The organism is Streptomyces sp. NPDC048248, from assembly GCF_043201875.1.
In the GTDB taxonomy this organism is placed as follows: Bacteria; Actinomycetota; Actinomycetes; order Streptomycetales; family Streptomycetaceae; genus Streptomyces.
Genome location: NZ_JBICZL010000015.1, coordinates 26,390 through 141,732, shown reverse-complemented (window position 1 = coordinate 141,732; position 115,343 = coordinate 26,390). Strand labels below are relative to the sequence as shown.

Annotated in this window: 96 protein-coding genes and 2 pseudogenes (1 of these 98 cut by a window edge); 47 read left to right on the top strand and 51 right to left on the bottom strand. The window is 70.9% G+C overall.

Translation table 11 applies throughout. From position 1 onward, the window contains the following. The 3 genes in view from ACGFZW_RS29825 to ACGFZW_RS29815 are tightly spaced (at most 12 nt apart) and all read left to right on the top strand, a layout consistent with a single transcriptional unit that may run on beyond the window. Window positions 1–749, top strand: the 3' portion of a protein-coding gene (locus ACGFZW_RS29825) for an ABC transporter permease (protein ID WP_393896354.1). The gene continues 223 nt to the left of window position 1, outside the view; 749 of the gene's 972 nt are visible here — the last part of the coding sequence; its start codon lies off the left edge, out of view; it ends in the stop codon at window positions 747–749. A gap of 11 nt (window positions 750–760) precedes the next feature. Continuing rightward, window positions 761–1,822 (top strand): ABC transporter ATP-binding protein, encoded by a 1,062-nt coding sequence (locus ACGFZW_RS29820; protein WP_393896353.1) that lies wholly within the window; start codon window positions 761–763, stop codon window positions 1,820–1,822. 12 nt (window positions 1,823–1,834) lie between these two features. Continuing rightward, entirely contained in the window at window positions 1,835–2,983 is a 1,149-nt protein-coding gene (locus ACGFZW_RS29815; RefSeq protein WP_393896352.1) for an ABC transporter ATP-binding protein, read from the top strand. 117 nt (window positions 2,984–3,100) lie between these two features. Here ACGFZW_RS29815 and ACGFZW_RS29810 read toward each other — a convergent pair whose 3' ends face one another. From ACGFZW_RS29810 to ACGFZW_RS29775, 8 genes are all read right to left on the bottom strand, one after another. After that, the gene (locus ACGFZW_RS29810; protein WP_393896351.1) at window positions 3,101–4,276 is read right to left on the bottom strand and encodes an ABC transporter ATP-binding protein; all 1,176 of its coding nucleotides are present in this window, start codon (window positions 4,274–4,276) and stop codon (window positions 3,101–3,103) included. After that, entirely contained in the window at window positions 4,263–5,282 is a 1,020-nt protein-coding gene (locus ACGFZW_RS29805) for an ABC transporter ATP-binding protein (protein WP_393896350.1), read from the bottom strand. Before ACGFZW_RS29805 ends, ACGFZW_RS29810 begins: the two co-directional genes overlap by 14 nt. 11 nt (window positions 5,283–5,293) lie before the next feature. Beyond that, window positions 5,294–6,271 (bottom strand): ABC transporter permease, encoded by a 978-nt coding sequence (locus ACGFZW_RS29800; protein WP_393896349.1) that lies wholly within the window; start codon window positions 6,269–6,271, stop codon window positions 5,294–5,296. Next, on the bottom strand, window positions 6,264–7,187 hold the full coding sequence (locus ACGFZW_RS29795; protein ID WP_393896348.1) for an ABC transporter permease: 924 nt from the start codon (window positions 7,185–7,187) through the stop codon (window positions 6,264–6,266). Before ACGFZW_RS29795 ends, ACGFZW_RS29800 begins: the two co-directional genes overlap by 8 nt. A 55-nt stretch (window positions 7,188–7,242) precedes the next feature. Further along, window positions 7,243–8,868 carry an ABC transporter substrate-binding protein gene (locus ACGFZW_RS29790; RefSeq protein ID WP_393896347.1) on the bottom strand — a complete coding sequence of 542 codons (1,626 nt, stop codon included), beginning with the start codon at window positions 8,866–8,868 and terminating at the stop codon, window positions 7,243–7,245. Window positions 8,869–9,025: 157 nt separating this feature from the next. Further along, a complete protein-coding gene (locus tag ACGFZW_RS29785; protein WP_393896346.1) occupies window positions 9,026–9,358 on the bottom strand; it encodes an antibiotic biosynthesis monooxygenase family protein in 333 nt (110 codons plus the stop codon). Window positions 9,359–9,520: 162 nt separating this feature from the next. Then, entirely contained in the window at window positions 9,521–11,392 is a 1,872-nt protein-coding gene (typA, locus tag ACGFZW_RS29780) for a translational GTPase TypA (RefSeq protein WP_393896345.1), read from the bottom strand. Between the two features lie 170 nt (window positions 11,393–11,562). Next, window positions 11,563–14,058 carry an ABC transporter substrate-binding protein gene (locus ACGFZW_RS29775; RefSeq protein ID WP_393896344.1) on the bottom strand — a complete coding sequence of 832 codons (2,496 nt, stop codon included), beginning with the start codon at window positions 14,056–14,058 and terminating at the stop codon, window positions 11,563–11,565. A 379-nt stretch (window positions 14,059–14,437) separates the two neighbouring features. On the opposite strand from ACGFZW_RS29775, the gene ACGFZW_RS29770 reads away from it, so the two are divergent. The 6 genes from ACGFZW_RS29770 (at window position 14,438) to ACGFZW_RS29745 (ending at window position 19,929) form a co-directional block, all read left to right on the top strand. Continuing rightward, complete coding sequence (locus ACGFZW_RS29770; RefSeq protein ID WP_393896343.1) at window positions 14,438–14,740, top strand: hypothetical protein; 303 nt, start codon at window positions 14,438–14,440, stop codon at window positions 14,738–14,740. Between the two features lie 70 nt (window positions 14,741–14,810). Further along, window positions 14,811–15,638 (top strand): hypothetical protein, encoded by an 828-nt coding sequence (locus tag ACGFZW_RS29765; protein ID WP_393896342.1) that lies wholly within the window; start codon window positions 14,811–14,813, stop codon window positions 15,636–15,638. Between the two features lie 34 nt (window positions 15,639–15,672). Beyond that, window positions 15,673–17,625, top strand: coding sequence for a fumarate reductase/succinate dehydrogenase flavoprotein subunit (locus ACGFZW_RS29760; RefSeq protein WP_393896341.1), 1,953 nt, complete (start codon window positions 15,673–15,675; stop codon window positions 17,623–17,625). After that, window positions 17,622–18,419, top strand: coding sequence for a succinate dehydrogenase/fumarate reductase iron-sulfur subunit (locus ACGFZW_RS29755; protein ID WP_393896340.1), 798 nt, complete (start codon window positions 17,622–17,624; stop codon window positions 18,417–18,419). The genes ACGFZW_RS29760 and ACGFZW_RS29755 overlap by 4 nt, the downstream gene beginning before the upstream one ends. A 104-nt stretch (window positions 18,420–18,523) precedes the next feature. After that, on the top strand, window positions 18,524–19,273 hold the full coding sequence (locus tag ACGFZW_RS29750) for an amidohydrolase family protein (RefSeq protein ID WP_393896339.1): 750 nt from the start codon (window positions 18,524–18,526) through the stop codon (window positions 19,271–19,273). Next, complete coding sequence (locus tag ACGFZW_RS29745; protein ID WP_393896338.1) at window positions 19,264–19,929, top strand: amidohydrolase family protein; 666 nt, start codon at window positions 19,264–19,266, stop codon at window positions 19,927–19,929. The genes ACGFZW_RS29750 and ACGFZW_RS29745 overlap by 10 nt, the downstream gene beginning before the upstream one ends. 48 nt (window positions 19,930–19,977) lie before the next feature. On the opposite strand, the gene ACGFZW_RS29740 is transcribed toward ACGFZW_RS29745, so the two are convergent. The 6 genes from ACGFZW_RS29740 to ACGFZW_RS29715 form a co-directional block, all read right to left on the bottom strand. Then, the gene (locus ACGFZW_RS29740; protein ID WP_393896415.1) at window positions 19,978–22,644 is read right to left on the bottom strand and encodes a SpoIIE family protein phosphatase; all 2,667 of its coding nucleotides are present in this window, start codon (window positions 22,642–22,644) and stop codon (window positions 19,978–19,980) included. 170 nt (window positions 22,645–22,814) lie between these two features. Then, window positions 22,815–23,204, bottom strand: coding sequence for an ATP-binding protein (locus ACGFZW_RS29735; RefSeq protein ID WP_393896414.1), 390 nt, complete (start codon window positions 23,202–23,204; stop codon window positions 22,815–22,817). 300 nt (window positions 23,205–23,504) lie between these two features. Continuing rightward, the gene (locus tag ACGFZW_RS29730; RefSeq protein WP_393896337.1) at window positions 23,505–23,927 is read right to left on the bottom strand and encodes a (deoxy)nucleoside triphosphate pyrophosphohydrolase; all 423 of its coding nucleotides are present in this window, start codon (window positions 23,925–23,927) and stop codon (window positions 23,505–23,507) included. 51 nt (window positions 23,928–23,978) lie between these two features. After that, window positions 23,979–24,158 (bottom strand): SPOR domain-containing protein, encoded by a 180-nt coding sequence (locus ACGFZW_RS29725; RefSeq protein ID WP_393896336.1) that lies wholly within the window; start codon window positions 24,156–24,158, stop codon window positions 23,979–23,981. Window positions 24,159–24,433: 275 nt separating this feature from the next. After that, window positions 24,434–26,188 carry an APC family permease gene (locus tag ACGFZW_RS29720; RefSeq protein WP_393896335.1) on the bottom strand — a complete coding sequence of 585 codons (1,755 nt, stop codon included), beginning with the start codon at window positions 26,186–26,188 and terminating at the stop codon, window positions 24,434–24,436. Between the two features lie 1,323 nt (window positions 26,189–27,511). Continuing rightward, a complete protein-coding gene (locus ACGFZW_RS29715) occupies window positions 27,512–28,264 on the bottom strand; it encodes a GntR family transcriptional regulator (RefSeq protein ID WP_393896334.1) in 753 nt (250 codons plus the stop codon). Window positions 28,265–28,741: 477 nt separating this feature from the next. Between ACGFZW_RS29715 and ACGFZW_RS29710 the strand changes: the two genes are divergently transcribed. Continuing rightward, entirely contained in the window at window positions 28,742–29,524 is a 783-nt protein-coding gene (locus tag ACGFZW_RS29710; protein WP_393896333.1) for a PIG-L deacetylase family protein, read from the top strand. A gap of 69 nt (window positions 29,525–29,593) precedes the next feature. Here ACGFZW_RS29710 and ACGFZW_RS29705 read toward each other — a convergent pair whose 3' ends face one another. Further along, complete coding sequence (locus tag ACGFZW_RS29705; protein WP_393896332.1) at window positions 29,594–30,544, bottom strand: alpha/beta fold hydrolase; 951 nt, start codon at window positions 30,542–30,544, stop codon at window positions 29,594–29,596. A gap of 733 nt (window positions 30,545–31,277) precedes the next feature. Here ACGFZW_RS29705 and ACGFZW_RS29700 point away from each other — a divergent pair. Beyond that, on the top strand, window positions 31,278–31,547 hold the full coding sequence (locus ACGFZW_RS29700) for a type II toxin-antitoxin system Phd/YefM family antitoxin (protein ID WP_015578585.1): 270 nt from the start codon (window positions 31,278–31,280) through the stop codon (window positions 31,545–31,547). Then, window positions 31,540–31,803 (top strand): type II toxin-antitoxin system RelE/ParE family toxin, encoded by a 264-nt coding sequence (locus tag ACGFZW_RS29695; RefSeq protein ID WP_393896331.1) that lies wholly within the window; start codon window positions 31,540–31,542, stop codon window positions 31,801–31,803. The genes ACGFZW_RS29700 and ACGFZW_RS29695 overlap by 8 nt, the downstream gene beginning before the upstream one ends. Before the next feature lie 223 nt (window positions 31,804–32,026). Here the strand turns inward: ACGFZW_RS29695 and ACGFZW_RS29690 are convergent, their stop codons facing one another. Together ACGFZW_RS29690 and ychF are read right to left on the bottom strand one after the other, a co-directional pair. Then, on the bottom strand, window positions 32,027–32,512 hold the full coding sequence (locus tag ACGFZW_RS29690; protein ID WP_393896330.1) for a hypothetical protein: 486 nt from the start codon (window positions 32,510–32,512) through the stop codon (window positions 32,027–32,029). A 340-nt stretch (window positions 32,513–32,852) separates the two neighbouring features. Further along, on the bottom strand, window positions 32,853–33,941 hold the full coding sequence (ychF, locus tag ACGFZW_RS29685) for a redox-regulated ATPase YchF (RefSeq protein ID WP_393896329.1): 1,089 nt from the start codon (window positions 33,939–33,941) through the stop codon (window positions 32,853–32,855). Between the two features lie 549 nt (window positions 33,942–34,490). On the opposite strand from ychF, the pseudogene ACGFZW_RS29680 reads away from it, so the two are divergent. Then, window positions 34,491–34,781, top strand: a pseudogene (locus ACGFZW_RS29680) (DUF6542 domain-containing protein); the annotation flags it as partial. A gap of 61 nt (window positions 34,782–34,842) precedes the next feature. Here ACGFZW_RS29680 and ppgK read toward each other — a convergent pair. Both ppgK and ACGFZW_RS29670 read right to left on the bottom strand, forming a co-directional pair. Further along, complete coding sequence (gene ppgK / locus ACGFZW_RS29675) at window positions 34,843–35,712, bottom strand: polyphosphate--glucose phosphotransferase (RefSeq protein WP_393896328.1); 870 nt, start codon at window positions 35,710–35,712, stop codon at window positions 34,843–34,845. A 113-nt stretch (window positions 35,713–35,825) separates the two neighbouring features. After that, window positions 35,826–36,857 (bottom strand): 4-hydroxy-3-methylbut-2-enyl diphosphate reductase, encoded by a 1,032-nt coding sequence (locus ACGFZW_RS29670; protein WP_393896327.1) that lies wholly within the window; start codon window positions 36,855–36,857, stop codon window positions 35,826–35,828. Between the two features lie 121 nt (window positions 36,858–36,978). Here ACGFZW_RS29670 and ACGFZW_RS29665 point away from each other — a divergent pair, with 121 nt between their 5' ends. From ACGFZW_RS29665 to ACGFZW_RS29650, 4 genes are all read left to right on the top strand, one after another. After that, window positions 36,979–38,424, top strand: a complete 1,446-nt coding sequence (locus tag ACGFZW_RS29665) for an APC family permease (protein ID WP_393896413.1) — start codon at window positions 36,979–36,981, stop codon at window positions 38,422–38,424. Window positions 38,425–38,582: 158 nt separating this feature from the next. Beyond that, complete coding sequence (xseA, locus tag ACGFZW_RS29660; protein ID WP_393896326.1) at window positions 38,583–39,818, top strand: exodeoxyribonuclease VII large subunit; 1,236 nt, start codon at window positions 38,583–38,585, stop codon at window positions 39,816–39,818. A 10-nt stretch (window positions 39,819–39,828) separates the two neighbouring features. Next, window positions 39,829–40,125: an exodeoxyribonuclease VII small subunit gene (locus ACGFZW_RS29655; RefSeq protein WP_393896325.1), complete on the top strand. Its 297-nt coding sequence runs from the start codon at window positions 39,829–39,831 to the stop codon at window positions 40,123–40,125. 334 nt (window positions 40,126–40,459) lie between these two features. After that, window positions 40,460–41,053 carry a malonic semialdehyde reductase gene (locus ACGFZW_RS29650; protein ID WP_393896324.1) on the top strand — a complete coding sequence of 198 codons (594 nt, stop codon included), beginning with the start codon at window positions 40,460–40,462 and terminating at the stop codon, window positions 41,051–41,053. Window positions 41,054–41,174: 121 nt separating this feature from the next. Here the strand turns inward: ACGFZW_RS29650 and ACGFZW_RS29645 are convergent, their stop codons facing one another. Next, entirely contained in the window at window positions 41,175–41,711 is a 537-nt protein-coding gene (locus ACGFZW_RS29645) for a DUF4245 domain-containing protein (RefSeq protein ID WP_393896412.1), read from the bottom strand. 261 nt (window positions 41,712–41,972) lie between these two features. Between ACGFZW_RS29645 and glpX the strand changes: the two genes are divergently transcribed. After that, a complete protein-coding gene (glpX, locus tag ACGFZW_RS29640) occupies window positions 41,973–43,004 on the top strand; it encodes a class II fructose-bisphosphatase (RefSeq protein ID WP_393896323.1) in 1,032 nt (343 codons plus the stop codon). A gap of 98 nt (window positions 43,005–43,102) precedes the next feature. Here glpX and ACGFZW_RS29635 read toward each other — a convergent pair whose 3' ends face one another. Both ACGFZW_RS29635 and ACGFZW_RS29630 read right to left on the bottom strand, forming a co-directional pair. Continuing rightward, a complete protein-coding gene (locus tag ACGFZW_RS29635; RefSeq protein WP_393896322.1) occupies window positions 43,103–43,462 on the bottom strand; it encodes a WhiB family transcriptional regulator in 360 nt (119 codons plus the stop codon). Window positions 43,463–43,617: 155 nt separating this feature from the next. Then, complete coding sequence (locus ACGFZW_RS29630; protein ID WP_393896321.1) at window positions 43,618–44,400, bottom strand: DUF1707 domain-containing protein; 783 nt, start codon at window positions 44,398–44,400, stop codon at window positions 43,618–43,620. 202 nt (window positions 44,401–44,602) lie between these two features. Between ACGFZW_RS29630 and ACGFZW_RS29625 the strand changes: the two genes are divergently transcribed. The 7 genes from ACGFZW_RS29625 to ACGFZW_RS29595 all read left to right on the top strand — a co-directional run bounded on the left by ACGFZW_RS29625 (window position 44,603) and on the right by ACGFZW_RS29595 (window position 54,930). Then, window positions 44,603–46,276 carry a fumarate hydratase gene (locus ACGFZW_RS29625; protein ID WP_393896320.1) on the top strand — a complete coding sequence of 558 codons (1,674 nt, stop codon included), beginning with the start codon at window positions 44,603–44,605 and terminating at the stop codon, window positions 46,274–46,276. A 544-nt stretch (window positions 46,277–46,820) separates the two neighbouring features. Beyond that, window positions 46,821–47,315 (top strand): hypothetical protein, encoded by a 495-nt coding sequence (locus tag ACGFZW_RS29620; RefSeq protein WP_393896319.1) that lies wholly within the window; start codon window positions 46,821–46,823, stop codon window positions 47,313–47,315. A 219-nt stretch (window positions 47,316–47,534) separates the two neighbouring features. Beyond that, a complete protein-coding gene (locus ACGFZW_RS29615) occupies window positions 47,535–48,938 on the top strand; it encodes a class II fumarate hydratase (protein WP_393896318.1) in 1,404 nt (467 codons plus the stop codon). Window positions 48,939–49,006: 68 nt separating this feature from the next. Then, on the top strand, window positions 49,007–49,717 hold the full coding sequence (locus ACGFZW_RS29610) for a DUF402 domain-containing protein (RefSeq protein ID WP_393896411.1): 711 nt from the start codon (window positions 49,007–49,009) through the stop codon (window positions 49,715–49,717). Between the two features lie 197 nt (window positions 49,718–49,914). After that, window positions 49,915–50,598, top strand: a complete 684-nt coding sequence (locus ACGFZW_RS29605; RefSeq protein WP_393896317.1) for a class I SAM-dependent DNA methyltransferase — start codon at window positions 49,915–49,917, stop codon at window positions 50,596–50,598. 494 nt (window positions 50,599–51,092) lie between these two features. Then, the gene (locus tag ACGFZW_RS29600) at window positions 51,093–53,312 is read left to right on the top strand and encodes a SpoIIE family protein phosphatase (protein WP_393896410.1); all 2,220 of its coding nucleotides are present in this window, start codon (window positions 51,093–51,095) and stop codon (window positions 53,310–53,312) included. Window positions 53,313–53,466: 154 nt separating this feature from the next. Continuing rightward, complete coding sequence (locus ACGFZW_RS29595; protein WP_393896316.1) at window positions 53,467–54,930, top strand: catalase; 1,464 nt, start codon at window positions 53,467–53,469, stop codon at window positions 54,928–54,930. An 82-nt stretch (window positions 54,931–55,012) separates the two neighbouring features. On the opposite strand, the gene ACGFZW_RS29590 is transcribed toward ACGFZW_RS29595, so the two are convergent. After that, window positions 55,013–57,280, bottom strand: a complete 2,268-nt coding sequence (locus tag ACGFZW_RS29590) for a transglycosylase domain-containing protein (RefSeq protein ID WP_393896315.1) — start codon at window positions 57,278–57,280, stop codon at window positions 55,013–55,015. 246 nt (window positions 57,281–57,526) lie between these two features. On the opposite strand from ACGFZW_RS29590, the gene ACGFZW_RS29585 reads away from it, so the two are divergent. The 7 genes from ACGFZW_RS29585 (at window position 57,527) to ACGFZW_RS29555 (ending at window position 65,763) form a co-directional block, all read left to right on the top strand. Then, a complete protein-coding gene (locus tag ACGFZW_RS29585; protein ID WP_393896314.1) occupies window positions 57,527–58,516 on the top strand; it encodes an SPFH domain-containing protein in 990 nt (329 codons plus the stop codon). After that, window positions 58,513–58,800: a hypothetical protein gene (locus ACGFZW_RS29580; RefSeq protein ID WP_393896313.1), complete on the top strand. Its 288-nt coding sequence runs from the start codon at window positions 58,513–58,515 to the stop codon at window positions 58,798–58,800. Before ACGFZW_RS29585 ends, ACGFZW_RS29580 begins: the two co-directional genes overlap by 4 nt. Window positions 58,801–58,941: 141 nt before the next feature. Continuing rightward, the gene (locus ACGFZW_RS29575) at window positions 58,942–59,628 is read left to right on the top strand and encodes an ABC transporter ATP-binding protein (protein ID WP_393896312.1); all 687 of its coding nucleotides are present in this window, start codon (window positions 58,942–58,944) and stop codon (window positions 59,626–59,628) included. Further along, entirely contained in the window at window positions 59,625–62,039 is a 2,415-nt protein-coding gene (locus tag ACGFZW_RS29570) for an ABC transporter permease (RefSeq protein WP_393896311.1), read from the top strand. Before ACGFZW_RS29575 ends, ACGFZW_RS29570 begins: the two co-directional genes overlap by 4 nt. 105 nt (window positions 62,040–62,144) lie before the next feature. After that, complete coding sequence (locus ACGFZW_RS29565; protein WP_393896310.1) at window positions 62,145–62,669, top strand: PadR family transcriptional regulator; 525 nt, start codon at window positions 62,145–62,147, stop codon at window positions 62,667–62,669. After that, window positions 62,666–63,355, top strand: a complete 690-nt coding sequence (locus ACGFZW_RS29560; RefSeq protein ID WP_393896309.1) for an ABC transporter ATP-binding protein — start codon at window positions 62,666–62,668, stop codon at window positions 63,353–63,355. Before ACGFZW_RS29565 ends, ACGFZW_RS29560 begins: the two co-directional genes overlap by 4 nt. Continuing rightward, window positions 63,352–65,763, top strand: a complete 2,412-nt coding sequence (locus ACGFZW_RS29555; protein ID WP_393896308.1) for an ABC transporter permease — start codon at window positions 63,352–63,354, stop codon at window positions 65,761–65,763. Before ACGFZW_RS29560 ends, ACGFZW_RS29555 begins: the two co-directional genes overlap by 4 nt. A gap of 94 nt (window positions 65,764–65,857) precedes the next feature. Here the strand turns inward: ACGFZW_RS29555 and ACGFZW_RS29550 are convergent, their stop codons facing one another. Continuing rightward, complete coding sequence (locus ACGFZW_RS29550; protein ID WP_393896307.1) at window positions 65,858–66,817, bottom strand: hydrogen peroxide-inducible genes activator; 960 nt, start codon at window positions 66,815–66,817, stop codon at window positions 65,858–65,860. 259 nt (window positions 66,818–67,076) lie between these two features. Here ACGFZW_RS29550 and ACGFZW_RS29545 point away from each other — a divergent pair, with 259 nt between their 5' ends. Then, window positions 67,077–67,631 (top strand): peroxiredoxin, encoded by a 555-nt coding sequence (locus ACGFZW_RS29545; RefSeq protein WP_393896306.1) that lies wholly within the window; start codon window positions 67,077–67,079, stop codon window positions 67,629–67,631. A 33-nt stretch (window positions 67,632–67,664) separates the two neighbouring features. Further along, window positions 67,665–68,198, top strand: a complete 534-nt coding sequence (locus ACGFZW_RS29540) for an alkyl hydroperoxide reductase (RefSeq protein ID WP_393896305.1) — start codon at window positions 67,665–67,667, stop codon at window positions 68,196–68,198. Between the two features lie 178 nt (window positions 68,199–68,376). On the opposite strand, the gene ACGFZW_RS29535 is transcribed toward ACGFZW_RS29540, so the two are convergent. The 4 genes from ACGFZW_RS29535 to ACGFZW_RS29520 all read right to left on the bottom strand — a co-directional run bounded on the left by ACGFZW_RS29535 (window position 68,377) and on the right by ACGFZW_RS29520 (window position 73,713). After that, window positions 68,377–69,906, bottom strand: coding sequence for an AI-2E family transporter (locus tag ACGFZW_RS29535; protein WP_393896304.1), 1,530 nt, complete (start codon window positions 69,904–69,906; stop codon window positions 68,377–68,379). A gap of 137 nt (window positions 69,907–70,043) precedes the next feature. Beyond that, window positions 70,044–70,742, bottom strand: coding sequence for a transglycosylase SLT domain-containing protein (locus ACGFZW_RS29530; protein WP_393896303.1), 699 nt, complete (start codon window positions 70,740–70,742; stop codon window positions 70,044–70,046). 411 nt (window positions 70,743–71,153) lie between these two features. Further along, a complete protein-coding gene (locus tag ACGFZW_RS29525; protein ID WP_393896302.1) occupies window positions 71,154–72,476 on the bottom strand; it encodes a PhoH family protein in 1,323 nt (440 codons plus the stop codon). 439 nt (window positions 72,477–72,915) lie between these two features. Continuing rightward, a complete protein-coding gene (locus ACGFZW_RS29520; protein WP_393896301.1) occupies window positions 72,916–73,713 on the bottom strand; it encodes an isoprenyl transferase in 798 nt (265 codons plus the stop codon). Between the two features lie 122 nt (window positions 73,714–73,835). Here ACGFZW_RS29520 and mgrA point away from each other — a divergent pair, with 122 nt between their 5' ends. Next, window positions 73,836–74,873, top strand: coding sequence for an L-glyceraldehyde 3-phosphate reductase (gene mgrA / locus ACGFZW_RS29515; protein ID WP_393896300.1), 1,038 nt, complete (start codon window positions 73,836–73,838; stop codon window positions 74,871–74,873). A 387-nt stretch (window positions 74,874–75,260) separates the two neighbouring features. On the opposite strand, the gene ACGFZW_RS29510 is transcribed toward mgrA, so the two are convergent. Then, on the bottom strand, window positions 75,261–75,995 hold the full coding sequence (locus tag ACGFZW_RS29510) for a prepilin peptidase (RefSeq protein ID WP_393896299.1): 735 nt from the start codon (window positions 75,993–75,995) through the stop codon (window positions 75,261–75,263). Between the two features lie 39 nt (window positions 75,996–76,034). On the opposite strand from ACGFZW_RS29510, the gene ACGFZW_RS29505 reads away from it, so the two are divergent. Continuing rightward, window positions 76,035–76,394 (top strand): DUF192 domain-containing protein, encoded by a 360-nt coding sequence (locus ACGFZW_RS29505; protein ID WP_393896298.1) that lies wholly within the window; start codon window positions 76,035–76,037, stop codon window positions 76,392–76,394. Between the two features lie 332 nt (window positions 76,395–76,726). On the opposite strand, the gene ACGFZW_RS29500 is transcribed toward ACGFZW_RS29505, so the two are convergent. The 12 genes from ACGFZW_RS29500 to ACGFZW_RS29445 all read right to left on the bottom strand — a co-directional run bounded on the left by ACGFZW_RS29500 (window position 76,727) and on the right by ACGFZW_RS29445 (window position 87,135). Beyond that, window positions 76,727–77,356 carry an OmpA family protein gene (locus tag ACGFZW_RS29500; protein ID WP_393896297.1) on the bottom strand — a complete coding sequence of 210 codons (630 nt, stop codon included), beginning with the start codon at window positions 77,354–77,356 and terminating at the stop codon, window positions 76,727–76,729. An 8-nt stretch (window positions 77,357–77,364) separates the two neighbouring features. Next, entirely contained in the window at window positions 77,365–77,949 is a 585-nt protein-coding gene (locus tag ACGFZW_RS29495) for a hypothetical protein (protein ID WP_393896296.1), read from the bottom strand. A 99-nt stretch (window positions 77,950–78,048) separates the two neighbouring features. After that, entirely contained in the window at window positions 78,049–78,762 is a 714-nt protein-coding gene (locus ACGFZW_RS29490) for a pilus assembly protein TadG-related protein (protein ID WP_393896295.1), read from the bottom strand. 14 nt (window positions 78,763–78,776) lie between these two features. Continuing rightward, window positions 78,777–78,941, bottom strand: a complete 165-nt coding sequence (locus ACGFZW_RS29485; protein ID WP_033266190.1) for a membrane protein — start codon at window positions 78,939–78,941, stop codon at window positions 78,777–78,779. A gap of 597 nt (window positions 78,942–79,538) precedes the next feature. Further along, window positions 79,539–80,432 (bottom strand): DUF5936 domain-containing protein, encoded by an 894-nt coding sequence (locus ACGFZW_RS29480; RefSeq protein ID WP_393896294.1) that lies wholly within the window; start codon window positions 80,430–80,432, stop codon window positions 79,539–79,541. Between the two features lie 15 nt (window positions 80,433–80,447). Continuing rightward, window positions 80,448–81,395 (bottom strand): type II secretion system F family protein, encoded by a 948-nt coding sequence (locus tag ACGFZW_RS29475; RefSeq protein ID WP_393896293.1) that lies wholly within the window; start codon window positions 81,393–81,395, stop codon window positions 80,448–80,450. After that, complete coding sequence (locus ACGFZW_RS29470) at window positions 81,392–82,732, bottom strand: CpaF family protein (protein ID WP_393896292.1); 1,341 nt, start codon at window positions 82,730–82,732, stop codon at window positions 81,392–81,394. Before ACGFZW_RS29470 ends, ACGFZW_RS29475 begins: the two co-directional genes overlap by 4 nt. Continuing rightward, window positions 82,729–83,223 (bottom strand): TadE/TadG family type IV pilus assembly protein, encoded by a 495-nt coding sequence (locus ACGFZW_RS29465; protein WP_393896291.1) that lies wholly within the window; start codon window positions 83,221–83,223, stop codon window positions 82,729–82,731. Before ACGFZW_RS29465 ends, ACGFZW_RS29470 begins: the two co-directional genes overlap by 4 nt. Beyond that, complete coding sequence (locus ACGFZW_RS29460) at window positions 83,220–83,603, bottom strand: TadE family protein (RefSeq protein ID WP_393896290.1); 384 nt, start codon at window positions 83,601–83,603, stop codon at window positions 83,220–83,222. The genes ACGFZW_RS29465 and ACGFZW_RS29460 overlap by 4 nt, the downstream gene beginning before the upstream one ends. A 3-nt stretch (window positions 83,604–83,606) precedes the next feature. Then, the gene (locus ACGFZW_RS29455; RefSeq protein ID WP_393896289.1) at window positions 83,607–85,049 is read right to left on the bottom strand and encodes a CpaE family protein; all 1,443 of its coding nucleotides are present in this window, start codon (window positions 85,047–85,049) and stop codon (window positions 83,607–83,609) included. 13 nt (window positions 85,050–85,062) lie between these two features. Beyond that, a complete protein-coding gene (gene cpaB, locus ACGFZW_RS29450; protein WP_393896288.1) occupies window positions 85,063–85,779 on the bottom strand; it encodes a Flp pilus assembly protein CpaB in 717 nt (238 codons plus the stop codon). A 96-nt stretch (window positions 85,780–85,875) separates the two neighbouring features. Beyond that, a complete protein-coding gene (locus ACGFZW_RS29445) occupies window positions 85,876–87,135 on the bottom strand; it encodes a hypothetical protein (protein ID WP_393896287.1) in 1,260 nt (419 codons plus the stop codon). A 334-nt stretch (window positions 87,136–87,469) separates the two neighbouring features. On the opposite strand from ACGFZW_RS29445, the gene ACGFZW_RS29440 reads away from it, so the two are divergent. Next, window positions 87,470–88,519, top strand: coding sequence for a chitinase (locus tag ACGFZW_RS29440; RefSeq protein WP_393896286.1), 1,050 nt, complete (start codon window positions 87,470–87,472; stop codon window positions 88,517–88,519). A gap of 99 nt (window positions 88,520–88,618) precedes the next feature. Here the strand turns inward: ACGFZW_RS29440 and ACGFZW_RS29435 are convergent, their stop codons facing one another. Next, window positions 88,619–89,551, bottom strand: coding sequence for a serine protease (locus ACGFZW_RS29435; RefSeq protein ID WP_393896285.1), 933 nt, complete (start codon window positions 89,549–89,551; stop codon window positions 88,619–88,621). Between the two features lie 260 nt (window positions 89,552–89,811). On the opposite strand from ACGFZW_RS29435, the gene ACGFZW_RS29430 reads away from it, so the two are divergent. Further along, complete coding sequence (locus tag ACGFZW_RS29430; RefSeq protein WP_393896284.1) at window positions 89,812–91,203, top strand: M14 family metallopeptidase; 1,392 nt, start codon at window positions 89,812–89,814, stop codon at window positions 91,201–91,203. A 69-nt stretch (window positions 91,204–91,272) separates the two neighbouring features. On the opposite strand, the gene ACGFZW_RS29425 is transcribed toward ACGFZW_RS29430, so the two are convergent. The 4 genes from ACGFZW_RS29425 to ACGFZW_RS29410 form a co-directional block, all read right to left on the bottom strand. Beyond that, window positions 91,273–92,745: a GntP family permease gene (locus ACGFZW_RS29425; RefSeq protein WP_393896283.1), complete on the bottom strand. Its 1,473-nt coding sequence runs from the start codon at window positions 92,743–92,745 to the stop codon at window positions 91,273–91,275. Window positions 92,746–92,888: 143 nt separating this feature from the next. Continuing rightward, entirely contained in the window at window positions 92,889–93,299 is a 411-nt protein-coding gene (locus tag ACGFZW_RS29420) for a RidA family protein (RefSeq protein ID WP_393896282.1), read from the bottom strand. A 5-nt stretch (window positions 93,300–93,304) separates the two neighbouring features. Continuing rightward, complete coding sequence (locus ACGFZW_RS29415) at window positions 93,305–94,084, bottom strand: IclR family transcriptional regulator (RefSeq protein ID WP_393896281.1); 780 nt, start codon at window positions 94,082–94,084, stop codon at window positions 93,305–93,307. Window positions 94,085–94,157: 73 nt separating this feature from the next. Next, window positions 94,158–95,180, bottom strand: a complete 1,023-nt coding sequence (locus ACGFZW_RS29410; RefSeq protein WP_393896409.1) for a sugar kinase — start codon at window positions 95,178–95,180, stop codon at window positions 94,158–94,160. A 300-nt stretch (window positions 95,181–95,480) separates the two neighbouring features. Here ACGFZW_RS29410 and ACGFZW_RS29405 point away from each other — a divergent pair. Beyond that, a pseudogene (locus ACGFZW_RS29405) lies at window positions 95,481–96,772 on the top strand (amino acid deaminase). Between the two features lie 143 nt (window positions 96,773–96,915). Further along, window positions 96,916–98,538 carry an amidohydrolase family protein gene (locus ACGFZW_RS29400; RefSeq protein WP_393896280.1) on the top strand — a complete coding sequence of 541 codons (1,623 nt, stop codon included), beginning with the start codon at window positions 96,916–96,918 and terminating at the stop codon, window positions 98,536–98,538. Here ACGFZW_RS29400 and ACGFZW_RS29395 read toward each other — a convergent pair. Further along, window positions 98,535–100,856, bottom strand: coding sequence for a P-loop NTPase fold protein (locus ACGFZW_RS29395; RefSeq protein WP_393896279.1), 2,322 nt, complete (start codon window positions 100,854–100,856; stop codon window positions 98,535–98,537). The genes ACGFZW_RS29400 and ACGFZW_RS29395 overlap by 4 nt on opposite strands. Window positions 100,857–101,201: 345 nt before the next feature. On the opposite strand from ACGFZW_RS29395, the gene ACGFZW_RS29390 reads away from it, so the two are divergent. After that, the gene (locus ACGFZW_RS29390) at window positions 101,202–102,413 is read left to right on the top strand and encodes a pyridoxal phosphate-dependent aminotransferase (protein WP_393896278.1); all 1,212 of its coding nucleotides are present in this window, start codon (window positions 101,202–101,204) and stop codon (window positions 102,411–102,413) included. A gap of 85 nt (window positions 102,414–102,498) precedes the next feature. Further along, window positions 102,499–102,927: a hypothetical protein gene (locus ACGFZW_RS29385; protein WP_393896277.1), complete on the top strand. Its 429-nt coding sequence runs from the start codon at window positions 102,499–102,501 to the stop codon at window positions 102,925–102,927. A 108-nt stretch (window positions 102,928–103,035) separates the two neighbouring features. On the opposite strand, the gene ACGFZW_RS29380 is transcribed toward ACGFZW_RS29385, so the two are convergent. Then, window positions 103,036–104,904 (bottom strand): phosphoenolpyruvate carboxykinase (GTP), encoded by a 1,869-nt coding sequence (locus ACGFZW_RS29380; RefSeq protein ID WP_393896276.1) that lies wholly within the window; start codon window positions 104,902–104,904, stop codon window positions 103,036–103,038. Between the two features lie 245 nt (window positions 104,905–105,149). Between ACGFZW_RS29380 and ACGFZW_RS29375 the strand changes: the two genes are divergently transcribed. Both ACGFZW_RS29375 and ACGFZW_RS29370 read left to right on the top strand, forming a co-directional pair. Continuing rightward, window positions 105,150–105,875 carry a hemolysin III family protein gene (locus ACGFZW_RS29375; RefSeq protein WP_393896275.1) on the top strand — a complete coding sequence of 242 codons (726 nt, stop codon included), beginning with the start codon at window positions 105,150–105,152 and terminating at the stop codon, window positions 105,873–105,875. Window positions 105,876–106,301: 426 nt separating this feature from the next. Next, on the top strand, window positions 106,302–106,928 hold the full coding sequence (locus ACGFZW_RS29370; RefSeq protein WP_393896274.1) for a TetR family transcriptional regulator: 627 nt from the start codon (window positions 106,302–106,304) through the stop codon (window positions 106,926–106,928). Window positions 106,929–107,040: 112 nt separating this feature from the next. Here ACGFZW_RS29370 and ACGFZW_RS29365 read toward each other — a convergent pair whose 3' ends face one another. Next, entirely contained in the window at window positions 107,041–109,089 is a 2,049-nt protein-coding gene (locus tag ACGFZW_RS29365) for a thioredoxin domain-containing protein (RefSeq protein ID WP_393896273.1), read from the bottom strand. A gap of 252 nt (window positions 109,090–109,341) precedes the next feature. Here ACGFZW_RS29365 and ACGFZW_RS29360 point away from each other — a divergent pair, with 252 nt between their 5' ends. Further along, complete coding sequence (locus ACGFZW_RS29360; RefSeq protein WP_393896272.1) at window positions 109,342–112,662, top strand: tetratricopeptide repeat protein; 3,321 nt, start codon at window positions 109,342–109,344, stop codon at window positions 112,660–112,662. A 72-nt stretch (window positions 112,663–112,734) separates the two neighbouring features. On the opposite strand, the gene ACGFZW_RS29355 is transcribed toward ACGFZW_RS29360, so the two are convergent. Together ACGFZW_RS29355 and mca are read right to left on the bottom strand one after the other, a co-directional pair. Continuing rightward, a complete protein-coding gene (locus ACGFZW_RS29355) occupies window positions 112,735–112,983 on the bottom strand; it encodes a hypothetical protein (RefSeq protein WP_393896271.1) in 249 nt (82 codons plus the stop codon). Between the two features lie 4 nt (window positions 112,984–112,987). Further along, a complete protein-coding gene (gene mca, locus ACGFZW_RS29350; RefSeq protein ID WP_393896270.1) occupies window positions 112,988–113,860 on the bottom strand; it encodes a mycothiol conjugate amidase Mca in 873 nt (290 codons plus the stop codon). A gap of 131 nt (window positions 113,861–113,991) precedes the next feature. Here mca and ACGFZW_RS29345 point away from each other — a divergent pair, with 131 nt between their 5' ends. Both ACGFZW_RS29345 and greA read left to right on the top strand, forming a co-directional pair. After that, a complete protein-coding gene (locus ACGFZW_RS29345) occupies window positions 113,992–114,402 on the top strand; it encodes a DUF4307 domain-containing protein (RefSeq protein WP_393896269.1) in 411 nt (136 codons plus the stop codon). Window positions 114,403–114,740: 338 nt separating this feature from the next. Further along, on the top strand, window positions 114,741–115,238 hold the full coding sequence (gene greA, locus ACGFZW_RS29340; protein WP_393896268.1) for a transcription elongation factor GreA: 498 nt from the start codon (window positions 114,741–114,743) through the stop codon (window positions 115,236–115,238). Window positions 115,239–115,343 lie beyond the last annotated feature (105 nt).

Here is a 115,343-nt window from a genome sequence, read left to right as displayed (position 1 = left end):
GCGACTACAGCATCGGCCGCTGCGACGCCCCCTGCTTCGGCTACTCCTTCGCCACCAAGCAGGACGTCTGGTCGACGATGATGGACCGGCTGCCCACCACGGCGTCGCTGGCCATCGGCGGTGTCGTCGTCTTCCTGACCATCGGACTCGGTGCGGGCCTGCTCGCCGCATGGAAGCGCGGCACGGTGCTGGACAAGGCCGTCACCGGCGTGTCCATGGTCCTCAGCTCGGTGCAGATCTACATCCTCGGCCCGATCGTGCTCGGCATCTTCGTCTACAGCGGCGTGATGGCCTCCCCGAAGTACGTGGACTTCACCAGCAACCCGGCCGGCTGGTTCATGGGCCTGCTGCTGCCGTGGCTGGTCATGTCGACGATCTTCACCGCGCAGTACACCCGTATGTCGCGCTCGACGATGATCGAGCAGCTCCAGGAGGAGCACGTCCGTACGGCCAAGGCCAAGGGCATGCCGGCGCGTTACGTCTTCATGCGCTACGCCTGGCGCGGTTCGCTGATCCCCATCGTCACCATCCTCGGCATGGACCTGGGGTCACTCTTCGGCGGCGCCATGATCACCGAGTTCACGTTCTCGCTGGCGGGCATCGGCCGGCTGGCGATCAATTCCGTCGTCACACTCGATCTGCCCATGGTGCTGGGCGTGCTGATCTTCAGCGCCGCCCTGATCCTGGTGTTCAACATCATCGTGGATGCGACGTACGCCTTCATCGACCCGCGCGTGCGCCTGTCCTAGGAGAGCCTGAAGTGACCACACTCACCAAGACCGAGGGAAAGCCGGTCCCGACCGGATCGGACCCCTTCCTCTCCGTCCGCGACCTGTACGTGCGGTTCTCCACCGAGGACGGCATCGTCAAGGCGGTCGACGGCCTCTCCTTCGACCTCGAACGCGGCCAGACGCTCGGCATCGTCGGCGAGTCGGGATCCGGCAAGTCCGTCACCAACCTCGCCGTCCTGGGGCTGCACAACCCCAAGTCGACCGAGATCGCGGGCGAGATCACCCTGGACGGCCAGGAGTTGACCGGGGCCAGGGAGAAGACCCTGGAAAAGCTCCGCGGCAACAAGATGGCCATGATTTTCCAGGACGCGCTGACCGCGCTGTCGCCGTACTACACGGTCGGCCGGCAGATCGCGGAGCCGTTCATCAAGCACACCGGCGCCAGCAAGCGCGAGGGCCGGCAGCGTGCGATCGAGATGCTGACCAAGGTCGGCATCCCGCAGCCCACCCTCCGGGTGGACGACTACCCGCACCAGTTCTCCGGCGGTATGCGCCAGCGCGCCATGATCGCCATGGCGCTGGTCTGCAACCCCGAGCTGCTGATCGCGGACGAGCCGACCACCGCCCTGGACGTCACCGTCCAGGCGCAGATCCTGGACCTCCTCAAGGACCTCCAGCAGGAGTTCGGCTCCGCGATCATCCTGATCACGCACGACCTCGGCGTGGTGGCCAACACCGCGGACGACCTGCTGGTGATGTACGCCGGCCGGGCGGTGGAGCGGGGCTCCGTCAAGGAGATCCTCACCCAGCCCCAGCACCCGTACACCTGGGGCCTGTTGAGCTCCATGCCGCGGCTCTCCTCGGACGTCAGCGAGGCCCTGCACCCGATCCCCGGCACCCCGCCGAGCCTGCTCACCCCGCCGTCGGGCTGCGCCTTCAACCCGCGCTGCGGTTTCGTCCACGAGGTCGGCGGCAGCCGCTGCACCGACGAGCGGCCGGTACTGGAGCTGGGACGCGCCTCCGCGTGCCACCTCGGGCCCGAGCAGAAGCAGACCTTCTTCACCGAGCAGATCAAGCCCCGGCTGGGCTAGGGAGCCACCACCATGACAGACCACGTCACCCTGCCCGCGCCCCGCGACGCCGCGCCCCCGCAGGGCGAGCCCCTCCTCACCGCCGAGGGGCTGACCAAGCACTTCCCGATCCACGGCGGCTTTCCGTTCAAGCGGAAGGTCGGTGCGGTACAGGCGGTCGACGGCGTCGACCTGACCGTGCACGCGGGCGAGAGCTTCGGCCTGGTCGGTGAGTCGGGCTGCGGCAAGTCCACCACCGGGCGGCTGCTCACCCGGCTGATGGAGCCGACCTCCGGCAAGATCACCTATGCGGGTCAGGACATCACGCACGCCAACCGCAAGGCGCTGGCGCCGGTCCGCTCGCAGATCCAGATGATCTTCCAGGACCCGTACGCCTCGCTGAACCCGCGGCAGACGGTGGGCACCATCATCGGTGGCCCTATGGAGATCAACGGGATCAACCCGACCGGCGGCCGGGAGAAGCGGATCCGCGAGCTCCTGGAGACCGTCGGTCTCAACCCGGAGCACTACAACCGCTTCCCGCACGAGTTCTCCGGCGGCCAGCGGCAGCGCATCGGCGTGGCCCGCGCGCTCGCGCTCGAACCGAAGCTGATCGTGGCCGACGAGCCGGTCTCCGCGCTGGACGTCTCGATCCAGGCCCAGGTCGTCAACCTGCTGCAGAAGCTCCAGCGCGAGCTGGGCATCGCGTTCCTGTTCATCGCGCACGACCTCGCGATCGTGCGGCACTTCAGCGAGCGCGTCGCGGTGATGTACCTCGGCAAGATTGTCGAGGTGGGCAGCCGCGAGGAGATCTACAACAGGCCGCGCCACCCCTACACCCATGCGCTGCTCTCGGCCGTGCCCGAGGCCAAGCTGGTGGAGTCCGAGGAGGAGGACCGCGAGCGTATCCGCCTCGCCGGTGACGTCCCCTCCCCCGTCAACCCGCCCTCCGGCTGCCGCTTCCGTACGCGCTGCTGGAAGGCGCAGGACAAGTGCGCGTCCGAGGAGCCGCCGCTCGTGCAGCTCGGCGGGAACGAGGCGGGGCACCTCACCGCCTGCCACTTCCCCGAGGAGCCCACGACCGCGGCCCGCGGCGAGGACATCATCCTCGACCCGGCACTGGCCGCGATCGAGGAAGCCGCGTCCGCCGAGGGGACCGGGAAGACCGACAAGACGCTCTGACCCGGCCCTCGCCGCCTGCACGACAGGCAGGAGCCCGCCTCCCGCAGTACGACGGGAGGCGGGCTCCTGCGTTCGCGCGCGGGCGCACACGGCCGGGCGGCACGCGCGGCCCGGCGGCTACTCGCTGGGCACCACGTGCCGCTCCTCCGCGAAGTGGCAGGCGGAGTCGTGGGCGGCCGGGGTCTCGCCGTCCCGGAACGCGTCCGGTACGTCGAGCGGCGGCACCACCCGCGCGCACACGTCCTGGGCCTTCCAGCAGCGTGTGCGGAACCGGCAGCCGGAGGGCGGGGCGGCGGGCGAGGGGACGTCCCCGGTCAGCAGGATGCGCTCACGCTGCTCGCGTGCCTCCGGATCGGGCACCGGGACGGCGGAGAGCAGCGCCTGGGTGTAGGGGTGGGTGGGGTGGTCGTAGATCTCCACCTCGGTACCGATCTCGGCGAGCCGGCCGAGGTACATCACCGCCACCCGGTCGGAGATGTGCCGCACCACGGACAGGTCGTGCGCGATGAACACGTACGAGAGGTCGAATTCGGCCTGGAGCTGTTCCATCAGGTTGATGACCTGGGCCTGCACGGAGACGTCCAGTGCCGAGACCGGCTCGTCACAGATGATGATCTCGGGGTTGAGGGCCAGACCGCGGGCGATGCCGATGCGCTGGCGCTGGCCGCCGGAGAACTGGTGCGGATAGCGGTGGATGTACTCGGGGTTGAGGCCCACCACGTCGAGGAGATCCTGGACCTTCTTACGGCGATCGCCCTTGGGAGCCACCTCGGGATGGATCTCGTAGGGCTCGCCGACGATATCGCCGACCGTCATCCTGGGGTTCAGGGAGGTGTAGGGGTCCTGGAAGACCATCTGGATGTTGCGGCGCACGGCCTTCAGCGCCCGGCCGGACAGCTTGCCGATGTCCTGTCCCTGGTAGCTGATCCGGCCGGACGTCGGCTGCTCCAGGCCGACGAGCATCTTGGCGACGGTCGACTTCCCGCAGCCGGATTCGCCGACGATGCCCAGTGTCTCGCCCTTGCGCAGGTCGAAGGAGACGCCGTCGACGGCCTTGACCGCGCCGACCTGGCGCCGGATCACGATGCCCTGGGTCAGCGGGTAGTGCTTGACCAGATCGCGGATCTCCAGGATAGGTTCGCCGACCGCCCCTACGGCCACGCCTTCCGGCTCGTGGCGCCGCTCGGCGTCCCCGGTGGCGCCTTCCGGTGGCCGCGGGGGTCCCGGCGGCCCCGGGGGCACCGTGCCCTGCCCGCCACCGTTCGCGACCCGGCCGGTGTCACCGTGCTCCATCGAGGGTCTCCTTCCAGAAGTGGCAGGCGCTGGCGCGGCCGGGCCCCACGTCGTACAGCGGGGGCAGGTCGGTGAGGCAGACGTCCCGCGCCAGCGGGCAGCGTGGGTGGAACGGGCAACCCGAGGGGATGGACGTCAGGTTGGGCGGCAGCCCCTTGATCGCGTACAGCTCCCGTCCCTTGTGGTCCAGCCGCGGGATGGAATCCAGCAGCCCTCGGGTGTAGGGGTGCGCGGGTGCCTTGTAGAGCTGGTGGACTGGGGCGGTCTCCACGATCCGGCCGGCGTACATCACCGCGATCGTGTCGGCGACGTCCGCGACCACTCCCAGATCGTGGGTGATCAGGATCAGGCCCATGGTGAATTCGCGCTGCAACTCCGCGAGCAGATCCATCACCTGGGCCTGGACGGTGACGTCCAGCGCCGTCGTCGGCTCGTCCGCGATGATCAGGTCCGGCTCCAGGGCCAGCGCCATCGCGATCATGATGCGCTGCCGCATGCCCCCGGAGAACTGGTGGGGGTAGTCCCCCACCCGGTCCTTGGCCGCGGGGATGCCGACCCGCTCCATCAGCTCCACGGCCTTCGCCCGCGACCGCTTGCGCGACAGGCCCGCGTGGACCTCGTACATCTCCCCGAGCTGCGCGCCGACGCTGAGCACCGGGTTCAGCGACGACAGCGCGTCCTGGAAGATCATCGCCATCTTCGCGCCGCGGATCTTGCGGCGCTCGTCATTGCCGAGCTTGAGCAGATCGCGCCCCTGGAAGAAGATCTCCCCGCCGGTCACATAGCCCGGCGGGGAGTCGAGGATGCCCATGACGGCCTGGGCGGTGACGGACTTGCCGGATCCGGACTCGCCGAGCACCGCCAGCGTCTGCCCCGCCACCACGCGGTAGGTGACGCCGTTGACGGCCTTGGCGACACCGTCCCGGGTGCGGAACTCCACCCGCAGGTCCCGTACGTCGAGCAGCGGAGGTTCCGCGCCCCGCGGCGACTGGTCGTGGTCGGTCATCTGCCGGCTCCTCAGCGCAACTTGGGGTCGAGGGCGTCGCGCACCGCGTCGCCGAGCATGATGAACGCCAGCACCGTGATGCTCAGGGCCCCGGCAGGCCACAGCAGCATGTGCGGGGCGTTGCGGATGAAGGTGGAGGCCGCGGAGATGTCGATGCCCCAGGAAACCGTGGGCGGCTTCAGGCCCGCGCCGAGGTAGGACAGCGTCGCCTCCAGGGCGATGTACGTACCGAGCGCGATGGTGGCGACGACGATCACCGGCGCGACGGCGTTCGGCGCGATGTGCCGCAGCAGGATCCGCCCGTTGCCGGCGCCGAGGGCCCGCGCGGCCTGGACGTAGTCGTTCTGCTTGGCGGTGACCACGGCGCCGCGTGCGATGCGGGAGATCTGCGGCCAGCCCAGGAGCACGATGAAGCCGACCACCGGCCAGACGGTCGAGCTGACGACCACGGAGAGGAAGACCAGGCCGCCGAGGATCACCGGGATCCCGAAGAAGATGTCGGCGAGCCGGGAGAGCAGGGTGTCCCCCAGGCCGCCGAAGAAGCCGGCGAGCCCGCCCAGCAGGCTGCCCAGCAGGGCGGCACCGGCCGTGGCGCAGACGCCGACGGTGATGGACGCGCGGGCGCCGTAGACGACCCGGGTGTAGACGTCCCTGCCCTGGGTGTCGAAGCCGAAGGGATGGCCCGGCTCGGCGCCTTCCTGCGCCTTCGCCAGGTCGGCCTTGTAGGGGTTGCCGTCGGCGATGAGCTGCGGCCAGATGGCGATGATCACCAGGAACAGGATCACCAGCCCGGAGATCACGAAGACCGGGTTGCGGATCAGGTCGTGCCACGCGTCGCTCCACAGGCTGCGCGGCTTGCCGGTGGGCGCGCCGTCGGGCGGCCCGGCGGACGGGGCGCGCTCCAGCGACTCCGCCTCGCCGATGGCCAGCGCGGCGGTACCGCCGTCGCCGTGGGTGATGGCTTCCTTGGGTACGTACGGCTCAGGCATAGCGGATCCTCGGGTCGAGGACGGCGTACAACAGGTCGACGACGAGATTGGCGGCGAGGAAGACCAGGACCAGGATCGTCACGAAGCCCACCACTGTCGGTGAGTTCTGCCGCAGAATTCCTTGGTAGAGCTGGAACCCGACGCCATGGATGTTGAAGATGCGCTCGGTGACGATCGCCCCGCCCATCAGCGCGCCGATGTCGGTGCCGATGAAGGTGACGACCGGGATCAGGGAGTTGCGCAGCAGGTGGCGGGTGATGACGCGGTGGCGGGGCAGCCCCTTCGCGACGGCCGTGCGGACGTAGTCGGCTCGGGTGTTCTCCGCGATGGAGGTACGCGTCAGCCGCGTCACATACGCCAGGGAGACCAGGGCCAGCACCACCCCGGGCAGCAGGAGTTCGTTCAGCGGCGCGTCGGATGAGACCGTCGGCTTGACCCAATTCCACTGCACCCCGAAGAGGAATTGCAGGAGGTAACCGCTGACGAAGGTCGGAATGGAGACCACGACCAGGGTGAGGACGAGGACGGAGGTGTCGATCGTCCGGCCGCGCCGCAGGCCGCTGAACACCCCCAGGACGAGGCCGATCACCATCTCGATCACGACGGCGACGAGCGTGAGCCGCAGCGTGACGGGGAATGCCTCGGCCATCAGCTCGGTGACCGGCTGCCCGTTGAACGCGGTGCCGAAGTCACCCTGGAAGATCTGCCCCATGTAGTGCAGGTACTGCTTCCACAGCGGCTGGTCGAGGTAGAGGTCGGCGCGGATCTGGGCGGCGGTGGCGGGGTCGGGTGCCCGGTCGCCGAACATCGCGGCAACCGGGTCGCCCAGCGCGTACACCATGAAGAAGATCAGGAACGTGCTGCCGATGAACACCGGGATCATCTGCAGAAGCCGCCGGATCACATAGCGTCCCATGAGGGCTCCGGATTCTGGAGTACGAGCGGACCGGGCATGTGCGGATGCCGCCCCGTCAGCCGACCTTGATCTGCTGGTAGACGGGAACGCTGAACGGGTTCAGGGCGACATCGCTGATCCGGTCGGAATAGCCGCCGCTGCCGTTCTGGTACCACAGCGGAATGGCCGGCATCTGATCGGCGAGGATCTTCTCGGCGTCCTGGAATTTCTGCACGGCGTCACCGATGTCCGTCGCGGCATTCGCCTCGTTGACGAGCTTGTCGAATTCGGCGTTGCTGAACTTGCCGTCGTTGGAGGAGGCGTTGGTGTAGTACAGCGGCTGGAGGAAGTTCTGGATCAGCGGGTAGTCCATCTGCCAGCCGGCCCGGAACGGCCCGGTCATCCGGCGCGCCGTGATCTTGTTGCGGAAGTCGGCGAAGGTGCCGACGGGGGCTCCGACGCACGCGTTGTCGCTGTCCAGCGAATTGTTGATGCTGTTGCAGATCGCGTCGACCCAGTCCTTGTGCGACCCGGTGTCGGCGTTGTAGCTGATGGTCATCTTCCCGCCGGGAAGACCGCCGCCTTCCTTGATCAGCTTCTTGGCCTCGTCCGCGTTGAATTCGCACGCGTCGCCGCACAGGCCCGCCTTGTACCCGCCGTCCTCCTTGAGCACCGGAGAGGTCCAGTCCGTTGCGGGTGTCCTGGTCTTCTGGAAGATCTCGTCGGTGATCTGCGCGCGGTCGATCGCCATCGACACCCCGCGCCGGACTTTTTCCTTCCCCGGGCCGTTCCAGTTCTTGTCGTACATGGGGAAGGTGAGGGTCTGAATGATGCCGGCCGGCTGGTTGATATAGCGGTCGCCGAGGTCGGCCTTGACGTTCTTCAGCTGTGCCGCGGGCACGTCGTCGACGAGATCGAGGTTTCCCGCCTGGAGGTCGGTGTAGGCGGTGTTGTTGTCGGTGTAGACCCGCAGGTCGATGCCGCCGTTCTGAGCCGGGTCATTGCCCGGGTACTTCTCCCACTTGCGCATCTTCAACGCGGAGCCCTTGACGTAGGAATCCACGACGTACGGGCCGTTGCCGACCGGTTTCTTCACCCAGGCGTCGTGATCGGTGTAGAAGGTCTGCGGAAGCGGCATGAAGGCCGAGTAGCCGAGGGTGTCCGGCCAGCTGGAGAATTTCTGGTTGAGTTTCACGGTGAAGGTCTTGTCGTCCTTCACCGTCAGCCCGGACATCGTCTCGGCCTTCGGGGTGCCGCTCTCGGGGTGGACCTCGTCGAATCCCTCGATGTACTGGAAGAACGGCGCGTTCTTCTGCTTGTTGGTGAGCAGCGCGCCGTAGTTCCAGGCGTCCACGAAGGATTTCGCGGTGACCTTCTCCCCGTTGCTGAAGGTCCAGCCGTCCTTCAGCGTCACGGTGTAGTTCTGCGAGTCGGTCGTCTCGATCTTCTCCGCGATGACGTCCTCCGCGGCGCCGGTCTTGGGGTTGTACCGCTTGAGCCCCCGGAACAGCATCTCCAGGACCTTGCCGCCCTGCACCTCGTTGGTGTTCGCGGGCTCCAGCGGGTTCTGCGGATCCCCCCAGGAGGCACTGACCACCCCGGCGCTGTCCGCACCACCGCTGCTGCCACCGCCGCAGGCCGTGGCCGCCAGGGCGAGGGCGACGGCGCCTACGGCCCACTGGGCGCGCGTGGCTCCACGCATGGTGCCTCCTCAGGTCCTCGGTCACACTTAGCCCACATAAGAACCCAAAAGAGGACGAACTGCACTGCGGCGATGTCCGCCACTGCTCCGAAAACCCGAGAAACCCCCCGTATGCCCGATCGTGAGCGCCGCCGGCCCGCCCCGCCGCGGACGCCTCCTACGCGTGGTGCACGGACTCCACCGTGAAGATCCGCGGCTCGAAACTCTCCGCTATGCCGGCGGCCTGCGTCATGTGCTCGCGGGCCACCGGGTCGGCCAGCATCGTCCGGAAGTGCTCCTCGCTCTCCCACTGCGCGTAATTGACGACGCGTTCGCCGTCGGTGCTGGCATGGATGTTCGCCGAGATGAACCCCGGCCGGTCCTTCATCGTCTCCTCGGTCGCCCGGCTCAGCACCGCCACCAACTCCGCCTGCCGCTCGGGCGCGACGATGAAGATGTTGATCAATGTGGCGATGCCCTGGCCGGTCTCGATTTTCGTGGTCTCCGTCATGCCGCCATCCTGCCAAGGACCACTGACATCGGTGCTTCCGCCAGTCTCAACCGGCGTCGGCACCACAGCAGTTCGATGGGGGTCAAACGCGGAACGCCCCGCCGGACCGGGGTCCGACGGGGCGTTCTCCGCACCGGGCGCCGACGGCGTCCGGTGGCGGATTCAGCGCTTGGCGCGCGACGCGGTGCGGCCGCGCTCCTTCTGGTCCAGGACGACCTTGCGGATACGCACGGTCTCCGGGGTGACCTCGATGCACTCGTCGTCGCGGCAGAACTCCAGCGACTGCTCCAGGGAGAGCTTGCGCGGCGGGACCACGTTCTCGGTGGTGTCCGCCGAAGCCGCACGCATGTTGGTGAGCTTCTTCTCCTTGGTGATGTTCACGTCCATGTCGTCGGAGCGCGAGTTCTCACCGATGATCATGCCTTCGTAGACCTCGGTGCCCGGCTCCGTGAAGATCACGCCGCGCTCCTGGAGGTTGATCATCGCGAACGGCGTGACCGAACCGGAGCGGTCGGCGACCAGCGAACCGTTGTGGCGGGTGCGCAGCTCGCCGAACCACGGCTCGTGGCCCTCGAACAGGGAGTGCGCGATGCCCGTACCGCGGGTCTGGGTCAGGAACTCCGTACGGAAGCCGATGAGGCCACGCGAGGGGACGATCCACTCCATACGGATCCAGCCGGAGCCGTGGTTGGTCATGGTCTCCATGCGGCCCTTGCGGGTGGCCATCAGCTGCGTGATCGCACCGAGGTGCTCCTCGGGGGAGTCGATCGTCAGGCGCTCGATCGGCTCGTGCAGCTTGCCGTCGACCTCCTTGGTGACGACCTCGGGCTTGCCGACGGTCAGCTCGAAGCCTTCCCGGCGCATGGTCTCGACGAGGATGGCCAGCGCCAGCTCGCCACGGCCCTGGACCTCCCAGGCGTCGGGACGCTCGGTGTCCAGGACACGGAGCGAGACGTTACCGATCAGCTCCTTGTCCAGGCGGTCCTTGACCTGGCGGGCGGTGACCTTGTGGCCCTTGCCGCCCTTGCCGACCAGCGGCGAGGTGTTCGTGCCGATGGTCATCGAGATGGCCGGCTCGTCGACCGTGATCAGCGGCAGCGCGATCGGGTTCTCCGGGTCGGCCAGCGTCTCGCCGATCATGATGTCGGGGATACCGGCGACGGCGCAGATGTCGCCCGGGCCCGCCTTCTCGGCGGGCTTGCGGGTGAGCGCCTCGGTCATCATCAGCTCGGTGATGCGGACGTTGGACATCGTGCCGTCACGCTTGATCCACGCGACGGTCTGGCCCTTCTTCAGCTCGCCCTGCTCGACGCGGAGCAGCGCGATACGGCCGAGGAAGTTGTCCGCGTCGAGGTTGGTGACGTGGGCCTGCAGCGGCAGCGAGTCGTCGTACTGCGGGGCCGGGACGTGCTCCAGCAGCGTGCTGAAGAACGGCAGCAGGTCCTCGCTGTCGGCCGGGACGGTGCCGTCCTCCGGCTTGGTCAGCGACGCGACGCCGTCACGGGCGCAGGCGTAGACGATCGGGAACTCGATCTGCTCCTCGTCCGCGTCCAGGTCGAGGAAGAGGTCGTACGTCTCGTTGACGACCTCGTCGATCCGGGAGTCGGGACGGTCGGTCTTGTTGATGCACAGGATGACCGGCATCCGCGCGGACAGCGCCTTGCGCAGCACGAAGCGGGTCTGGGGCAGCGGGCCCTCGGAGGCGTCGACGAGGAGGACGACCGCGTCCACCATCGACAGGCCGCGCTCGACCTCGCCACCGAAGTCGGCGTGGCCGGGGGTGTCGATGATGTTGATCGTGACGGGGTCCCCGCCGTCCTTGGGGTGGTACTTCACGGCGGTGTTCTTCGCCAGGATCGTGATGCCCTTCTCACGCTCCAGGTCGTTCGAGTCCATCATGCGGTCGTCGAGATGCTCGGCGGCGTGGGCGGCGAAGGCACCTGCCTGCTTGAGCATGGCGTCGACGAGGGTCGTCTTGCCGTGGTCGACGTGGGCGACGATGGCTACGTTACGAATGTCGTGGCGGGTGGGCATACTGGCGGCGCTTCTCCCGGAATCGTGGGTGGCGACGCGTCCATCCGGTACGCGCGCCTGCCGGGCATGAAGACGCCACGGCCTCACCCCATCGTACGGGGCTGCGGCGGCGTTGGCCGCCCCAGCCCGTACGTACGCCCGCTGACCTGCGGTTTCTTACCTATTGTTCGCTATCCCTTGGTGTAGCCGATGTCCTGGAAGCGGGGTGCGGCCAGACCGAAGGCCCCGACGTTGGCGAGCGACTTCCTGGTGGCCACCAGCTCGGGCCGCTGATACAGCGGAATCGATCCGGCGGCGGCCCAGATCCGGGCGTCGGCCTGCGCCACCAGGTTGCGCGCGGCGCCCTCGTCCAGCTCGGCGGTGGCCTGCTCGAAGAGCTGGTCGATGTGGTCGGTGCCGACCCGGGTGTAGTTCTGCTCGACGGTCAGCGAGCCGTCGGCCGCCGGCTGCGGCTTGGCGTAGATCGGCCGGGCGTCGGTCGCCGGGTAGGCGGTGCCGGGCCAGGAGTAGAGCGCCATGTCGTAGTCGCCTGAGGCGATGTGGTCCTGGAAGTAGCTGGTGTCGGCGACCCGCTGGATCGCCGTCTGCACCCCGATCTTGCCGAGCATCCTGGCGATCCGCTCGCCGACGGTGCGCAGCTGCTCGGAGCCCGCGCCGTCGGGAAGCACGAAGCGCAGGGTGAGCGGCTTGCCGTTCTTCTTCAGGACCGGGGCCTTGGCGGCCTTGCGGCCGGGGTCACGGTCCGCCGGCTGCTTCGCCACCGGGTCCGCCTTGGCGTCGGAGGTGTCGGCGGCCCGCTCGGCGGCGGAGCGGTGGTCCGCGTAGCCCGCCGCCCGGCCTGCCGGCTCCTCGTCACGGGCGTCGGATGCGGCCAGCGAGGCCGCCGCCGCGTCCCGCTTCGCGGCGGCCTCGGCCTCGCGCGCCTGGGCCGCTGACATCGGCCGGGCGGCCGCGCTGCCGCCGGATCCCGGCAAATGGCGTCGCTGGCCCGTCTCGATCATCTCGGCGGCGCCGAGGGCCTTGGCCGCACGCTTCCGGTACCGCTGGGCCTTGGCGTACGCGCGGGACGTGGTGTCCCCGTCGGCCTTCTCCTCCTGCTTGGCGGCCTCGGCCTTGTAGAAGGAGGCGCTCTGCCGCAGCAGGGCGGCCTGCTGGACCTCGGAGCCCACCGCGCCGGCGGAGGACAGCGGCGCCTCGGCCGCCGCCGGGCGGACATCCGCCTCGTGGTCGTTGCTCCGGGCGAGGGCGTCCGCGCCGGCCGGACGCTCGGCGTTGCGGCCGTCGTCGGACGCGGCGGCCGCGGAAGCGGACGCGGCGGGCGCCGAGGCGTCGTCCTGCTTGGCCGGCTCCGGACTGACGTCCGGCTCGGCGCCGGTGCCCGGCTTCCAGCCCGCCTCGGCGAGGAGGGCCTTGGCGGCGCCGGTGTCGCGGCCGCCGAGCGCGTCGCTGTGGTCCTCGTAGCCCGACTGTCCGGCCATCCGCAGATGGTTGCCGAGCGGCCTGGCGGGCAGCCCGAGCGGCTTGAGGACCGTGTCGGCCAGCGCCTGCCGGTCGATGGCACGGGCCACCGCGCGGCGCACCCGCTCGTCGGTGAGCGGTCCGGTGCTGCCGTTGAGGGCGAGCTGGGTGTACGCGGCTCCCAGGGCCTTGCGGACCGTGTAGCCGCTCAGCGAGGCGCTCTCGGCGGCCGCCTTGGCATCCGTGCGCTCACCGGCCGCCTGCGGGCCGGCGTTGCCGGATTCCTTGCCCTTGCGGGCGGCGGACGCGGCCGCACGGTGGGCGGAGGAGACCTTCTTGGCGGCCGTCGGGTCGACCTCGGCGACATCGACGCTCCCGGCGGCCAGCGCAGCCGACCGCTTGTCGCGGGGCAGCGCCTCCAGCACGAGCGTGTCGAGCCTGGCGCGCTCGCCCCACCACTGCGGGTTGCGCACCAGGGTGACCCGGCCGCGCCCGGTGTCCTGGCTCTTGATCCGGAACGGCCCGGCCCCGACCTTGAGCTGCTTGCGCGCGGTGTCGTTGAAGGCGTTGGCGTCGCCCATCACGCTCTTGGGATAGAGCGGCGTGAAGAGCGACCGCCAGTCCGCGTACGGCTTGGCGAAGGTGACCTCGACCTCGTGCGCGTCGGAGCCCTTCTGGACCTTCGCGATCCGGTCGTAGCCGACGTTGCGGGCGCTCCAGAAGGCGTTGTCCTTGCCGCGCAGCGCGTGCCACTGGGCGATGAAGTCCGCGGCGCCGATGGCCCGCCCGTCGCTCCACCGCGCCTTCGGGTTGATCTTGTAGGTGACGACCTGCTTGGGCTCGCGGGCACTGATGTCCGCGGCCCGGAGGTAGTCCGGGTTGCGCTGCGGTCTGCCGCGCCCGTCGACGGTGAACAGGCTGGGCAGCACGGCGCCGGCGATCCGTGCCGTGGTCGCGTCGGCGTCGGCCTGGTACGCGTTGAGCGTGCCGGGCATCGAGTCGACCGCCCAGCGCACGGTGCCGCCGTCCTTCAGCTGGCCGCGTGCCACCCGGCCGATGTCCTGGGAAGCAGCGGCGGACGCCTCGGAGTCGTCACCGCTGCATCCGGTCAGAACGGGCAGCGGGAGCAGCACGCCCGCCGCGATGAGCGCGGCGCAGCGGCGCCCGCGGCACGCCGCGCGGCCTGCAAGGCTGTCGTGGTCGGTCATGACTGTTACCTCCGGGCTCGCCCGTGCCGCGCCGCCGCCCGGGCCCTCTCCGGCGCAACACGTTCGGCCGACTTTGCGGCTCATCACATCTATGGCACCCCCACTGAAGGCGACCGATCCCCGCCCGGGCGCCCGACACGTCGGCCACCGCCCCAAGGCCACTCGCCCGGCCCAACGCCGGTTACAGGGCGCGCCGGCCGCCGGCTGTACCTGCCGGACCGTCCCCGATCGGCCCCCGTCGCGGCCCGGCGCGCGACAGCCGAAACGCACCGGTTCGTCGCCGTAATCGCGACAGATCCCTTCCCAACCCCGACTGTGACGCGCGACACTCGCAGGCGCATGAGATCGCCCACCACACCTTCGGAGGTGAGGGCACGTCATGTCCCTTCACGATGAACTGACGGCGATTCAACGCAGCCTGGACGACCTCGTCCGGTCGGTGGCCCGGCTGGAGGAACAGGTCGGGGCCGGGCTGGACATCCGCCGGGTGCGCAGCGACACCGACCATCTGCGCGAGAGCCTGACCCTGCTGAAGGAGAGCGCCGCGTCCGGCGGCCCCACCGCGGCCGCCGGACGCACGGCGCTCGCGATGGTCTCGATTCCCGACACCCCCTACGACTCCACGCTGTGGGCAGGCGCCGAGGACGAGGGCCTGGGCGCGCACGACCGCCGGGCGCCCTAGGAGTCCTCCGACGCCCGCCCCTGCCCCTTCCAGCCCCGCCCCGACGGAGCGCCCTTCACGGAGACCGACGTTGGCCACTGGCACAGAACCCTCACCGCACACGGGCGCGACGGGCGTGCACGACGCCTCGCGTGCCGCCATCCGCGCCCGCCATCTGCGGACCGACCGCTGGTGGCTGGCCCCGGCCGTCACCGCCGCCGGCCTGCTCGCGTTCGTCGTCTACTCGACGTGGCGGGCCTTCGCGAACGCCGACTACTACAGCGCGCCGTACGTCTCGCCGTTCTACTCACCGTGCCTGGCCGACAACTGCCGCACCATGCAGGGCGGGCCCAACTGGGATCTCTTCGGCAGCTGGTGGGGCCTGTCCCCCGCGCTGCTGATCCTGATCTTCCCGCTGGGCTTCCGGCTGACGTGCTACTACTACCGCAAGGCCTACTACCGGGGTTTCTGGGCATCGCCGCCGGCCTGTGCGGTCGCCGAGCCGCACAAGAAGTACACCGGCGAGACCCGCTTCCCCCTGATCCTGCAGAACCTCCACCGCTACTTCTTCTACTTCGCGGTGCTGGTCGCCTGCGTACTGACCTACGACACGGTGCTGTCCTTCCGCGACGAGCACCACGCCTGGGGCCATATGGGCCTCGGCTCGCTGATCTTCCTCGTCAATATCGCTCTGATCTGGGCGTACACCCTCTCCTGCCACTCCTGCCGGCACATCGTCGGCGGCCGGCTGCGGCACTTCTCCCGGCACCCGGTGCGCTACCGGCTGTGGGGCTGGGTGGGGAAGCTCAACGAGCGCCACATGCTGCTGGCCTGGTCCTCGCTGATCAGCGTGGGTCTCGCCGACTTCTATGTGTTTCTCCTGGCCACCGGGGCCTTCGACGATCCGCGGTTCTTCTGAGGACCGCTCCATCCAGTGAAAGGTGTGCCTTCTGATGGCGCATGTGGACCGGCAGGCTTGGGACGTGGTCGTGGTCGGCGCCGGCGGAGCCGGGCTGCGCGCCGCCATCGAGGCCCGCGAGGCGGGCATGCGGACGGCCGTGATCTGCAAGTCCCTGTTCGGCAAGGCGCACACGGTGATGGCCGAGGGCGGGATCGCGGCCAGCATGGGCAACGTCAACGACGGTGACAGCTGGCAGGTGCACTTCCGGGACACCATGCGCGGCGGGAAGTTCCTCAACCACTGGCGGATGGCCGAACTGCACGCCCGCGAGGCCCCGGACCGGGTGTGGGAGCTGGAGACCTGGGGCGCGCTCTTCGACCGCACCGCGGACGGCAGGATCTCCCAGCGCAACTTCGGCGGCCACGAATACCCGCGCCTCGCGCATGTCGGCGACCGTACGGGCCTGGAGCTGATCCGCACCCTCCAGCAGAAGATCGTCGCCCTCCAACAGGAGGACGAGCGTGAACTCGGCTCCCACGAAGCCCGGTTGAAGATCTTCCAGGAGTGCACCGTCACCCGGGTGCTCACCGAGCCCGGCGACGGCGGGCGGGTGGCCGGCGCGTTCTGCTACGCCCGCGAATCGGGCCGCTTCTTCGTGCTGGAGGCCCCGGCCGTGGTGCTGGCCACCGGCGGCATCGGCAAATCCTTCAAGGTCACGTCGAACTCCTGGGAGTACACCGGGGACGGCCACGCGCTTGCGCTGCTCGCCGGGGCCCCGCTGATCAACATGGAGTTCGTGCAGTTCCACCCGACCGGCATGGTCTGGCCGCCGTCGGTGAAGGGCATCCTCGTCACCGAATCGGTGCGCGGCGACGGCGGGGTGCTGCGCAACAGCGAAGGCAAGCGGTTCATGTTCGACTACATCCCGGACGTCTTCAAGGAGAAATACGCCCAGTCCGAGGAGGAGGGCGACCGCTGGTACGACGACCCGGACAACCACCGCAGGCCGCCCGAGCTGCTCCCCCGCGACGAGGTCGCCCGCGCCATCAACTCCGAGGTCAAGGCGGGCCGCGGCTCCCCGCACGGCGGTGTCTTCCTGGATGTCTCCACCCGGATGCCGGCCGAGGTCATCAGGCGCCGACTGCCCTCCATGCACCACCAGTTCAAGGAGCTGGCGGACGTGGACATCACCACCGAGCCGATGGAGGTCGGCCCGACCTGCCACTACGTGATGGGCGGGGTGGAGGTGGACCCGGACACCGCGGCGGCGACCGGCGTACCCGGTCTCTTCGCGGCCGGGGAGGTCGCGGGCGGCATGCACGGCTCCAACCGGCTGGGCGGCAACTCGCTGTCCGACCTGCTCGTCTTCGGCCGGCGTGCGGGTCTGCACGCGGCCGGGTACGCCGCGGCAGCGGCCGACCGGCCGACCGTCGATCCGCTGCAGATCGACGCCGCGGAGGCCGAGGCGCTGCGCCCCTTCAGCGCCGAGGACGCGCGGCAGGACGCCGGACCGGACGCGGGCCCGGCGGAGAACCCGTACACCCTGCACCAGGAACTCCAGCAGGCGATGAACGACCTGGTCGGCATCATCCGCAAGGGCGGCGAGATGGCCGAGGCGCTGGACCGGCTGGCGGACCTGCGGGTACGGGCCCGGCGGGCCGGCGTCGAGGGGCACCGCCAGTACAACCCCGGCTGGCACCTCTCCCTCGACCTGCGCAACATGCTGCTGGTCAGCGAGTGTGTGGCCCGGGCTGCGCTGGAGCGCGAGGAGAGCCGTGGCGGGCACACCCGCGACGACCATCCGGAGATGGACCGGCGCTGGCGCAACGTCAATCTGGTCTGCCGGCTCGCCGATCCGCCCGGCGACCGGGCGGACGCGGACCCGGCACTGGGCCGGATCCGGCTCACCCGCCGGGAGACCCCGCCGATCCGCCCCGATCTCCTCGCGCTCTTCGAACGGGACGAGCTGGCCAAGTATCTGACGGACGAGGAGCTGAGCCGGTGAGCGGGCAGCAGGGATCAGAGCGGTCCGACGCCTACACGGCGCACTTCAAGGTGTGGCGCGGGGACGCGGAGGGCGGCGGCCTGGAGGACTTCCGGGTCGAGGTGAACGACGGTGAGGTGGTGCTGGACATCATCCACCGGCTGCAGGCGACCCAGGCGCCCGACCTCGCGGTCCGCTGGAACTGCAAGGCCGGCAAGTGCGGTTCGTGCAGCGCGGAGATCAACGGCCGGCCCCGGTTGCTGTGCATGACCCGGATGTCGGTCTTCGACCGGGCCGAGACGGTCACCGTCACCCCGATGCGGGCCTTTCCCGTCATCCGCGATCTGGTGACGGATGTATCGTTCAACTACGAGAAGGCCCGGGAAATCCCGGCGTTCGCGCCGCCGGCGGGGCTGGCGGCCGGTGAGTACCGCATGCGGCAGGAGGACGTGAACCGCTCGCAGGAGTTCCGCAAGTGCATCGAGTGCTTCCTGTGCCAGGACACATGTCATGTGGTGCGCGATCATGAAGAAAACAAGCCCGCCTTCGCCGGTCCGCGCTTCCTGATGCGGGTCGCCGAACTCGACATGCACCCGCTGGACGCCGCCGCCGACTCCGGCCTGGACCGCAGGCGCACCGCCCAGGACGAGCACGGCCTGGGGTATTGCAACATCACCAAGTGCTGCACGGAGGTCTGCCCCGAGCACATCAAGATCACCGACAATGCGCTGATCCCGCTGAAGGAGCGTGCCGCGGACGCCCGATACGACCCGCTGGTGTGGCTCGGGAGCAAGATTCGGCGGCGGCGCGAATGACCTCTTCGCGCCCGAGGGGGGCCATTCCGGCATGATCTGACGGCCCATCACTTGGCTGGAACCGGTCTCACGACGCGGCCTCGCCCCCGCGATATACCGACGGAATGAACTTTCCGAAAATGAGCCGGCGGCGGCTCCTCGCCGGCCTGGGCGGCGTCCCCCTGGCGGCCGGGCTGCCCGCCGCGCGCCACGATTCGGCCGTGCGGCCCGGCGAGGCACCGGCGGAGAGACGGACGACGGTGCTCCGCGGCGCGGACCTCGCACTCACCATGGACCCCGAGGTCGGCGACGGCCCGCTGGGCCTGCTGGAGGACGGCGTCGACGTCGTCATGCGGGACGGCGCGATCGCGGCGGTGGGCCGGGGCCTCGACGTGCCGCCGGGCGCGCGGGTGGTCGACGCCGCCGGCACCTTCGTCCTGCCGGGGTTCGTCGACCTGCACAACCACCTGTGGCAGTCGAGCATCCGCGGCGGCTGCGCGGCGCAGGACGTCCACGGCTGGCTGGCCGCCTGCAACCGCAGCACCCTGCCCAGGATCGACGCCCGGGACATGTACCGCTTCGTCCATCTCGCGGCCCTCGACGCCCTCCAGACCGGCGTCACCACCCTCGTCGACTGGGTGCACGCGATCCCGTACGACACCAGCGCCTCCTACATCCGCGCCCTGGACGACTCCGGGCTGCGGTTCGTCTACGCGATGGCGCAGAGCGCCGCCGACCGCGACCTCCTGCCCCGGGTCGCCAAGGAGCTGCTCGCCCCGCTGCCGCTGGCGTCGGCCCAGGTGTCGGCGCATGCCGGGATGTCGCTCCTCAAGGAGCTGCGCCTGCTGCACGAACGGCCCGTGACATGGGAGTGATGTTCAACTGCCATGTCCTGGAGCACCGCGGCGACCGCGCCGAGGAACCGATCCGTGCCCTGCGCACCGCCGGTGCGTTCGGCCCCGACCTGCTGATGAACCACGCGATCCACCTCACCGACGACGAGATCGCGCTGACCGGCGCACACGACGTACGGGTGGCCCACTGCCCGCTGAGCAACATGCGGCTGGCCTCGGGCATCATGCCGCTGCCCGCCCTGCACCGGCACGGCGTGCGGGCCGGGCTCGGCCACGACGGCGGGACGAACGACACCTCGGACATGTTCGGCGTGATGAAGGCGGCCGTCGGGCTCCAGCGGGCGCGGCACGAGGACGCCGAGATCCACCCGACGATCCCGGCCGTCCTGCGCATGGCGACCCTGGGCGGCGCGGAGTGCATCGGGATGGCCGACCGGGTCGGGTCGCTGACCCCGGGCAAGCGCGCCGACGTCCTCGTCCTGGACCCCGGCACCCTCAACTTCGCCCCGCGCTTCGACCGGGTGAGCCAGATCGTCCTCAACGGCCAACCACCCAACGTCCGTGACATCTTCGTCGACGGCCGCCTGCGGAAGTCCCACGGCGAACTGGTGGGGGTGGACACCGAGCGGGTGGTCCGCGAGGCGGAGAAGGCGGCCGCGCACCTGCGGGCGACCTGAACCGCGCCACCGTGGTGACGCCCCGGGCCAGGGGCGCCGCCACCGGGCTCAGAACAGGCTCAACAGCGCTTCCGTCGGATCCGGTGCCGCCGACTCGCCGTCGGGCAGCGCCAGCTCGAACCAGACGGTCTTGCCGCGCGGGGTGCGGCGACTGCCCCAGCCGTCGCTGAGCAGGCCGACCAGCTGCAGCCCCCGGCCGCCCTCGTCGGTGTCCCGGGCGCGGCGGCGACGGGGCTGCGCGAGGTCGGCGTCCCACACCTCGCAGACCAGCGTGCGATCCAGCAGCAACCGCAGCCTGATCTCCCCGTGACCGTGCCGCAGCGCGTTGGTCACCAGCTCGCTGACCAACAGCTCCGTGGTGTCCACCAGGGCTTCCAGGCCCCAGTCGGTGAGCTGGTCGCGGGCCAGCTCACGGGCGCGGGCCACCGAGCGGGCGTCGGGCGCCAGATTCCAGTCGCCCACCGCGTCCTTGGGCAGGCCGTGCACCCGGGCCATCAGCAGCGCGATGTCGTCCTCGCCGTGCGAGGTGTCCATGACGCTCAGGACGTGGTCGCAGGCGTCCTCCAACGGACGGTCGGCGTCCGACAGCGCCGCCCGGAAGGCCTGCAGCCCCTCCTCGAGGGGGTGCTCGCGGGACTCCACCAGGCCGTCGGTGTAGAGGGCGAGCAGCGCGCCGTCCGGCAGATCGACCTCGATCTCCTCGAAGGGCTCCCCGCCGACACCCAGCGGCATCCCGGGCGGTACGTCGAGCAGAAGCGCGTCCTCGCCCTCCTCGACCAGCACCGGGGGCAGATGCCCGGCGTTGGCGAACGTGCAGCGCCGGGTCACCGGGTCGTAGACCGCGTAGACGCAGGTGGCGAGATAGACCTCGGAGAGATCCGCGGCACCGGCGGAGCGGGCCGTCTCGGCCGAGGCGCCCGACCGACCGCGCGAGGACCGCCCGCCCGTCCGGCCGTCACCCCCGCCGCCGAGCCCCCGCGCGATCTCGTCCAGCGCCGAGAGCACCTCGGCGGGCTCCAGATCCAGCAGCGCCAACGTCCGCACAGCGGTGCGCAGTTCACCCATCGCCACGGCGGCGCGCAGCCCGCGGCCCATGACGTCGCCGACGACCAGCGCGGTGCGGTGGCCCGGCAGCTCGATGACGTCGAACCAGTCGCCGCCGACCTCGGTGGCGGTGGTTCCGGGCAGATAGCGGCAGGCGATGTCGAGGCCGGCCGCCTCCGGGTCACCGGGCGGCAGCAGGCTGCGCTGCAGTATCAGCGCGCGCTCGTGTTCGCGGCGGTACAGACGGGCGTTGTCGATACAGACCGCGGCGCGCGCGGCCAGTTCGACGGCGAGTGCCGTGTCGCGCTCGCCGAACGGTTCGCTGCCCTTCGTACGGGAGAACTGCACCAGCCCGACGACGGTGTCCCTGGCGACCATCGGTACCGCGAGGGTGGAGTGCACCACCGCGCCCAACTCCTGCCGGTCGTCGCACTCCCGGCCCGGGATGATCTGCGCCTGCGCCGTCCGAAGGGCGCCGGCGCACGGGGAGTTGAAGGGGTAGCGGTGGACGGCTCCGACAGCGACCGGGTCCTGACCACCGTCAGGCGAACAACAGGTGGATGTGGCCAGCGGTGCGTCCGACACGGCGCTGGCGAACGCGACCCTGCGCAGCTCCGCGCTGCCGTCGCTCATGCCGGGCGGGGCCTCGTCGCCCGCCAGCAGACCTTGGTAGAGGTCCACCGACGCCAGATCGCAGAACTGCGGGACTGCGACGTCGAGAAGCGTGCGGGCGGTGGTCTCCAGGTCCAGGGAGTTGCCTATCCGGGCGCCGGCCTCGTTCAGCAGCGCGAGGTTGCGCCGGGCGTTGGCGGCTTCCCGTTCGGCACGCCGCCGCCCCGTCACATCGGCGGCGAGCGCCGCGACGCCTATGGGCCGGCCGCTGGCACCGTGCAGCCGGTAGAGGGAGATCGACCAGCGGCGGCGCTCCTCCTCGCCGGGCACCAGACCGACCACCTGCATCTCGGCGACCGACTCCCCGGTCTCCAGGACCCGGCGCAGTGCGGCGGTCAGCCGATCGGCCTCGCCGGGCGGCAGGAAGTCGTGCGGGCTTCCGCCGCGGTACTTGTGGGCGGGCCCGCCGAAAACCGTGGCGAACCGCTCGTTGACCCGCATCAGCCGCAGATCCGTGCCGAACAGGGTGAAACCCATGGGAGATTGACCGAAAACGGCCTGCGCGGCCGCGAGGTCGGTCTCGATGCCCCGCAGCGCCCGGACGTCGACGACGAGACAGACCGCGGCGCGCTCGCCGAGCTCCGTCTCGGACGGCATCACATAGATCTCCGCGAGCCCCTCGGCCCGGCCGCCCTCTTCCCTTCGGTAGGGCACCAGGCCGGTCCACTCACGGCCGTCGAGAATCTCGGACACCTTGCGGCGCCCGGTCTCGCGCAGCTCGCCGGGGACGAACGCCTCGATGGGGTCCTTGCCGACGGCGTACTGCGCGGGGATGCCCAGCATGTCCGCCGCGCGCTCGCTCCACCGGTCGATGCGCCCGTCGGGCCCCAGCGAGAACGAGGCCACCCGGATGTAGTCGTAGATCGATCCGGGTTGGCTGCTCTGCCAGAGCGGCAGACCGTGCGGGTCCCGCGCATGCGGGCGTGCACCTGGGCCACCGGGGCTGTCCGCACCGCCCTGACCATCGGCCTGCGCGGGTCCTGCCCCGCCAGATGACATCTCGCTCACGAGCCCCGTCCCCTCCAGCTCATCGTGCCCGGACCGGACCAGCCGAGTATCCAGCACCTCGGCTATCCGGAACACGGTCTTCACGATCACAGCACAGTCTCGATCGCAGGCCATCGACGGGATGTCGATGAAATGGCAACGATCAGGACTTCATCTGTCTCCTAACCAGCCACCGACAGCTCGAACCACACTGTCTTGCCACTCTTTCCCCGCCGGGTGCCCCAGCGCCGCGAACTGCAGGCGACCAGCTGCAATCCACGACCACCCTCGTCGTCGGGGGACGCGGTGCGCTCAAGGGGCGGATCGGGCAGCGGATCGCTCACCTCGACGAGCAGTCCGCCGCTGCTGAGCAGCACCATGCGGACGCCGATCGGCCCGCTCGCGTGGCGCAAGGAGTTGGTGACGAGCTCGCTGACGAGCAGCACGGCCACATCCACGGCGCCGTCGACCCCCCAGTCGTCGAGCACCTCCCGCACCGCACTGCGGGCGGTGCGCACCGCGCCCGGATCGGCCGGGAAACTCCATTCCGCAATCGGCGAACCGGAGACCATGCCGCGCCGGCGGGCACCGGAAGAGGCCGCCCCGAGGCCCTCTGCCGCTGCGCTGTCGCTCACGCCGATCACTTCCCAGCCCGAAGGGACCCCCAGGCTCATCGCACCAAGAGGGGTTAATCACGGCATACCCGGTATTGATGAGTAAATATCGCCATCAAACGGGCGCACTGGCATCAATGGGGCATCGAGCAGCGGTGCGCCGCGCGATGCCGCACGGGACGTGCGGCACCCGGGTGACGGCGCTGCCGCCCGCGAGCCGGCCTGGCGCCGTCCCCGATGGCAGGCCGCACGCGACGCTCACGACCGTGGGCGCCCCACCGTCGCCGTCGCCACCAACCGCCGCATCGCCTCGTCGACCGCGGGCCTGTCCTGGTCCAGCCAGTCGACCTGCCCCTCCTCACCGGGCAGCAGCCAGCGCAGCTCGTCGTGATCCTGGAGCGGGCGCGGCTCACCGGACAGCAGCCGGGCCGCCCACACCCGCAGGACGAAGCCGGGACGCAGCACCCACTCCCCCGGAATGCGCTCCTGCACCACCGCCTCGACACCCAGCTCCTCACGCAGCTCGCGTGCCAGCGCCTGCTCGGGTGTCTCGCCGTCCTCCACTTTGCCGCCGGGCAGCTCCCAGCGGCCGGCCAGGGCGGGCGGTGCGCTGCGCCGGGCGGCCAGCAGCCGCCCTCGGTCGCACACCGCTCCGCCCACCACTACGCGCAGTGTCGTCATGCGCGGCAGCCTACGTCCCCCGCTTCTGTCCCGCTCCTCGCTCATCACCGCTCAGGTCGTCGCACGGCCAACCCGCTCGACCACGTAAAGCCGCTGGTGGCCGCGGGTATCGAGCCGGTCGGCCACCCGCTCCGCCTCCGCCCGGGTCGCATAACGACCGACCCGATAACGGTTGCCGCCTTCGTCCTGGCGGATGACGAGCCAGGGCAGCACGGCTCCACTGTCGGTCATTGCGCCCCTCCGTCCGCCGGGCAGCGCGCCGTCGCGCGCCCCTCCTGTGCTGATGCCGAAATCGCAATCCGCATATGCCCGAGCGTACGCCCGACCTTTACGCACCGGATACGGAATTACACAAAGAGGTACTGAACCGGCCACCCGTCCGCTTCCAGGGCGGCCGGAGGAGCCGGAGGAGTCGGGGGAGACCGAGGGGTGGCCGGCCGCGGAACGCAGAGACTCCGGGCCCCTAATAGGGGCCCGGAGTCCCGGGAGAATGCGTGCGGGAGCCGTCAGGCGCCGACGGGCGCCTTGTCGTCGTCCGACCGCGCCTCGTCCGCTTCCGCCGCCTCGGCGGCCTCCGCCGCCCGGGTCTCCGCCTCGACCTGGACCAGCGACGGGTTGCGCCAAGAGCTGCGAACACCCCAGTAGTAGAAGGCGAGGGCGATCAGCGCGACCACGAGGATGTCCCAGCCCTCGGGCAGATATCCCTTGCCGCCGAAGTCCTTGCCGCCCGCGTACGAGACGGCGGCCATGACCAGCAGATACGCCACCATCCAGGCGCCGGCCTTGAGGTGCGGCAGCAGACCGGCCCACGGCTTGCGGCCCTGGGTGAGCGGCTTGCCGATCTCGTACCAGGCCCAGACCGGCAGACCCACGGCCATGATCAGGATGACCTTGCCGGTGAGCGGCCAGCGACCCCAGTACAGGACCAGCGAACCGAAGATCATCGCGATCGGCGCGACGAACGGCATCGCGCGCAGCTTGACCGGGCGCTTGAGGTCCGGCGAGAGGCGGCGCAGCGACATCACCGCGACCGGACCGGTGATGTAGGAGATGACGGTCGCGACCGAGACGATCTCGGCGAGCGAGCCCCAGCCGCGGAAGACCGCGAGGAAGAGGAAGGCGATCGCGAGGTTGAGGATCAGCGCCGGACGCGGCACACCGGTCTTCTTGTCCACCCGGCCGAAGATGCCCGGCAGGTGACCGTTCTCCTGCACGCCGTGGATCATGCGCGAGGTGGTGGCCGCGTAGATCATGCCGGTGCCGGACGGGGAGACGAAGGCGTCGGCGTACAGCAGCAGCGCCAGCCAGTTCAGGCCCCAGGCCACCGCGAGGTCGGCGAGCGGGGAGTTGAAGCCGAGTCCGGCCCAGCCGCCGCCGGCGGTCAGCTTGTCACCGGGCACCGCCATCAGGAACGCGACCTGCAGGGCGACGTAGATGACCAGCGCGATCACGATCGACCACACGACCGACTTCGGCAGCGACTTGCCCGGGTTGCGGGCCTCGGCGGCGAGGTTCAGCGGGGACTGGAAGCCGTTGTAGGCCCAGACGATGCCGGAGACGGCGACCGCGGTGAAGACCGAGCTCCAGCCGTTCGGCGTGAAGCCGCCGTGGGCCTGGATGTTGCCGGTGTCGAAGTGCGCCAGCATCAGCGCACCCGCCGTCATCACCGGCACGACGACCTTGAACACGGTGATGGCGGTGTTGGTCTTCGCGAACAGCGTGATCGCGAACCAGTTCAGGAAGAAGTAGAAGATCAGCAGGACGCTGGCGAGCCCGACACCCGTGCCGGTCAGCTCCTTGCCGTCGTACAGCGCCCGCGTCCAGCCGAAGTCCCAGGAACTCATGTACTGGACGGAGGCGGTGGCCTCTCCGGGGATGACGGAGACGATCGCGATCCAGTTCGCCCAGGCCGCCAGGTACCCGGCGAGCGAGCCGTGCGAGTACTGGCCGTAGCGGACCATGCCGCCGGCCTTGGGGAACATCGAGCCGAGCTCGGTGTAGGTGAGCGCGATCGTGAGCGCGACCACGGCGCCGATGACCCAGGCGAGGATCGCGGCCGGTCCTGCGATGGCGGCCGCCCGTTCGGCTCCGAAGAGCCAGCCGGAGCCGATGATGGACCCGAGACCCGTGGCGGTCAGGGCAATGGTCCCGAGGGACCGGCGGTAATGCGAGTGCGAGCCCTGCTCCGCGCTCGCCGTCTTCGTCGTGCTCACGTGCTTGGTCTCCTGGTCTTCCCCCGTGCCGTGCACAAACTTCGCCATCGTAAGAGCGAATCGGAAGATCAGATTCCCCTGCTCGGCCAAAACCCCCGCCCCGCTGAGGGGGTGTGAGGTTTCCAACACCAAGATCCTTCTGCCATTACAGGAAGAAGACGGACAAATAGGGCCATGGGAGGAGAGGTGAGGAGGGGAAGGGAGGCGCGGCTGACGGCGGGAGGTGGCGCGGGCAGGCGGTCGGCTGCGGGCGGTGCGGGCGGGCGACAGCGGTCAGGCCAGAGCGGCCTGAAAGGTCAGGTTCGGGCCGACCCGGTACGGGGAGTGGGGAACCGGCGGACGCGGGCCGAGGCAGAGGAGCGGGGGCGCAGACGGGCACGGCAGGCAGGGGGCTGGCAAGCCCTGGAGCAGCCAGACGCCGACGCGGCGGGACACCGGCAACCAGGCAATGCAGCCCGAGCGCCGGCGCCGGCACACAAGTACCGACAGATCGATGGAAAGCCAGGCCGACGGGCGGTCCCAGAGGCAGATCAGGCGCGGGCAGGTGCGCGAGGCCGGATGCGCACAGGCGATTGGCCAGTCGACACCGGAGGAGGCGACAGCCGCGAGACGACCGACCGGGCGCGAGGCGACGACGCGGGCGGGTGCGCGCGGGCGTTTGAGCAGTCAGGCGTCACGGACGGCCCTGGTGACGTAATTGCCGACCAGGGCGCGGACCCACGGGGCGAGCCTGTGCAGCGAGGGCGGTTGAGCAGCCAGGCGTCACGGAAGACGTCGGTCACACGACGACCGACCGGCCGCGGGCGACGGGGCAAGGCCGACAGGACGGCCGGGTGCTGGGGGACGGGTGGGCATCTGGGCATCACAGAAAGTGCTGGTCGCGAGACAGCCGACCGAGCACGGGGCGACCAGGCGGGCGAGTGCACGAGCCGGGTGCGCGTAGACGATTGGCCAGTCGGCACCCCGGAGGAGGTGGCGGCAGCGAGATGGCGACCTGCGGCGACTGACGGGCCGACGGGACGGACGGGTGCGCGCGGGCGGTCGAGCAGTCAGGCGTCGCAGACGACTCCGGTGACGTATCTGCCGACCAGGGCGCGGACCCACGGGGCGAGCCTGTGGGCGAGGACGGTTGCAGAGCAGACGTCGCAGAAGGCACTGGTCGCGAGACGGCCCACCAGGCGCGGGGCGACGGGGCAGGGGCCGACGGGACGGGCCCGGGCGCGCTTTGGCGGTCGAGTAGTTAGGCATGACAGAAGGCCGCGGTGACGACTTGGGCTTGGCCGACCAGTCATGGGCCGACACGACGGGCGGGCCGTCGCCCGTCAGCCCGTCAGCCCCTCGATCGTCGGCCTGCCTGCCTGCCCCCCGCGGCTATCTCACCGGCAGGTGGTACGAGACGCGGTGGCGGTCGGCGAGGGTGACGACGTCGGCGGTCTCGACCGGGCGGCCGCCCGCGTAGTACGTGCGCGAGATGACCAGGACCGCGTGACCCGGCACCCCGCCGAGCGTCATGGCCTCTTCCGCGAGGCCCGGCCGGGCGCCGATCTCCTCCACGACGTTGTCCACCACGAGGTCGATGGCCGCCATCCGCTCGACGACCCCGCGCCCCGCCAGCGGCCCCTCCTCCGGCAGCATCACGGGCGTCCGCCCGGTGACCTCCAGCGGCTCCCACGAGGTGGAGAGCATCGAGGGCTCCCCCTCCGCGCGGAAGAGGTAGCGGGTCCGCATCACCTTCGCCCCGGACGGGATGCGCAGCCGCGCGGCCACCGACGAACTTGCCGCCTCCTGACCGCTGTTGGACTCCCACGTCCCCCTCACCCGGTCGTCCGTCTGCTCCTGCCGGAACGGCGTACAGACACCGCCGGAGCGGTAGCCGGCGCGGGCGATACGGCGCGGGACGGGCTGCTCGCGCACATAGGTGCCCGACCCCGACCGCCCTTCGACCAGCCCTTCGGCCATCAGCACCTTGCGGGCCTCCAGCGCGACGGTGTCCGAGACGCCGTACTCCTCGCGGATCCGGGCCTGGGAGGGAAGGCGGGTGTGCGGAGGCAGCACCCCTTCGACGATCTTCTGGCGCAGGTCGCCTGCGACACGGAGGTACGCGGGCTGCTCACCGAAAGGCACGTGCCCCTCCCAACAGCTTGACAGTCAGCAACAGAGTGGCAACCGCGTGTTGTTGACCGCAACCTCAGGCCAGGAAATCACCCGATGTGATGAAGTGCAGCTCAGCAGGCATACGAGGCCGCCTCGGTGATCGCGGCTCTCGCACACCCGCGGCCCGTGCACCGCCACGGCGCCTTACGCCCGCGCTCCACGCCCCCAACACGCCCCTACGCGCCCTCACCTCACGGCACCTCAGCTCCGTCCCCTCTCTTATCGGCGTACCTGGAACGCGGCACAAGAGATGCCATGATCGTGGTCGGGACGCCGCCCCGCCCCTCAGGTCGTCCGCCCCTCCGGCCACTCGGCAGTCGGCCGCCCGCTCAGCAACAGGACCACCGCTCGACCCGTCCGACCAGCACGAATACCCGCCCCGTCGGGATTCCGTCCCACGGCGACCCGCCCTGGGCCCCGGGGGCCGGGAACAGGAAGAGGCTCCCCATGTCCGAAGACTCCAACGCCCCCACGTCCCCGGCCTCTCCGCCCGCCGACCCGCCCCTCTCCCCCATGCCCGAGGACTGGCAGCGCGCGCTGGCCGTCGTCGCCCACCCCGACGACCTCGAGTACGGCGCCGCGGCGGCCATCGCCGAATGGACCGCCGCCGGGCGGGAGATCACGTACCTCCTGGTCACCCGTGGCGAGGCCGGTATCGACGGACTCGCCCCCGACGAGTGCGCGGTGATCCGCGAGGCGGAGCAGCGGGCCGGTGCCGCGCTCGTCGGCGTCGACACCGTGGAGTTCCTCGACCACCGCGACGGCGTGATCGAGGCCGGTACGGCGCTGCGCCGTGACCTGGCCGCCGCGATCCGCCGCCACCGCCCCGAACTCCTCATCACCCTCAACCACCACGACACCTGGGGCGGCGTCCACTGGAACACCCCCGACCACCGGATCGTGGGCCGCGCCGTCCTGGACGCGGCCGGTGACGCCGGCAACCGCTGGATCTTCCCCGAGATCGGCGAGGGCGAGGGCCCGGCGCCCTGGGGCGGTGTCCGCTGGGTCGCCATCGCCGGCTCCCCCCACCCCACCCACGCGGCCGAGGTCGGACCGGGCATCGACCGGGCGGTCGCCTCGCTCGCCGCCCACGGTGCGTACATCAGGGGTCTGGGCGGCGAACAGGACCCGGCCACCTACGCCCGCGGGTTCATCGAGCAGATGGTGCGCGCCGGCGGCGAGCGCTACCAGGGGCGCCCCGCCACCCTCTTCGAGCTCTACCCCCGCTGACACGTTACCGCCGAAGGGCGCCCCGGGAGGCGCGGTGCGCCACTCCGCGGAGGCACCCTTCGGCGCGTCTCAGGCGCCGCTCTCCCCCACCACCTCGGCGACGAATCCGGCCACCAGCCCGGCGACCTCCGCGGGCCGCTCCAGCAGCATCGCGTGTGTTCCGTCGACTCCCGCGACCGTCACGCACGGACACGTCCGCGCAAGCTCCCCGAGGTCCCTGCGCAGTCCTTCCGTATAGGCCGCCATCATTTCGTCGAACCACGACGGCAGGCCCGGCACCGGCGGATTGGGGCGCAGTGCCCGCGCGATCAGGAGCGGGCGCGTCACCCGTCGGTACAGCGCGAACAGATCGAGCCCCGCCATCTCCCGCTGCGCCTCCACGGCCTGCTCCTGCCCCGGCCGCAGGAACAGCCGGCCGTCCGCCGTCGCTTCGAGAGAGCGGCGCACCCCGGCCTCCATCAGGTCGGCCGGTATGCCCAACTGCTCGGCCATGCTGGCGTGATAGCCCAGCACGCCCGTCAACGCCTCTTCGGAGAAGGGACGTCCCGCGCTCTGCTCCGCGAAATCCCGCGCCTGGGCCAGACGCTCACGTACATACGCCGCGTCCAGCCCGGCATACTGCTCGGCCCGCCCCATGCCGTGCCCGTCGAGATTGACCGCCGCGGGCGTGGCGGCGTTGTGCTCCAGGCACAGCGCGGCGATCATCCCTCCCATCGAATGCCCGACCACCACGGCTTCCGGCGCCTCGCGCGCCGCGAGCACCGCCGCCACGTCGTCCACCGCCGCGGCGAAGGTCCACGGCTTCGTGCCGACCCCGGACCGCCCATGGCCCCTCAGGTCCATCGCCAGCACGCGGTGCCCCTGGGCCAGCAGGGGCGCGGCCCGTTCCCAGTCGAGCAGAGTCCGACCGGCGCCGTGCAGCAACAGCATCGCCGGGCCGTCCCCGCCGAAATCGCGGACGGCCAGCTCCACGCCGTCGCCCGCCGTACACACCAGGTCCTCGCCCGTTGTCCGCGTCATGCCCTCACGCTAGGCGAGCGAATTCGCCTCAAGATCGTTCGTGAAGTGGATGATCCGGCGGCCGTTTTCGGTCCACAATGGACCAACCCCCTTTTCCTGTCGCCCGGTTCACGCCTTCCGGCCCCCGCAACGACTCACGTCGCGGGACAGGGCGCAGCATCACCTCTGCGCAGAGCGCGGGCGTACTCCGCACCGTTCCCGTGATCCACGTGCCCGGGGCTTGGCCGTTGGCGGCGCCGATGAAGGAGGGGGCGTACACGGATCGGTACCCACCCACATCGGACAGCTGACCGGTCACTTCGAAGGGCTTGCCGCCCGGCCGCTCCAGGAGACCGGCAGCGTGACCCGTCAGCACGCGGCCACCCCTGCATGATGGCGGCTCGCTCCCGGGCTTGCAGCGCATTTGCCGCGACCGCTGGAAGCGTCCCGCTGCGGCACCGTCCATCCCGGCACCGCCCCGGCACGGGAACGAGCGAGGGGCCGCCCCCCGGAGGAGCCGGCCCCTTGCGACCTGCCCGGTCGGCAGGTCAGTGACGCGTGGTCGCGTCATTCGCTCAGACGTTGAAGCGGAATCTGCGCTACAGAGCTCCCACCTGCGTAAACGCAGTACTGGAAGTGGTTATCCAGCACCTATCCAGCACGGTTACGAGTCACCCAGCTCATCCAGCACGGCACAACCCGCTCCACCTGGAGCAGGTTGTGTACACACGGCACACTCAGTACACTTGAGCGCATGACACAGCCACTGCCCATAGAGTCCATCCGCGACGTACGTGCGCACCTAGCTGAGGTCGTGGAGCGCGCCGATCGAGATGACATGCCCACCGTGATCACCCGACGGGGCAAGCAGATTGCCGCCGTCGTCTCCATCGAGGTGCTGCGCAAGTACCAGGAATGGGAAGAGCGCGAGATCAACCGGATCATCGACGAACGCATGGCCAACCCGGCACCCGGCATCCCGATCGAGGACATCATGAGGGAGACGCTGGCGCGCGGTGAGTGAATACCGAACCGTCTTCCGGCCAGAGGCACAGGCCGAGCTCCGGAAGATCCCTCGCGACATGGCCCTACGCATCCTGACCAAACTGACCGAACTGGAGAGCGACCCCCTCGGCTTTAACACCACCGCGCTCGTATCACAGCCAGAACGCCGTCGACTGCGGGTCGGCGACTACCGGGTCGTCTACACGATCAACAAGGGAGAGCTCGTGGTATGGGTGGTCCACGTCGGGCATCGCTCCACCGTTTACGGCACCTGATCTCGACTGGTCCAGCGCCTGAACATCCAACACAGGTCCAGCAGAGGCAAACCTTTAGCCTTCTACACCTACATGCGGGCGCTATTCCGTCTCACTACTCCGTTCCCATTGAGCACTGTTCCAAAGTGCCGTGATGACAGGAACCATGTGCTCGGAATCCTGATAGGGCGCCATCTCCGACAGTGCTCTAACAAACTTGTGCAGCATGCTGAGAGAGAAATTTTCAGGCCGCATGAAGTTCTTGCGCAGCGTCTCGCGCGTGTTCGGCGCGAGGCTCAGCGATTGCTTCGGCGAACGTTGGCGTGCCAGCATCAACGTACAAGAAGTACAGGCAGCGCCCTAGATTTTTTCTGGAACCCAGGGAAGCCGCATGGGGTGGCGCCCATGGTCTCCTCGAAGAGTTTATCGGCTGAGTAGCGTGAGCCGAAGCTGCCTGCTTTACAGCGTCTTCGTGATCTGCAAACGCACGAGTTACGTCGTCGCCCCAGGCAGCCGGTGTTCCATGGGCAGCGTCAGCCGTCCTAGCGCCTTCAGTACTATCGCTGGACACATCCTTCTGCTCTCCAATTGCCGCTTCATCCCACAGCATGTGGAACCGAGCAACTTCAGGCTCGGGTTCCAGGCCGGCAATATCCTGAGCAAGGATCAGAACGACCAGCGCGAGGAAACCCCAGTCGGGGAGCACCGGCTTTGAGAACAGGTCGTGCACGCGCCCGTGACTACCGATCCCGTTCGTCCTGCGGGCCAGTTCACGCGTTGACGGAAATCGGGCCTTCCGATGCAGCGCATGCAGCTCTTCACTCAGCCGTTGCATGGGCCCACCCGGCAGCCCTGGCGCCCTCAGCTTTGCCACGGTCTCCCCCTCCGAGGCGAACCTCGACCACTGCGCGTGAGCGGTTCCACCCTCAGGGCCCAGCAGAGGTGACTAGCCGTCAGGAAATCCAGCACCGAACCGGCACGGTATGGACGAAGGGGCCGGGCTCTCAAGAGCCCGGCCCCTTCTGATCTGCTTGTTTGCCACATCAGCGACGTGGTGTTACTTCATTCGCTCAGACGTTGAACCGGAACTCCACCACGTCCCCGTCCTGCATGACGTATTCCTTGCCTTCCATACGGGCCTTGCCCGCGGACCGGGCCTCTGCGACCGAGCCCGTTTCGACCAGGTCTTCGAAGGAGATGACCTCGGCCTTGATGAAGCCCTTTTGGAAGTCGGTGTGGATCACGCCGGCGGCCTCGGGGGCGGTGGCGCCCCTCTTGATGGTCCAGGCGCGGGTTTCCTTGGGGCCTGCCGTCAGGTACGTCTGGAGGCCGAGGGTGTTGAAGCCGACGTGGGCGAGGGTGGCGAGGCCCGGCTCCTCGGCGCCGACGGACTGCAGGAGCTCCATGGCGTCCTCCTCGTCCAGCTCGGCGAGGTCGGCCTCCAGCTTGGCGTTGAGGAAGATGGCCTCGGCGGGGGCGACCAGGGCGCGCTGCTCGTTCTTGAAGTCCTCGTCGGTCAGCTCGTCCTCGTCGACGTTGAAGACGTAGAGGAAGGGCTTGGTGGTGAGCAGGTGCAGGTCGTGCAGGAGCTCCTCGTTGCCGGAGCCCTGGACGATGCCAGCGGAGAAGAGGGTGTCGCCCTTCTCCAGGATCTCCTTGGCCTCCTCGACCGCCTTGACCTTGGGAGCCACGTCCTTCTTGATCCGCGACTCCTTCTGGAGGCGCGGCAGCACCTTCTCGATGGTCTGGAGGTCGGCGAGGATCAGCTCGGTGTTGATCGTCTCGATGTCGTCCTTGGGCGAGACCTTGCCATCGACGTGGACGACGTTCTCGTCCTTGAAGGCGCGGATGACCTGGCAGATCGCATCGGACTCGCGGATGTTGGCGAGGAACTTGTTGCCCAGGCCCTCACCCTCGGAGGCGCCGCGGACGATGCCCGCGATGTCGACGAAGTCGACGGTCGCCGGGAGCACCTTCTGCGAGCTGAAGATCTCGGCGAGGGTGGCCAGCCGCGGGTCCGGGACACCGACGACGCCGACGTTGGGCTCGATGGTGGCGAACGGGTAGTTGGCCGCCAGCACGTCGTTCTTGGTCAGGGCGTTGAACATGGTCGACTTGCCGACATTCGGCAGACCGACGATTCCGATCGTGAGCGACACGGTGGCGACTTCCCGGTGCGAGGCGGTGGAGGGCGGTGAGCGGCTCCCTGAGGGGCCGATCCACCAGTCTACGGGGCGGCCGACCGGCCGCGCCCCGCCCGGGGGCGTACACCGCCGAGCCGGTGGCCGTGCCTCGAACGGAGCGCCGAGCTCGGTGAAAACGCGTGTCCCATAGCCTGTTAATCCCACTTGGCGGCCTACCGTTGGCGAGTGGAGCAACACGAAGCGCGCAGCCCTCAGCCCAGTCCGCAGCGGAGAGGCCGTCCGGCCACGGGTCAGGACGCCCGGCTTCCCCGCCCCACAGACGCCGTCTCGCCCCGGCCTGCCGGTTTCCGGCCCGCGGCGCGGGCCGCCAGGCCGTCCGCCGCGCAGGCGTCGGCCCGAGGCCCCGCACAGGCCGGTGCCCGCGCGCCGACCCGTCCGGCTCCGGGCGGACCCGCGCAGCCGGACGGCCCCGGCCCGCAGATCGGGGGTGAGACCTCGACGGTCTACCGCGCCCGGCCACGGCACCGCGGCCCGCTGGCCCCGCTGGCCGCCGTGCTGCGCCGGATGCCGGCGCCCAAGCTCACCGGCCTGGGGTGCTGGCTGCTGGCGACCCTCGCGCTGCTGGCGTTCGCGGCCGTGGACCGGCTGCTGTTCGGCGGCGCGCAGACCGCGTACGGCGTGTTCTTCATGCTGGTCAGCGCCTGTGCGGCGCTGTGGGTGCGGCCCTACGACCTGATCACCGCGCCGATCGCGCTGCCCATCGCGTTCGTCGTGGGGACGGTGCCGATCCAGCGTGGCAGCCACGGTTTCGGCGGGATGCTGATGGGCGTCTTCACCGTCCTCGCGATGAACGCGGGCTGGCTCTACGCCGGCACCGTGCTCTGCGCGCTGCTGGCGCTCTTCCGCAAGGCCCTGATCATCGCCCGCCGTCGGCTCGGCCGGCCGGTGTCCCGACCGCAGGGCGCGGGTCCCGCCGGCCGGGATCCGGGGCGGCAGTCGGCGAAGGGTCGTCCGCAGCGGGTGGCCCGCCAGCCCGGGCGGCGTGGGCAGCCATGGCGGCCCCGACAATCCCCGCGTTGTTCTGAAGCTGCGCCGGTACGATCTCGGCCCTGATGTCCTCCAGCAGTGGCAGGAACTTCTCCGCCTTGCGGCTGACCCCGCCGCCGAGCACGAACAGCTCGGGCGAGAAGAGCATCTCCACGTGCGCGAGGTACTTCCGGACGCGGCGTGCCCAGTGCTGCCAGGTGAGGTCCTCGTCCTCCTTGGCCTTGGTGGAGGCGCGCTTCTCGGCGTCGTGACCGCGCAGTTCCAGGTGGCCGAGCTCGGTGTTGGGGACGAGCCGGCCGCCGGTGAAGACGGCGCTGCCGATGCCGGTGCCGAGGGTGAGCACGATGACCGTGCCGCTGCGGTCGCGGCCCGCGCCGTAGCGCATCTCGGCGAGCCCCGCGGCGTCGGCGTCGTTGAGGAGGGTGACCGGGCTGCTGCCGGACGCGCCGCCGAGCCGGCTGGTGAGCAGGGCTGCGGCGTCCACGCCGATCCAGTGTTTGTCGACATTGGCGGCGGTGCGGGTCGTACCGCCGGTGACCACACCGGGGAACGTGGCACCGACCGGGCCCTGCCACCCGAAGTGCTCGACGACCTCACGGACGCTGTCCGCGACGGCCTCCGGGGTCGCCGGGTGCGGGGTCAGCACCTTGTGGCGCTCTTCCGCGAGGTCGCCGCGCTCCAGATCCACCGGGGCGCCTTTGATGCCTGATCCGCCGATGTCCACACCGAAGACCTTCATGGGAAAAGGCTAGGTGCTGCGGGGCGGATCCGCGTGGAGAAACGGGCGATGGGAGGCGTGCGGGAGGCCGGCGTGGACCCGGCGGGGCCGGGTCCACGCGAAGCCCGCTGTGCTCAGCCCTCCACGGCCGACTTGGCCTCGGCGCGCAGGTCGCGGCGGAGTTCCTTGGGCAGCGAGAAGGCGATGGACTCCTCGGCGGCCGTGATCGTCTCGACGTCTTCGTAGCCGCGCTGGGCGAGCCAGTCCAGGACGCCGTGGACGAGGATCTCGGGGACGGAGGCGCCGGAGGTGACGCCGACGGTGTTCACGCCCTCCAGCCATGCCTCGTCGATCTCCTCGGCGTAGTCGACGAGGTGGGCGTCGCGGGCGCCCGCGCCGAGGGCGACCTCGACCAGGCGCACGGAGTTCGAGGAGTTCTTGGAGCCGACGACGATGACGAGGTCGGCCTCAGCGCCCATCTGCTTCACCGCGACCTGGCGGTTCTGGGTCGCGTAGCAGATGTCGTCGCTGGGCGGCGAGAGGAGGTTGGGGTAGCGGCCCTTGAGAGCGCCGACGGTCTCCATGGTCTCGTCGACGGAGAGCGTGGTCTGGGAGAGCCAGACGACCTTCTCCGGGTCGCGGACCTCGACGTTCTGCACGTCGTCCGGGCCGTCGACGATGGTGATGTGGTCGGGGGCCTCGCCGCTGGTGCCGACGACCTCTTCGTGGCCCTCGTGACCGATCAGGAGGATGTCGTAGTCCTCGCTGGCGTACCGGACGGCTTCCTTGTGGACCTTGGTGACCAGCGGGCAGGTGGCGTCGATGGTGGCGAGCTTGCCGCGCTTGGCCTCGTCGTGGACGACCGGGGCGACGCCGTGGGCCGAGAAGATGACGATGTTGCCCTCGGGCACCTCTTCGGTCTCGTCGACGAAGATCGCGCCCTTCTTCTCCAGGGTCTTCACGACGTACTTGTTGTGCACGATCTCGTGGCGTACGTAGACGGGCGCGCCGTACTGCTCCAGGGCTTTCTCGACGGCGATCACCGCGCGGTCCACGCCCGCGCAATAGCCACGAGGGGCGGCGAGCAGGACCCGGCGGGTCTCCCCGCGACGCGAAGCGTCTCCGCTCGGGGTGGAGGCGGGCGGCGGGCTGGGCGTAGCAGTCATGCGTCCCATCGTACGGCCGTACCTCAACCCCCAAAGATCGCACCGGTGACCGAGACTGAGGAACGTGCCCTGCCCGGCGTCGAACATCCGGGCGGGGCCCGGCACACCAGAGGGAGGCATGATGCCGAGCACGTTCGGCGAGACGGGTGAGGGCGCGGAGGGTCACGGCTCGGGGGCCGCCGACGGGGGCGGGAGCAGCGCCGAGGCCGGATCGCTGCGCCGGACGCTGTCGTTCCGGGATCTGATCGTTTACGGGCTGCTGTTCATCGCGCCGATGGCCCCGGTCGGCATCTTCGGCACGCTGCAGGCCAAGTCGCACGGCGCGATCGCGCTGGTCTACCTGGTCGCGACCGTCGCGATGGCCTTCACCGCCTACTCGTACGCGCAGATGGTGCGGGTCGCCCCGCGGGCCGGCTCGGTCTACACCTACGCCCGGGTGGGGCTGGGCCCAGGCCCGGGGTTCATCGCCGGATGGATGGCGATGCTGGACTACCTGCTGATTCCGGCGGTGGCGTATCTGTTCTCCGGGATCGCCATGCACGCGCTGGTGCCGTCGGTGCACGAGTGGGTGTGGACGGCGATCGCGGTGGTGGTGACGACGCTGCTGAACCTGTGGGGGGTACGGACCGCCGCGATCGTCGGGTTCGCGGTGCTCGCCATGGAGATCGCGGTGCTCGCGGTGTTCGTGGTCGCGGCGGTCGTCGAGCTGAGCGCCCATGGGGCGCAGCGCGGCTGGGCGGCGCCGCTGTCGGGCGAGGGCGGCTTCTCGATGAGCGCGGTGCTCGCCGCGGTGTCGGTGGCGGTGCTGTCGTATCTGGGTTTCGACGCCATCGCCTCCTTCGCGGAGGAGGCGAAGGGCGCGCCGGGTTCCGGCCTGCGCGGTTCCGACAGGGTGGCGCGCGCGGTGCTCACCTGTCTCGCGGTGGCCGGCGTGCTGTTCGCGGTACAGACGTACCTGGCGGCGCTGCTGGCACCGATGAGCGCGGCGGAGCTGGCGGCCCACCCCGGGGAGCAGGGCGAGGCCTTCTACACCACGGTCGACTCCGCGGTGGGCGACTGGCTGCACGACCTGGTGGCCGTCAGCAAGGCGATCGGGGCGGCGTTCGCGGCGCTGGCGGGGCAGGCCGCCGCGGCCCGGCTGTTGTTCGCGATGGCCAGGGACCGGCGGCTGCCGGGGGCGATGTCGAAGGTGGACGCGGGCAGCGGGGTGCCGCGCCGCGCACTGCTGGGTGCCGCCCTGGTGACGCTGTTGGCGGCGGTCTGGGCGGCCCGCAGGGACGACGGGCTCGATCATCTGTCGTCGATCGTCAACGTCGGGGCGCTGACCGCGTTCGCGCTCCTGCACGCATCCGTGGTCGGTTGGTTCCGGGTACGCAGGCAGGCCGAGGTGCCGAGCGTGCTGCGGCATGTGGTGGTGCCGGTGCTGGGCTTCGCGGTGGTCGTCGCCGTGATCGTCGAGGCGTCCACGACGGCGCAGATCGTGGGCGGCATCTGGTTGGCGGTGGGGCTGGTGGTGCTGGCGGTGCAGTACCGGGGCGATCGGGAAGCTTCGAGCCCGCCGATGTGAGGCGGGGGCGGGCGAGGGCGGCGGGGCGAGTCGGGCCCAGGGGGTCCGGGCCACCGGGCTCGGACGGGGCCCCCACGGGATCCGGGCCCACGGGATCCGGCCCCTGCCGGGCTCGCGGCCACTGCCCGCTGTCGGTGGCCGCCGATACCCTCGCTCGTATGGCTGTCTCTACGTCCCCGGAAGCGCCGATCCCGGTCGGCGAGGTGTCCCGGCTCATCGGCGGGTGGATCGACCGGCTCGGCGCGGTGTGGGTCGAGGGGCAGATCACCCAGCTCTCCCGCCGGCCGGGCGCGGGCGTCGTCTTCCTGACGCTGCGCGACCCGTCGTACGACATCTCGGTGAGCGTGACGTGCTACCGCCAGGTGTTCGACCGGGTCGCCGAGGTGGTGAGCGAGGGCGCCCGGGTCGTGGTGCACGCCAAGCCCGAGTGGTACGCCCCGCGCGGGCAGCTCTCGCTGCGGGCCGCCGAGATCAAGCCTGTCGGCGTCGGTGAACTCCTCGCCCGACTGGAGCAGTTGAAGAAGTCGCTGGCCGCTGAGGGGCTGTTCGCGGCCGACCGCAAGACGTCGCTGCCGTTCCTGCCGCAGCTGATCGGCCTGGTCTGCGGCCGGGCCAGTGCCGCGGAGCGGGACGTCCTGGAGAACGCCAGGCACCGCTGGCCCGCGGTCCGCTTCGAGGTGCGCAATGTGCCTGTCCAGGGGGTGCACGCCGTGCCGCAGGTGATCGAGGCGGTCCAGGAGCTGGACGCGCACCCCGAGGTGGACGTGATCATCGTGGCGCGTGGTGGCGGCAGTGTGGAGGACCTGCTGCCGTTCTCCGACGAACAGCTCGTCCGGGCGGTGGCCGCGGCCCGGACCCCCGTCGTCTCCGCGATCGGCCACGAACCGGACAGCCCGCTGCTGGACCTGGTCGCCGACCTGCGGGCCTCCACCCCCACCGACGCCGCCAAGAAGGTCGTGCCGGACGTGGGCGAGGAGCTGGCCCGGGTCACGCAGCTGCGCGAGCGGGCACTGCGCGCGGTCCGCGGCTTCGTCGAGCGCGAGGAGCGGGGGCTCACCGCGGCCCTGCACCGGCCGTCGATGCAGCGGCCCCAGCGCATGGTCGAGGAGCGCGAGGAGCAGGTCACAGCGCTGCTTGAGCGGGGCAGGCGGACGCTGGGGCACCTGCTGGACCGCGCGGACTCCGAGCTGGCGCACACGCTGGCGAGGGTGGTCGCGCTCTCCCCGAAGGCGACGCTGGAGCGGGGGTATGCCGTGCTCCAGAAGCCGGACGGGGCCGCGGTGCGCTCGCCGGAAGAGGTCGGGGCGGACGAGGAGTTGCGGGCCAGGGTGGCCGAGGGCGAGTTCCGGGTGCGGGTGGACGGCGTTCCCCGCGCTGTCACACCCCCCGCATAGGGTGGGAGACATGGCGAAGGCGAAGACGGACGACATGGCGGACGCCGAGCGCGGGGCTGCGGCCGGCGCGGAGACCGAGGTGGCCGCCGTGGACTCCACGCTCGGCTACGAGCAGGCGCGGGACGAGCTCATCGAGGTGGTCCGCAGCCTGGAGGCCGGCGGCACGACCCTGGAGGAGTCCCTCGCGCTGTGGGAGCGCGGCGAGGAGCTGGCGAAGGTCTGCCGCCGCTGGCTGGACGGCGCCCGGGCCCGGCTGGACGCGGCGCTGGCGGAGTCCCCGGAGGGGGCGGAAGCGGAGCGCGGGTAGCGCAGCGGTCGGGTTGGCACGGCGGGCGATGCTGCCGGGAGACCGGTGGCCGGGTGGCCGCCGGGCCGCGGAATCCGGAACGTGCTGACGCACCGGCCGATCCGCCGCGGGCACGGCAGACGCCGAGCCCGAGGCCGCGGGTGCCCCGAGCCCCCCGGCCCGGAATACGCCCCTCACCCCTCTCGCCCGCCTCGCCCCTATCGCCCCATGTGAACCGAATCACACTTCCCCGGTTTTAGTTGAATGTTCACACATCTTCGCTACAGTGGTTCACGTAGCCCCATCAGGCTCGTCGAAGAACCTGAAACCCAGCCGACTCACCGAGGTGCCCTTTATGTCTCTCGCCCTTGACGCCGCCGCTCAGGACCTCCTCTTCCGCGAGGCCCAGACCGCCAACACGTTCACGGACGAGCCGGTGACGGACGAGCAGGTCCAGGCGATCTACGACCTGGTGAAGTACGCCCCGACCGCCTTCAACCAGTCGCCGCTGCGGATCACCCTGGTCCGTTCCGAGGACGCCCGCCGCCGCCTGGTCGAGCACGCCATGGGCGCCAACGGCCCCAAGACGCAGACCGCGCCGCTGACCGCGATCCTCTCGGTGGACCTGGACTTCCACGAGCACCTGCCGCGCCTCTTCCCTGCCGCCCCCGGCGTCAAGGACGCGTTCTTCTCCGAGCTCGCCGCCCGTGAGGCCGCCGGCACCCAGAACGCCACCCTGCAGGCCGGCTACTTCATCCTGGGCGTGCGCGCCGCGGGTCTGGCCGCGGGCCCGATGACCGGCTTCGACTTCACCGGCATCGACAAGGAGTTCTTCGGCGACGGCAAGCAGAAGTCCTTCCTGGTCATCAACATCGGCAAGCCGGGCGCCGACGCCTTCTTCCCGCGCTCGCCGCGCCTGGAGTTCGACGAGGCCGTCAGCACCGTCTGAGTCCGCCCCGCGCGACCCGCACGACGACGAGGCCGCCGCACCCCTCACGGGTGCGGCGGCCTCGTCGTCTGCGTACGACTCCTGCCGGAGGCGTCCGGATCCCGCCAGGGACCGTCGCCTCTCAGCCCTTCTTCGCCTCCAGCGAGGCGGCCAGCTCCGCGAGCCTGCCGTAGGGCGCGGTACCGGTGACGACCGTGGTCACACCCGGCTCGCTGCGGACCAGGGCGTTGTACTTCTCGCCCCTGTAGCGGTCCCACTTCGCGCTGCCGACGGCCTGCTTGCCCGCAGCCTTCGTCGCGCCCAGCGTGACCTTCTTGATGAACTCCTTGGCGGGCGCGTCGCTCTGCTCGATCGCGGCGTACTCCTGCTCGGGGTCCAGCATGCCCAGATGCCAGGCGCCGCCCTTGCCGTCGTTGCTGGCCTCGTACGAGACGGAGGTGGCACGCCAGGTCTTGGGGAGCCCCTTGGGCACGGCGACCGGGTACGGCGCCGCGCGCCGGGCCGTGATGGCCTCGACGCGGTAGTCGACGGTCCTGACCGCGTTCTTCTCGGCGGTCCGGCTGTCGTCGTGCGGGATGAACACATAGATCGCCCCGACGAGAGCGCCGATCACCGCCAGCGACAGGACCATGTCCCGCACCGTTTGCCTACCTCGCATACCTGCCACGCCCCTATGGTCCCCCATGCCCCCGACGCGTCGGACGGGCCCCCCGGAGACCGCCGTCACACCGCCTCCCCGACCGCGTCCCGGCCCCGCCACAGGCAGCCCGCGAAGGGCCGCCACCAGCCGGTTCGGCCCGCCACGCGGGGCCGGCGGCGCCGCTCATGCGAAGGGCCCCCTGCTCATTTTCGTGACGTACCGATAAAGTCATGACCACCCTCACTTCCACGGCCGTCGCCGTACAGAAAGGTGCGCTCGATGACCGAGCATCATCTCCCGCCTCCCCTCGAGGTCAGCCCCGAGGCTCCGGACCGCAACCTCGCCCTGGAGCTGGTCCGGGTGACCGAGGCCGGCGCCATGGCCTCGGGCCGCTGGGTCGGCCGGGGTGACAAGAACGGCGCGGACGGCGCTGCGGTCAAGGCCATGCGTGCCCTGATCCACACCGTTTCGATGAACGGCGTCGTGGTCATCGGGGAGGGCGAGAAGGACAACGCCCCGATGCTCTACAACGGTGAGCGCGTCGGCGACGGAACCGGCGCGGAGTGCGACGTCGCCGTGGACCCCGTGGACGGCACGACGCTGACCGCCAAGGGCATGGCCAACGCCGTGTCCGTGATGGCGGTCGCCGAGCGCGGCACGATGTTCGACCCGTCCGCGGTCTTCTACATGGACAAGCTCGCCACCGGCCCCGAAGCCGCCGACTACGTCGACATCAACGCCCCGGTGGCGGTGAACATCCGCCGCATCGCCAAGGCCAAGCGGTCCGCCGTCGAGGACGTCACCGTCGTCATCCTGGACCGGCCGCGCCACGACGGACTGGTCAAGGAGGTCCGGGAGGCCGGCGCCCGGATCAAGTTCATCTCCGACGGCGACGTAGCGGGCGCGATCATGGCGGCCCGCGAGGGCACCGGCGTGGACCTGCTGCTGGGCATCGGCGGCACCCCCGAGGGCATCATCGCGGCCTGTGCCCTCAAGTGCCTGGGCGGCACCCTCCAGGCCAAGCTGTGGCCGAAGGACGACGAGGAGCGCGGGCGCGCTCTCGACGCCGGTCACGACCTCGACAAGGTGCTGCAGATCGAGGACCTGGTCAGCGGCGACAACGTCTTCTTCGTCGCCACCGGCATCACCGACGGCGACCTCCTGCGCGGCGTCCGCTACCGCGCCGAGAACGCCTACACCCAGTCGCTGGTGATGCGCTCCAAGTCGGGCACCATCCGCCAGATCGACTCCCAGCACCGGCTGTCGAAGCTCCGCGCGTACAGCTCGGTGGACTTCGAGCGCCCCAGCTGACGCACCGGCGGGGCCACCACCCCGTCGGACACGCACTTCGCCCCCGACGGAGATCTCCGTCGGGGGCGAAGTGCGTGAGCCGAAGCCGCTCGGCGCCGTCAGCCCACCGCGGGCATGTGGGCGGCTCGCTGGAGCTCGGTCTCCCGGCGCCGCCGCCGGGCGAGCACGACCCGGCGCTCGGCGGCGGTCAGGCCGCCCCAGACGCCGTACGGCTCGGGCTGGAGCAGCGCGTGCTCCCGGCACTCGACCATCACCGGACAACGGGCGCACACGCGTTTCGCGGCCTCTTCCCTGGCCAGTCGCGCGGCGGTCGGTTCCTTGGACGGGGCGAAGAACAGCCCGGCTTCGTCCCGACGGCACACCGCCTCCGAATGCCAGGGACCGGCCTCGTCGCGAGCGGCAACTCGCTGGGCCGGCACGACGGCGGCATCCTGCAGGGGCTGATGCGGTAGCAGCACGGTCTACTCCTGACGACGGCTTCGGCGAGAAAATCACCCTTGCCCGTCTCGCTGCGCACGGCTTTTCGCACCCCGCAGCCGTACGAGAGACGATGCACCAGCCCTACCCGCTGTACGCACGCTTATGCACACGGTGGCCGCCGGAGAAAGCCGTCTCAGTCCTCGCGGTCCTTACGGAAGCGGTCGCGGCGCCCGTGGAGGTCGTGATGCAGCCGGGCGCGCCGGTCGACGCGCTGTTCACGGAGCCGGTCGCGCAGGTCGCGCAGCAGGGCGCCGCGCTTCGGCTTCGCCTCCACGCTGCCCAGCAGGGCGAAGCCGTTGACCTGCACCTGCGGGGCGTCGGCCTCGGCCGCGTCGTGCGTCTCCACCTCGAAGGCGCCCAGCACGCCGGAGCCGCTGCTGCGCAGCGTGATGTTCTCCGGGACCCGGATCTCGACGCTGCCCAGGATGGCGGTGACGGTGATCTGGACCTGCTGCTGGGGGAAGACCGCCTCGGTGAGATCGATCTCCACGCTGCCGAAGATCGCCACGGCGTTGATCCGCGCGGGGACCTGCCAGCGGCCCTTGCGGACGGAGGCGCTGAAGACCGCGACCAGGTTCTGGTCCGGGACCGGAGGGCCGGCGGCGTACGCCCCCGAGGCGGGGCGCGGACCGCTGTCGGCCGCCACCGGCAGGTCGCGTACGACGGGCTCCAGCTCGCCCATCGTCTTGGCGCGGTAGACCATGTCGATCCGCTCGGCGTGCTCCTCGGCGTCCAGCCGGCCCTCGGCCAGCGCCTCGCGCAGGATGCCGGCGATCCGGTCGCGGTCCGCGTCGGACGCGCGGATCTCGGCCTCGGCCACGGGCCTGGCCGGTTGCGCCGGCTGCCGGTCGCGCTTTTCGAGCGGAACGGGCGGGGTCGCGGAGCCGGGCTCCGGGGTGTCGTCAGCAGCGTTCACGGCAGCAGCCTACCGAAACGCGATAGATCGCGACAGGGTGTGGCGCGACCGGTCCGCTCACCTCGTGCCGCCCCGGGCCCGCCCCGGTCCGTCGCCAACTGAGCCTTACCTCACAGCGGCGTCCGGGCGCCAGGGTTCTACCCTGGTCAGGCGCTGCCGTAGATGCCAGCCGAGACCCCTCCAAGTAAGGAATGACTCCGAAATGCCGGAATTCGCCTACACCGACCTGCTCCCCACCGGCGAGGACAACACCCCGTACCGCCTGGTCACTTCGGAGGGCGTGAGCACCTTCGAGGCCGACGGCCGCACGTTCCTCAAGGTCGACCCGGAGGCGCTGCGCAAGCTGGCGGCCGAGGCGATGCACGACATCTCGCACTACCTGCGCCCCACGCACCTCGCCCAGCTCCGCAAGATCCTGGACGACCCCGAGGCCAGCGCCAACGACCGCTTCGTCGCGCTCGACCTGCTGAAGAACGCCAACATCGCCGCGGCGGGTGTGCTGCCCATGTGCCAGGACACCGGCACCGCGATCGTGATGGGCAAGCGCGGCCAGCACGTGCTCACCGAGGGCGGCGACGAGGAAGCCCTCTCGCGCGGCATCTACGACGCCTACACCCAGCTCAACCTGCGCTACTCGCAGATGGCCCCGCTGACGATGTGGGACGAGAAGAACACCGGCTCCAACCTGCCGGCCCAGATCGAGCTGTACGCGACCGACGGCGGCGCCTACAAGTTCCTCTTCATGGCCAAGGGCGGCGGCTCGGCGAACAAGTCGTTCCTCTTCCAGGAGACCAAGGCGGTCCTCAACGAGGCCTCCATGATGAAGTTCCTGGAGCAGAAGATCCGCTCGCTCGGCACGGCCGCCTGCCCGCCGTACCACCTGGCCATCGTCGTCGGCGGCACCAGCGCCGAGTACGCGATGAAGACCGCCAAGTACGCCTCCGCGCACTACCTCGACGAGCTGCCCGCCGAGGGCTCGCCCACCGGCCACGGCTTCCGCGACAAGGAGCTGGAGGAGAAGGTCTTCGAGCTGACGCAGAAGATCGGCATCGGCGCCCAGTTCGGCGGCAAGTACTTCTGCCACGACGTCCGCGTCGTCCGGCTCCCGCGCCACGGCGCGTCCTGCCCGGTCGCCATCGCCGTCTCCTGCTCCGCCGACCGTCAGGCCGTCGCGAAGATCACCGCCGAGGGCGTCTTCCTGGAGCAACTGGAGACCGACCCGGCGCGGTTCCTCCCGGAGACCACCGAGGAGGAGCTGACCGAGGGCGCTGGACCCGACCTCAACGCGGTCGCCATCGACCTCAACCGCCCGATGGACGACGTTCTCGCCGAGCTGACCAAGCACCCGGTGAAGACCCGCCTGTCCCTCACCGGCACCCTGGTCGTCGCCCGCGACATCGCGCACGCCAAGATCAAGGAACGCCTGGACGCAGGCGACGACATGCCGCAGTACCTCAAGGACCACCCGGTCTACTACGCGGGCCCGGCCAAGACCCCCGAGGGCTACGCCTCCGGCTCCTTCGGCCCGACCACCGCGGGCCGGATGGACGCCTACGTCGAGCAGTTCCAGGCCGCCGGCGGCTCCAAGGTCATGCTCGCCAAGGGCAACCGCTCGCAGCAGGTCACCGAGGCCTGCGGCAAGCACGGCGGCTTCTACCTGGGCTCCATCGGCGGCCCGGCCGCGCGACTGGCCCAGGACTGCATCAAGAAGGTCGAGGTCCTGGAGTACGAGGAGCTCGGCATGGAGGCCGTCTGGCGGATCGAGGTCGAGGACTTCCCGGCCTTCATCGTCGTCGACGACAAGGGCAACGACTTCTTCCAGGACCCGGCACCCGCCCCGACGTTCACCAGCATCCCGGTGCGACAGGGCAACTGACGGCCTGAACCTCTGAGAGCCCCTGGCGATTGCCGGGGGCTCTCGTCGTTCCGCCGCGAACAGCCGCGAACGGGGGACTCGGCGAGAGCTCCTGATTTACGACATTCGACCTCTCCCGGTCAATGTCATCGATGAATTCCACGTTGAGTGCCACCCTGAAAAAGGGCGTCGATATCCCGATTCTCCACGAAGTACGGAATATCTTCCGGGAATTGCATGACCCCTCCCCCAACCAACCGCGGAGACAACGTCGACAGCCCTGGCCCACCGTGACCGCCCGGCGGACAGGCCTCAACTACCCTAAATCCCAGCGATGTTCGGCGCCTCTCGGCGCGAACGTCCACGACCGTAGGGTGCGCATGCCGCTGACTGCGCGGTGCCCGGTGCGGCCGTATCCGCCCCGGGCTCCGCGCGCACCCCGTCATGTGTCGGAGAATCTCTTTCGACCACGAAGTCGAAGAGAACGGCATGCCCCATGGCGCACCCGAACCGGCCGAGGACTCCCCCACCGGACCGAACTGAACTGCCGTCAGATGAAGGAGCGATGGTCGGGCTCTTCTGGGCCGACGCCGACGGGTGCTGGCTGGGCGCTCCTCCCGGGGCCGGGGGGTCCGCGGTGCGGCTGACCGATGACGGACTGCTGGCGGTCGGCGAGACCCGCGACGCGTGGCGCTGGTCGCAGGTGAGCGAGGTGTCCGTGCCTGACGCGCCCTCCCGGTCGCACCTGAGGCGCCGCATGCGGAAGGCGGCCGATCTGGCGGCCACCATGTCCGGGTTCGGTGGACCCGAGGCCGCGCCGCGGATGACCGTGCGCGTCACCCACGCGGAGGGCGCGAGCGAATGGCCCGTCTCCTCCGCCGCCGCAGCGGCCTACACCCACCGCGAGGTGGAACTCTCCCACCAACTCCTTGAAGCCTTCGCCTCCGGAGCCCTGCGCCCGTCGCTCATCACCGACTGGTGGCGTACGGCGGACGCCGCCGCGAACCTGAGATCCCATGCCCGCGAGACACTCCTGGAAGAGTGGGCGGGCCGCGCATAGCCCCCTCCGGCGCGCCTGGTGCCGAGGGATCGGCAAGGGGGCCAGGCGTGGCTGCGGGCGTACACGTCGACCGGTTCGCCCGCCACGACGTCGACCCGCGCATATCCCGCGTGCGGACCGGCCGCTTTCCGGGCGGCGTCCGAAGGCCGGGATCCTCCTCCGGGTGCTATCGGGTGGCCGGGCGGGAACAGATCGCGGATTCCGGGCACTGAGATAGGTATGAGCGAGAACAGCACCCCCGGCGACTTCAGGACCGAGCACGACTCCATGGGGGAGGTGCGGGTGCCCGCGCACGCGAAGTGGCGGGCGCAGACGCAGCGCGCGGTGGAGAACTTCCCGATCTCCGGGCAGCGGCTCGAGCGGGCGCACATCGAGGCGCTGGCGCGGATCAAGGCCGCGGCCGCCAAGGTCAACGCCGACCTCGGAGTGCTGGACGAGGAGGTCGCGGAGGCGATCGTGTCGGCGGCCGGCGAGGTCGCCGACGGCCGCTGGGACGAGCACTTCCCCGTCGACGTCTTCCAGACCGGCTCCGGCACGTCGTCGAACATGAACACCAACGAGGTCGTCGCGACGCTGGCCACCGAGCGGCTCGGCCGCCCGGTCCACCCCAACGACCATGTCAACGCCAGCCAGTCGTCCAACGACGTCTTCCCCTCCTCGATCCACATCGCGGCCACGGCCGCGGTCACCCATGATCTGATTCCGGCGCTGGAGCATCTCGCGGCGTCCCTGGAGCGCAAGGCGGAGGAGTTCGCCGAGGTCGTGAAGTCGGGGCGTACGCACCTGATGGACGCGACGCCGGTGACCCTCGGCCAGGAGTTCGGCGGGTACGCGGCGCAGGTGCGGTACGGCGTCGAGCGACTGCGGGCGTCGCTGCCGCGGCTGGCCGAACTCCCACTGGGCGGCACGGCCGTGGGGACGGGCATCAACACCCCCGAGGGCTTCTCGGCCGCGGTGATCGCCGAGGTGGCGCGCGCCACCGGGCTGCCGCTGACCGAGGCCCGCAACCACTTCGAGGCGCAGGGCGCGCGCGACGGGATCGTGGAGACCAGCGGCCAGTTGCGGACGATCGCGGGCGGCCTGACGAAGATCTCCAACGACCTGCGCTGGATGGCTTCGGGGCCGCGTACGGGCCTCGCCGAGATCAGCCTGCCCGATCTCCAGCCCGGTTCGTCGATCATGCCGGGCAAGGTGAACCCGGTGATCCCCGAGGCCGTCCTGATGGTCGCGGCCCAGGTCACCGGCAATGACGCGACGGTGGCCGCGGCCGGCGCCGCGGGCAACTTCGAGCTGAACGTGATGCTGCCGGTGATCGCCAAGAACGTGCTGGAATCGGTGCGGCTGCTCACTCATGCCTCGCGTCTGCTGGCGGACCGTACGGTCGACGGCATCACCGCGCATGTCGAGCGTGCCCGTGAGTACGCCGAATCGTCCCCTTCGGTGGTCACCCCGCTCAACAAGTACCTCGGCTACGAGGAGGCCGCGAAGGTCGCCAAGCGCTCGCTGGCCGAGCGCAAGACGATCCGTCAAGTGGTCATTGACGGCGGTTACGTCGAACGTGGCGTGCTCACCGAGGAACAGCTCGACCAGGCGCTGGACGTGCTGCGTATGACGCACCCGTAACACCCGGTGCGGCTCAGATCACGGCGCGCGTAACTCCGCGCGCCTAAGATCTGCTCATGACAGCGGACATGGTGGACACAACGGAAGGCGAGACGGCCGGCACCCGTGAGACGGCCGGTTCGGCGGGGCGAGCGCGCTGGGCGCCGGGTGATCACATCCTGTGGCGCTATCGCGACAACGCCGACGGCGACCGGTTCCACATCTGCCGTCCGATGACCGTCGTCCAGGACACCGATGAGCTGCTCGCGGTGTGGATGGCGCCCGGCACCACCTGCGTCAAGCCGGTGATCGCCGATGGCACGCCGGTGCACCGCGAGCCGCTGAGCACCCGCTACACCAAGCCCCGGCGCACCGCCCGCGATCACTGGTTCGGCACCGGTGTGCTGAAGCTGGCCCGACCGGGCGACCCGTGGTCGGTGTGGCTGTTCTGGGAGCGCGACTGGCAGTTCAAGAACTGGTACGTCAATCTGGAGGAGCCGCGCCGCCGTTGGTCGCGCGGTATCGACTCCCAGGACCACTTCCTCGACATCTGCGTCTACCCCGACCGGCACTGGGAGTGGCGGGACGAGGACGAATTCGCGCAGGCGCAGCGGGACGGCCTGATGACGTCCGCGCAGGCCGCCGAGGTCCGGTCGGCCGGGCGCGCCGCGGTCGCGCACATCGCTGCCTGGGGCGGGCCGTTCGGGGAGGGCTGGGAGGACTGGCGGCCCGATCCGGCGTGGGAGGTGCCCCGGCTTCCGGAGGACTGGGACCGGGCGCCGGACCGTTTGCGGTCGTGAGGGCGGGTACGCGTCCAAGGAGAGGGAAGGGGCGAACCATGGAATGGTGCGCCCTTGGGCGGTGCTGTTTCTCCCGGGCCGATCCCCCTTGCTGTGCCGGGGGTCTTCAAACGTAGGATCGTCCTCCGCAAGACTGCACAGGCGCAACTCCAGAACTGGACAACGAACTTGACTGCGGTCGCAGGAGGGGCGAGGTCGTGAGCGCTACGAGCTACGACGGATATGAGGGCCTGAACCGGTTAGCACTGGACCGGGCCGGCCAGGCCGAGGCGTTCGACGCGATCGGTGACCGGTACGACGAGGCCTTTCCGCACAAGGAGGGCCAGCTCGCGTCGGGCGCCTGGCTCGCCGACGCGCTGCCCGCCGGCTCGCGGATCCTGGACCTCGGGTGCGGTACGGGCCTGCCGACCGCCCGGCAGCTTTCCGACGCGGGGCACCGCGTGGTGGGGGTCGACCTCTCCCCCGCGATGGTCAAACTGGCCCGGGACAACGCCCCGGCCGTCGAATTCCACCGGCTGGACATCGCCGATCTGCGCAACGGCCGGCTGGGCGGCCCCGGCTCCTTCGACGGCATCGCCGCCTTTTTCGCTCTCCTGATGCTGCCGCGTGCGGAAATCCCTTACGCGCTGCGCATGGCGCATGATCTGCTACGACCGGGCGGCCTGCTGGCCCTGTCCATGGTCGAGGCGGATGTCGACGACTTCACGATTCCGTTCCTGGGCAACTCGATCCGGGTATCGGGTTATCTGCGGGACGACCTGCGCCGAGTCGTGCACGACGCAGGCTTCGAGGTCACCGGGGAGGACTCGTATGCGTACGCCCCGGCGAGTACGGACGTACCACCCGAGATCCAGCTCTTTCTGCACCTGCGACGCGCTTGAGACGCCGCGCGTCAGCCGCGCAGCCCCGGACGGATGGAACCCCACGCGTGACGGAGCACCCCACCTCCCCCGAATCGCGGCAGTCGGCCCCGACCGCCGCGTCTTCGGCGTCCCCTTTGCGGGGGCCCACCGGTACGGCGCCGCTCGGCGCGGTCCCCGACCCCCGCAGCGCCCTCCAGCAGCCGGCCTCCCCGGGGTTCGCCCCGGTTCCCGGTACGGGCTTCGCCGTGCGCGGGGGTGACGACATCGGCATGCGCGGCGGCGCCGGGGACGGCACCGGCACGGCCGCGCCCGGGTTCGCCGGCGCGGTCGCGGCGTGTGCCGGCGCGGCGGGTGGCCGTGACGACGAGCCGGTCGCGGATCACGGCGCGGCGGAGCGGGACGCGGCGGCCGACGCCGGCCGGGACGCCGCCGGGCACGCCACCGGCCGCGACCCGTTGAGCTCCTACGGAAACTCCTACAGCTCCTACAGCGACCCGTATGCGGAGGTGGCGATGCCGGTGTCCGGACGGCCGGCCGGAGTGCCGGACGCGGATCGCAACGCGGCCCGTGGCGCCGCGGACCGTGGCCGCGAGGACACGGCCCCGCCGCCTGCCCCGCATGCCGGCCGGGCTGCCGAGGAGGGCGCGGGCGGTGCGGAATCCGAACGGACCGCCGTACGCCACGCCGCCGTCGGCCGCGCGGGGACACCCGAGCCGGGCGAGGAGCCGCGGCCCGGCGGCAACGGCATCGGCCGCCCCCGCGAGGGCGGCGGGGCGGGCCGGTCACGGCCGCGTGACACCGATCCGTCCGGCCCGCCGTCGGTGCCGCCGCCCGCGTCCCGCGGCGGTGGCCCCGATCCGTCGGGAACGCGCGGCGGGGACGCGGCGCGGGCGATGGCCGGTGGCGGCGGAGAGGCCGCCGTGCCGCCGCAGCAGAGCGCGCAGGCGCCGTCGGCTCCCCCGGCGAGGTCCGGGCATCCCGGCGAGAGCGGGGAAGTGGCGGCGGCCCGGCAGGCGGGCGGCGACCGGCTGCGCTTCATCGGGGCGGCGACCCGGCGCATCGCCCGCGGCATAGACCTCGACGAGATCGTGCTCGGCCTGTGCCGGGCGACGGTGCCGACCTTCGCCGACGCGATCCTGGTGTACCTGCGCGATCCGCTGCCGGTCGGCGACGAGCGGCCGACAGGTCCGGTGGTGCTGCGGCTGCGCCGTACCGACCGCATTCCGGAGGAGCCGGACACCAACGGCGCCCGGCTCCCGGTGCTGCCCGCGCAGCCGGACCTCGGTCCGGCGATGGGCGGCAGCGCTGCCGAACTGGCCGAGGTGCGGCCCGGCGGGCCGCTGGCGGAGGTGCTGCGCGGTGTGCGGCCGCTGTTCGGGGAGGCACAGGCGGCGCGGACGGCACTGCCCGAGCTGCTGGGCCCCGACACCCGGCTGCCCGGCGGGCATCGGGTGATCCTGGCGCCGCTGCGGGGCCGTCGGCGGGTGATCGGTGCGGCGGTGTTCCTGCGCCGCCCGGACCGGCCGCCGTTCGAACCGGACGATCTGCTGGTCGCGGCGCAGCTGGCGACGCACACCGCACTGGGTGTGGACAAGGCGGTGCTCTACGGCCGCGAGGCGTACATCGCCGACGCGCTGCAGCGCACAATGCTGCCCGACTCGCTGCCGCAGCCGACCGGCGTGCGGCTCGCCAGCCGCTATCTGCCGGCCGCGGAGACCGCCCGGGTGGGCGGCGACTGGTACGACGCGATCCCGCTGCCGGGCAGCCGGGTGGCGCTGGTGGTCGGCGACGTCATGGGCCACTCCATGACCTCCGCGGCGATCATGGGGCAGCTGCGGACGACGGCGCAGACGCTGGCCGGTCTTGATCTGCCGCCGCAGGAGGTGCTGCACCATCTCGACGAGCAGGCGCAGCGGCTGGGCTCGGACCGGATGGCGACCTGCCTGTACGCGGTCTACGACCCGGTGGCGCACCGGATCATCATCGCGAACGCGGGGCATCCGCCGCCGGTGATGCTGCACCGCGGCGGCCGCGCGGAGGTGCTGCGGGTGCCGCCGGGCGCGCCGATCGGTGTCGGCGGGGTCGATTTCGAGGCGGTGGAGCTGGACGCCCCGGCGGGCGCCACGCTCGTGCTGTACACGGACGGCCTGGTCGAGTCGCGGATCCGGGACGTGTGGACCGGCATCGAGCAGCTGCGGGAGCGCCTGACGGAGACGGCCCGGCTGACGGGCCCCAACCCGCCGCCGCTGGAGCCGCTGTGCGACGAGGTGCTGGACATGCTGGGTCCCGGCGACCGCGATGACGACATCGCGCTGCTCGCGGCCCGGTTCGACGGCATCGCGCCGAGCGATGTCGCGTACTGGTATCTGGATCCCAAGGCCCAGACCGCCGGTCAGGCGCGTCGGCTGGCCCGGCGTGCGCTGGCGCGCTGGGGCCTGGACGAGCTGACCGACCAGCTGGAGCTGCTGGTCAGCGAGGTGGTGACGAACGCGGTGCGGTATGCGGAGCGGCCGATCACCCTGCGGCTGCTGCGGACGGACGTGCTGCGCTGCGAGGTGGGCGACGATGTGCCGCAGCTGCCGAGGCTGCGGCAGGCACGGCCGTCCGACGAGGGCGGCCGGGGGTTGTACCTCGTCAACCGGATGGCGCGACGCTGGGGCGCGACCCGGCTGAGCATGGGCAAGGTCGTCTGGTTCGAGCTGTCGATGCCGCCGGGGGCCGCACGCGGCTGAGTCGCCGCCCGGCGCCCGTTTCACATGTTGGACCCCGTCCGAGACCGGACGGGGTCCAATTCTTGCCGACATGCCGTCGGATGCGTTGACTGCTTGTGCGGGTACAAGGGACTGACCGACCTCATCCCAGCCGTCGAACGGGAGGCGTTCCTCCATGACCAGCTCGACCTCACGCGTGCCGCGCACCACGAACAACGCCGCCATCCCGGTGGAGAGCGACGAGCACTCGCTGACTGTGAGCCCGGATGGCCCCATCCTGCTCCAGGATCACTACACGATCGAGAAGATGGCCCAGTTCAACCGCGAACGGGTCCCCGAGCGCGTGGTGCACGCCAAGGGCAGCGGCGCGTACGGCACCTTCCAGGTCACCAACGACGTCAGCCAGTTCACCAAGGCGGACCTCTTCCAGCCGGGCAAGAGCACCGAGATGCTGGCCCGCTTCTCGACCGTCGCAGGTGAGCAGGGCTCCCCCGACACCTGGCGCGACCCGCGTGGCTTCGCGCTCAAGTTCTATACCGAGCACGGCAATTACGACCTGGTGGGCAACAACACCCCGGTCTTCTTCGTCCGTGACACGATCAAGTTCCAGGACTTCATCCGGTCGCAGAAGCGGCGCCCGGACAACGGGCTGCGCGACAACGACATGCAGTGGGACTTCTGGACGCTGTCGCCGGAGTCCGCCCACCAGGTCACCTGGCTGATGGGCGACCGCGGCATCCCCAAGACCTACCGCCACATGAACGGCTATGGCTCGCACACCTACATGTGGGTCAACGACGGCGGCGAGAAGTTCTGGATCAAGTACCACTTCAAGACGGACCAGGGCATCGACTTCCTCACCCAGGAGGAGGCCGACCGGATCGCCGGCGAGGACGCGGACCTGCACCGCCGTGATCTGTTCGACTCCATCGACAGCGGCAACGCGCCGTCCTGGACGCTGTATGTGCAGGTCATGCCGTTCGCGGACGCCCCGGACTACCGCTTCAACCCGTTCGACCTGACCAAGGTGTGGCCGCACGGCGACTACCCGCTGATCGAGGTCGGGCGCATGACGCTCAACAGGAACCCGGAAGACTTCTTCATCCACATCGAGCAGGCGGCCTTCGAGCCGTCCAACATGGTGCCGGGCATCGGGCCGTCCCCGGACAAGATGCTGCTGGGCCGGCTGTTCTCCTACCCGGACACCCACCGGTACCGCATCGGCCCGAACTACGCGCAGCTGCCGCCCAACCGGCCGCACGTCCCCGTCCACTCGTACGCCAAGGACGGCCCGATGCGCTTCGACCCGGCGCGGGTGGCCCGGCCGTACGCACCGAACTCGTACGGCGGTCCGGCGGCCGACGTCGCGAATTACGGCGAGCCGGCGGGCTGGGAGACCGCCGGTGAGATGGTGCGCGAGGCGTACACGCTGCGCCGCGAGGACGACGACTTCGGGCAGCCGGGCACGATGGTCCGCGAGGTCCTCGACGACGCGGCCCGCGACCGGCTGGTGGGCAATGTCGCCGGCCATCTCCTGAACGGTGTGAGCGGTCCGGTGCAGGAGCGCGCGTTCCAGTACTGGCGCAATATCGACAAGAGCATCGGCGACCGTATCGCCAAGGCGGTCAACGGCGGCTGACCTGCGTCCGCCGACTGCACGCACCGCGGCCCCCGCATCGATGCGGGGGCCGCGGTGCGTGTGAGCGGCGCGAGGCAGTCCGTCAGTCGAAGCCCGGCAGTCCGTTGGCGCCGTTGCCTCCGGGGTCGTCGCCGGTGTCGCCGCCTTCGGTGCCGCCGTTCGGCGGTGCGGGGCCGGACGGCGTCGTGGTGGGCGGGATCGACGGCGTACCGCTCGGCGTCTGCGACGGCGTCCCGCTGGGCGTCGACGGCGTCTGCGAGGGCGTGTTGCTCGGCGACTCGGGCGTCGACGGCGTCTGCGACGGGGTCCTGGTCGGCGGCGGGGTGCTGGTCGGGGGCACTCCGGCGCCGAGGTTGGTGTCCAGATCGAAGTCGGCGCCGGTGTTGCCGCCGAGCGCGCCCGCGGTGTAGTCGGCCCACACCCTGGCGGGGTAGCCGCCGCCGTTGACGCGGCCGCCGCCGCCGACGCCCTTGAGCGTGACCTGGGCGCCCTGGCGGACCTTGTCGTCCGATGCGGCCGCCTCGCCGAACATGCCGACCGCGGTGACCAGCTTGGGCGTGTAGCCCACGAACCAGGCCGACTTGTTGTCGTCGGAGGTGCCGGTCTTGCCCGCGGCCTCGTAGTCGGTGTTCTTCACGGCGTCCGAAGCGGTGCCGTCGTTGACCACGCCCGTCAGGACGGAGGTGAGGGTGTCGGCGGTCTTGCGGCTCAGGACCTGTTCGCCGATCGGGTCGGGCAGCGACTGCTCCTCGTCGGTGCCGTGCACGGCCTTGGTGACCAGCGCCGGGGTGACCTTCTTGCCGTGGTTGTCGAGCGTCGCGTAGGCCCCGGCCATCTGGAGCGGGCTGGCTCCCATGGTGCCCAGGGTCATGGCCGGCTTGACGTCCATCTTGCTGCCGTCCATGCCCAGGCCGACCGCGGTCTTCTTGACCTGTTCCAGTCCGGCGTCCTGGCCCATCTGCGCGAAGACGGCGTTGACGGAGTTGTTCGTCGCGGTCTGGACGCTGATCTTCCCGTACTCGCGCTCATCCTCGTTCGGCGGCGCGAAGGGAATCGTTCCGCCGACGACCGGGCGGCGGTTGCTGCCGTCGTAGACCGTGTCCGGAGTGATCGGCTCGCCGTCCTGGGTGGTGGCGTTGTTCTCCATGGCCGATGCGAGGATCAGCGGCTTGAAGGTGGACGCCGGCTGGTAGTCCGAGCGCAGCGCGTTGTTGGTGTAGTGCTTGGTGTAGCCCGCGCCGCCGTACATCGCCACGATGTGGCCGGTCTCGGGGTCCACCGAGGTGGCACCGAGCTGCGCGTCGGCGTCGACCTTGCGCTTCTTGGGATCGAGTTCGTCGGTGAGCTTGTGCTTGACGGACTTCTCCAGCTGCTGCTGCTTGTCCTTGTCGATGCCGAGGGTGACGGTCCAGCCGCCGGCCTCGAACTCCTTCTCGTCGACGCCCTTGGCGAAGAGTTCCTTCTTGGCCGCCGTGATGAGGTAGCCGGTCTGGCCGTCGAGTCCGGGCAACGGCTTGGGCTGGCCCGGCTTGTCGAACTCCTGCTTCCTGCGCTCCGCCGCGGGGAGCCACCCCATCTCGACCATGTTGTCGAGGGTGTAGGCCCAGCGGTCCTTGACCCGGGCCTTGCCCGCGTCGGTCGCCGTGGTCCAGTCGTACTGGCTCGGAGCCTGGAGCAGCGAGGCGAGGTAGGCGCCCTGCGAGACGCTGAGCTTGTCGACGTCGACGCCGTAGTAGGCCTGCGCGGCGGCCTGGATGCCGTATGCGCCGCGGCCGTAGTAGCTGGTGTTGATGTAGCCCGCGAGGATGTCGTCCTTGCTGAACTTGTTGTCCACCTTGAGGGAGATGACGATCTCCTGGAGCTTGCGGCTGACCGTCTGCTCCTGGCTCAGGTAGTAGTTCTTGACGTACTGCTGGGTGATCGTCGAGCCGCCCTGCTTGCCCTGCCCCCGCAGGGTGTTCAGGATGCCGCGGAAGGTGCCCTTGAGGTCGACGCCGGAGTCCTGGTAGAAGGTCTTGTTCTCGGCGGCGACGAAGGTGCGCTGGACGCCCTTCGGTATTCGGCTGAGCGGCACGCTCTCGCGGTTGACCGCGCCGACCCGGGCCATGACCTTGCCGTCGGCGTACTTGTAGACGTTGCTCTGCGCGGTGGCCTGCTTGTTGCCGTCCGTGGGGACGTCCACGTAGAGGTACAGGCCGATGAAGCCGAGGATGCCCAGCAGGCATGCCCCGAGGAAGGTCCCGAGGACCTTCTTCCAGGTGAAGAAGCGGCGTATGCCGCCTCGCTTCTGTTTCGGTTTGGCCCGGCGGGCGCTCCCCTGCTGCGCCCTTCTCACATCCGCTCGGCCCATCGCTCCCGCAACTCCAGTCGTTCCGCCCCCGGATAAGTCAGCTGTCGAAGCTAACACCGCATCTGTCCACAAATACTCATCGATCAAGGCTTTTCCAGACGTGACAATCAGCACCCGATGCGGGGGAACCGGGACAGGGGTGTCATCCATCCCCCTGGACCCGCCGGGGCGGGAAGGGGTAAAGTGCTATCACTTTGCTAGGCCCGCGACATCAGTTGCGCGGCACCGGAAGAAACGGGGACCCCTATGTCCGACCAGACGCCCACGCCCGGCGAGGCAGCTGCCGCTCCGGCCACCGACCCCGGCGGCGACCTCGCCGTCGACGCTCCCGAGATGCCCCAGCCACAGGTCCGCGAGACCGCCGCGCACAGCATCCCGGGCGGCGTCGCCCTGCTGCTGACCGTACTCGGGGTCTTCCTCGGCATCGCGATCATCATCGTCGGCGGCATTCTCGGCTCCGGCGGCAACAACGGAGCCGGCGTGCCGATGGTCATCCTCGGCATCCTGCTGCTCCTCACCTCCTTCTTCTGCATGACCGGCGTGAAGATGGTCGCGCCGGGCGAGGCCCGGGTCATCCAGCTCTTCGGGCGGTACGCCGGCACGATCCGCACCGATGGCCTGCGCTGGGTCAACCCGCTCACCACCGCCCGCAAGATCTCCACCCGCGTCCGCAACCACGAGACCGCGGTACTGAAGGTCAACGACGCCTACGGCAACCCGATCGAGCTCGCCTCGATCGTCGTGTGGAAGGTCGAGGACACCGCCCAGGCTCTCTTCGAGGTCGACGACTTCCTGGAGTTCGTCGCCACCCAGACCGAGGCCGCCGTCCGGCACATCGCGATCGAGTACCCCTACGACGCCCACGACGAGGACGGCCTCTCGCTGCGCGGCAACGCCGAGGAGATCACCGAGAAGCTCGCCGCCGAACTGACCGCCCGGGTCCAGGCCGCCGGCGTACGGATCATCGAGTCCCGCTTCAGCCACCTCGCCTACGCCCCCGAGATCGCCTCCGCGATGCTCCAGCGGCAGCAGGCCGGCGCCGTCGTGGCGGCCCGCCAGCAGATCGTCGAGGGTGCGGTCGGCATGGTCGAGCAGGCGCTGGCACGGATCAACGAGCAGGGCATCGTCGAACTGGACGAGGAGCGCAAGGCTGCCATGGTGAGCAATCTGATGGTCGTGCTGTGCGGGGACCGGGCCGCCCAGCCGGTACTCAACACGGGCTCGCTCTACCAGTGAGCGAGGACACCCCCGAGGAGTCCGCCGCCGAGGGCGGCCGGTCACCCGCGCGACGGCCGCAGCAGCGCAAGCAGGTGCTGCTGCGGCTCGACCCGCTGATCCACGACGCGCTGGCGCGGTGGGCAGGCGACGAACTGCGCAGCACCAACGCACAGATCGAGTTCCTGCTGCGCAAGGCACTCGGGGACGCCGGGCGGCTGCCGAAGGGCGCTGGGGCGATCCCCCGGCGCGGCCGTCCGCCGAAGGGGGAGGCGCCCCAGGCCGGGGCTTCGGACAGCGGCTGACCCGCAGCGCGGAGCCGTCGCAGGGCGGCGCCGCCCCGGGCCCGGAGGACGAAGCAGCTATACATCATGCGTATACACCTCATGTAGAGTGCATTCCATGCCCATCGGACGCACCCTGCCCGCACTCCCGGAGGCCAGCGCATGACCCCGGCCGGATCCCTGCTCGAAGCCTCCGCGCTGCACAAGACCTACGGCTCCACCCCCGCGCTGGACGGGGCGGACTTCTCCATCCACCCCGGCGAGGTCGTCGCCGTCATGGGCCCATCCGGCTCCGGCAAGTCCACGCTGCTGCACTGCCTCGCCGGGATCATCCGCCCGGACACCGGCACCGTCCGCTACGGCGGACACGACCTGACGGCCATGAGCGACACCCGGCGCAGTGCGCTGCGCCGCGCGGACTTCGGCTTCGTCTTCCAGTTCGGCCAGCTGGTACCGGAGCTGACCTGCATGGAGAACGTCGCGCTGCCGCTGCGGCTGAACGGCACCAAGCGCCAGGAGGCCGAGGCGCGCTCCCTGGAGTGGCTGGAGCGCCTGGAGGTGGACGGGGTCGCGGCCATGCGGCCCGGTGAGGTCTCCGGTGGCCAGGGACAGCGGGTCGCGGTGGCCCGCGCGCTGGCCTCCCGGCCGCGCGTCGTCTTCGCCGACGAGCCGACCGGTGCGCTGGACTCCCTCAACGGCGAGCGGGTGATGACACTGCTGACGGAGGCGGCCCGCGGCAGCAGCGCCGCCGTCGTCCTGGTCACCCACGAGGCCAGGGTCGCCGCCTACTCCGATCGCGAGGTCGTCGTCCGCGACGGCGTGGCCCGGGAAATGGCGGCCTCGGCATGAGCCTCCTCGACAAACCCGGAAAGCGGGACGCCGGCACCGCGACCGATCCGGCACGCCCCGCCGGCGGTGCCTCCTCCTGGATCCGCGATCTCGCCATGGGCCTCCGCTTCGCGGCCGGCGGCGGGCGCGAAGGCTGGGCACGTACGCTGCTGACGGCGCTCGGCGTGGGCCTGGGTGTGGTGCTGCTGCTCGGCGCCGCCTCCGTCCCGCACATCATGGACGGCCGCGCCCACCGCGGCGACGCCCGCGCCATCGTCATCGGCGACAAGCCGGTCGAGCCCTCGGCCCGCACCCTGCTGCACGCACACGTCGAGACGGCCTTCCGCGGGGACACCGTCGACGGCAACCTGTTGCGCCCCGACGGCCCCGAGGCGCCCGCACCACCCGGTGTCGCCGAACTCCCGCGCACCGGCGAGATGGTGGTCTCCCCCGCCCTCAAGGACCTGCTGGCGTCCCCGGAGGGCGAGCTGCTGCGCGAGCGGCTGCCGTACAGGACCGTCGGCACCATAGGTCAGCCCGGCCTGATCGGTCCCGGCGAGCTGAGCTACTACGCGAACAGCGCCACCCTGCCCGAGGCCGACGGCGCGCACCACATCGCCGGATTCGGCGCCACGAGCGAGTCGGAGCCGATGAGCCCGCTTTTGGTGGTGCTGATCATCGTGGCCTGTGTGGTGCTGCTGATGCCGGTGGCCATCTTCATCGCCACCGCCGTCCGCTTCGGTGGGGAGCGCCGCGACCGGCGGCTGGCGGCGCTGCGCCTGGTGGGCGCCGATGTCCGGATGACCCGGCGGATAGCGGCGGGCGAGGCGCTGCTCGGCTCACTGCTCGGGCTGGTGCTGGGCGCGCTGATGTTCCTCGGCGCCCGGCAGCTGATGGCCTCGGTCACCATCTGGGACGTCAGCGTCTTCCCCTCCGACCTCACCCCGGCCCCGGCGCTCGCGGCGCTGGTCGCCGTCACCGTGCCGCTGTCCGCCGTCCTCGTGACGATCTTCGCGCTGCGCGGGGTCACCATCGAGCCGCTGGGCGTCGTGCGCAACAGTGCCGGGCGGCGTCGCCGGCTGTGGTGGCGGCTGCCGCTGCCCCTGGCGGGCCTGGCGCTGCTGCTCCTGAACGGCCGGGTGGACACCGCGAACGGCGCGCTCCACCCCTACTGGATCGCCGGGGGTGCGGTGCTGGTGCTGTTCGGCATCACGCTGCTGCTGCCGTGGCTGGTCGAGGCGGCCGTCGGCCGTCTCAAGGGGGGTCCGGTGTCATGGCAACTGGCCACCAGAAGGCTGCAGTTGAGCAGCGGTACGGCCGCCCGCGCGGTCAGCGGCATCACCGTCGCGGTCGCCGGCGCCATCGCGCTCCAGCTGTTCTTCGCCGCCATCCAGAGCGACTTCATGAAGGTCACCGGGCAGGACTCCCGGCGGGCGCAGATGGACGTCTCACTGCCGACGCGGGACATCGCCACCATCCGGAAAATGGTCGGGGACTTCCGCTCCACCAAGGGCGTGGACGGCGTCGTCGCGGCGATCCACGGCTCCGCCACCCGATCGCAACCGGCCCGTGAGGGCGAGGACTTCACGCCGTCGACCGAGGTCACCGTCGGCGACTGCGCGACCCTGAGCGAACTGGCCCACACCGGCTCCTGCAAGAACGGCGATGTCTTCATCGTCAAGGACAGCAGCGGCATGGTCGAGGACGACTACCTCTTCGAGACCGCCCGGCCCGGCGCGAAGGTGCTCTTCAACGCGGACATGGACACCGGCGAGCCGGACGGCGCGGCGCGGTGGTGGACCGTGCCGAAGTCGGCCCGGACGGTCGATTCCCGCAAGGACCCTTCGGGGCAGACGCACTTCGGCATCTTCGCCACCCCGGCCGCGCTGGACACCGCACAGCTGGACGACCCCACCGCGCGCGCCATGGTCAAGGTCGACCCCCGTCTCCCGGACGGCCAGGAGTACGTCCGTAACACCGCGGCCCGTATCGATCCGCTGATGAACGTCACGGCCATCCAGAACTACTCGCGCGACAAACAGTTCACGAGCGTGCGGACCGGCCTGCTCGTCGCCTCCACCGCGACGCTGGCGCTGATCGCCGCGAGCATGCTGGTCTCCACGCTGGAGCAGCTGCGCGAGCGGCGGCGGCTGTTGTCGGTGCTGGTGGCGTTCGGCACCCGGCGCGGCACCCTGGGCTGGTCCGTGCTGTGGCAGACCGCGGTCCCGGTGGTGCTGGGCCTCGCCCTGGCCGTCGCCGGGGGGCTCGGGCTCGGCATGGCGCTGCTGAACCTGGCCGGGAAGACGAGCGTTGACTGGTCAGTGGTGTGGCCGCTGCCGGCGGCAGGTGCCGGGCTCGTCCTGGTGATCACGCTGCTGAGTCTGCCGCCGCTGTGGCGGATGATGCGCCCGGACGGCCTGCGGTCTGAGTGAGTCGCGCGCCCGGGACCCGGAAGCCACCGGGTCCCGGGCGCCCCGCTGTGCGCTATACAACCTGCGTATACACCAGGACTACACCCAGACCGTAAGGTGGTCGCCATGTCAATCGGTCATACGCTGCTCGGCCTCCTGGAGTCCGGTCCCCGCCACGGCTACGACCTCAAGCGGGCCTTCGACGAGCACTTCGGGCAGGACCGCCCGCTGCACTACGGTCAGGTCTACTCCACGATGTCCCGGCTGCTGAAGAACGGCCTGGTCGAGGTGGACGCCGTGGAGGCCGGAGCGGGCCCTGAGCGCAAGCGGTACGCCATCACCGACGCCGGCGTCACCGACGTCGCGCAGTGGCTCGCCCGCCCCGAGAAACCCGAGCCCTACCTCCAGTCGACGCTCTACACGAAGATCGTGCTGGCCCTGATGACCGGCCGCGACGCCGCGGAACTCCTCGACACCCAGCGCGCCGAGCACCTGCGGCTGATGCGCGGGCTGACCGAGCGCAAGCGCACCGGCGACCTCGCCGACCAGCTGATCTGCGACCACGCCCTGTTCCATCTCGAAGCCGATCTGCGCTGGCTGGAGCTGACCGCCGCCCGGCTGGACCGGCTGGCGGAGACGGTGCGCGCATGACACCGGAGGGATCCCTGCTCTCGGCGGAAGACCTGCACAAGACCTACGGCCCCACCACCGCGCTGGCCGGCGCGGAATTCTCCGTCCACCCCGGCGAGGTCGTCGCCGTGATGGGCCCCTCCGGCTCCGGCAAGTCCACGCTGCTGCACTGCCTCGCCGGGATCGTCCTGCCGGATTCGGGCACCGTCCGCTACGGCCCGCACGACCTCACCGCCCTGAGCGACGCCCGGCGCAGCGCCCTGCGCCGCACCGACTTCGGCTTCGTCTTCCAATTCGGCCGTCTGGTACCGGAGTTGACTGCTCTGGAGAACGTCGCGCTGCCGCTGCGGCTGAACGGCATCAAGCGCAAGGAGGCCGAGGCGCGGTCCCATGAGTGGCTGGAGCGGCTGGAGGTCGACACCGTGCGGAGCCGGCGGCCCGGTGAGATATCGGGCGGTCAGAGCCAGCGCGTCGCGGTCGCCCGCGCCCTGGCCGTCCGGCCCCGGGTGATCTTCGCGGACGAGCCGACCGGCGCCCTGGACTCCCTCAACGGCGAGCGGGTGATGGCCCTCCTGACCGACGCCGCCCGCGACACCCACGCCGCCGTCGTCCTGGTCACCCACGAGACGCGCGTCGCCGCCTACTCCGACCGCGAGATCGTCGTCCGCGACGGAAGGGTGAAGGACATGCTTGCGGGCCTGCGATGAGCCCGCTGCTCTCACGCTCCGGCACCGACGGCGGACGCGGCACCGCCGAGCGCCCGGCACCACCCACCCTCCCCCGCACCGGCCCCGCCGCCTGGGCCCGCGACCTCGCGATGGGCATGCGGTTCGCGGCCTGCGGCCGCGAGGGCTGGATCCGCACGGCCCTGACCGCCGCGGGCGTCGCCCTGGGGGTGAGCGTCCTGCTGCTCGGCGCGTCCGTGCCGTCCCTGCTGGATTCCTGGCACGGAAGGGAGAAGGCGCGCGAGAATCTCGGGCAGGAGCACGACCCCCGGCCCGCCGACGACACCCTGCTCTACACCTCGGCGGACACCACCTTCCACAGCGCGCAGATCCGCGGACGGCTGGTGCGCCCGGACGGCACACACCCGCCGGTGCCTCCCGGAGTCGACCGCCTTCCCGGTCCCGGCCGGATGCTCGTATCGCCCGCCCTCGCCCAGCTGTTGGACTCCCCCGGCGGGGCGCTGCTGCGCGACCGGCTGCACTACGAGGTCGCCGGCCGGATCGGTGACGAGGGCCTGCGCGGACCGAAGGAACTGACCTACCTCGCACAGCCCGCCACCCTCCGCGAGGCCGACGGCTACCGCATCGACCACTTCGGCAGGAGCTGGCAGGCCCCTCCGCTGCGGGCGCCGGTCGCGCTGCTGGTGGTCATGTCGTGTGTCGCGCTGATGATGCCCGTCGTGGTCTTCATCGGCACCTCCGTACGGTTCGGCAACGAACGCCGCGAGCGCCGGCTGGCCGCACTCCGGCTGGTCGGCTCCGATGTCCCCACCACCCGCCGGATCGCGTCCGGCGAGTCGCTCTTCGGTTCGCTGCTGGGGCTGGCGGCGGGGGCACTGCTCTTCCTGGGCGCGCGACAGCTCGCGTCCGTGATCACACTGTGGGATGTCAACGTCTTCCCCTCGGACGTGAGCCCCGGACCACTGGCCACGACTCTGATCGTGCTCCTCGTGCCGATCGCGTCCGTCCTGGTGACGCTGTTCGCGCAGCGCGGCGTCACCGTGGAACCGCTGGGCGTGGTCCGCGACCACCCAGCCGTCCACCGCCGGCTGTGGTGGCGGGTGGCGCTGCCCGCCGTGGGCGCCCTGCTGCTGCTCCCGCTCGCCCGTGAGCGGCCGTGGACGGACACTCCGCTGAACACCGTCCGGCTGGCGGCCGGTGCGATGCTCCTGCTGCTCGGGGTCACCGCACTGCTGCCCTGGCTCGTCGACGCGGTGGTGCGCCGCCTGCACGGCGGCCCGGTCCCGTGGCAACTGGCAACCCGACGGCTCCAGTTGAGCAGCGGATCGGCCACCCGCGCGGTCAGCGGGATCACCGTCGCGGTGGCCGGCGCCATCGCGGTCCACATGCTCATGACCGGGATGCAGGCCGGCTACGCCGAGGCGTACGCGCGGTCCGGCAAACTGCCGCAGATCGGCCTGTGGGGCAGCTCCGGCAATTGGCCGCGGACCGAACGCGCGCTGACCGCGCTGCGGGCCACCCCCGGTGTGACCGCGGTCCGCGGCACGGTCGATGCGAACATCGGGGCCCTGCCCGTCGCGGGCCGGGACCCGGCCCGCGCCCCCATGGCGACGGTCGCCATCGGCAGCTGCGCCGAGCTGCGCAGGCTGGCCCGGGTCGGCTCCTGTCGGGACGGCGATGCCTTCGTCACGGACGCCCGGGAGAAGGACTCCCCCGTCGCGCCCGGCGCCACGGTCGACCTCAACGCCGCGTTCACCCGGGAGGGCCCCTCAAGTCCCCGCCCCTGGACGGTTCCCCGCACGGCCCGCGCCACCCGGCTCCTCTCCCCCGGACACGGGCCCGGCCTCTTCTCCTACGACCTCCTGGTCACCCCTTCGGTGCTCGACACCGCCCGGCTCTCCTCCCCCAACATGGAGCTGAAGGTCGACTTCGACCGGGGGGCCAGGGACGCGGTGGAGCACATCCGCAACACCGCAGCGCGCATCGACCCGACGATGAACGAGTACTCCGCCCTCGACAATCCACATGACGCGCAGTACTCCAGCGTTCGCGACGGCCTGTTCGCCGCCGCTGTCGTCACGCTGCTGCTGATCGGCGCCGGACTGGTCATCTCCACCGTCGAGCAGCTCCAGGAGCGCCGCCGACTACTGTCCGCGCTCGACGCCTTCGGCACCCGCCGCGCCACGCTCGCCTGGTCGATCCTGTGGCAGACCGCCCTCCCGGTCACGCTCGGCCTCGGCCTCGCGCTCGGCTGCGGGCTCACCCTGGGCACCCTGCTGCTGACGATGATCGACACCGCGGTGACGGTGGACTGGCCGGTGGTGGCGGCGATGACGGGCACCGGCGCAGGGGTGATCCTGTTCGTGACCGTACTGAGCCTGCCGGCGCTGTGGCGCCTGATGCGGCCCGACGGGCTGCGCACGGAGTAACCGCGCCCGGGCGAGAGCGCTTCAAGCCTCGGGCTGCGTGCGCATCCGGCAGGCGCTCGGGGCACACAAGCCCGGCAAGATCCGGAGGAAAGACCTAGTCCTTCATGATCCGGACCGGCAGTCCCCGCAGGGCCTCGCGCAGTGCGTCCGCGAACTCCTCGAACTCGCGATGCCGCGCCGAGCCGCTGCGCATCGCCAGCGCGATCCGCCGGGCGGGTGCCGGGTCCGCGAAGTACCCGGTCGTCAGCTGGTCGTTGCGTCCGGTCTCCACCCGCAGCGCGGTGCGCGGCAGCAGTGTCACGCCCAGTCCGCCGGCCACCAGCTGGACCAGTGTCGACAGCCCCGCCGCGCTGGTCGTCACCGGGGCGCCCTCCTCCCGGCCTGCCTCGCGGCAGATGTCCAGCGCCTGATCACGCAGGCAGTGGCCCTCGTCAAGGAGCAGCAGATCGAGTTCCTTCAGCGCCTGCCGCGGGATGTCCCCGCGGCCGCCCAGCCAGTGCTCCTTGGGCGCGACCAGCACGAAGTCCTCTTCGAACAGCGGGAGTTCGGTGACCTGCGGGACCCCGAGGGGCACCGCGAGCAGCAGCAGGTCGAGCCGCCCGTGGGCGAGCCCGTCCAGCAGGGAGGCGGTCTGCTCCTCGTGCACCTGGAGGTCGAGGTCGGGATACCTCTCGTGGACCAGTCGCAGCACGGTCGGCAGCAGATACGGCGCGACGGTCGGGATGACGCCCAGCCGCAGCACGCCGGTGAACGGCGCACGGGCCGCCTCCGCCTCGTCCATCAGATCGCCGACCGCGTCCAGGACCGTACGGGCGCGCGCCGCCACCCGCTCCCCGGCGGGAGACAGCAGCACCTTGCGCGTCGTACGCTCCAGCAGCTGCACCCCGAGCACCTCCTCCAGGGAGGAGACCGCACCGGAGAGCGCGGGCTGGCTCATGCCGATCTCGGCGGCCGCCTCGCGGAAGTGCAGATACTCGGCCACCGCGGCGAACGCCCGCAGCTGGGACAGGCTGGGCTGCCGGGGCCTGCCACCCGGGCTCGCGGGAGAAGCCACTGATAACCACCTCCGATCAAGATTGACCAGTCTAGCCAGTCTTCTGATCAATACCGACGGCACCCCCGGATGACGAGCACACGGGCGGCGCGTGACGGGCGCCACTGATAGCCGGACCCGATCAACACATCACGATGCGGCTATTTCCCTGATCAATAACCGCTGTGGCACTGTGTAACCCGTCCAAGCCCCAAGGAAAGCCCCCGAATCCCCAATAAGGGGTTCTGTGTGGGCTGTTACTCCCCACAAAGGAGAGCGCGTGCTCACTGTCGGTGACAAGTTCCCCGAGTTCGAACTGACCGCCTGCGTCTCGCTGGAGACCGGCAAGGAATTCGAGGAGATCAACCACAAGACCTACGAGGGCAAGTGGAAGATCGTCTTCGCGTGGCCCAAGGACTTCACCTTCGTGTGCCCGACGGAGATCGCCGCCTTCGGCAAGCTGAACGAGGACTTCGCCGACCGCGACGCGCAGATCCTCGGCTTCTCCGGTGACTCCGAGTTCGTGCACCACGCCTGGCGCAAGGACCACCCGGACCTGACCGACCTGCCCTTCCCGATGCTCGCCGACTCCAAGCACGAGCTGATGCGCGACCTGGGCATCGAGGGCGAGGACGGCTTCGCGCAGCGCGCCGTCCTCATCGTCGACCAGAACAACGAGATCCAGTTCACCATGGTGACCGCCGGCTCCGTCGGCCGTAACCCCAAGGAGGTCCTGCGGGTCCTCGACGCCCTGCAGACCGACGAGCTGTGCCCCTGCAACTGGTCCAAGGGCGACGAGACCCTCGACCCGGTCGCGCTCCTCTCGGGCGAGTGAACAGCGGACAAGCGAACAGGAGGCTGAGCTGACATGGCTCTCGACGAACTCAAGTCCGCCATACCGGACTACGCCAAGGACCTGAAGCTGAACCTCGGCTCGGTCATCGGCAACAGCGACCTTCCGCAGCAGCAGCTGTGGGGCACGGTCCTGTCCTGCGCGATCGCCTCGCGCTCGCCGAAGGTGCTGCGCGAGCTGGAGCCGGAGGCCAAGGCCAACCTCTCCGCCGAGGCGTACACCGCCGCCAAGTCGGCCGCCGCCATCATGGCGATGAACAACGTGTTCTACCGGACCCGGCACCTGCTGTCGGACCCGGAGTACGGCACGCTGCGCGCCGGCCTGCGGATGAACGTCATCGGCAACCCCGGTGTCGAGAAGGTCGACTTCGAGCTGTGGTCGCTGGCCGTCTCGGCCATCAACGGCTGCGGCCAGTGCCTGGACTCGCACGAGCAGGTGCTCCGCAAGGCCGGTGTGGACCGCGAGACGATCCAGGAGGCCGTCAAGATCGCGTCCGTCCTGCAGGCCGTCGGCGCCACCCTCGACGCCGAGGCCGCGCTCGCCGAGTGACACACCACCGCACGCGGTGAGGTGCGGCGGCGCCGTTGCGCAGCCACACACCACAGCACAGCACAGAACCCCGCAGACGAGTCGTCTGCGGGGTTCTGTGCGTCAGTTGGGATGCGTGGGAGGGCTCTGAGGCGCCGCAGGGGCACTGCGGGCCGCACAGTGCTCCTGCGGCCCGCGGCTACTCCTGCGGCTGTTCGGTCCGCACCCGGACCGGCGTCGGCGTCGGTGTCGGCGCCGCCCCGAGCGCGGTCGCACCGCGCGGCGTCGGCGTCATCCGCAGCGCCTGCTCCCTGGAGTAGGCGCGCAGATAGCCGACGACGGCGTTGGTGACGGCCACCAGCGGGACCGCGACGACCGCACCCCCGATCCCCGCGATCAGACCGCCCGCGGCGACCGACAGGATCACGGCGAGCGGATGGACCCGGACCGCCCGGCCCAGGATGAAGGGCTGCAGGATGTGCCCCTCGATCTGCTGCACGGCCAGGACCACCGCCAGCACCATCAGGGCGGTGAACACCCCCTGGGTGACCAGCGCGACCACGCACGCCAGCGCGCCCGAGACCACCGCGCCGACCAGCGGGATGAAGGCGAACAGGAAGATGAAGACGGCGAGCGGTACGGCCAGCGGCACATCAAGGAACCAGAGCCCGATGCCGATGAAGATGGCGTCGATCAGCGCGACCACCACCGTGCCCCGCACATACGCGGTCAGCGTCCGCCAGGCCCGCGGCCCCGCGCCCGCCATGCCCGCCCGCGCCACGTCCGGGACCAGCTTGAGCAGCCAGGTCCAGATCCGGCGGCCGTCGTAGAGCAGGAAGAGGGTGGTGAACATCGCCAGCAGGATGCCCGTGAGGACCTCCAGGACGACGGTGACGCCCTCCAGACCCGCCGACGTGATCGCCTCGGTGTTCGCGCCGACCGCGTCCTGCAGATTCTTCGCGATGTGGTTGATCTGACTCTCGGTCACATGGAACGGGCTCTTCAGCAGCCAGCCCTTGAGCTCGGTGATGCCCTCCTGGATACGGCTGGACACCGAGTCGATGTTGTCCTGGACCTGCCACACCACGAACCATCCGACCAGCCCCATCACGACGAAGCCGCCGATGAAGGTCAGCGCGGTCGCCAGCCCCCGTGCCAGTCCGCGGTTGCGCAGCCACCCCACGGTGGGCTGGAGCAGAGCGGTGATCAGCAGCGCCGCGATGAAGGCCAGGACGACCAGTTCGATCGTGGTGATGACGCGCGCGAGCACCCACAGGGTCCCGGCCATGACCAGCAGACGCCAGCCCACTTCGGCGGAGACCCGCATCCCCCACGGCACCGCGTCCACCGGGTCCGGGCGGGGCGCCACGGCCGGTGCGTAGGCCGGCGGCGCGGGCACCGAGTCCGGCGTGCGGGCGGCGGTCGGTGCCGCGTCCTCCGCACCGGGGTGCGGCACACCGTCCACGGCGTCCGGCAGCTTTTTGCGGGCCGGGCCCGGCCCTGCCGCACCGTCCGCCGCCGGGGAGCCGTTGGCCGCCGGTCTTGTGCCGTCCGGCGGCCCGGAGTCCGTGCTGTCGCCGCGGCCGTCGGCGTACTCGGCGCTCCTCAGCTCGTCGGAGTCGCCGGCCGCCGCCGCTGCTTCCGCGCGGCGGCGCTGGTCCTCCAGCCGCTGCGACAGCCGCGTCAGACCGGCACCGAGGTCACCGATCCACTGAGGCAATCTGGACATGTCGCTTCCTCTTCCCCTCCCGTCCCCCATCACTGACGGCACGACGTTACCCGGCGCGGACGCACGAAACCCCCGACGCTCGCGCGGTCGGGGGTTTCGGAAGCGCTGTGATGCTGCCGGTACGGCTCCCGGAGGGCCTAGTACCAGTTGTTGGCCTGCCAGAACGACCAGGCACCGCAGGGGCTGCCGTAGCGGTCGTTCATGTAGTTCAGGCCCCACTTTATCTGCGTGGCCGGGTTGGTCTGCCAGTCCGAGCCGGCCGACGACATCTTCGAGCCGGGCAGGGCCTGCACGAGTCCGTACGCGCCGGAGGAAGCGTTGCTGGCCTGGTAGTTCCAGCTGGACTCGTGGTCCACGATGTTGCTGAAGCACTGGAACTGCTCGCCGGGGATCATCTGGCGCGCGATGGCCTGAGTCTCGGCGACGGTGTAAGAGGCCTGGACCGTGAAGTCGCCGGCGTCGCGCGCCGAGGAGCGGGACGCTGCCAGCTTCTCCTCGCGCTCCTTGGCGGCCTTCTCCGCCTTTGCCTTCTCGGCAGCTTCCTTCTTCTCCTGCGCGGTCTGTGCGGCGGCCTTGCGTGCCGACTCCTGCGCGGACTTGAGGGAGGCCGCATCGGCCTGGGTGGACTGCTCGTCCGCCTGCTGCGTCAGGGACGCCGTCTGCACCTGGGCCTGCTGGCCCGCGGGGATGTCAGCGATCGTCGCGTCGGCCGCGGTGGCCTCGGTGTTGCCGACCGAGCCCTGGTCGCTGCCTGCAGCGACGCCGACTACGGCGCCGACGGTGGTGACCGCGGTGGCGGAGGCCACGGCGAATCCCCGGACCGAGATCCGGCTCACACGTTTTCCTTCCAGCATCGCCCGCATAGGTGACCTCGCGGGCGCAATCGTGCCCCTGGCGCTGGTCTCCCCTTGTTCCGGCCACCGTTGAGCGGTGGCGGCCGACTGGTCACGGGAGGCACTGGCCCGGTACGTCCCCCTCGGGGGTCCGCGTGGTGCTCGGGCGGCATACGACGACTCGCTATGAAGTTCGGGTGGTGCTTACCTCCCCCGAGGGAGGCCGCTGTGTCGCATGCGGGGCCTGACAGGACCCAGACTCTGCCCGAATGAGATGCCGTGAATCAATTCTCCGTTGCGTGTGAAAGCTCACACCCCGTTTACACCTGGGGATTTTCGGATATCCCCGCGCGACAGAACGCCGCCCGGCTAAGCTCCTTCGCTTCTCCGGGCGGCGCCATGGTTCACAAACGGTCAGATCCTGCCGTCCTCCAGCATTTCGGTCACCAATGCCGCGATGGGCGACCGCTCCGAGCGGTTGAGCGTGACGTGTGCGAACAGCGGATGGCCCTTCAGCTTCTCGACCACCGCGACCACACCGTCATACCTCCCCACCCGGAGATTGTCCCGTTGTGCGACGTCATGAGTCAGTACGACCCGGGAGTTGGCGCCGATACGGGACAGAACCGTCAAAAGGACGTTGCGCTCCAGCGACTGGGCCTCGTCGACGATGACGAACGCGTCATGCAGCGACCGGCCGCGGATGTGGGTGAGCGGCAGCACCTCCAACATGCCGCGCCCGACCACCTCTTCGATGACGTCCTTGCTGGTCACCGCGGACAGCGTGTCGAAGACGGCCTGAGCCCAGGGGCTCATCTTCTCCGCCTCGCTGCCCGGCAGGTAACCCAGCTCCTGGCCGCCGACGGCGTACAGCGGCCGGAAGACCATCACCTTGCGGTGCTGCTGACGCTCCAGCACGGCCTCCAGACCCGCGCACAGCGCCAGCGCCGACTTGCCCGTACCGGCCCGGCCGCCCATCGAGACGATCCCGACATCCGGGTCGAGCAGCAGATCCAGGGCGATCCGCTGCTCGGCGCTGCGGCCGTGGATGCCGAATGCCTCCCGGTCGCCCCGCACCAGCCGGACCGCACCCTCCGCGGTGACCCGGCCGAGCGCCTTGCCGCGCTCGGACTGCAGCACGAGTCCGGTGTGCACCGGAAGTTCGGCCGCTTCCGCCAGATGCACGGACTCGGCCGCGAAAAGATCGTCCACCTGCTCGGCGGGGACGGTCAGCTCGGCCATCCCCGTCCAGCCGGAGTCGGTGATCGCCAGCTCGGCGCGGTACTCCTCGGCCAGCAGACCGACCGAGCTGGCCTTGATGCGCAGCGGCAGGTCCTTGGAGACGACCGTGACGTCGTACCCCTCGGCCTGGAGATTGCGCGCCACCGCCAGGATCCGCGAGTCGTTGTCGCCGAGCTGGAAGCCGGCGGGCAGGATCCCCGGATCGGAGTGGTTCAGCTCGACCCGGAGGGTGCCGCCGAGCTCCCCGATGGGGATGGGCGCATCGAGTCGGCCGAATTGCACCCGGTACTCATCCAGCAGGCGCAGCGCCTGCCGCGCGAAATAGCCGAGCTCGGGATGGTGCCTCTTCGCCTCCAACTCCGTGACCACGACGACCGGCAGCACGACTTCGTGCTCCTCGAAGCGGGACATGGCGCCTGGATCCGCCAGCAGGACGCTGGTGTCGAGAACGTAAGTGCGCCGGCCGTTGTCACGGCGCTTTTTGCTGTTCACCACGGGTGGACGAACCCCCTCGGATGAGGTCGGGGTGCGACGGCGTCGCGGGGGACAGGACCGGGTTCTGGCCACGATGCGCGGGCCGAACGCCGGCCCTCCGCGTCGTCCGTGCGGTGCGCACGAGCGTCCGTGATGTGCAAAGGGCCTCCCGGGCGGACGGCCCCATGCCGCCCGCTGAGATGCGGCGCCCGATGTCTGGTTCCGGACGCCGACCTGGAAGGGATATGCCCTGTCAGCCCCTCACCCATGCCCGTGCATATGACGCCCGGCCGGTGAACCTTTGGTGACACGCGAACGCTCAGCGGCGGAGAGGCGGGAGGGACGGATGTGCCGCGAAGGGTGATGCGGGGGCCGGTTGGGCTAGAACCGGCGGCCGGTCGGGCTAACGGCGGCCCCGGGACGCGAACGGGCCCCGGAGAACTCTCCGGGGCCCGTTCGGCTAGAAGCCGTAACGGCGGTGCCGGGCGGCGTAGTCGCGCAACGCCCGCAGGAAGTCGACCTTCCGGAACGCCGGCCAGAAGACCTCGCAGAAGTAGTACTCCGAGTGGGCGCTCTGCCAGAGCATGAAGCCCGACAGCCGCTGCTCGCCGCTCGTGCGGATCACCAGGTCCGGGTCCGGCTGGCCGCGCGTGTAGAGGTGCTCGGAGATGTGTTCGACGTCGACGATCTCGGCCAGCTCCTCGAAGGAGGTGCCGCGCTCGGCGTGTTCGAGCAGCAGCGAGCGCACCGCGTCCGCGATCTCCTGCCGGCCGCCGTAGCCGACCGCGACGTTCACCAGGATGCCGCTGTTGTCGACGGTCTCCTGCTCGGCTTCCTTGAGCACCTGCTGCGTACCGGAGGGGAGCAGATCGCGGTTGCCGACGTGGTGCACCCGCCAGCGGCCGTCGGCCGCCAGGTCGCGCACGGTGTTCTCGATGATGCCCAGCAGCGGGGTCAGCTCGTTCTCGGGCCGGTCGAGGTTGTCGGTGGACAGCATCCACAGCGTGACGACCTCGACGTCGGTTTCCTCACACCAGCCCAGCAGCTCACTGATCTTGGCCGCGCCCGCTTGGTGGCCCTGCTCGGTCGTGCGCCCGTCGGCCCGCGCCCAGCGGCGGTTGCCGTCCAGGATGACGCCGATGTGCTTGGGCACCTGGGTGTGGTCCAGGCGGCCCTCCACCCGGCGCGCGTACAGCCGGTAGACCAGATTGCGCAGTGCAGGCGGATACGGGATGCGCACCCCGGAAGATCGCAGCATGTGTGGTCCAGCCCCTCCGTGCCGATGGCGGTCGCCCCGTCGCCTCAAGTGGGCAACTTTACTTCTCGGGTGTATCGACAGCCCAATCAGGTGTGTCACAGGTACGTGATAGGGAGATGAGCATGACTGGCACATCTGACTACCGCGCCGTGGATTCGCGCTATGACTCCATGGAGTACCGGCGCACGGGCCACAGCGGCCTCAAACTCCCCGCTATCTCCCTCGGACTCTGGCACAACTTCGGGGACGACCGCACCCTGAGCTCCCAGCGCGCCATCCTGCGTCGTGCCTTCGACCTGGGAATCACCCATTTCGACCTGGCCAACAACTACGGCCCGCCGCCCGGTTCCGCGGAGCTGAACTTCGGCAAGATCTTCGCGCAGGACTTCCGCCCCTACCGCGACGAGATCATTCTCTCCACGAAGGCCGGATATCGGATGCACCCCGGTCCCTACGGCGAATGGGGTTCGCGGAAATATCTCCTCTCGTCGTTGGATGCGTCACTGAAGCGGATGGGTGTCGATTACGTCGATATCTTCTACTCGCACCGCTTCGACCCGGACACCCCGCTGGAGGAGACGATGGGCGCGCTGGCGTCCGCGGTCCAGCAGGGCAAGGCCCTGTACGCCGGTGTCTCGTCCTACAACGCCGAGCAGACCCGCGAGGCGGCCCGGATCCTGCGCGGGATGGGGGTCAGGCCCCTCATCCACCAACCCTCGTACTCGATGATCAACCGTTGGACCGAGGACGACGCGCTGCTGGACACCCTCGAGGCCGAGGGCATGGGCTGCATTTCCTTCGCCCCACTGGCGCAGGGCCTGCTGACCGACAAGTACCTGCACGGCATCCCCGAGGGCTCGCGCGCCTCGCAGGGCAAGTCCCTGGACCCGGGCCTGCTGTCCGACGACGTCGTACGCCGGCTCCGCGGTCTGAACGACATCGCCGCCCGCCGCGGCCAGTCGCTGGCGCAGTTGGCTCTGCGCTGGGTGCTGCGTGACGAGCGGATGACCTCCGCACTGATCGGTGCGAGCAGTGTGGCGCAGCTGGAGGCCAATATCGCGGCACTCGACGCACCCGGGATCACGGCGGACGAGCTGACCGAGATCGACGAGTTCGCCAAGACCACCGACGGCGTGAACATCTGGGCCAAACGGGGCTGACGCGGCCGGGAGCCGAGGTCCGGGCGGGGCGGCCCGGAGGCTGCTGAGGTCCGGGCCGAGGCTCCGGGGCCGAGGTCCGGGCGCGGCCACCGGGCGGGCGCCCATCCGTCGGTCCGCCCGCGGGCACAAAAAACGGGCCGGTCCGTGGGGGGATACGGACCGGCCCGAGGGGGGGATCCCACCATAACCCTGCTGGGGTCGTGCTCCGCGCACCCCCGGGAATCACGGCGTGGCTCCGGCGGAGCGGGGTGGGGCGCGGTGGGGCAATCGGCCGTCCTGGAGCCCTGGACGGGTCTTCCGCAGGGCGATCCGGGGCGGGCGGGACAGCCTCAGGCACTGCCCCCCGGAGCTCCTGCCAGTAGCCCTCACCGAGCGGCCGCGTGCGGATCAGGTGGCCGCGGACGCTCCCAGCAGCAGGCCGCAGAAGGCACCGGCGATCATGAACGGGCCGAGGGGCATGGTCGCCTTCCGGCCGTCGCGCCGGAACAGCACCAGTCCGGCGCCGTAGAGGGCCCCGATCAGCACCCCCGCCGCGCCACCCGTGACGACGGTGCGCCAGCCGTACCACCCGAGGGCGACCCCCAGCCCGAGAGCCAGCTTGACGTCTCCCAGGCCCAGCCCGGCCGGTCTGAGGACGAACAGCAGCAGATAGAACCCCCCGAGCACCAGCCCGCCGAGCAGGGCCCGCCGCCACGCCCCGGTCTCCCCCGTCAGCCATCCGACCACCCCCAGGACCCCCGCGACCGCGGCGGCCAGCGGCAGGGTCAGCTCGTCGGGGAGGCGCCGCACCCGCCGGTCGACGGCCACGAGCAGCACCGCGACCGGCGCCGCGAGCAGCCAGGCGGCCAGCTCGGGCCGCGGTCCGGTGGCAGCAGCCAGGGCCGCGCAGACCAGCGAGGTGACCGTGGCGGTCGGCAGCACGCCCGGCCCGTACGTCCCGCAGTGCGCGCAGCGCCCCCGCCCCACCCAGCCCCGCGCCATCCCGGCGATCGGGTGCCCCTCCGGACAGGTCGCGCGCCACTCCTCCTCGGGCTCGACACTCAGCCGGTGGGCCGGTCGCGGTATGAGCAGCCCTGCCGCGGCCCCGTAGGCGGCGGCGAGAACCATCAGCATCACTGACACGCGTCGACCTTAGAACGGGGAGCTGATAGAACGTCGCCCATGGCGCGTTGGGAGAACGGCCCGGGGATCCTGCACGGCGCGGCCACCGACATTCCGGTGGAGATCGCGGCGTCCTACCGCACCCGCACCCGTGGCCTGCTGGGCCGCGACGGCATCGAAGGGGCGCTGCTGCTCACGCCGGCGAGCGGCATCCACACCTTCCGGATGCGGTTCGCGCTCGATATCGCGTATCTGAGCCGGGATTTCACCGTGCTGGCCGTACGCACCATGTCTCCGGGGCGCCTGGGGCTGCCACGGCCGCGGGCGCGACACGTCCTGGAGGCGGAGGCGGGAGCGATGGCACGCTGGGGCCTGCGCCCGGGGCTGCGCCTCACGGTGACCCCCGACAACACGCGCTGACCGTACGGACGTTCCCCCGCGCGCCGGGCACCCGCGCCCGCCGGCGCGCGGAATCAGCTGGTGGCTCGTCTCCCTGCCGCGAACCCCTTCTCCCAGGGCAGGAGCAGGCAGGTGGGGCCGCGCGATGCACTTCCAGCTGATCGCGTGCGTGCGGTGCGTAAGTGACCATAGGGCAGATGTCCTCACGGGGCACTTATCCCCATATGTACTATCTGCCGGGCCAACGTCCCGTACTTCGCCGCGCAATGGCCCTGCGTTCACCCTTTCCGGTCGGCAACCGGCGCCGCGAACCGGGGTCCGCGCATCGGAGGCTGCCGCCGTACGGCGGACGCTCACGACCCGTCGCGCGGGAAGCTCACCTCGACACGGCGATTCTTCTTACGGCCGGCTTCCGTGCCGTTGTCGGCGATCGGATACTGCTCGCCGTAGCCACGGATCTGGAAGGTGACCGAGGAATCGAGCTCCTTGGCCAGCTCCCGCTGGACGGCGTTGGCACGGTCCTTGGAGAGCACCAGGCCGTGCCCGGCGGAGCCGAGGTTGTCCGTGAACCCGAACACCCGCAAGCCTGTGGCGTTCTGCTTCTCGATCTCCGCGGCGATGGTGGCGATACGGGAGAGCGCGTCCGGTGTGAGCTTCGCGCTGTCCTTGCCGAAGAGGACCTCGGCCTGCAGCGCGAAGGTCACGTTGTCGTTGGTGTCCTGCCGGCGCTCGGAGCCGTCGTCGGTCTCGACGATCGATTTGATGTTGAGCACCTTGGAGGGCGCCAGCTCGGCCCCTTGGACCATCTTGAGGTCGGGGTCGTGGGTGTCGATCCGCACCGGGGGGTCGGAGTTCTCGGTCACGCCGGGCGGGTCGGCCCGGGCGGCCGGCACTGTCAGCGCCGCGGTCAGCAGCAGCGCGAGGGCGGCCGTGACGGCCGTACGGGCGGCGCGGGGCGCACGTGGGGTCCGGGTGGAGGTCATCGGCCGGCTCAGTCCGTGATCTGCACGCCGGCCGGCGGCATCGTCGGCAGCTGGAAGTCGACTTCGGTCACCTTGGCGGGCGGCGCCGGGAACTGCGCGAAGACCGGACGGCTGGAGCCCGGCATCAGACCGCTGAGTCCGGTGGTGCACAGGCACTCGCCGTTGGTGTCGCGCAGCACCAAGTACCTCTTCTTGCCCGCCTTGTCCACGAGCGTGGCCCCCGAGATGGAGGAACGGGAGCGCATCTCGGTCTCATTGGAGCGCCAGTCGATGGCGTTGAAGGCGCGGGTGCCGCGGTTGGTCACCGTGCCGTTGACCGTCACGAAGCCGCCGGAGTCGCGGACCACGGAGTGGAGGGTGACGACCACGCCGTCCGGCCCCTTCATCTCACCGATCACCTTGTCGGAGTCGGCCGCGGGCGCGCCGGGGTCGCTCTCCTTCGGGGCGGAGCTGTGGGCCGCCGGCTTCTTGTCGTCCGTCGCCTTCGACCCGCCGCCGTCGCCACCGCAGCCGGCCACGACCAGAGCCAGGCCGACGGCGCTCGCCATGGCGACCGCTCCCCTGGCGGCCTTCGTGGTGCGCCGAATGCTCATGGATGCGATTCCTTTGATCGTCGACTGCTCGGTTCGGTCGGGTCTTCGGGCGGGCCCGGCCGGGAGGTTCGGTGCGACCGGGGCGCGAGGTGGAGCCGGTCAGCGGGCGAGACGTACGGAGAACAGGTCGGAGGCGTCGGGGAGATCCTGTGGCTTGTCCGGGTCGAGCGTCCAGCTCTTTCCGTCGCAGAGGAGCGTGACCGGCGGCGGCTCGTCACCCTCGTCCTCGCCGTCCTTGCCCGCGGGGTCGCCCTTGCCGTCCTCGCCGTCCTTTCCGGCCGTGCCGCCGGTGGTACCGCCCTCGTCCGACGGCGGTGTGTCGATGGTGCAGCGGGGGCCGACGACGGACTGCGCCTCCGCCGACGCGTGCCGGTTCTCGGTCCCCGGGATGACCGAATCACCGACGGTGTTACGGGTCTTGACCGTCACGGCGAAGGACGTGGGCCAGGAGTCCGGGGTGCAGGCGGAGACGGCCGCGTCGTTCTCCCCGGCGAACCAGTCCGCCGCCGCGCAGGCCGCCGCTGAGGGGACACCACGGCCGTTCAGCAGCTCCTCCCAGGCCGATGCGTCCTCGTCACCTTCGCCGGCACGGATCGCGTCGAGAAGGGCGGTGCTCAGCTGATCGCGGTACTTCTGTCCGGCGGCGAGCGCGGCCGCGTCGGCGGCGGTCTGCGCGCCGTTGCGGGTGGCCGCGGCCTGGCCGACGGCGAAGAACGCGAGCGCGAGAAAGAGCAGGCCCCCTACCGCCACGATGTAGAGCGGAAAGGCCTGCCCCGCGTCGCGCCGTCGGCGGCGCGCAGTGTGGGCCGTCACGGCCGTGGCGGCGGCTAGATGCCGACGACGTCGGAGATCTTGTTCGCGATGGCATTCGCGATCTGACTGCCGAAGTCCGTGGTCGACAGGACCAGGACGATCGCCACGACCACCGCGATGATCCCCAGGTACTCGATCGAGGTCTGTCCCCGGTCGTTCCCCAAAACCCGCTTCGCCATCGTCTTCCCCTCCATGGGCGGCCGTCCCGCTCTGGTCCGGCCGGTCTGCCCCCGTGGTGTCGGCGCGGTGGGCCGCGCTCTTGACACGAAGAAAGTACGCCGGAACAGGGTTCCCGGAACAGGGATTCCGAACCCCGTCCTCGTCCGGGAACGCGCGCGGGAGGCACAATGGCGTGTTTCGGCCACTCAGTCGCACCTCGACCACCCCCGTTCCCCCTCCGGGACCATCCGGCGCTCCGGCGCCTTGGCGGACCGGCCGGCCCGCCCGCACCGCGGTGCGAGGGGAGCCGCCAGCGCACCCACTGTGGCACAACTCGTTGCTCCTGCGAAGGCGTTGGCGAGAAGCGGTGGGTACATCGGTGTCATCCGGCCGGTGGCGCGCCGCGGTGGCGGGTGGGCGCGGGATCCGGGCCGTCATGGCCCCGGGAGCGGCGGGGCCGCCGGGCGGCCGCGGGGCCGGGAAGCGTTGACCGTACGCCGAGGTGTGCGGACGCCGGGGCCGGTCGCGGTCAGCGAAGGCGCGGGCGGCGCGGGAAGGGCCCCGCCTTGCGGATGCACATCGCGTCGACGGCGCCCGGGCCGGGGCGCGGCCATCGTTCAGTCGCCCATCAGGGAGCCGAAGTTGGTGCCGGACCCCAGGAAGAAGCCGGCGATCAGCAGGATCATCGTGGCCGGGACCATGAAGGTGGTGACGATCATCGTGGCCTTGGGGACCGCCCGGGCGGCGCGCCGGCGGGCGTTCTGGGCGTCGGTGCGGCGCATGTCGTTGGCTATCTGGATAAGGGTGTCGACGATCGGCGAGCCCAGCTCCTCGCCCTGCTGGAGGGCCGTGACGAATTGGGCGACCTGTTCGGAGTCGTTGCGTTTGCGTAGTTCTTCGAAGGCCACCCGGCGACTGACCCCCATGTCCATCTGGCGCAGGGTGATGCGCAGTTCGTCGGCCCAGGGGCCTTCGTACTTCTCGGCCACCCGGTCCAGTGCCTGACGGAAGCTCAGGCCCGCGCTGACGACGACGGCGAGCACGTCGAGGAAGTCCGGAAGAGTGCGTTCGATGGTGTCCTTGCGCTGGCGGATGGCGGCCCAGATGCCGACCTCGGTCCAGAAGAGGCCGAAGAGCACCATCAGAACGCCGAGAAGCGGCTGATCGCGCAGGAACATCACCAGCGCGCCGCCGAAGCCCAGGGCCCCGTAGACGGCGCGGCGGGCGGCGTAGCGGTCGACGGTGAGGCCACCGGGGTTGCCCGCCAGGTCGATGCGGCGCCGGACCCGGGCGACGCGTTTTTCGCCCATCAGCCGCAGCACGAGCGGCGCGTAGCGCATGCCCGTGCGGTCCACAGCGGAGCCGACGGCGGTGGTTCTGGTGGAGCCGACCTCCAGGGACAGCGCGAGGTCGGGCGGGAGCCTGGCCTCGCGGCGGTAGAGCGCGATACCGCAGCAGATGCCGACGACCGACAGGGCGAAGGCGGCGGCCAGCAGTGGTCCGATTCCCATGGCGATACCCGATACCTAGATGTCGATCTTGGCGAAGCGACGGATGAAGAAGAAGCCCAGCGCGTAGAGGACGAACGACGCGACCACCGCGAACTGCCCGAGGAAGGAGGACGTCATCCGGTCGATGGCGCCCGGCGCGATCCGGTTCATCAGCAGCAGGGTGCCGATGCCCAGCAGCGGGACGACGTAGGCGGTGACGACGACCTGGGAGAGCTGGGTGCGGACCTCGCGACGGGTCTCCTTGCGCTCCTCCAGGGTCGTGGTGAGGTTGCGCAGGGAGCCGACGACGGTGCCGCCGGCGCGGTGGGAGAGCACCAAGGTGGTGACCAGGACGACGAGTTCGCGGGAGGGCAGCCGTTCGGCGAGTTCGCCGAGTGCCTCGTCGACGGAGTGGCCGACGGCGAGCTTGTCGGAGACCTTGGCGAGTTCCTCGCCTGCCGGGGCCTCCAGTTCCTCGGCCGCCATGCCCAGCGCGGTGCGCAGCGCAAGTCCTGCCTGGGTGGCGTTGGCGAGGATCCGGGACAGCTCGGGGAGCTGGTTGATGAACTTCTCGATCCGCTTCTGGCGCTGCCAGTTGAGGAACGCGAACGCGGCCCAGACGGCGGTGAGCGCGGCGATCGGGCCGAAGAACGCGGCGAGGGTGGCCTGCGCGATCAGCCAGAGCGCGACGACCGTGCCGAGCATCGCGACGAAGAACTCGCCGGGGGTGACGTCCAGGCCGGTGGCGGCCAGCCGCAGCGCGAGTCGGCGGCCGAAGCGGGTGTCGCGCAGGGCGCGGTCAACGGACGGGAAGCGGCGCCGCCGCCCGGTCTGCGGCAGCCGGCGCTCGTCGGCGAGGCGGTCGACCACCGCCTGCCGCTGGGCGCGCCCGGCCGCGTAGGTCCGTACTCCGGCGACGGCGAGCACGACGCACAGCAACGTGGCGCCGACGGCGAGCAGGGCCGGGTCGTTCAGGCCGGTCATGAGGTGGCCCTCCGGGTGTTGAGCTGGTCGCCGCTGGTGGCTACGCCGAAGGCGGGCGGGGCGGGTTCGCTCGCCATGAAGAGACGTTCGGCGACGCGGGGCGGCAGCGGGTAATAGCGGAACCGGCCGTGCACGACGCGGTCGGCGCCCATGGGTTGGGCGTCGAAGCGGCAGACCGTGGCGATCCGGTAGTCCTCGTGGCCGCGGGAGTCCAGGACGGCGATCTCGGTGATCCGGCGGGAGCCGTCGGCGTGCCTGCCGAGCTGCACGATGCAGTCGACGGCGCTGTTGATCTGGTCCCGCAGCGCCTCGAACGGGATCTTGACGTCCGACATGGAGGCCAGCGTCTGCAGGCGCATCAGGGCGTCCTCGGCGCTGTTGGCGTGCACGGTGGCGAGCGAGCCGTCGTGTCCGGTCGACATCGCCTGGAGCATGTCGAGTGTCTCGCCGCCGCGCACCTCGCCGACGATGATGCGGTCGGGGCGCATGCGCAGGGAGTTGCGTACCAGGTCGCGGATGGTGATGCGGCCCTTGCCCTCGACGTTGGGCGGCCGCGACTCCAGTCTGATGACGTGGCTCTGCTGAAGCTGGAGCTCGGCGGCGTCCTCGACGGTGATGATGCGCTCGCCGTCGGGGATCAGCCCGGAGAGCGCGTTGAGCAGGGTCGTCTTGCCCGCGCCGGTGGCGCCGGAGACGACGATGTTGAACTTGGCGCGCACCAGCCCGGCGAGCAGCATCAGCATCTGCTCGTCGAGCGTGCCCATGCCGATGAGTTCGGCGAGGGTGTAGGCGCGCGGGAAGCGGCGGATGGTGAGGGTGGCGCCGTTCAGCGCGAGCGGCGGGATGATGACGTTGACGCGCTCACCGGAGGGCAGCCGCGCGTCGACCATCGGATTGGACTCGTCGACCCGCCGGTTGACGGTGGAGACGATCCGCTCGATGGTCTGCATCAACTGCTCGTGGGAGGCGAAGCGGACGGGCAGCAGCTCGACCCGGCCGGCCCGCTCGACGTACACCTGGTCGGGTCCGTTGACCATGATCTCGGTGATCGAGGCGTCCTCGAGGAGCGGTTCGAGCACGCCGAGACCGAGCGCCTCGTCCACCACCCGGCGGATCAGCTGGGAGCGCTCGGCGGTGGACAGCACCGGGCCCTCGCGGCTGATGATGTGGCCCAGTACGCGCTCCAGCCGGGACCGGCGTTCGGCGGCGGCCAGCGAGGACATCTCGGCCAGGTCGATCTCTTCGAGCAGCTTGGCGCGATAGACGGCGACCAGGTGGCTGTCCTGACGTGCCTCCGACGGCGCTTCGGGTGCGACGATCCGGGCTTTCAGACTCATCGCGGGGCTGCTCCTTCGAAGCTGATCGCGGTCGCGGGCCCGGCGGCCGGGAACGGCCCCAGGGCGCGGGGTGCGGCGGGGCGGGGCATGGTGGCGCTGCGGCTTGCGGATCCGAAGTCGACGCCGGGGACGAGGGAGGGGATCCGCACGGTCGCGGTGGCGCGCACGGATTCGCCGGAGCCGCCCACCGAGATCGTCGTGCCGTCGCCGAGCCAGCCGCTCATCGCGGCCCGGCCCGCGGCCTGCGGACTGGCCTCGCGGTCGGCCTCGTCCAGGGACGCCGTGCGGGCCGCGGCGCGTGCGGCCGTTCCGGCCTGCTGGACGGCGTACGCGCCGAGGCCCAGCTGGATGACGCCCAGGGCGACGGCGAGCAGGATCGGCAGGAAGCCGAGGAACTCGATGGACACCTGGCCGCGGTCCCGGCCGCGGCCGCGCAGCCGCGCGGCCCCCCGCCCGGCGCCCGCCCGCCTGCCTGCCGGCATCGCCCTCATCGTCCGCTCTCCTTCACCGCACCGGCCGTGCCGGTGACCGTCCAGGGGAAGTCGGCGGCGCCGGGGAACAGCACCGGGACCTTGATACGGACCGTCGCCTTCCACAGCCCCGACTCGATGTGACAGGAGGTCGCGGCGCCGCTGCGCCAGGAGGAGGGAAGATCGTCCTCGGCGGCGGTGCGGCAGGCGCCCGCGCCGCCGGTCTCGGTGGCGGTCGCGGCGCGCGCACCGCGGTCGGCGGAGTTGGCGGCGAGCGAGTAGGTGTAGCCGACGAGCACGAACTGCCAGAGCAGCGCAAGCACCACCGCGATCAGCGGAAGCAGCCCGAGGAACTCCACCGACACCTGCCCCCGGTCGCTTCCGCCCAGCGGGCGCCGCACCGCTCAGCCCTCCTCGTACGGACCGGCCGGGTCGAACGGCCCCGCGCTCCGGGCCGCCGACGGGCTGCGCCGCGCGCCGAACCGCGCACGGGGCCCTGCCGCGGGCCCCGGGGCGGCGCCGCCGGCCGGTTGCGCCGCTGCCGGAGCCCCCGCGGTTATGGCCTTGCGCTTGCCGCGCCCGGTGAGCGACGTCCGCGCCCGGTGGCTGCCACGCCCCTGCCGCACGGCCGGCGACTCGCCCAGGCCCAGTTCGCCGGCCAGCGCCCACAACGCCTGCTTGACCGTGGACCTGCCGTCGAGATCCTGCATCCGGCCCGCGTCGACGCAGGGCTGAAGCTCCTTGAAGGCAGCCGGGACGGCGGTCCTGGCCACCTGGGTGCCGGTGGCCCTTGCGACCAGCGGCGGCTGGATCTCGGTGTTGCGGGTGAGACGGTTGACGACGGTGGTGGTGTCCTCGGCCTTGCGGATCTGGAGCCGGTCCCACAGCCGCACCTGCCGTTTCGCGGCCCGTACGGACACCACGTCCGGAGTGGTCACCAGCAGTGCCACATCGGCGAGTTCCACGGCCGCGGCGCTGGCGGACTGCATCTGGGCGCCGCAGTCGACGACCACCACTTCGTAGCGGGAGCGCAGCGCAGTGACGATCTGGCGGGCGGCCCGGTCGTCGACCTCCTCGCCGCGCTCGCCCTCCTCCGGGGCGAGGAGCAGTCCCAGCCCGGTGTGATGGTCGTGCACCGCGTCCTGGAGGACCCGCACCGAGATGTCCTCGATGCCCGCCAGGTCGACGACGGAGCGGCGGAACTGGACGTCCAGGTAGGAGGCGACATCGCCGGACTGGAGGTCCATGTCCACCAGCGCGACGCTGCGGCCCGCGGCCCGCGCGGCCAGGGCCAGCTGGACGGCGGTGACGGTGGTGCCGACGCCGCCCTTGGCTCCGGTCACGGTCACCAGGATGCCGCTCGGCCCGGCGGTCGCCTCCTGGCCGCCCCCGAGGTGTACCCGCACGCCCGCCGACCACTGGGCGGCGGCCTGCACCCGGCCCGCCAACTCCTCATAGGAGAGCGGCAGTCCGACGATGCCGCGGGCTCCGGCGTCCATCGCCGCGGCGAAGAGTGCGGGACCTGCGTCGGTGGTGATCAGCACGACGCCGACGGACGGGAAGCGCAGGGCCACCTCTCGGATCAGCTCCAGGGCCGGCAGCGGCCCGATCCGTTCGTGGACGAGGACGACTTCGGGGAGCCCTTCGACGGCGGCCGGGGACCCGGCGGGCGGCGGCGGTCCCGCGGGCGGCGCACCGCCGGCCGCCGTGCCGGCCAGCGCGGCGAGCAGGGCGGCGGAGTCGCCGACGGCGGGGAGGGGAGCGGCGTCCGGCAGCCGGCCGAGCAGTTCGGTCACGGCTCGCGCGGCGTCGGGGTCGCCGACTGCCGGGAGGATACGGATGGTCACCTGGGCCTCCGGGTCACTTGTCGCCGTCGAGGGTGTAGGTGCGCTCGCCGGGTGGGATGGTGGCCTCGCTGTCGGGCGCGAGGAGCGCGAGGCGTACGTGGGAGGCGAAGGACTCGGCGTACGCGACGCGTTGGGCGTCCCGGGTGTCCAGGGCGAAGGTGATCGGGACGGCCTCGCCGGCCTGGCGGGTGCCTGCGGTCTCCCCCGGGTCGGTGGCTTCCAGGGGCGTCAGTTTGCCGACATCGATGACCTGGGCGCCGGCGACGATGACCTTGGAGACCGGCTTGTCCTCGGCGCGCTTGCCCTCGAAGGTGGCGTAGATGTTCACCCGCGCACCGGGGTTGATCTTTCCGGCCACACCGGTGGCCGCGTCGATCATGATGGCGATCTCCTGTTGCCCGGACTTCAGTGCCGGGCGCTCGACGACCATGTCGTCCTGCAGCAGCGACCCCTTCTTCAGCGGGGTCACCGCTATCTTGCCGCTGACCTGGTCGAGGTCGGTCACGGCGGTGGACGGCAGCCATCGCTTCGGCATGCTCACCTTCTCGAACTGCCCCGGATCCAGCGGTTTATAGGCCGCGACATCCGTCTTCAGCCGGTACGCCGTCGTCTCGGGCCCGACCTTGGACTCGACGTTCTTGATCACCGACAGCACGCCGAGAAACGCGCCGATCGCACAGAGGACCGACACGAGCAGCAGGATCACTCCGCGGCGCTGGCGAGAGTTCATGGGGAAGGGACCTCGATCGGGACGAGCGGCAGGGACGGCGGGATCGGTGGGGTCGGTCGGCGAGCGTCACGGGAGCGGTGGCCGGTCGGGCGGGCGTCAGCGCACGTGGGCCACCGTCCGCGGACTCGCTGCGGCATCGGGCCCCTCGGGGAATCCCGGACCGCCCGGCAGGCCGGGGCCGGTGGTGAAACCGGGGGCGCCGGTGGAGTAGGGCACGCCGGTACCCGGCTGATACGGGCCTCCCGTCACCTGCGGCCCCCGTACGTCCGGTCGGCCGGGCTCGCCGCACGCGCCGCGCCCACCGGGCACCCCGGCCGGCGCGACGGGTGAGAGACCCCGCTGTCTCAGCGGGGAGGGAGGTGTGGCGGCCGGGGGCGGCTCCGGAGCGGGCGGTGCGGCGGCAGTGGACGGTCTGGCGAGAGTGGGGGTTCCTGCGGAGGCGGTCGGTGCGGCGGAAGCGCCCGCCGCCGGGCCCGCTATGGCCGCCGGCGCCCCGGCGCTCCGCCCGCGCGCGCCTCCCGCGGACCCCGCTCCCCGCAGCGGCGCCGCGCAGAACGCGCAGCGGTCGCCGATCAGTTCCACGCCGCACCACCGGCAGGGCTCGCGGCGTACGGACGCGACCAGCTGGTAGAGGACCGACAGGTCGGGGATGGCGGCGGCGAATTCGATCAGCTTCTGGGTGCCCCACCAGCGCGGGGACTCGGCGGGCAGCCGGTCCTCGTGGACGCCCTGCACCTGCCAGGCGGGGGCGAGCACCCCGCCCACCCATTCCGCGGCGAGCCGGCCGCGGGCGACGGTGAGCCGGGTGACATAGCCCGGTGCGGGCAGTCCCGGGTCGGTGCTGTGCCGGTCGATGTGCAGCAGCTGCGGCTCCGGATGGGCGAGCACCGCGAAGTGGGAGCCCGGCAGCCAGGACTTCATATGGGAGCGGACGTCCACCTCGACGCGGTCCAGGCCGCCGATGCTGCCCAGCAGGGCGCCGGCGTGCACGTAGTGGGACAGCAGCCGCGCCGCGCAGGCCAGTACGCCGGGGCTGAGGTCGGAGAGGGACAACTGCCGCAGCTGACGGGCGAGTACGGCCACGCCCAGCGGCGGCAGGGGCAGCGGCAGGATGGCGATCCGGTCGCTTTCCAGGACCGCGCGCAGGGTGTGCAGACGGCGGATGTGTTCCGGCGGGCAGGCCGAGGAGTAGAGGACGATGAGGTGCCCGTGGTGCTCCAGCACGGCGCTGGTCTCCGTCAGGGCATCGTCCAGCGGCTGGAGTTGGGGCGACTGGAGGACGACGGCGGCAGGGGTCTGCCGGTCGGTGGCGGGCAGCGCGAGGTCAGGGCTGGTGACTGCAATCGCGGTCGGCACGTCGCTCCCCCACTCCTTCCGGCCTCCGGGGGCCCCGGGACCGCGGATCGGCACAGCTCTGCGCCATCGGCGCCATACGCTCAGCACTTTATCCACGAGATACGCCCCAAGAGAACACGTTCTGGGCTACTCGTCATGGCCGTTCTCCCGCCGGGAATGGGCGTATACCCCCCGGGGAAACCGCGCATACCGCCCGGGCGCCCGCGCGGGAACGTCAGGTTCCGCCAAGAGCCTTGACAGGATCAATGGTCTGGACCACGTTGTACGGCAGCACAGGGGCCCCTGAGCGCGCATCCGCACCACTCGCCCAACTCCCCCCCACACGGAGGCAGTCGTGGTTCGCGCACGATCAGGAAAAGTGAAGAGAAGGCTGCTCGCGGGGCTCGCCGCCGCGGCGTTCACGTCGGCCGGTCTCCTGGCCGCCGGCACCGCCCAGGCGTCCGAGGAACACCGGGCCGCCCCCGCCTCGGGCACCGCCGTGGACACCCGCGCGGACACCGCCGCGGTACCGAAGCACGCGGTCACCGGCTACTGGCAGAACTTCGACAACGGCGCCACCGTCCAGAAGCTCAAGGACGTCGACGACACGTACGACATCATCGCGGTCTCCTTCGCCGAGGCCACCGCCGAGCCCGGCGGCCTCGCCTTCACCCTCGACCCGGCCGTCGGCTACGGCTCCGTCGACGACTTCAAGGCGGACATCAAGGCGAAGCAGGCGGCCGGAAAGTCTGTCGTCCTGTCCGTCGGCGGCGAGAAGGGCGCGGTGTCCGTCAACGACGACGCCTCCGCCAAGAACTTCGCCGACTCCCTGAACGGCCTGATGGACACCTACGGCTTCGACGGCGTCGACATCGACCTGGAGAACGGTCTCAACGCGACGTACATGACGCAGGCGCTAAAGGCGGTGCACGCCGCGCACGGCGACGTCGTGGTGACGATGGCTCCGCAGACCATCGACATGCAGTCACCGCAGAACGAGTACTTCAAGACGGCGCTCGGCATCAAGGACTTCCTGACCGTCGTCAACATGCAGTACTACAACAGCGGTTCGATGCTCGGCTGCGACGGCAAGGTCTACGCCCAGGGTTCGGTGGACTTCCTTACCGCACTCGCCTGCATCCAGTTGGAGGGCGGCCTCGACCCGTCCCAGGTCGGCATCGGCGTGCCGGCCTCCTCCAGCGCGGCGGGCGGCGGCTACGTCGCCCCCTCCGTGGTCAACGCAGCACTGGACTGCCTCACCCAGGGCAGCAACTGCGGCTCGTTCAAGCCGTCCAAGACCTACCCGGGTCTGCGGGGTGCGATGACCTGGTCGACGAACTGGGACGCCGCGAACGGCAACGCCTTCGCCACCCAGGTCGGCGCGCACGTGCACGGACTGCCGTAGCGCCTGGCAGCCGGACGCTTCCCCGGTCGCCACCCCCCACCGCCAGGTCCCGTGCGCGGCACGCACGGGACCTGGCGTCCTGTCAGGGGGCGAGCCCGCTCAGCGGCGGTTGGCCGAGGGCTTGGGCAGAGCACAGCCTTCCTTGCTCAGGTCCAGCTTGTTGCCGACGCCGAAGCACTTCGGTATGCCGTAGGTCTGCTGCGCGTAGTTGATGCCCTGGTGGACCGTCACCTCGCCGTTCTCGTCCACCTCACAGGGGTTGTTGACGGTGCACTTCGCACCGTCCTCATTGCCCGTGTTGTTGATGGCCGCGACCTTGCCGCTGGCTACGTCGATCACCGGCGAGCCGGACGTCCCGCCGATCGTCTTGCACTCCGGGGTGTACCGGACCGAGTCCTTCCAGGTCCACTCGCCTTCCTTGAGGGTGTGCACGAACCCGTCGACGGAGCAGGAGTAGATCTTCTTCCAGTAGCCGGAGACCACGCTGATGGCGGCACCCTGAGCGGGGTGCTCGGTGGCCAGTTCCAGGGGCTTGATGCCATAGCGCTGCTCGATCTGCGCGTAGGTCGAGCCGGTCTCGTACAGCGAGACATCGGTGTCGGTCATCGTGGCGTACGCGACCTTGGTGGCCTTGATCGTGCCCAGCGCGCTCGCCGACGCGCTGAGCAGGGTGAAGCTGCGGGTGGACGGCTGGTCGACGATGACTTCGCCCGCTCCCGGCATGCCGCCTTCGAGGCAGTGGCCGTTGGACATCACCAGTGCCGGGTCGTTCGGCTGGGAGTCGGGCATCCGCACCACGGAGCCCGAGCAGTTGCTCAGCGCGACCGTGCCGGCGAAGTTCACCGCCTTGGGCCTCGGCTTCTGCCGTGCCTCGGCCGGGGTCGGGTGCAGAGCCGCCTGCACCGTCGGAGTCACGCCGGGCTGCGCCGCCTTGCCGGGGTGGAGGGCCGCGCCGGCTGTACCGGCGGTGCCCATCAGGACTGCGGCTCCCAGGAAGGCCGTGGCCAGGGAGCCGACGAGAGGTCGATTCATGTGGGGTCCTCTCAGCATGCGTCACCGAGGGCACCACACCCGGGTGCCCTCGGTTTGTCGTGCGCATTGTCCGCGCGCGGCACGCACGAGGCAATGAACTTGCCTGCATCCACGCCAAGTTGGCGGAACTTGGGCATCTCACGACCCCCTGCGCCGACGCACGCCGCACGACCACATCTGGCCGCCGAACGCCTTGACCCGGCCATGCCAAGGGCCAACACTGGCGCGGTCGCTTCGCCTCACACCCCACAGGAGACCGCATGCGACCACGCCTCCGCGGCGGACGTATCACCGTCCTCGCCGCACTCCTCTCCCTCGCCCTCGCCGCGCCGATGGCCGACGGGGCCCAGGACTCCCCGCACACCGGCCCCGCGGCCACCGGCCTCCCCCTCGGTGCGGCGGAGGAGGAAATCCCGCACCAGTACGAGGTGACCGCGCCCGCCACCGGGGAGCGCCCGCAAGCACCCGTCAAGCGGGACGCCCGGGGCATCGCCAACGCGCTCGCCACGACAGGCGCCGCGGTGGACGAGGTGCACGCCCGCGCCGTCGTCATCACCGCGGACCGCGGCCAGGCCGCCGCCGTTCGCCAACTCGGCTACCCGCTGAAGAAGTTGCCCGACCCACCGGGCGTCACCGAGAACCCGTCCGCCGGCCGCGTCAAGGACTTCCCCTCCGGCTACGCGAACTACCACAACTACGCCGAGGCGACGAAGGAGATCGACGGGCTCGTCGCCAAGTACCCCGACCTGCTGAGCAAGCAGGTCATCGGCGCCTCCCACGAGGGCCGCGACATCCTCGCGCTCAAGCTCAGCCGCAACGTCGCCGAGGACGAGGACGAGCCGGAGGTGCTCTTCACCGCGCACCAGCACGCCCGCGAGCACCTCACCGTCGAGATGGCGCTGTATCTGCTGGGCGAGTTCACGTCCAAGTACGGCACCGACCCCCGGATCACCAAGGCCCTCGACTCCCGGGAGATCTGGATCGTCCCGGACCTCAACCCGGACGGCGGTGAGTACGACATCGCCACCGGCTCGTTCCGCAGCTGGCGCAAGAACCGCCAGCCCAACGCCGGCTCCAGCAGCGTCGGCACCGACCTCAACCGCAACTGGGACTTCAAGTGGGGCTGCTGCGGCGGCTCGTCCGGCAGCCCGTCCTCCGAGACCTACCGCGGCCCGTCGGCCGCGTCGGCCCCCGAGGTCGAGGTCGTCGCGGACTTCGTCCGCAGCCGCAACGTCGGCGGCAGCCAGCAGATCAAGGCCGCCATCGACTTCCACACCTACAGCGAACTGGTGTTGTGGCCCTTCGGCTACACCGACGACGACACCGGCCCCGGTATGACGCAGGACGACCATGACGCCTACGCCGCCATCGGTACGTCCATGGCCGAGAGCAACGGCTACACGCCCGAGCAGTCCAGCGACCTCTACATCACCGACGGCTCGATCGACGACTGGCTGTGGGGCGACCAGAAGATCTTCGCGTACACCTTCGAGATGTACCCGGCCTCCGGCAACGGCGGGTTCTACCCGCGCGACTCGGTGATCCCGAAGGAGACCGCCCGCAACCGCGAGGCGGTGCTGCAACTGCTGGAGACCGCGGACTGCGTGTACCGCGCGATCGGCAAGGAAGAGCAGTACTGCAAGAAGAGCTGACCGGCAGCCGAGCGCCCCGGTCCCCGCTGCGGGGACCGGGGCGCCGGTGTGACAGGTGCGGCCCGTTCGCTAGACGACCAGGCTGACCAGAGCCGCCACCGCGAACCCGGCGACCGAGAGCACCGACTCCAGCACGGTCCAGGACTTCAGGGTGTCGCGCTCGGAGATGCCGAAGTACTTCGACACCATCCAGAACCCGCCGTCGTTCACGTGCGAGGCGAAGATCGAACCGGCCGAGATCGCCATGATGACCAACGCCAGGTGGGCCTGCGACATGCCCTGGCCCTCGACGAGCGGGAGCACGATGCCGGCCGTGGTGACGATGGCGACGGTGGCCGAGCCCTGGGCGACGCGCAGCACCAGCGAGAGCAGGTACGCCAGGACGATCACCGGCAGACCGACGTCGTGGAAGGTGTCGGACAGCGCGGTGGCGACGCCGCTGCCCTTCAGCACGGCGCCGAAGATGCCGCCGGCGCCGACCACCAGCAGGATGTTGCCGACCGGCTTGAGCGAGGCGGTGGAGACCCGCTCAAGGGACTGCCGCGACCAGCCGCGCCTGATGCCCAGGAGGTAGTACGACATCAGCAGCGCGATCGTCAGGGCGACGAAGGGGTGCCCGAAGAACTCGATGACCGAGCGGAGGGTGGAGGGCTCCAGGGCGATGGAGGAGAAGGTCGCCAGGAGGATGAGGATCAGCGGGGTGCCGATGATCGTCAGCACGGTGCCGAGCGGCGCCGGCTTCTCGTGCGGCACGACGCCGGAGGCCTCCTGCTCCGCGGCGACGGCCGCGCGGGCCTCGTCGGCCGCCTCGACCATGTCCTGCGGGACCTCGACGAAGATGCGCTTGCCGATCCAGGCGGCGTACGCCCAGGCCGCGAGCACGGCGGGGATGCCGCAGATGATGCCCATCAGGATGACCCAGCCGAGGTCGACCTTGAAGAGTCCGGCGGCGGCGACCGGGCCGGGGTGCGGCGGCAGGAAGGCGTGCGTCATCGACAGGCCCGCGAGCAGCGGCATGCAGTAGAGCAGGATCGACTTGCCCGAGCGCTTGGCGGCGGCGTAGACGATCGGCGCGAGGACGAAGATGCCGACATCGAAGAAGACCGGGATGCCGAAGATCAGGCCGGTCAGGCCCATCGCGAGCGGGGCGCGCTTCTCGCCGAACAGCCGCAGCAGCCGGCTCGACAGCATCTCCGCGCCCCCGGAGACCTCCAGGATCGCGCCGAGCATGGTGCCCAGACCGATGATGATGGCGACGTGGCCGAGGATGCCACCCATGCCGGTCTCGATCATCGAGACGACGTCGGACTTCTGGACGGTGCCGAAGAGTTCGGTGACCGACAGGCCGGCGCTCAGACCGACCGCGATGGAAACGCCGAGCAGAGCCACGAACGGCTGCAGCCGGACCTTGATGATGAGGAACAGCAGCAGAACGATGCCGAGAGCGGCGACCGTCAGCAGGCCCGCGGTGCCCGGTATCAAGGCGAGCAGGCCACCGGTGTGCGGTGGTGGCGGGGCGGGGGCCGCGGCAGCAAGGTACATGGGGTGACTCCGTTGTCAGGCAGGTGTTTTCCAGGCAGGGGGGACCGCGGCAGGGCGCCCCGTCGGTACGGGGCGCCGTGCCGTGCGGCGGTTGTTTCGGGTGCGGTGGTGCTAACGGCAGGCCGGGCAAGGGGTTCGGTGCCTCAGCTCAGGACCGCGAGGGCGTCGATCTCGATGAGCAGCCCCTTGGGCAGCCCGACGTAGACCGTGGTGCGGGCGGAGGGCGCCTCCTTGAGGCCCTCGGCCTCGAAGTAGGCGTTGTAGATCTCGTTCATCTCGGCGAAGTGGTCGACGTCGGTGAGGTAGACGCGCATCATCATCACGTCGTCCCAGGTCGCGCCGCCCTCTTCGAGGATGGCCTTGACGTTCGCGAAGGTCTGCAGGGTCTGCTCGCGCAGCGTCGGCCCGGCCGGGGTGGGGGCCTGGCCCTCGACGGCCGGGAGGAATCCGACCTGGCCGGCGACCTGAAGGATGTTGCCCTTCTTGACGCCGTGCGAGAACTTCGCCGGCGGGGTCGTGTGGGTGGCCGGAGTGAGTGCGGTCTTCTCGGTCATGTGGTTCAGGCTTCCTTTACGGGGCCGGCTGTGGGCTGGGGGATTGCGGTTCCGGAGTACTCCCGGCTGATGGTGTCGGCGGTGCGCCGCACCAGCGGGAGCAGGGTGAGGAGTTCATCGGCGGTGACGACGACATTCGGCGCGGAGACCGACATGGCGGCGACCAGGCGTCCGTCCGCACCGCGGATCGGGGCCCCGATGCAGTTGATGGACTCCTCGTGGCCACCGAGGTCGGTGGCCCATCCCTGTTCGCGGACCTTGGCCAGTTCGGCCAGGAAGGCCGTGGCGTGGGGCGTCGAACGGGACGTGTAGAGGGGGTAGTCGAGCTTCTCCGCGAGGGCGCGGCGCTCGGCTTCCGGCAGGTCGGCGAGGAGCAGTTTGGCCACCGCGGCGACGGTTATCGCCACCGGCTTGCCGATCCGTGAGTACATCCGGACCGGGTAGCGGCTCTCGACCTTGTCGATGTAGAGGACCTCGTTCTCCTCGTAGACCGCGAGGTGGACGGTGTGTCCGCATTTCTCGTTGAGGGCGAGGAGGTGCGGGTGGGCGATCTCGCGCACGTCGAGGTTCTCGACGGCTTCCTGGGCCAGGGCGAAGAGCCGCGCGCCCAGGCGGTAGCGCTGGTCGGGCTGGCGGTAGACCATGCCGTGCTCGTGGAGCGTACGCAAGAGGCGCAGTGCGGTGGATTTGTGGACGCCGAGCCGGACCGAGACCTGTTCGAGGTTGGCCGGTCCTTCCGCGAGCAGCGGAAGGATGCTCAGCGCGCGATCGACTGTCTGACTCATGCTCGAACCTCGCTCCGCCCGCCCCGCCGTGCCTGCGGGGCGTGCTGTGTGATGGCTCTCTCGCTGCGTACGTTCACTGTGCCGGTACCTCCACCCGTGCGGTGCGCAACCCCTCTGTCGTCCAACCGGGGCCGAGTCGCAGTGTGCCCCAGTCGGCGGGCGGGAGGTCGGCGAGGCGGTCGGCCAGGGCCCTGGTGGGCGGAGCGCCGAGGTCGCCGGGGACGGTGAGGGAGGCGGCGGCCATGAGGTGGCCGTGCCGGATCCGGGCGAAGACGGGCAGCTCCCGGAGGGTGGCGGAGAGGAATCCCGCGGCGAAGGCGTCGCCGGCGCCGACCGGGGCGACGACGTCCACGGCCAGGGCCGGGGCGTAGGTGACGGTGTCCGTTCCGTCCGGCTGCCGGGTGTGGACGGTGGCGCCCTGGGAGCCCTGCTTGACGACGAGGGTCGCGGGCTCGGGGAGGGCCGCGCGGATCGCGTCGGGGCCGTGCAGGTCCCAGGCCGCCTCGGCCTCGTCCTCGCCGACGAAGACGAGGTCGCAGCCCCGGGCGAGTTCGAGCAGGATTTCCGGGCCCTGGGCGGGGTCGCGCCAGAGTCCGACGCGGTAGTTGACGTCGAAGGAGACGAGGGGGCGGCCCGGGGTGCGCCGGGTGAGGGTGCGCAGCACGTCGAGGCAGCTGTCGGAGAGAGCCGCGGTGATGCCGGTGAGGTGCAGGATGCGCGTGTCCTGCAGGGCGCGCCTGTCGAGGAGGCCGGGGCTCATGGCGGAGGCGGCGGACCCGGCGCGGTAGTAGAGGACCTCGGCGCGGTCGGACGCTTCGCCGTCCACGCCGGTGGCGCGCTCACCGGCGGTGCGGAAGTAGATGCCGGTGGGGCGCAGCGGGTCGCGCTGGACGGCGGCGACGTCGACGCCGCAGTCGGCGATGGCCCCGACGAGGTGGTCGCCGAAGCCGTCGGCGCCGACGCGGGAGACCCAGCGGGCGGTGTGGCCGGTGCGGGCCAGCGCGCAGGCGACGTTGGACTCGGCACCGCCGATGGCGCGGTCGAAGGACGGTACGTCGGCGAGCCGCCCCGGGCGAGTGGGCAGGAAGGTGACCATGGACTCGCCGAGACAGACGACGTCGACGTCCGGGCCGACGGTGTCGCTGACGTTCGAGGACCTGGTCACGATCGGTTGCGCTCCTTCGCTGTGCCTGGGGCGGGCGGGGGACGGAGCCGGTCCGTCGCCATGCCCGAGGGGCTTGCGGGCGGTCCGCCATACCGGTCTGCCGGCGTTGCGCCCCCTGCTTTCTCGCAGGTTTCTCACCATTGACCCGGTGATGGCTCGGATGTTAGACAGCTGTAAGCGATATGCGCAATGGGTGTTGCAGAGGATGCAACAAGATATTGAGGAGGCCCCATGGCCGGCGAGCGGCTCGCGAAGGGACTCAGGCAACTCGCGGAGGAACGCGTCGACCACCGCTTCAAGGCGCTCCCCCCGGACGCCGAGGGCAGGACCGTCGGCGAGCTGGCCGCCGAGCGCAGGAACCTCTTCCGCGACGGCTTCACCACACCCGTCCTCGCCCTCTCCGCCGAGTCGGTCGAGCACAACCTGGCCCTCATGGAGACGTACGCCACCCGGCACGGACTGGCCTTCGCCCCGCACGGCAAGACCTCCATGGCGCCGCAGCTCTTCGCCCGCCAGCTGGAGCGCGGCGCGTGGGGCATCACCGCCGCCGTCCCCACCCAGGTCCGGGTCTACCGCGCCTACGGCATCCAGCGGATCTTCCTGGCCAACGAGCTCGTCGACGCCGCCGCGCTGCGCTGGCTCTCCCACGAGCTGGACACCGATCCGGACTTCCGCTTCATCGCCTACGTCGACTCACTGCGCGGCATCGAGCTGATGGACACCGCCCTGCGCGAGGCCGGCGCCACCCGTCCCGTGGACGTCGTCATCGAGCTGGGCGCCGGCGAGGGCGCCAGGACCGGTGTGCGCACCGAGACCGAATGCTTCGAACTCGCCGACGCCATCGCCGGCGTGGACACCCTGCGCCTGGTCGGCGTCGCCGGCTACGAGGGCGAGGTGCCGGACGCCACACCCGAGCGGGTCGGTGCCTGGCTGCGCCGGCTGGTCGCGCTGGCCGTGGAGTTCGACAAGGCGGGCCGGTTCGCCGATCTCGACCAGATCGTCGTCAGCGCGGGCGGCAGCGCCTGGTTCGACGCGGTCGCCGAGGTCTTCGACGAGATCCCCGAACTGTCCGCCCCGGCACTGAAGCTGCTGCGTTCGGGCGCGTATGTCTCGCACGACGACGGCCACACTACCAGCACGTGACCCCGTTCAAGCGCGTCCCGGAGGAGGGCACCCTCCAGCCCGCCTTCCGCCTGTGGGCACAGGTCGTCTCCCGCCCCACCCCCCAGCAGGCGTTCCTCAACGCCGGCAAGCGCGACGCGGCGTACGACCTGCACCTGCCCAAGGCCCAGGTCGTACGGTCCGGCCGGGACGGCACGCTGCGGGCTGCGGACGGGATCACCGTCACCGGCCTGTCCGACCAGCACGCGTGGGTCGCCACCGAGCACGCCGGCGATCTGGAGGTCGGCGACTGGGTCGGTCTGGGCCTCTCGCACCCCTGCACGTCCTTCGACAAGTGGCAGCTGATCCCGGTGGTCGAGCAGGACGGCACGGTCACCGACTTCCTGCGCACCTTCTTCTGATACCGGCCCCGGCCCCGCCCGGCCGGCCCGCCACGGGCCCCGGGCGAGGGTGAACGGGTGCCGCCGCACCGGCGGCACCCGCACGGCCGGGAGAGACCCGAGAACACCCGAGCAAGCCCGAGAGCCCGAGAAAGGCCCCACCCATGGACACCGTGCTCCGCGACGTACGCGTCATCGACGGGTCCGGCGGTCCGTCCTACCGCGCCGATGTGGCCCTGGCCGATGGCCGGATCGCCGAGATCCACCGCGAGTCGGACAGCGGTCCCCGCCCCACCGCGGCACGCACGGTGGAGGGCCACGGCCTCGCCCTCTCCCCCGGCTTCATCGACATGCACGCGCACAGCGACCTCGCGCTGCTCCGTGACCCGGGCCACGAGGCGAAGGCCGCCCAGGGCGTCACCCTCGAAGTCATCGGCCAGGACGGCCTGTCCTACGCACCGGTCGACGACCGCACGCTCGCCGAGGTCCGCGCCCAGATCACCGGCTGGAACGGCGGCGGCCCCGGCAGCACCGACATCGACTTCAGCTGGCGCACCGTCGGGGAGTACCTCGACCGCCTCGACCACGGCTTCGACGGCAACGGCATCGCCGTCAACGCCGCCTACCTCATCCCGCAGGGCACCGTCCGGATGCTCGCCATGGGCTGGGACGACCGGGACGCCACCGCCGACGAGGTCGCGCGGATGAAGCAACTCGTCGCCGAGGGGCTGGAGCAGGGCGCCGTGGGTCTCTCCTCGGGCCTGACGTACACCCCGGGCATGTACGCCTCGGACGCCGAACTGACCGAACTGTGCCGGGTGGTGGCCCGCTACGAGGGCTACTACTGCCCGCACCACCGCTCCTACGGCGCGGGCGCCCTCCAGGCGTACGAGGAGATGGTCGACCTCACGCGGGAAGCCGGCTGCGCACTGCATCTCGCGCACGCCACCATGAACTTCGGCGTCAACGAGGGCCGCGCCCCGGAGCTGCTGACCCTGCTGGACCGGGCGCTGGACGGCGGCGCCGACATCACCCTGGACACCTACCCCTACACCCCCGGCTGCACCACGCTGGTCGCCATGCTGCCGAGCTGGGCGAGCGAGGGCGGCCCGGGGGCGATCCTGGCCCGCCTCCGGGACGACGCCACCGCCGAACGCCTCCGGCACGTCATGGAGGTGGAGGGCGCGGACGGCTGCCACGGCGTGCCGATCGAATGGGACAAGATCGAGATCTCCGGCGTCAGCGACCCGGCGCTGTCCGGCTACGTCGGCCGGACCGTGGCCCGCAGCGCCGCGGAACGCGGCGAGGAGCCCTGGGTCACCGCCCGCCGGATCCTGATCGAGGACCGGCTCGGCTCGACCATCCTCCAGCACGTCGGCCACGAGGAGAACGTCCGGCAGATCATGCGGCACCGCGTGCACACCGGCGGCAGCGACGGCATCCTGCAGGGCGACAAGCCGCACCCCCGCGCCTACGGCACCTTCCCCCAGTACCTCGGCAAGTACGTCCGCGAGGAGGGCGTGCTCGCCCTGGAGGAGTGCGTCGCGCACCTGACCTCTCGCCCCGCGGCCCGTCTGCGGCTGCCCGACCGCGGCCTGGTCCGCGAGGGCTACCGGGCCGACCTGGTCGTCTTCGACCCGGACACGGTCGCCGCCGAGTCGACCTTCGAGGTCCCGCGGACCCTGCCGACCGGCATCCCGCACGTCCTGATCGACGGCCGCTTCGTGATGGCGGACGGCAAGCGGACGGACGTTCTCGCGGGACGGTCGGTGCGGCGTACGGCCTAGTCGGAGGCCGGCTCGGATGTCGGCGCGGACACCGGGTCGGAGGCCGGCTCGGACGTCGGGCCCGGCGGCGGCGGTGCGGCCGGACCCGTGGGGACGCGGGCGTGCTCCTGGAGGACCGCCAGCACCAGGTCGTGCAACGCCTGCTCGTTGTTGGTGAGCCCGGCCCCGAGCGCCGCCGCCCGCTCCTCCCGTTCCGGGCTCTGCCGGATGGTGTAGAAGATCACCGGCCCGTCGTAGACACCGTCCTGCTTCAGCCGTTCCACCATCGCGAAGCCCGCGGACCGGTCCCGGCCCCTGCTGATGTCCGAGATCAGCAGGTCGGGCTTGCGGTGCCGGATGGCGGTCGCGGCGGCGCTGCTCTGCGCCTCGTGCCGCACCTGCAGCCCGAGGGTCTCCAGCACCTCACGCGCCGCGGCCTTGCGCTCCGGCTGGTCGTCCACCCACAGGACGTCCAACGGCGGCCTGGCGTACGCGGCCGGCGCACCGTAGCCGGGCTGCTGGTATCCGGGCGGTGCGGCGTATCCGGCCTGCTGCCCTTGGGTGTACCACCCCGGCGACTGGTAGCCGCCCTGCGGTTCGTACTGCTGCGGGGCCGGATCCTGCAAGGGCGCGGGCCGCTGCCGATAGGACGCCGGCTCGGCGTACTGCTGCGCGGGCGGCGAGCCGTACCCCGCCGGAGCCTGCTGCCCGGCGGGCTGCGGCTGGGCCTGCCCGGCCGGCGGAGTCGGCCGGGACACCCACGGCGTGCCGTCCCCCGGCCAGGCGAGCGGCGGGCCGAACCCCGTGCCGGAGCCGTCCGGGTGCGGCAGCGGCAGACCGCGCCACAGCGGCTCCCACTCCCGCGACATGCGGGTGGGCTCGCCGGCGGAGCCCAGCGGGCCCTCGCGCAGCCGGTACAGCAGCCGGTCCGCGTCGGGGCGCGCGGTCAGCTCGTCGACGAGTGAAGTGAAGGCCGGGTTGACCACCAAGTCGGGGAACTCGTTGGGCAGTTGTCGCTCCAGCGCCGCGAGCACCACCTCTCCGGCGGCATCGAGCAGTTCCGGCAGCCCCATATCGTAGGAGGCGAGGAAGTCCCGCGCCTCCGCCAGCTCCTCGGCGGACGCCCCGCCCGCCGGCGCGAGCAGCGTCCGGCGAACCTCGCGGTAGCGGCGGAATTCGGCCACCACATCGCCGTCGATGGTGCCGGAAGGGCCGGTCATCATCCGGTAGAAGTCGGGATAGAAGTACTGGAGCAGCAGGGTCCTGATCACCGCGCCGGGTCCGAAGTCCCGCCAGACCGGGTTCAGGGTGGCCTCCAGTACGAAGCCGTTCATCAGGCGCTTGATGCGCCGGGGGTTGCGGCCCGAGCGCTGGGCCAGCAGGTCCACCAGCGCGTCGTCGAGCAGCGGCTCCACGCCCGCGGTCCGCGCACACCAGCGGATGTAGTCCTTGACGCCCGGGCCGTCGGCGGCCGGGATCCGGTAGCTGGTCTGGAAGATCTTCTCCATGAACGCGGAACCGGCGGGCGAGAGGTCCCGCAGCAGTCCGTTCGGCCCCAGCGCCGACCGGTCGCAGCCGACGACGAACGCCAGGCCCGGCACGTCCAGATAGACCTTCACCGCCTCGCAGACCGCCAGGACCGTCTCCTCCGAGCAGCGGTCGAGGTCGTCGATGAAGACCACCAGCAGCCGACGCGGCCGGAAGTCGTCGGTCTCGGCCCACTCCTGCACCAGGTCACCGATCGCCCCGCGCATCTCGTTACGGGCCTGGGAGTTGACCGACAGGCTCTTCCACAGCTCGTTGACCAGACCGGCCACTCCGAGCGGGCCCGCGGCGACGGTCATCAGGGCGCGCAGCACGCGCAGCAGGGCCCGCCGCTCGGACACCCGCTGGAGGCCGCGTCGCAGCACCCGCCGGTCGAACCGCATCAGGACGGACTTGATCAGCCCTTCCAGCGCGTCGGCGCCGGTCGAGGTCCAGGCGTTGTACCAGACGGTGTGCACCTCGGGCGCCTGCGCCAGCTCGGCGTCGACCAGCCGCATCAGGCTGCTCTTGCCCATGCCCCAGCCGGCGTCGACGGCGAGGGTGAAGGGAGTGGAGGCGCGGGAGGCGACCAACAGCCCGGCGAGCTGGCGGGCCGCCCGGCCGGCGCCGAGCAGGTCCTCACCGGGCTCGGCCACCGGCTCGTCGTTGAGCAGGGCGAACGGCCCGTGCGGGCCGGCGGTCGGCGCCGAGCGGGGTAATCCGGTGGGCTCGAAGACGCCGGTCGGGGCAGGTGTCGGCATCGGCGTCCGCACACCGCCCGGCCCGGGCCCGGCCCCCAGGGGAGAAGTGGCCATCGTTGCCCCCGATGTGGTCGGCTCGTCGAAGGTGGTGTCAGGGCGCGGTCCCCGGCTCCGGCTCCGGCTCCGGCTCCGGCTCCGGCTCCGGCTCCGGCTCCGGCTCCGGCTCCGGCTCCGGCTCCGGCTGGATCTTGACCGCCCGGTCGCCCGGAGCGTACCGCCGCGGTGCTCCCGCCCGCCCGGCTCCCACGAAATCAGTGCACCGCACAGGACGCCCCCCGGACTCCCGCACCCCGTGGGGCACCCCCTCGTCACGTGGCGTGAGGAACCGCACACCATGCGCCGACCAGGGTGGGGAAAAACACCGAGCGGCCCGCGATGGGCGGCCGTAAGGTGGCGGACATGCAGGTGATCCAGTCAACGAAGCTCGCCAACGTCTGCTACGAAATCCGTGGCCCGGTGCTCGAGGAGGCCATGCGGCTGGAGGCGGCGGGTCATCGGATCCTCAAGCTGAACACCGGCAATCCGGCGGCGTTCGGCTTCGAGTGCCCGCCCGAGATCCTGGAGGACATCCTCCGCTCGGTCGGCACCGCCCACGGCTACGGCGACGCCAAGGGTCTGCTCTCGGCCCGCCGGGCGGTCATGCAGCACTACCAGACCAAGGGCGTCGACCTCTCGGTCGACGACATCTACCTCGGCAACGGCGTCTCCGAGCTGATCCAGATGTCCATGCAGGCACTCCTGGACGACGGCGACGAGGTCCTCGTACCGGCCCCCGACTATCCGCTGTGGACGGCCTCGGTGTCGCTCTCCGGCGGTACGGCCGTGCACTACCGCTGCGACGAGCAGGCGGACTGGATGCCGGACCTCGCCGACATCGAGCGCAAGGTCACCGACCGCACCAAGGCCATCGTCGTCATCAACCCCAACAACCCCACGGGCGCCGTGTACGACGACAGCCTGCTGGAGGGCATCGCGGAGATCGCCCGCCGCCACAACCTGATCGTCTGCGCCGACGAGATCTACGACAAGATCCTCTACGACGGCGTCACGCACACCCCGTTCGCCTCGCTGGCCCCGGACCTGCTGACCCTGACCTTCAACGGGCTCTCCAAGTCCTACCGGGTCGCCGGCTACCGCAGCGGCTGGCTGGCGGTCTGCGGCCCGAAGGCGCACGCCACCTCGTACATCGAGGGCCTGACGATCCTGGCCAACATGCGGCTGTGCGCCAACATGCCGGCTCAGCACGCCGTCGCCACCGCGCTCGGCGGCCGGCAGTCGATCAACGACCTGGTACTGCCCGGCGGGCGCCTGCTGGAGCAGCGCGACGCCGCCTATGAGCTGCTCACGGGGATCCCAGGGATCACCTGCGTCAAGCCCAAGGGCGCGCTGTACGCCTTCCCGCGGCTCGATCCCAAGGTCTACAAGGTCAAGGACGACCGGCAGATGGTCCTCGACCTGCTGCGGGCCGAGAAGATCATGATCGTGCACGGCACCGGCTTCAACTGGCCCGAGCCCGACCACTTCCGCCTGGTGACCCTCCCCAACAAGGACGATCTGACCGACGCCGTCACCCGGATCGGCTCATTCCTCGACGGTTACGGACAGTACTGACGCGGGGCGCTTTCTGTACGGCCCATAACTTTAGACAGTGTCTAAGCTAGGATGGTCTCCTAGACTTTCTTCAGGAGGCCGTCCCATGTACGAACCGATCCGCAACAAGTCGGTCCACAGCATGGCCGGTGACCCGGACTTCCCGCACCGCTCCCGCGAGGAGGAGCTGGACATCCGGCTGGCCGGACATCTGACCGCGCTGCTCACCGTCACCGACGAACTACACGCGCTGGCCCCGCGCGCCGGCGGCGCACTCGACGCCGCCGAGCTGACCGCGGCCGCCGACCGCATCGTCGAGCAGGTCGCCCGCCTCAGCGGCGGGCACCACCCGCTGCGCGCCGAACCTTCCGGCGGCGATCCGTCGCGCATCCCGGCGCTGCACCAGCGCGCCCGCATGCTCGCAGGGAACGCTCTGTCGGTCGCCACCTCCCGGCACGACGTCGCTGCCATGGCCCTGACGACCGAGCGCCTGGAGGCGCACACCACGGCGCTCCCGGATCTCGCCACCGCCTGACGGCGGCGGCCCGGCGCCCACACCCGCAGGTGCGCGAGCGACCTCGGCACACGCGCGGGGCCCCGCACCAAGTGCGAGGCCCCGGACGGGTGTTGAGCGAAGCGGTGACTAGCCGAGGCGCTGGACCAGCGCGCGGTACTCGTCCCACAGCTCCTTCGGTGTGTGGTCACCGAAGGTGTTGAGGTGTTCGGGGATCAGCGCCGCCTCCTCGCGCCACACGTCCTTGTCGACGGTGAGCAGGAAGTCCAGGTCGGCCTCGTCCAGATCCAGGCCGTCGGTGTCCAGCGAACCCTTCGCCGGGAGCACGCCGATCGGCGTCTCGACACCCTCGGCGGTGCCCTCCAGCCGCTCGACGATCCACTTGAGCACCCGGCTGTTCTCGCCGAAGCCCGGCCACACGAACCGGCCCTTGTCGTCCTTGCGGAACCAGTTGACGTAGTAGATCTTCGGCAGCCGGTCCCCGGCGCCCGCCCGCGCGGCGTCCTGCCCGACCTTGACCCAGTGGCCCATGTAGTCGCCCATGTTGTAGCCGCAGAACGGCAGCATGGCGAACGGGTCGCGGCGCAGCTCGCCGACCTTGCCCTCGGCCGCGGCGGTCTTCTCGCTGGCGACGTTGGCGCCGAGGAAGACGCCGTGCTGCCAGGTGAGCGACTCGGTCACGAGCGGCACCGCGCTGGCGCGGCGGCCGCCGAAGAGGATCGCCGAGATCGGCACGCCCTTGGGGTCCTCCCACTCGGGCGCGATGATCGGGCACTGTCCGGCCGGGACGGTGAAGCGGGCGTTGGGGTGGGCCGCCGGCGTCTCGGACGCCGGGGTCCAGTCGTTGCCCTTCCAGTCCGTGAGGTGGGCGGGCAGCTCTTCGGTCATGCCCTCCCACCAGACGTCGCCGTCGTCGGTGAGCGCGACGTTGGTGAAGACGGAGTTGCCCCACAGCGTCTTCATGGCATTGGCGTTGGTGTGCTCGCCGGTGCCGGGCGCGACGCCGAAGAAGCCGGCCTCGGGGTTGATGGCGTAGAGGCGGCCGTCCTCACCGAAGCGCATCCAGGCGATGTCGTCGCCGATGGTCTCGACCGTCCAGCCGGAGATCGTGGGCTCCAGCATCGCGAGGTTGGTCTTGCCACAGGCGCTCGGGAAGGCGGCGGCGACGTACTTGGCCTCACCCTGCGGCGGGGTGAGCTTGAGGATCAGCATGTGCTCCGCGAGCCAGCCCTCGTCACGCGCCATGACGGAGGCGATGCGCAGCGCGTAGCACTTCTTGCCGAGCAGGGCGTTGCCGCCGTAGCCGGAGCCGAAGGACCAGATCTCGCGGGCCTCGGGGAAGTGCGAGATGTACTTGGTGGAGTTGCACGGCCACGGGACATCGGCCTCGCCCTCGGCCAGCGGCGCACCGAGGGTGTGCACCGCCTTGACGAAGAAGCCGTCCTCGCCGAGCTCGTCGAGGACCGGCTGCCCCATGCGCGTCATGGTGCGCATCGAGACGGCGACGTACGCGGAGTCGGTGATCTCCACGCCGATGGCGGAGAGGTCGGAGCCGAGCGGGCCCATACAGAACGGGACGACGTACATCGTCCGGCCGCGCATCGAGCCGCGGAAGACGCCCTGCTCACCGGTGAAGATCTCCCGCATCTCGGCGGGGGCCTTCCAGTGGTTCGTCGGGCCGGCGTCCTCCTCCTTCTCGGAGCAGATGAAGGTGCGGTCCTCCACCCGCGCGACGTCGGTGGGGTCGGAGGCGGCGTAGTACGAGTTGGGTCGCTTGATCGGGTCGAGCTTCTTGAACGTGCCCTTGTCGACGAGCTCCTCGGCCAGCCGCTCGTACTCCGCCTCGGAGCCGTCGCACCAGACGACCCGGTCGGGCCGGGTGATCGCTGCGATCTCGTCGACCCAGGCGATGAGGCCCTGGTGACGGGTCGGGAGGGAGGCGTCCCCGGCGGGTTTGTCGGAGGGCTGGGCTGAGGGAGCCGCGTTGTCGCGCGCCACGATCGCTCCTAGATGAGGGGTATGGACGGATTGCTGCCCGGTTTGACCCGGGATGGATCCGCTGATCTTGAAATGTCTGCCCCTTGGGGGCCGCGACCCGGATGCTTCGTGACCGCTCATCCGGTGCCGACCGCACTCATTTGATCATCCGACCCTGAGCGAGTTCTGTCCAGAGGGCGCTTTCGTGACCGTCACCACTTCAGGACGAATCCGTAACTTACGGTGGCGTAGATAGCATTGCCGCCATGACTTCCGCGCCCGACGCCACCGAGAGCCACTCATCCCGCGTGCCTCACACGGCAGAAGCGGTCGCCGCAGTCGCCGCGGCGGCCGCGCCGCTCAAGCCGAAACTCCGCGGCTGGCTGCACGCCGGAATGTTTCCCGCGGTGCTGCTCGCCGGCATAGTCCTCACCGCACTCGCGGACAGCACCCGCGGCCGCATGGCCTGCGCCATCTTCGCGCTCAGCGCGTGCCTGCTCTTCGGCACCAGCGCCCTCTACCACCGCGGCAACTGGGGCCCGCGGGCCGACGGCGTGCTGCGCCGCCTCGACCACGCCAACATCTTCCTGATCATCGCGGGCACCTATACCCCGCTCACGGTGCTCCTCGTGCCCGGCACTCGCGGCCAGACGCTGCTGTGGTCGGTCTGGGGCGCCGCACTGGGCGGCATCCTCTTCCGCGTCTTCTGGGTCGGCGCACCACGCTGGCTCTACACCCCCTGCTACATCGCCATGGGCTGGGCCGCCGTCTTCTTCCTCCCCGACTTCCTGCACGCGGGGGGAGTCGCCGTCCTGGTCCTCGTCATCGTCGGCGGGCTGCTCTACAGCGCGGGCGGCGTGATCTACGGAATCAAGCGCCCCAACCCCTCACCGCAGTGGTTCGGCTTCCACGAGGTCTTCCACTCCCTGACGCTCGCGGCCTTCGTGGTCCACTACGTCGGCATCTCCCTGGTGGCGTATTCGCGCAGCTGAGCCCGCCCGCCTCCGGGCCGGCCCCCCCTCGCGCGCCACCGTGGCCGCGGCCTGATGGCCGCGGCCACGCGCCGTACCCAGCCACCGAGAAGCCCGACACCGCGGCGAGAACCCGACCAACGGCGCCGCACGCGAAGCCCCTGCCACCCCACACGGCAGCAAGCACGAAATCCACAAGAACCCCAGGTCGCATACCGATCCCCACCCCTCCACTCACCGTGTGTGACCGACCACTCGCCACAGCGTGACACACGCCACTGACAAGCCGGGTTTCGTGGGCGGGTCGGACACTGGCCTCCGCCTGCTGGAGCGCAATCACCGGACACGGCAGAAGAGTTGGCGGAGCTCGCGGCACCACCGCACAGACGGCGCACTGCCACGCACGCACGAGGCGCACCCGAGGCGCTCTCGCCGACAATGACGTCCATGGTCCCCGCCCGCGCCTCCGCCACCACCCCGTCCGACACCCCGAAACCCGGGCTGCGCGAACGGAAGAAGATCAAGACCCGCCGGGCGATCCGCCGGACCGCCTACCGGCTCTTCGAGGAGCTGGGGTACGACGCGACGCCCGTCGGCCGGATCGCCGAGGCCGCGGACGTCTCACCCAGCACGTTCTTCCGGTACTTCCCCACCAAGGAGGACATCGTGCTGACGGACGAGTACGACGCGCTGCTGGCGGCCGGCATCCGTGCCCGCCCGCACGACGAGCCGTTGGTCGACTCGCTCCGGCAGGGCGCCCTCGCCGCCTTGCGCCAGCTCGCCGGCCAGGACCGCACCGACCTCCGCCGGCGCGGTCGCCTGATCCGCGACGTCCCGGCGATCCGCGGCCGCACGGCGGAGATGGCCGCCCGGGACACCGCGGCGATCAGCGCCATCCTGGCCGAGCGCACCGGCCGCCCCGCCGATGACCTGGAACTGCGTGTCATCGGCGCGGCCGCCGTCGCGGGCCTTCAGGAGGCGCTGCTGCACTGGGCAGAGGACGGTTGCACCACCCGCCTGGAAGACCTGATCCACCGGGCGATGGACGTCCTGGCGCGTGGCCTGGCCGTGTGAGGCACGGTCGGCGGGGCTCCGGGCGGGGCGACCGCCCGTGAGCGACGCGCCGGCCGATCACCGCCCACGCCGGCGGAGCGACCCACGCGCCCCACAGGGCGGCTCGCTCCCCTTACGGCCGCAGTCGCTCCGCCAGTTCCGCCGGGTCGGTCGTGGGCCGCTCACAAGTGAAGTGGCGGCACACATAAGCGGCCGGCTGCCCGTCCACCAGGGGGCGCTCCATCAGGAGCGGTACCTGGCCGGCGTCGTCCGAGCCGGGTTCGCCGAGGGCGACGACCGCACCGGGGGCGGTGCCCAGCAGGGCGGCGCGGTGCAGCGCGCCGGTGGCCGGGTCGCCGGGCGCCCCGACGACGGCGACCTCCCGCGGTCCGTCCAGCGCCGCCTCGCCGACGGCCAGTCCCCAGCCGATGAAGCGGGGGGCCCGGGCGCTGAGGGCCGTGACGATCCCCAGAGCCCGCTCCGCGGCGTCCCGGTGGAGGGAGCTGCCGGTCAGGGCGGCGTACGACAGCAGGGCGCCGGCCGCGGCCGTCCAGCCGGAGGGCGTGGCGTTGTCCGTCGGGTCCTGGGGGCGGCGGATCAGGGCCTCGGCGTCGGCGGCGGTGTCGTAGAGCGCTCCGTCCTCGGCGGTGAACTGGACGAGCACGGTGTCCAGGAAGAAGCCGGCGAAGTCCACCCAGACGCCCTCCCCGGTGACCGAGGCCAGTGCCAGGAAGCCTTCGGCGACGTTCGCGTAGTCCTCAAGGACACCGGAGTTGGCGCCGGGCACGCCGTCGCGGGAAGTGCGGTGCAGCCGGGCCTGCCAGTCCATGTGGACCCGGACCAGGAGGTCGGCCGCGTCGGTGGCCGCCTGGATCAGGTCCGGGCGGTCGAAGTAGGCGCCGGTCTCGGCGAGCGCGGCGATGGCCAGCCCGTTCCAGGAGGCGACGATCTTGTCGTCGCGGCCCGGCCGCTCCCGCTCGTCCCGCGCCGCCAGCAGCCGGCGCTTGACCGACAGCAGCCGCTCGTCGTCCACCGGACCGTCGACCGCGGGGAGTTGGAGGACGGAAGCGCCCTCCTCGAAGGTGCCCTCCTCGGTGACGCCGAACGCTTCGGCGGCGAATTCCGCGTCCTTGTCACCGAGCACCGCGCGCAGCTGTTCCGGCGTCCAGACGTAGTAGGCGCCCTCGACGTGCTTGCCCGTGCCGTCGTCGCTGTCCGCGTCGAGCGCGGAGGCGAAGCCGCCCTGCGCGGTACGCAGCTCGCGGACCATGAATTCGGCGGTCTCGATCGCGACGCGGCGGGCCAACTCGGAGCCGTCGGCCCGCCAGAGATGGGCGTAGGTCCGGCACAGCAGGGCGTTGTCGTAGAGCATCTTCTCGAAGTGCGGAACGGTCCACGTCGCGTCCACGGCGTAGCGGGCGAAGCCGCCGCCGAGCTGGTCGTAGATGCCGCCGCGTGCCATGGCCTCGCCGGTGGCCTGCACCATTTCCAGGGCCGCTTCGGAGCCGGTCCTTGCGTGGTGGCGGAGCAGGAATTCCAGCGCCATGGACGGCGGGAACTTGGGCGCGCCGCCGAATCCGCCGCGCGTCGCGTCGAATTCGCGGGTCAGGCCCATCAAGGCGGCGTGCAGGTCCTGCGGGGCCGGCGTCCGCTGATCGCCCGCGGGCAGCGTCGCCGACAGCGAGCGCCCGGACAGGTCGGCCACGATCCGGGCGGCGACCTCGCCGACCTCTTCGCGGCGGTCGGCCCAGGCGCTGCGGACGCCCTCCAGGATCTGCGCGAAGGAGGGCATGCCGTGGCGGGGCTCGGGCGGGAAGTACGTACCGAAGTAGAACGGCTCGGCGTCGGGGGTGAGGAAGACGGTCATGGGCCAGCCGCCCTGACCGGTCGCGGCCTGAACGGCCTCCATGTAGACGGCGTCGACGTCCGGCCGCTCCTCGCGGTCGACCTTGACGGACACGAAGTGGTCGTTGAGCAGGGCGGCGGTGGTCTCGTCCTCGAAGCTCTCGTGGGCCATGACATGACACCAGTGGCAGGAGCTGTAGCCGACGCTGAGCAGCACCGGCACACCGCGCCGCCGCGCCTCCTCGAACGCGTCGGTGGACCACGGCCACCAGTCGACCGGGTTGTCGGCGTGCTGGAGCAGATACGGGGACGTCTCATGGGCCAGGCGGTTCGGCATACCACCATCCTCTCCCAACCGGGGTCCCGGAGTCGGGAGCGGAGGGAGTTATCCACAGGCCTGCCGTAATTCGCGTGGACGGGGAACACTGTGCGTACGGCGACGATCACCGCCGGGGCGTGGCCGCGGGCCTGCGGCGACCTTCCGGAGCGGGTCGGGCCGTGCACGACCGCCGGGGGTCAGCCTGAGCACGCTGAGGTCCGGAGACCGCTGGAACTGCTGAACTGCTGGAACTGCTGGAGGGGGACACACATGCCGGGCTCACTGGCTGTGCTGCGCGAGGGCCACCGGGCGGAAGCGGACGGGCTGTTGGCGCGAGCCGTCGAGGAAGAGGTGCGGCGTTCGGGCGGGAGGCTCGACGGCGGCACGCTGCTCAGCAGAGCGCGGGCGGCACTGGAGGATCTGGCAGGCGCCGCGTCCGAGGAGTACGCCGAGTACGTCCGGGCGCTGGACGAGGCCGCGGCAGGTCACCGGCCGCTGAGCGAGCGGCTCTCGCGCCGGGAGCTGGCCACCCCTGCGGTGGCGACGGCCGTGGCGGCGCTGGCCGCCTTCGGCACGGACCTGGCCTACGGCACGGGCGCCGGCGCCGCACTGGGCGCGGGCTCCGCGGTGGTGCTGGCGGGTGCCGCTGCGACGGTCGTGAAGCTGACGGCCGGACACTGGCCGGCGGCCCACCGGCAGGCGGGCATGCGGGGGCAGCCCGGCGGCCCGGAGCAGCTGCGGCTCCAGTGGCTGACGGCCTTCGAGGTGCGTGGCGTCCGGCCGTTCCTGGACCAGCAGCGGATGCTGGCGGCGGCGACCCGTGGTGGCGCCTCGTCGTCCGCCGGGGGCTCTCCCGGCGGGAAGAAGTCGAGCGCGTGGGGAACGGTCGCCGCGAACGCCGGCCGGGTGGTGCCGCAGCTGCGCGGGACGGACCGCAGTGCGGCGGCTCGCCAGCGGTCCGTGCTGGAGCAGTCCTTCTCCCAACTTCCGCGCGCCGACGCCCCGTTCGCCGGCCGGCGGGCCCAGCTGACGCAGATCGCCCAGTGGGTGCACGCCGCCCGCGCGAGCACGGAGACCAGGCCGACGGTGGTGGTGCTGCACGGCGAGCCGGGCTCGGGCCGTACGGCGCTGGCCGTGCGGGCAGCCCACCAGCTGCGGGATCAGTTCCGCGGGGCGTGTGTGGTGGATCTGCGCGGCGATACGCCGGGCGAGGTGCCGTTGCCGACGCGGGACGCGCTGCTGCACCTGCTCAACCGGCTGGGCGCACCGCGCGAGCAGCTGCTGTTCCGCGAACGCCCCTCCCAGGAACAGCACGTCAAGCGGCTGACCGACCTCTACCACCAGCATCTGACCGGCCTCCCGGTGACGGTGCTCCTGGACGACGCCTCGGATCCGGAGCAGGTACGGACGCTGGTGCCGGACCGCTCCGACAGCCTGGTGCTCGTCACCTCCCGGGCACCGTTGGAGCTGCCGGAGGACCTCCAGGCATGGGTGCATCATCTGCCGGTGGGCCCGCTGGACGCGGCGGGCACCGAGGAGCTGCTGCGGGACGCCACTCCCCCGGACGAGGCGGCGGGCGAGGCCGGCCCGTACGACTCACGGGCGATCGACGAGATCTCCGAGCTGTGTGCGGGTCTGCCGCTGGCCCTGCGCGTGGCGGGCTCCTCGCTGGGCTCGCGCACCCCTGCCTCACTGGCAGCGGACCTGGCGGCCCGCGGGCCGGTCGCACCGGTCGAGCGGGCCCTGGGGCTTCGCTACGCCGACCAGTCGGAGGCTGCCCGGCGACTGCTGCGACGGCTGGCGCTGGTGGGGCACGCCTCGTTGGGCGCGGCGGCCGCGGCGGCGCTGCTGGGCGTCGAGGTCCCGGAGGCGGAGCGGCATCTGTCCACGCTCGCGAAGGCCGGTCTGGTCGAGCATGTGCGCGGCGAGCGCTACCGACTGCACGCCCTGGTACACCGCTTCGCGCACGCCCGCCTGGTGGACGAGGAGGAGCCGGGTGAGCGCGGCGCGGCGCAGGAGCGCCTGATCCGGGGCTACGCGGAGCTGGCCGACTCGGTCATCCGCCTCGTCGACGGCCGTACGTCCACACGCGCCGACCGCTTCGGTTCGCACGGCTTCACCTCCCTGGACGCCGCCCTGCAGTGGCTGGACGACGAGTCCAGCTTCATCACCGCCGCGCTGCGGCACGCCGACCAGGACGTCGACCAGGCAGCGGTCTCGCATCTGCTCGGCGCCCTGGCCGACTACTGCCTGTTGCGCGGGGATCTCTACCGCCTGGGCGAGCTGAGCGAGCTGACCCGGGCCGTCGGCCAGGGACTGCTGGTCCGCTCGGTGCAGTGGCGTACGGGCGTCGCGGCCCGGCAGCTGGGCGAGCTGGACACGGCGCGGACGACGCTGTCGTCGGTTGTGGACCTCTATTTCGAGGCCCAGCATCCGGCGGGCGCCGCCCGCGCGCTGCGCGACCTGGGGATCACCCTCCAGCAACAGGGAAACCTGACCGAGGCCGCGGCAAAGCTGCGGGAGGCGCTGGGCATGCAGTCCGGCACCGATATGCACGGCGACCGGGCCTGGACGCTGCACGCCCTCGCGGCGGTCGAGCGGGACCGGGCGCACATCGCCGAGGCTCTGGAGCTGCTGCGCGAGTCCCTGGCGCTGCACGAGGAGAGCGAAAGCGTGCACGGCCAGGCGTGGGCCCACTTCCAGCTCGGTCAGGTCTATCTGCGGATGGGCGACGTGCCACGGGCGGACGCCGCGTTGCACTCCGCGATGGAGCTGTACGGCCGCACCCACGACGAGCGCGGCGAGGCCTGGGCGATGACGCAGCTGGCGCGCGGCCGCCTGGTGGACGGCGATCCGGGGCCGGCCGTCGATCAGCTCCGCCAGGCACTCCCCCTGCACCACCAGCACGAGGACGCCCGGGGCGAGGCATGGACGATGTACTACCTCGGCCAGGCTCTGGAGGAGCGCGGCGAGCACGACGCCGCGCTGCGCCAGCTGGAGCGCTCGCGCACGATGTTCAGCCGGATGCAGGACGGCTACGGCCTGGCCTGCGCGCGGCACCACTCGGGGCGGGTGACCCGCGATCTGCGCGCGGCGCAGACCGGCTCGCTGCGCAACAGCGGCTTCGCCCGGCAGCTGCTGCAGGACGCCCGCAAGGACTTCCAGCGGATCGGGGTGCCGCACGGCGAGGCGTGGTCCTGCCTGGAACTGGTGATCATCGACGCGGGCAACGGCCGCGCGGCGCAGGCACTGGAACTGGCCGACGAGGCCGGGCAGATATTCGCCGGCTACGGCGACCGGCGCGGCGAGGACTGGGCGCGCTTCCTGCGCTGCACGCTGCTGCCGTTCGCCTCACCTGGCGGTTCCGTGGTGGGCACGGCCGTCGCGCAGGAAGAGCTGGCGCAGCTGGTGCGGGCGGGGCATCCCGCGCGGGATTCCAAGCTGGAGGACTGCGCGGAGACCTTCACGCTGCTGCTGGAACGCGGCGTGGAGCCGGAAACGGGGTGGCAGGCCTGGCAGCTCGGCATGGTGCCGAACCGCCACGCGCGAGAGGTCATGGGAGTGCCTGTCACGCAGACCCCCGCCGAGTGATGTCCCGTGGCGGGGGTGCTCCGGCGCTCCGCCCGGCTCGCTGACCGCGGGGTCAGCGAGCCGCCGGAGGCGTCAGCTGGTCTTCGGCTCCGGGGCCGTCGGGGCGGCGGAGGCGGCAGCGGCCGTCTCCCCCTCCTCGGGCTGCTCCTCGAAGTCCACCTTCTTCATCTGCTTGTTCATGGACTTCATCAGCAGCCAGACGGCGCCGCCGATGATCGCGAAGACGATGAAGCCGAGGACGCCGGGGGTCACCTTGTCCTTGTCGAAGCTGTCGGCAAGGGTGACGAAGTGCGTCATGGCGAGGGTGCTTGTCGCGCTCATGGGCTCAATTGTTGCGGATGCCCGCGAAGAGGTCGTCCTCGGGGAGGGAAGTGTCCACGCGCGACTTCGCCAGCTCGTACTCCTCGGTCGGCCAGACCTCGCGCTGGATGTCCATCGGGACCCGGAACCAGCCGCCGTCGGGGTCGATCTGGGTGGCGTGGGCGATCAGCGCCTTGTCGCGGATCTCGAAGTAGTCCGCGCAGGGCACGTACGTGGTCAGCGTGCGCTCGCGCTGCTCGAACTGCTTCCAGCGCTCCAGCCACTCGCCGTAGGGGGACTCCATGCCGCGCTCCAGCAGCGCCTCGTGCAGCGCGACGGTGCGCGGCCGGTTGAAGCCCTGGTTGTAGTAGAGCTTCTGGGGCTGCCAGGGCTCGCCGGCCTGCGGGTACTTCTCCGGGTCGCCGGCCGCCTCGAAGGCCACCATCGTGATCTTGTGGGTCATGATGTGATCCGGGTGCGGGTAGCCGCCGTTCTCGTCGTAGGTCGTGATGACCTGCGGCTTGAACTCGCGGATCAGCTTCACCAGCGGCTCGGCCGCGGCCTCGACGTCCTGCAGCGCGAAGCAGCCTTCGGGCAGCGGCGGCAGCGGGTCACCCTCGGGCAGGCCGGAGTCGACGAAGCCGAGCCACTCCTGCTTGACGCCCAGGATCTCCCGGGCCTCGTCCATCTCCTTCTTCCGTACTTCGTGGATGTTCTCCTCGATGTACGGGTCGCCCTGGAGTTTGGGGTTGAGGATGGAACCTCGCTCACCGCCTGTGCAGGTGGCGACCAGCACGTCCACCCCCTCGGACACGTACTTGGCCATGGTCGCCGCACCCTTGCTCGACTCGTCGTCGGGGTGGGCGTGGACGGCCATCAATCGCAGCTGCTCAGTCAAGACTCGATCCTCAGTGAAAGGCCGGAGAAGGTGCCTCCTATAGTGACCGAAGCGAGGGGGCACTGTATTCCCTGGGCAGGGGACCTCCCGGGTTCCGACCGCCCCGGGCCCCCGTACCAGGAGGAATGATCATGACGGCGGCGCGCGAAAAGCTCCCGGACGGACGCTACGGCCGCTCCGCGGACGCACGCGCGGACCGCAAGCTCAAGATCATCGGAGCCGTGCTCGGCGTCGCGTTGCTCGGGGTGCTCGGCTGGATCGGCGCCTCGTACATCGCCGGGCAGGACCTCAGCGCGCGGGTGATCGGCTGGGACGCGGTGTCGGACCACGCCATCAAGGTGCACCTGGAAGTGATCAAGGGCGAGGACGACACGGGAGTGTGCACGCTCCGCTCGCAGGCCGAGGACGGCTCCGAGGTGGGCCGCAAGGACGTCACCATCGACCGGCGCGCTCAGCAGGTCGACCAGGAGATCACGCTGCGCACGACGAAGCGTGCGACGAACGCGGTGCTCGTCGGCTGTACGGCGTCCGGCAGCAGCTGACCGGACCCGGACCCGCGGCAGGGCCCGGACCGACCCGGATCCGCTCCACGGGGACAGGCCCCGGACCGGCCCCGCACCGGCCCCCGTGGAGGTGCAGACCTCCGTCACGCCCCCACGGGCCCCGCCCCACCCGTCCGGCATGCCCGACGCACGGGGCCGGGCGAGGCGGCTTCCGACCGCCTCTGATCAGCGAAGATGCGTTCCTGTGCGTTCCCTGTAAATTTCCTCTTCCCCGTTTTGTGCCGGAATTGTTAGGCTCGTGGTTTCGCCCACCCGTGAAGGCGCAAGTCTTCCTGGTAGGGCGTTTGATTTATCCCCAGTACCGACGAGGAGCACCTGTGACCCAGACCAGCGAGAACGTCACCTGGCTGACCCAGGAGGCGTATGACCAGCTCAAGGCCGAGCTGGAGCACCTGTCTGGTCCCGCACGCGCCGAGATCACCGAAAAGATCGCGGCGGCCCGCGAGGAAGGTGACCTGAAGGAGAACGCCGGGTACCACGCGGCCAAGGAGGAGCAGGGCAAGCAGGAGCTTCGGGTTCGCCAGCTCACGCAGCTGCTGCAGACCGCCAAGGTCGGCGAGGCTCCTGCCACCAGCGGTGTGGTGGCCCCCGGCGCGGTCGTCACCATCGCGTTCGACGGAGACCCGGACGACACCCTGACCTTCCTGCTGGCCTCGCGGGAGTATGCGAGCTCGGACATCGAGACCTACTCCCCGCAGTCGCCGCTGGGCGAGGGCGTGAACGGCAAGAAGGTCGGCGCCAACGCGGAGTACGAGCTCCCGAACGGCAAGAAGGCGGCCGTGAAGATCCTCGACGCCAAGCCGTACACGGGCTGAGACCCGGCGTCCCACGGACGAAGCGGCGGACCGGGAGCCTGGCAGGCTCCCGGTCCGCCGCGTCGCTGCGGGCGGGGCGGCGTGGGGCGTCAGGCCGGCGCCGAC

Coding starts and splice junctions, on each gene's coding strand:
- ACGFZW_RS29815 (WP_393896352.1), top strand. CDS start 1,835: ATGACAGACCACGTCACCCTGCCCGCGCCCCGCGACGCCGCGCCCCCG.
- ACGFZW_RS29810 (WP_393896351.1), bottom strand. CDS start 4,276: ATGGAGCACGGTGACACCGGCCGGGTCGCGAACGGTGGCGGGCAGGGC.
- ACGFZW_RS29805 (WP_393896350.1), bottom strand. CDS start 5,282: ATGACCGACCACGACCAGTCGCCGCGGGGCGCGGAACCTCCGCTGCTC.
- ACGFZW_RS29800 (WP_393896349.1), bottom strand. CDS start 6,271: ATGCCTGAGCCGTACGTACCCAAGGAAGCCATCACCCACGGCGACGGC.
- ACGFZW_RS29795 (WP_393896348.1), bottom strand. CDS start 7,187: ATGGGACGCTATGTGATCCGGCGGCTTCTGCAGATGATCCCGGTGTTC.
- ACGFZW_RS29790 (WP_393896347.1), bottom strand. CDS start 8,868: ATGCGTGGAGCCACGCGCGCCCAGTGGGCCGTAGGCGCCGTCGCCCTC.
- ACGFZW_RS29785 (WP_393896346.1), bottom strand. CDS start 9,358: ATGACGGAGACCACGAAAATCGAGACCGGCCAGGGCATCGCCACATTG.
- typA (WP_393896345.1), bottom strand. CDS start 11,392: ATGCCCACCCGCCACGACATTCGTAACGTAGCCATCGTCGCCCACGTC.
- ACGFZW_RS29775 (WP_393896344.1), bottom strand. CDS start 14,058: ATGACCGACCACGACAGCCTTGCAGGCCGCGCGGCGTGCCGCGGGCGC.
- ACGFZW_RS29770 (WP_393896343.1), top strand. CDS start 14,438: ATGTCCCTTCACGATGAACTGACGGCGATTCAACGCAGCCTGGACGAC.
- ACGFZW_RS29760 (WP_393896341.1), top strand. CDS start 15,673: ATGGCGCATGTGGACCGGCAGGCTTGGGACGTGGTCGTGGTCGGCGCC.
- ACGFZW_RS29750 (WP_393896339.1), top strand. CDS start 18,524: ATGAACTTTCCGAAAATGAGCCGGCGGCGGCTCCTCGCCGGCCTGGGC.
- ACGFZW_RS29745 (WP_393896338.1), top strand. CDS start 19,264: ATGGGAGTGATGTTCAACTGCCATGTCCTGGAGCACCGCGGCGACCGC.
- ACGFZW_RS29740 (WP_393896415.1), bottom strand. CDS start 22,644: ATGTCATCTGGCGGGGCAGGACCCGCGCAGGCCGATGGTCAGGGCGGT.
- ACGFZW_RS29735 (WP_393896414.1), bottom strand. CDS start 23,204: ATGGTCTCCGGTTCGCCGATTGCGGAATGGAGTTTCCCGGCCGATCCG.
- ACGFZW_RS29730 (WP_393896337.1), bottom strand. CDS start 23,927: ATGACGACACTGCGCGTAGTGGTGGGCGGAGCGGTGTGCGACCGAGGG.
- ACGFZW_RS29725 (WP_393896336.1), bottom strand. CDS start 24,158: ATGACCGACAGTGGAGCCGTGCTGCCCTGGCTCGTCATCCGCCAGGAC.
- ACGFZW_RS29720 (WP_393896335.1), bottom strand. CDS start 26,188: ATGGCGAAGTTTGTGCACGGCACGGGGGAAGACCAGGAGACCAAGCAC.
- ACGFZW_RS29710 (WP_393896333.1), top strand. CDS start 28,742: ATGTCCGAAGACTCCAACGCCCCCACGTCCCCGGCCTCTCCGCCCGCC.
- ACGFZW_RS29705 (WP_393896332.1), bottom strand. CDS start 30,544: ATGACGCGGACAACGGGCGAGGACCTGGTGTGTACGGCGGGCGACGGC.
- ACGFZW_RS29700 (WP_015578585.1), top strand. CDS start 31,278: ATGACACAGCCACTGCCCATAGAGTCCATCCGCGACGTACGTGCGCAC.
- ppgK (WP_393896328.1), bottom strand. CDS start 35,712: ATGAAGGTCTTCGGTGTGGACATCGGCGGATCAGGCATCAAAGGCGCC.
- ACGFZW_RS29670 (WP_393896327.1), bottom strand. CDS start 36,857: ATGACTGCTACGCCCAGCCCGCCGCCCGCCTCCACCCCGAGCGGAGAC.
- ACGFZW_RS29665 (WP_393896413.1), top strand. CDS start 36,979: ATGCCGAGCACGTTCGGCGAGACGGGTGAGGGCGCGGAGGGTCACGGC.
- xseA (WP_393896326.1), top strand. CDS start 38,583: ATGGCTGTCTCTACGTCCCCGGAAGCGCCGATCCCGGTCGGCGAGGTG.
- ACGFZW_RS29655 (WP_393896325.1), top strand. CDS start 39,829: ATGGCGAAGGCGAAGACGGACGACATGGCGGACGCCGAGCGCGGGGCT.
- ACGFZW_RS29650 (WP_393896324.1), top strand. CDS start 40,460: ATGTCTCTCGCCCTTGACGCCGCCGCTCAGGACCTCCTCTTCCGCGAG.
- ACGFZW_RS29645 (WP_393896412.1), bottom strand. CDS start 41,711: ATGCGAGGTAGGCAAACGGTGCGGGACATGGTCCTGTCGCTGGCGGTG.
- glpX (WP_393896323.1), top strand. CDS start 41,973: ATGACCGAGCATCATCTCCCGCCTCCCCTCGAGGTCAGCCCCGAGGCT.
- ACGFZW_RS29625 (WP_393896320.1), top strand. CDS start 44,603: ATGCCGGAATTCGCCTACACCGACCTGCTCCCCACCGGCGAGGACAAC.
- ACGFZW_RS29620 (WP_393896319.1), top strand. CDS start 46,821: ATGGTCGGGCTCTTCTGGGCCGACGCCGACGGGTGCTGGCTGGGCGCT.
- ACGFZW_RS29615 (WP_393896318.1), top strand. CDS start 47,535: ATGAGCGAGAACAGCACCCCCGGCGACTTCAGGACCGAGCACGACTCC.
- ACGFZW_RS29610 (WP_393896411.1), top strand. CDS start 49,007: ATGGTGGACACAACGGAAGGCGAGACGGCCGGCACCCGTGAGACGGCC.
- ACGFZW_RS29600 (WP_393896410.1), top strand. CDS start 51,093: ATGCCGGTGTCCGGACGGCCGGCCGGAGTGCCGGACGCGGATCGCAAC.
- ACGFZW_RS29595 (WP_393896316.1), top strand. CDS start 53,467: ATGACCAGCTCGACCTCACGCGTGCCGCGCACCACGAACAACGCCGCC.
- ACGFZW_RS29590 (WP_393896315.1), bottom strand. CDS start 57,280: ATGGGCCGAGCGGATGTGAGAAGGGCGCAGCAGGGGAGCGCCCGCCGG.
- ACGFZW_RS29585 (WP_393896314.1), top strand. CDS start 57,527: ATGTCCGACCAGACGCCCACGCCCGGCGAGGCAGCTGCCGCTCCGGCC.
- ACGFZW_RS29575 (WP_393896312.1), top strand. CDS start 58,942: ATGACCCCGGCCGGATCCCTGCTCGAAGCCTCCGCGCTGCACAAGACC.
- ACGFZW_RS29570 (WP_393896311.1), top strand. CDS start 59,625: ATGAGCCTCCTCGACAAACCCGGAAAGCGGGACGCCGGCACCGCGACC.
- ACGFZW_RS29565 (WP_393896310.1), top strand. CDS start 62,145: ATGTCAATCGGTCATACGCTGCTCGGCCTCCTGGAGTCCGGTCCCCGC.
- ACGFZW_RS29560 (WP_393896309.1), top strand. CDS start 62,666: ATGACACCGGAGGGATCCCTGCTCTCGGCGGAAGACCTGCACAAGACC.
- ACGFZW_RS29555 (WP_393896308.1), top strand. CDS start 63,352: ATGAGCCCGCTGCTCTCACGCTCCGGCACCGACGGCGGACGCGGCACC.
- ACGFZW_RS29540 (WP_393896305.1), top strand. CDS start 67,665: ATGGCTCTCGACGAACTCAAGTCCGCCATACCGGACTACGCCAAGGAC.
- ACGFZW_RS29535 (WP_393896304.1), bottom strand. CDS start 69,906: ATGTCCAGATTGCCTCAGTGGATCGGTGACCTCGGTGCCGGTCTGACG.
- ACGFZW_RS29520 (WP_393896301.1), bottom strand. CDS start 73,713: ATGCTGCGATCTTCCGGGGTGCGCATCCCGTATCCGCCTGCACTGCGC.
- mgrA (WP_393896300.1), top strand. CDS start 73,836: ATGACTGGCACATCTGACTACCGCGCCGTGGATTCGCGCTATGACTCC.
- ACGFZW_RS29505 (WP_393896298.1), top strand. CDS start 76,035: ATGGCGCGTTGGGAGAACGGCCCGGGGATCCTGCACGGCGCGGCCACC.
- ACGFZW_RS29500 (WP_393896297.1), bottom strand. CDS start 77,356: ATGACCTCCACCCGGACCCCACGTGCGCCCCGCGCCGCCCGTACGGCC.
- ACGFZW_RS29495 (WP_393896296.1), bottom strand. CDS start 77,949: ATGAGCATTCGGCGCACCACGAAGGCCGCCAGGGGAGCGGTCGCCATG.
- ACGFZW_RS29485 (WP_033266190.1), bottom strand. CDS start 78,941: ATGGCGAAGCGGGTTTTGGGGAACGACCGGGGACAGACCTCGATCGAG.
- ACGFZW_RS29480 (WP_393896294.1), bottom strand. CDS start 80,432: ATGGGAATCGGACCACTGCTGGCCGCCGCCTTCGCCCTGTCGGTCGTC.
- ACGFZW_RS29475 (WP_393896293.1), bottom strand. CDS start 81,395: ATGACCGGCCTGAACGACCCGGCCCTGCTCGCCGTCGGCGCCACGTTG.
- ACGFZW_RS29470 (WP_393896292.1), bottom strand. CDS start 82,732: ATGAGTCTGAAAGCCCGGATCGTCGCACCCGAAGCGCCGTCGGAGGCA.
- ACGFZW_RS29465 (WP_393896291.1), bottom strand. CDS start 83,223: ATGAGGGCGATGCCGGCAGGCAGGCGGGCGGGCGCCGGGCGGGGGGCC.
- cpaB (WP_393896288.1), bottom strand. CDS start 85,779: ATGAACTCTCGCCAGCGCCGCGGAGTGATCCTGCTGCTCGTGTCGGTC.
- ACGFZW_RS29435 (WP_393896285.1), bottom strand. CDS start 89,551: ATGAATCGACCTCTCGTCGGCTCCCTGGCCACGGCCTTCCTGGGAGCC.
- ACGFZW_RS29430 (WP_393896284.1), top strand. CDS start 89,812: ATGCGACCACGCCTCCGCGGCGGACGTATCACCGTCCTCGCCGCACTC.
- ACGFZW_RS29425 (WP_393896283.1), bottom strand. CDS start 92,745: ATGTACCTTGCTGCCGCGGCCCCCGCCCCGCCACCACCGCACACCGGT.
- ACGFZW_RS29420 (WP_393896282.1), bottom strand. CDS start 93,299: ATGACCGAGAAGACCGCACTCACTCCGGCCACCCACACGACCCCGCCG.
- ACGFZW_RS29415 (WP_393896281.1), bottom strand. CDS start 94,084: ATGAGTCAGACAGTCGATCGCGCGCTGAGCATCCTTCCGCTGCTCGCG.
- ACGFZW_RS29410 (WP_393896409.1), bottom strand. CDS start 95,180: ATGGTCACCTTCCTGCCCACTCGCCCGGGGCGGCTCGCCGACGTACCG.
- ACGFZW_RS29400 (WP_393896280.1), top strand. CDS start 96,916: ATGGACACCGTGCTCCGCGACGTACGCGTCATCGACGGGTCCGGCGGT.
- ACGFZW_RS29395 (WP_393896279.1), bottom strand. CDS start 100,856: ATGGCCACTTCTCCCCTGGGGGCCGGGCCCGGGCCGGGCGGTGTGCGG.
- ACGFZW_RS29390 (WP_393896278.1), top strand. CDS start 101,202: ATGCAGGTGATCCAGTCAACGAAGCTCGCCAACGTCTGCTACGAAATC.
- ACGFZW_RS29385 (WP_393896277.1), top strand. CDS start 102,499: ATGTACGAACCGATCCGCAACAAGTCGGTCCACAGCATGGCCGGTGAC.
- ACGFZW_RS29375 (WP_393896275.1), top strand. CDS start 105,150: ATGACTTCCGCGCCCGACGCCACCGAGAGCCACTCATCCCGCGTGCCT.
- ACGFZW_RS29370 (WP_393896274.1), top strand. CDS start 106,302: ATGGTCCCCGCCCGCGCCTCCGCCACCACCCCGTCCGACACCCCGAAA.
- ACGFZW_RS29365 (WP_393896273.1), bottom strand. CDS start 109,089: ATGCCGAACCGCCTGGCCCATGAGACGTCCCCGTATCTGCTCCAGCAC.
- ACGFZW_RS29360 (WP_393896272.1), top strand. CDS start 109,342: ATGCCGGGCTCACTGGCTGTGCTGCGCGAGGGCCACCGGGCGGAAGCG.
- ACGFZW_RS29355 (WP_393896271.1), bottom strand. CDS start 112,983: ATGAGCGCGACAAGCACCCTCGCCATGACGCACTTCGTCACCCTTGCC.
- ACGFZW_RS29345 (WP_393896269.1), top strand. CDS start 113,992: ATGACGGCGGCGCGCGAAAAGCTCCCGGACGGACGCTACGGCCGCTCC.